This is a genomic window from Streptomyces sp. NPDC005281 (genome assembly GCF_040607495.1).
Classification (GTDB): domain Bacteria; phylum Actinomycetota; class Actinomycetes; order Streptomycetales; family Streptomycetaceae; genus Streptomyces.
In genome coordinates, this window is sequence record NZ_JBEXGX010000011.1 from 169,173 (window position 1) to 261,967 (window position 92,795).

General features: G+C 68.4%; 94 protein-coding genes and 2 pseudogenes (1 of these 96 only partly in view). 25 read left to right on the top strand and 71 right to left on the bottom strand.

The window, feature by feature from the left end; genetic code table 11:
- Positions 1–224, top strand: the final stretch of a protein-coding gene (locus tag ABZV42_RS17715; RefSeq protein ID WP_356052523.1) for a hypothetical protein. It extends 361 nt beyond the left edge of the window; only the last 224 of its 585 coding nucleotides appear in the window; its start codon lies beyond the left edge, outside the window; the stop codon is at positions 222–224.
- Between the two features lie 59 nt (positions 225–283).
- On the opposite strand, the gene ABZV42_RS17720 is transcribed toward ABZV42_RS17715, so the two are convergent.
- On the bottom strand, positions 284–595 hold the full coding sequence (locus ABZV42_RS17720) for a hypothetical protein (protein WP_356052525.1): 312 nt from the start codon (positions 593–595) through the stop codon (positions 284–286).
- Between the two features lie 200 nt (positions 596–795).
- Between ABZV42_RS17720 and ABZV42_RS17725 the strand changes: the two genes are divergently transcribed.
- The 10 genes from ABZV42_RS17725 to ABZV42_RS17770 all read left to right on the top strand — a co-directional run bounded on the left by ABZV42_RS17725 (position 796) and on the right by ABZV42_RS17770 (position 13,461).
- Positions 796–1,107, top strand: a complete 312-nt coding sequence (locus ABZV42_RS17725) for a hypothetical protein (protein WP_356052526.1) — start codon at positions 796–798, stop codon at positions 1,105–1,107.
- Between the two features lie 50 nt (positions 1,108–1,157).
- Positions 1,158–1,520: a hypothetical protein gene (locus tag ABZV42_RS17730; RefSeq protein WP_356052528.1), complete on the top strand. Its 363-nt coding sequence runs from the start codon at positions 1,158–1,160 to the stop codon at positions 1,518–1,520.
- Positions 1,521–1,583: 63 nt separating this feature from the next.
- On the top strand, positions 1,584–7,220 hold the full coding sequence (locus ABZV42_RS17735) for a transglycosylase SLT domain-containing protein (RefSeq protein WP_356052530.1): 5,637 nt from the start codon (positions 1,584–1,586) through the stop codon (positions 7,218–7,220).
- A gap of 17 nt (positions 7,221–7,237) precedes the next feature.
- Entirely contained in the window at positions 7,238–8,227 is a 990-nt protein-coding gene (locus tag ABZV42_RS17740) for a phage tail domain-containing protein (protein WP_356052532.1), read from the top strand.
- Between the two features lie 12 nt (positions 8,228–8,239).
- The gene (locus ABZV42_RS17745) at positions 8,240–9,487 is read left to right on the top strand and encodes a siphovirus ReqiPepy6 Gp37-like family protein (protein WP_356052534.1); all 1,248 of its coding nucleotides are present in this window, start codon (positions 8,240–8,242) and stop codon (positions 9,485–9,487) included.
- The gene (locus ABZV42_RS17750; RefSeq protein ID WP_356052535.1) at positions 9,487–10,566 is read left to right on the top strand and encodes a hypothetical protein; all 1,080 of its coding nucleotides are present in this window, start codon (positions 9,487–9,489) and stop codon (positions 10,564–10,566) included. Before ABZV42_RS17745 ends, ABZV42_RS17750 begins: the two co-directional genes overlap by 1 nt.
- 74 nt (positions 10,567–10,640) lie before the next feature.
- Complete coding sequence (locus ABZV42_RS17755; RefSeq protein ID WP_356052538.1) at positions 10,641–11,981, top strand: hypothetical protein; 1,341 nt, start codon at positions 10,641–10,643, stop codon at positions 11,979–11,981.
- Positions 11,981–12,235 (top strand): hypothetical protein, encoded by a 255-nt coding sequence (locus ABZV42_RS17760; protein WP_356052540.1) that lies wholly within the window; start codon positions 11,981–11,983, stop codon positions 12,233–12,235. The genes ABZV42_RS17755 and ABZV42_RS17760 overlap by 1 nt, the downstream gene beginning before the upstream one ends.
- A gap of 69 nt (positions 12,236–12,304) precedes the next feature.
- The gene (locus ABZV42_RS17765; protein ID WP_356052542.1) at positions 12,305–13,132 is read left to right on the top strand and encodes a LysM peptidoglycan-binding domain-containing protein; all 828 of its coding nucleotides are present in this window, start codon (positions 12,305–12,307) and stop codon (positions 13,130–13,132) included.
- 17 nt (positions 13,133–13,149) lie between these two features.
- Positions 13,150–13,461, top strand: a complete 312-nt coding sequence (locus ABZV42_RS17770) for a hypothetical protein (RefSeq protein WP_356052544.1) — start codon at positions 13,150–13,152, stop codon at positions 13,459–13,461.
- Between the two features lie 81 nt (positions 13,462–13,542).
- On the opposite strand, the gene ABZV42_RS17775 is transcribed toward ABZV42_RS17770, so the two are convergent.
- From ABZV42_RS17775 to ABZV42_RS17905, 27 genes are all read right to left on the bottom strand, one after another.
- Positions 13,543–13,818: a hypothetical protein gene (locus ABZV42_RS17775; RefSeq protein ID WP_356052545.1), complete on the bottom strand. Its 276-nt coding sequence runs from the start codon at positions 13,816–13,818 to the stop codon at positions 13,543–13,545.
- A 2-nt stretch (positions 13,819–13,820) separates the two neighbouring features.
- Positions 13,821–14,141 (bottom strand): hypothetical protein, encoded by a 321-nt coding sequence (locus ABZV42_RS17780; RefSeq protein ID WP_356052547.1) that lies wholly within the window; start codon positions 14,139–14,141, stop codon positions 13,821–13,823.
- Positions 14,142–14,404: 263 nt separating this feature from the next.
- Positions 14,405–16,015 (bottom strand): DUF6884 domain-containing protein, encoded by a 1,611-nt coding sequence (locus ABZV42_RS17785; RefSeq protein ID WP_356052549.1) that lies wholly within the window; start codon positions 16,013–16,015, stop codon positions 14,405–14,407.
- Positions 16,016–16,286: 271 nt separating this feature from the next.
- Complete coding sequence (locus tag ABZV42_RS17790; protein ID WP_356052550.1) at positions 16,287–17,627, bottom strand: DUF3987 domain-containing protein; 1,341 nt, start codon at positions 17,625–17,627, stop codon at positions 16,287–16,289.
- A gap of 21 nt (positions 17,628–17,648) precedes the next feature.
- Positions 17,649–17,840 carry a hypothetical protein gene (locus tag ABZV42_RS17795; RefSeq protein ID WP_356052552.1) on the bottom strand — a complete coding sequence of 64 codons (192 nt, stop codon included), beginning with the start codon at positions 17,838–17,840 and terminating at the stop codon, positions 17,649–17,651.
- 118 nt (positions 17,841–17,958) lie between these two features.
- Complete coding sequence (locus tag ABZV42_RS17800) at positions 17,959–18,342, bottom strand: hypothetical protein (protein ID WP_356052554.1); 384 nt, start codon at positions 18,340–18,342, stop codon at positions 17,959–17,961.
- Complete coding sequence (locus ABZV42_RS17805) at positions 18,335–18,583, bottom strand: hypothetical protein (protein WP_356052556.1); 249 nt, start codon at positions 18,581–18,583, stop codon at positions 18,335–18,337. The genes ABZV42_RS17800 and ABZV42_RS17805 overlap by 8 nt, the downstream gene beginning before the upstream one ends.
- Positions 18,580–18,927: a hypothetical protein gene (locus ABZV42_RS17810; RefSeq protein ID WP_356052558.1), complete on the bottom strand. Its 348-nt coding sequence runs from the start codon at positions 18,925–18,927 to the stop codon at positions 18,580–18,582. Before ABZV42_RS17810 ends, ABZV42_RS17805 begins: the two co-directional genes overlap by 4 nt.
- A complete protein-coding gene (locus ABZV42_RS17815; RefSeq protein ID WP_356052560.1) occupies positions 18,920–19,258 on the bottom strand; it encodes a histone-like nucleoid-structuring protein Lsr2 in 339 nt (112 codons plus the stop codon). Before ABZV42_RS17815 ends, ABZV42_RS17810 begins: the two co-directional genes overlap by 8 nt.
- Entirely contained in the window at positions 19,251–19,640 is a 390-nt protein-coding gene (locus ABZV42_RS17820; protein WP_356052562.1) for a hypothetical protein, read from the bottom strand. Before ABZV42_RS17820 ends, ABZV42_RS17815 begins: the two co-directional genes overlap by 8 nt.
- Positions 19,641–19,643: 3 nt before the next feature.
- Entirely contained in the window at positions 19,644–19,859 is a 216-nt protein-coding gene (locus ABZV42_RS17825) for a hypothetical protein (RefSeq protein WP_356052564.1), read from the bottom strand.
- 129 nt (positions 19,860–19,988) lie between these two features.
- A complete protein-coding gene (locus ABZV42_RS17830; protein WP_356052566.1) occupies positions 19,989–20,159 on the bottom strand; it encodes a hypothetical protein in 171 nt (56 codons plus the stop codon).
- A gap of 69 nt (positions 20,160–20,228) precedes the next feature.
- Positions 20,229–20,567: a hypothetical protein gene (locus ABZV42_RS17835; RefSeq protein ID WP_356052568.1), complete on the bottom strand. Its 339-nt coding sequence runs from the start codon at positions 20,565–20,567 to the stop codon at positions 20,229–20,231.
- A gap of 11 nt (positions 20,568–20,578) precedes the next feature.
- Positions 20,579–20,923 carry a hypothetical protein gene (locus tag ABZV42_RS17840; RefSeq protein WP_356052569.1) on the bottom strand — a complete coding sequence of 115 codons (345 nt, stop codon included), beginning with the start codon at positions 20,921–20,923 and terminating at the stop codon, positions 20,579–20,581.
- A gap of 101 nt (positions 20,924–21,024) precedes the next feature.
- Positions 21,025–21,474 carry a hypothetical protein gene (locus tag ABZV42_RS17845; protein WP_356052571.1) on the bottom strand — a complete coding sequence of 150 codons (450 nt, stop codon included), beginning with the start codon at positions 21,472–21,474 and terminating at the stop codon, positions 21,025–21,027.
- A 1-nt stretch (position 21,475) separates the two neighbouring features.
- The gene (locus ABZV42_RS17850) at positions 21,476–21,709 is read right to left on the bottom strand and encodes a hypothetical protein (protein ID WP_356052574.1); all 234 of its coding nucleotides are present in this window, start codon (positions 21,707–21,709) and stop codon (positions 21,476–21,478) included.
- Positions 21,706–22,098, bottom strand: coding sequence for a hypothetical protein (locus tag ABZV42_RS17855; protein WP_356052576.1), 393 nt, complete (start codon positions 22,096–22,098; stop codon positions 21,706–21,708). Before ABZV42_RS17855 ends, ABZV42_RS17850 begins: the two co-directional genes overlap by 4 nt.
- A gap of 2 nt (positions 22,099–22,100) precedes the next feature.
- Positions 22,101–22,247, bottom strand: a complete 147-nt coding sequence (locus ABZV42_RS17860; RefSeq protein ID WP_356052578.1) for a hypothetical protein — start codon at positions 22,245–22,247, stop codon at positions 22,101–22,103.
- A 95-nt stretch (positions 22,248–22,342) separates the two neighbouring features.
- Positions 22,343–22,633: a hypothetical protein gene (locus ABZV42_RS17865; protein WP_356052580.1), complete on the bottom strand. Its 291-nt coding sequence runs from the start codon at positions 22,631–22,633 to the stop codon at positions 22,343–22,345.
- A gap of 1 nt (position 22,634) precedes the next feature.
- A complete protein-coding gene (locus ABZV42_RS17870) occupies positions 22,635–22,958 on the bottom strand; it encodes a hypothetical protein (protein ID WP_356052582.1) in 324 nt (107 codons plus the stop codon).
- An 84-nt stretch (positions 22,959–23,042) separates the two neighbouring features.
- Positions 23,043–23,276 (bottom strand): hypothetical protein, encoded by a 234-nt coding sequence (locus tag ABZV42_RS17875; protein ID WP_356052583.1) that lies wholly within the window; start codon positions 23,274–23,276, stop codon positions 23,043–23,045.
- A 78-nt stretch (positions 23,277–23,354) separates the two neighbouring features.
- A complete protein-coding gene (locus tag ABZV42_RS17880; RefSeq protein WP_356052585.1) occupies positions 23,355–23,546 on the bottom strand; it encodes a hypothetical protein in 192 nt (63 codons plus the stop codon).
- Positions 23,547–23,583: 37 nt separating this feature from the next.
- Entirely contained in the window at positions 23,584–23,847 is a 264-nt protein-coding gene (locus ABZV42_RS17885) for a hypothetical protein (RefSeq protein ID WP_356052587.1), read from the bottom strand.
- 10 nt (positions 23,848–23,857) lie between these two features.
- Positions 23,858–24,049 (bottom strand): hypothetical protein, encoded by a 192-nt coding sequence (locus ABZV42_RS17890; protein WP_356052589.1) that lies wholly within the window; start codon positions 24,047–24,049, stop codon positions 23,858–23,860.
- A gap of 13 nt (positions 24,050–24,062) precedes the next feature.
- Positions 24,063–24,263: a hypothetical protein gene (locus ABZV42_RS17895; protein ID WP_356052591.1), complete on the bottom strand. Its 201-nt coding sequence runs from the start codon at positions 24,261–24,263 to the stop codon at positions 24,063–24,065.
- 40 nt (positions 24,264–24,303) lie between these two features.
- Positions 24,304–24,753, bottom strand: coding sequence for a hypothetical protein (locus tag ABZV42_RS17900; protein ID WP_356052593.1), 450 nt, complete (start codon positions 24,751–24,753; stop codon positions 24,304–24,306).
- A gap of 1,366 nt (positions 24,754–26,119) precedes the next feature.
- Positions 26,120–27,454 (bottom strand): tetratricopeptide repeat protein, encoded by a 1,335-nt coding sequence (locus ABZV42_RS17905; protein WP_356052595.1) that lies wholly within the window; start codon positions 27,452–27,454, stop codon positions 26,120–26,122.
- Positions 27,455–27,568: 114 nt separating this feature from the next.
- Between ABZV42_RS17905 and ABZV42_RS17910 the strand changes: the two genes are divergently transcribed.
- Positions 27,569–27,949 carry a hypothetical protein gene (locus tag ABZV42_RS17910; protein WP_356052597.1) on the top strand — a complete coding sequence of 127 codons (381 nt, stop codon included), beginning with the start codon at positions 27,569–27,571 and terminating at the stop codon, positions 27,947–27,949.
- A gap of 98 nt (positions 27,950–28,047) precedes the next feature.
- Here the strand turns inward: ABZV42_RS17910 and ABZV42_RS17915 are convergent, their stop codons facing one another.
- Both ABZV42_RS17915 and ABZV42_RS17920 read right to left on the bottom strand, forming a co-directional pair.
- Entirely contained in the window at positions 28,048–28,821 is a 774-nt protein-coding gene (locus ABZV42_RS17915) for a hypothetical protein (protein WP_356052599.1), read from the bottom strand.
- 34 nt (positions 28,822–28,855) lie between these two features.
- Entirely contained in the window at positions 28,856–29,740 is an 885-nt protein-coding gene (locus ABZV42_RS17920; RefSeq protein WP_356052601.1) for a hypothetical protein, read from the bottom strand.
- A 255-nt stretch (positions 29,741–29,995) separates the two neighbouring features.
- On the opposite strand from ABZV42_RS17920, the gene ABZV42_RS17925 reads away from it, so the two are divergent.
- A complete protein-coding gene (locus ABZV42_RS17925) occupies positions 29,996–30,181 on the top strand; it encodes a hypothetical protein (RefSeq protein ID WP_356052603.1) in 186 nt (61 codons plus the stop codon).
- A gap of 223 nt (positions 30,182–30,404) precedes the next feature.
- Here the strand turns inward: ABZV42_RS17925 and ABZV42_RS17930 are convergent.
- The 3 genes and pseudogenes from ABZV42_RS17930 to ABZV42_RS17940 form a co-directional block, all read right to left on the bottom strand.
- A pseudogene (locus tag ABZV42_RS17930) lies at positions 30,405–31,076 on the bottom strand (inositol monophosphatase family protein); the annotation flags it as partial.
- Between the two features lie 249 nt (positions 31,077–31,325).
- Entirely contained in the window at positions 31,326–33,146 is a 1,821-nt protein-coding gene (locus ABZV42_RS17935; RefSeq protein ID WP_356052605.1) for a gamma-glutamyltransferase, read from the bottom strand.
- A 186-nt stretch (positions 33,147–33,332) separates the two neighbouring features.
- Positions 33,333–33,971, bottom strand: coding sequence for a DUF4232 domain-containing protein (locus ABZV42_RS17940; RefSeq protein ID WP_355978787.1), 639 nt, complete (start codon positions 33,969–33,971; stop codon positions 33,333–33,335).
- Between the two features lie 546 nt (positions 33,972–34,517).
- Here ABZV42_RS17940 and ABZV42_RS17945 point away from each other — a divergent pair.
- A complete protein-coding gene (locus ABZV42_RS17945; protein ID WP_355978789.1) occupies positions 34,518–35,186 on the top strand; it encodes a hypothetical protein in 669 nt (222 codons plus the stop codon).
- Between the two features lie 20 nt (positions 35,187–35,206).
- Here ABZV42_RS17945 and ABZV42_RS17950 read toward each other — a convergent pair whose 3' ends face one another.
- The 10 genes from ABZV42_RS17950 to ABZV42_RS17995 form a co-directional block, all read right to left on the bottom strand.
- Complete coding sequence (locus ABZV42_RS17950; protein ID WP_356052607.1) at positions 35,207–36,733, bottom strand: NCS1 family nucleobase:cation symporter-1; 1,527 nt, start codon at positions 36,731–36,733, stop codon at positions 35,207–35,209.
- A gap of 125 nt (positions 36,734–36,858) precedes the next feature.
- Complete coding sequence (locus tag ABZV42_RS17955; protein ID WP_355978793.1) at positions 36,859–37,881, bottom strand: TIGR03842 family LLM class F420-dependent oxidoreductase; 1,023 nt, start codon at positions 37,879–37,881, stop codon at positions 36,859–36,861.
- An 18-nt stretch (positions 37,882–37,899) separates the two neighbouring features.
- Entirely contained in the window at positions 37,900–39,300 is a 1,401-nt protein-coding gene (gene hydA, locus ABZV42_RS17960) for a dihydropyrimidinase (RefSeq protein WP_356052609.1), read from the bottom strand.
- Positions 39,301–39,484: 184 nt separating this feature from the next.
- Complete coding sequence (locus ABZV42_RS17965) at positions 39,485–40,327, bottom strand: nitrilase-related carbon-nitrogen hydrolase (RefSeq protein WP_355978797.1); 843 nt, start codon at positions 40,325–40,327, stop codon at positions 39,485–39,487.
- 195 nt (positions 40,328–40,522) lie between these two features.
- Positions 40,523–42,079, bottom strand: a complete 1,557-nt coding sequence (locus ABZV42_RS17970) for a PucR family transcriptional regulator (RefSeq protein ID WP_356052611.1) — start codon at positions 42,077–42,079, stop codon at positions 40,523–40,525.
- Positions 42,080–42,233: 154 nt separating this feature from the next.
- Positions 42,234–43,517: an aspartate aminotransferase family protein gene (locus ABZV42_RS17975; RefSeq protein WP_356052613.1), complete on the bottom strand. Its 1,284-nt coding sequence runs from the start codon at positions 43,515–43,517 to the stop codon at positions 42,234–42,236.
- Positions 43,514–44,356 (bottom strand): nitrilase-related carbon-nitrogen hydrolase, encoded by an 843-nt coding sequence (locus tag ABZV42_RS17980; protein WP_355978803.1) that lies wholly within the window; start codon positions 44,354–44,356, stop codon positions 43,514–43,516. The genes ABZV42_RS17975 and ABZV42_RS17980 overlap by 4 nt, the downstream gene beginning before the upstream one ends.
- Positions 44,357–44,863: 507 nt before the next feature.
- The gene (locus tag ABZV42_RS17985; RefSeq protein ID WP_356052615.1) at positions 44,864–46,648 is read right to left on the bottom strand and encodes a hypothetical protein; all 1,785 of its coding nucleotides are present in this window, start codon (positions 46,646–46,648) and stop codon (positions 44,864–44,866) included.
- Positions 46,649–46,840: 192 nt separating this feature from the next.
- Positions 46,841–47,779: an HAD family hydrolase gene (locus tag ABZV42_RS17990; protein ID WP_355978808.1), complete on the bottom strand. Its 939-nt coding sequence runs from the start codon at positions 47,777–47,779 to the stop codon at positions 46,841–46,843.
- A 324-nt stretch (positions 47,780–48,103) separates the two neighbouring features.
- Positions 48,104–48,358: a helix-turn-helix transcriptional regulator gene (locus ABZV42_RS17995; protein WP_356052617.1), complete on the bottom strand. Its 255-nt coding sequence runs from the start codon at positions 48,356–48,358 to the stop codon at positions 48,104–48,106.
- Positions 48,359–48,390: 32 nt separating this feature from the next.
- Here ABZV42_RS17995 and map point away from each other — a divergent pair, with 32 nt between their 5' ends.
- A complete protein-coding gene (gene map / locus ABZV42_RS18000) occupies positions 48,391–49,158 on the top strand; it encodes a type I methionyl aminopeptidase (protein ID WP_355978812.1) in 768 nt (255 codons plus the stop codon).
- A 231-nt stretch (positions 49,159–49,389) separates the two neighbouring features.
- Here the strand turns inward: map and ggt are convergent, their stop codons facing one another.
- Positions 49,390–51,207: a gamma-glutamyltransferase gene (gene ggt, locus ABZV42_RS18005; RefSeq protein WP_355978814.1), complete on the bottom strand. Its 1,818-nt coding sequence runs from the start codon at positions 51,205–51,207 to the stop codon at positions 49,390–49,392.
- A 103-nt stretch (positions 51,208–51,310) separates the two neighbouring features.
- Between ggt and ABZV42_RS18010 the strand changes: the two genes are divergently transcribed.
- A complete protein-coding gene (locus tag ABZV42_RS18010) occupies positions 51,311–52,135 on the top strand; it encodes a hypothetical protein (RefSeq protein WP_355978816.1) in 825 nt (274 codons plus the stop codon).
- 137 nt (positions 52,136–52,272) lie between these two features.
- Positions 52,273–53,847 (top strand): alpha/beta fold hydrolase, encoded by a 1,575-nt coding sequence (locus ABZV42_RS18015; protein ID WP_356052619.1) that lies wholly within the window; start codon positions 52,273–52,275, stop codon positions 53,845–53,847.
- A 46-nt stretch (positions 53,848–53,893) separates the two neighbouring features.
- Here ABZV42_RS18015 and ABZV42_RS18020 read toward each other — a convergent pair.
- The 14 genes and pseudogenes from ABZV42_RS18020 to ABZV42_RS18085 all read right to left on the bottom strand — a co-directional run.
- Positions 53,894–54,130, bottom strand: a pseudogene (locus tag ABZV42_RS18020) (amino acid ABC transporter permease); the annotation flags it as partial.
- Positions 54,131–54,137: 7 nt separating this feature from the next.
- Complete coding sequence (locus tag ABZV42_RS18025) at positions 54,138–54,284, bottom strand: hypothetical protein (RefSeq protein WP_356052621.1); 147 nt, start codon at positions 54,282–54,284, stop codon at positions 54,138–54,140.
- 166 nt (positions 54,285–54,450) lie between these two features.
- Positions 54,451–54,891 (bottom strand): DUF6278 family protein, encoded by a 441-nt coding sequence (locus ABZV42_RS18030; protein WP_355978822.1) that lies wholly within the window; start codon positions 54,889–54,891, stop codon positions 54,451–54,453.
- A 287-nt stretch (positions 54,892–55,178) separates the two neighbouring features.
- Positions 55,179–55,958: an exodeoxyribonuclease III gene (locus ABZV42_RS18035; protein ID WP_355978824.1), complete on the bottom strand. Its 780-nt coding sequence runs from the start codon at positions 55,956–55,958 to the stop codon at positions 55,179–55,181.
- A gap of 108 nt (positions 55,959–56,066) precedes the next feature.
- The gene (locus ABZV42_RS18040; RefSeq protein ID WP_355978826.1) at positions 56,067–56,702 is read right to left on the bottom strand and encodes an MBL fold metallo-hydrolase; all 636 of its coding nucleotides are present in this window, start codon (positions 56,700–56,702) and stop codon (positions 56,067–56,069) included.
- Positions 56,703–56,761: 59 nt separating this feature from the next.
- Positions 56,762–58,057 carry an alpha/beta fold hydrolase gene (locus ABZV42_RS18045; RefSeq protein ID WP_356052623.1) on the bottom strand — a complete coding sequence of 432 codons (1,296 nt, stop codon included), beginning with the start codon at positions 58,055–58,057 and terminating at the stop codon, positions 56,762–56,764.
- A 227-nt stretch (positions 58,058–58,284) separates the two neighbouring features.
- Positions 58,285–60,771: an SWIM zinc finger family protein gene (locus tag ABZV42_RS18050; RefSeq protein ID WP_356052625.1), complete on the bottom strand. Its 2,487-nt coding sequence runs from the start codon at positions 60,769–60,771 to the stop codon at positions 58,285–58,287.
- 518 nt (positions 60,772–61,289) lie between these two features.
- Entirely contained in the window at positions 61,290–64,280 is a 2,991-nt protein-coding gene (locus ABZV42_RS18055) for a DEAD/DEAH box helicase (RefSeq protein WP_355978832.1), read from the bottom strand.
- Between the two features lie 176 nt (positions 64,281–64,456).
- Positions 64,457–65,038, bottom strand: a complete 582-nt coding sequence (locus ABZV42_RS18060) for a sugar kinase (protein ID WP_355978834.1) — start codon at positions 65,036–65,038, stop codon at positions 64,457–64,459.
- The gene (locus tag ABZV42_RS18065; RefSeq protein ID WP_355978835.1) at positions 65,035–66,222 is read right to left on the bottom strand and encodes an ROK family glucokinase; all 1,188 of its coding nucleotides are present in this window, start codon (positions 66,220–66,222) and stop codon (positions 65,035–65,037) included. The genes ABZV42_RS18060 and ABZV42_RS18065 overlap by 4 nt, the downstream gene beginning before the upstream one ends.
- A gap of 129 nt (positions 66,223–66,351) precedes the next feature.
- Positions 66,352–67,155 (bottom strand): ATP-binding cassette domain-containing protein, encoded by an 804-nt coding sequence (locus tag ABZV42_RS18070; protein WP_355978837.1) that lies wholly within the window; start codon positions 67,153–67,155, stop codon positions 66,352–66,354.
- A gap of 14 nt (positions 67,156–67,169) precedes the next feature.
- Complete coding sequence (locus ABZV42_RS18075) at positions 67,170–68,225, bottom strand: ABC transporter permease (protein WP_355978839.1); 1,056 nt, start codon at positions 68,223–68,225, stop codon at positions 67,170–67,172.
- Complete coding sequence (locus ABZV42_RS18080) at positions 68,222–69,226, bottom strand: sugar ABC transporter substrate-binding protein (RefSeq protein ID WP_355978841.1); 1,005 nt, start codon at positions 69,224–69,226, stop codon at positions 68,222–68,224. The genes ABZV42_RS18075 and ABZV42_RS18080 overlap by 4 nt, the downstream gene beginning before the upstream one ends.
- 443 nt (positions 69,227–69,669) lie before the next feature.
- Positions 69,670–70,407, bottom strand: a complete 738-nt coding sequence (locus ABZV42_RS18085; RefSeq protein WP_355978932.1) for a GntR family transcriptional regulator — start codon at positions 70,405–70,407, stop codon at positions 69,670–69,672.
- A gap of 128 nt (positions 70,408–70,535) precedes the next feature.
- Between ABZV42_RS18085 and ABZV42_RS18090 the strand changes: the two genes are divergently transcribed.
- The gene (locus ABZV42_RS18090; protein WP_355978843.1) at positions 70,536–71,549 is read left to right on the top strand and encodes a Gfo/Idh/MocA family oxidoreductase; all 1,014 of its coding nucleotides are present in this window, start codon (positions 70,536–70,538) and stop codon (positions 71,547–71,549) included.
- A 70-nt stretch (positions 71,550–71,619) separates the two neighbouring features.
- Here ABZV42_RS18090 and ABZV42_RS18095 read toward each other — a convergent pair whose 3' ends face one another.
- From ABZV42_RS18095 to ABZV42_RS18125, 7 genes are all read right to left on the bottom strand, one after another.
- The gene (locus ABZV42_RS18095) at positions 71,620–72,111 is read right to left on the bottom strand and encodes a hypothetical protein (protein WP_355978845.1); all 492 of its coding nucleotides are present in this window, start codon (positions 72,109–72,111) and stop codon (positions 71,620–71,622) included.
- 31 nt (positions 72,112–72,142) lie between these two features.
- Positions 72,143–73,318, bottom strand: coding sequence for a cytochrome P450 (locus tag ABZV42_RS18100; protein WP_356052627.1), 1,176 nt, complete (start codon positions 73,316–73,318; stop codon positions 72,143–72,145).
- Between the two features lie 42 nt (positions 73,319–73,360).
- Positions 73,361–74,032 carry a response regulator transcription factor gene (locus tag ABZV42_RS18105; protein WP_355978849.1) on the bottom strand — a complete coding sequence of 224 codons (672 nt, stop codon included), beginning with the start codon at positions 74,030–74,032 and terminating at the stop codon, positions 73,361–73,363.
- A gap of 353 nt (positions 74,033–74,385) precedes the next feature.
- Positions 74,386–75,663 carry a histidine kinase gene (locus ABZV42_RS18110; protein ID WP_356052629.1) on the bottom strand — a complete coding sequence of 426 codons (1,278 nt, stop codon included), beginning with the start codon at positions 75,661–75,663 and terminating at the stop codon, positions 74,386–74,388.
- A gap of 273 nt (positions 75,664–75,936) precedes the next feature.
- Entirely contained in the window at positions 75,937–76,329 is a 393-nt protein-coding gene (locus tag ABZV42_RS18115; protein WP_355978851.1) for a ribonuclease domain-containing protein, read from the bottom strand.
- A 218-nt stretch (positions 76,330–76,547) separates the two neighbouring features.
- Positions 76,548–77,156, bottom strand: a complete 609-nt coding sequence (locus ABZV42_RS18120; protein WP_355978852.1) for a dihydrofolate reductase family protein — start codon at positions 77,154–77,156, stop codon at positions 76,548–76,550.
- 131 nt (positions 77,157–77,287) lie between these two features.
- Positions 77,288–78,103, bottom strand: coding sequence for an AIM24 family protein (locus ABZV42_RS18125; protein WP_355978854.1), 816 nt, complete (start codon positions 78,101–78,103; stop codon positions 77,288–77,290).
- A gap of 341 nt (positions 78,104–78,444) precedes the next feature.
- Here ABZV42_RS18125 and ABZV42_RS18130 point away from each other — a divergent pair, with 341 nt between their 5' ends.
- Complete coding sequence (locus tag ABZV42_RS18130; protein WP_356052631.1) at positions 78,445–79,335, top strand: prohibitin family protein; 891 nt, start codon at positions 78,445–78,447, stop codon at positions 79,333–79,335.
- Between the two features lie 103 nt (positions 79,336–79,438).
- Positions 79,439–80,188 (top strand): 3-oxoacyl-ACP reductase family protein, encoded by a 750-nt coding sequence (locus ABZV42_RS18135; protein WP_356052633.1) that lies wholly within the window; start codon positions 79,439–79,441, stop codon positions 80,186–80,188.
- A 287-nt stretch (positions 80,189–80,475) separates the two neighbouring features.
- On the opposite strand, the gene alc is transcribed toward ABZV42_RS18135, so the two are convergent.
- Positions 80,476–81,615 (bottom strand): allantoicase, encoded by a 1,140-nt coding sequence (gene alc, locus ABZV42_RS18140; protein WP_355978858.1) that lies wholly within the window; start codon positions 81,613–81,615, stop codon positions 80,476–80,478.
- Positions 81,616–81,754: 139 nt separating this feature from the next.
- Complete coding sequence (gene allB, locus ABZV42_RS18145) at positions 81,755–83,095, bottom strand: allantoinase AllB (protein ID WP_355978860.1); 1,341 nt, start codon at positions 83,093–83,095, stop codon at positions 81,755–81,757.
- Between the two features lie 366 nt (positions 83,096–83,461).
- On the opposite strand from allB, the gene ABZV42_RS18150 reads away from it, so the two are divergent.
- On the top strand, positions 83,462–84,265 hold the full coding sequence (locus ABZV42_RS18150; protein ID WP_355978862.1) for an IclR family transcriptional regulator: 804 nt from the start codon (positions 83,462–83,464) through the stop codon (positions 84,263–84,265).
- Positions 84,266–84,482: 217 nt separating this feature from the next.
- Here ABZV42_RS18150 and ABZV42_RS18155 read toward each other — a convergent pair whose 3' ends face one another.
- Entirely contained in the window at positions 84,483–85,169 is a 687-nt protein-coding gene (locus ABZV42_RS18155; protein WP_356052635.1) for an ABC transporter ATP-binding protein, read from the bottom strand.
- 17 nt (positions 85,170–85,186) lie between these two features.
- Positions 85,187–86,224 carry an ABC transporter permease gene (locus ABZV42_RS18160; protein ID WP_355978866.1) on the bottom strand — a complete coding sequence of 346 codons (1,038 nt, stop codon included), beginning with the start codon at positions 86,222–86,224 and terminating at the stop codon, positions 85,187–85,189.
- Between the two features lie 179 nt (positions 86,225–86,403).
- Between ABZV42_RS18160 and ABZV42_RS18165 the strand changes: the two genes are divergently transcribed.
- Together ABZV42_RS18165 and ABZV42_RS18170 are read left to right on the top strand one after the other, a co-directional pair.
- Positions 86,404–87,717 (top strand): sensor histidine kinase, encoded by a 1,314-nt coding sequence (locus ABZV42_RS18165; protein ID WP_356052637.1) that lies wholly within the window; start codon positions 86,404–86,406, stop codon positions 87,715–87,717.
- Positions 87,714–88,346, top strand: a complete 633-nt coding sequence (locus ABZV42_RS18170; protein WP_355978870.1) for a response regulator transcription factor — start codon at positions 87,714–87,716, stop codon at positions 88,344–88,346. The genes ABZV42_RS18165 and ABZV42_RS18170 overlap by 4 nt, the downstream gene beginning before the upstream one ends.
- Before the next feature lie 111 nt (positions 88,347–88,457).
- Here ABZV42_RS18170 and ABZV42_RS18175 read toward each other — a convergent pair whose 3' ends face one another.
- A complete protein-coding gene (locus ABZV42_RS18175; protein ID WP_355978872.1) occupies positions 88,458–88,781 on the bottom strand; it encodes a DUF5955 family protein in 324 nt (107 codons plus the stop codon).
- Between the two features lie 210 nt (positions 88,782–88,991).
- On the opposite strand from ABZV42_RS18175, the gene ABZV42_RS18180 reads away from it, so the two are divergent.
- On the top strand, positions 88,992–89,591 hold the full coding sequence (locus ABZV42_RS18180) for a nucleotidyltransferase family protein (RefSeq protein WP_355978874.1): 600 nt from the start codon (positions 88,992–88,994) through the stop codon (positions 89,589–89,591).
- A 295-nt stretch (positions 89,592–89,886) separates the two neighbouring features.
- Positions 89,887–91,521 carry a malate synthase A gene (aceB, locus tag ABZV42_RS18185; RefSeq protein ID WP_355978876.1) on the top strand — a complete coding sequence of 545 codons (1,635 nt, stop codon included), beginning with the start codon at positions 89,887–89,889 and terminating at the stop codon, positions 91,519–91,521.
- Positions 91,522–91,657: 136 nt separating this feature from the next.
- Here aceB and ABZV42_RS18190 read toward each other — a convergent pair whose 3' ends face one another.
- Positions 91,658–92,572: a HipA family kinase gene (locus tag ABZV42_RS18190; protein ID WP_356052639.1), complete on the bottom strand. Its 915-nt coding sequence runs from the start codon at positions 92,570–92,572 to the stop codon at positions 91,658–91,660.
- Positions 92,573–92,795: the final 223 nt, after the last annotated feature.

Genomic DNA, 92,795 nt, shown 5'->3' on the forward strand with positions numbered 1-92,795 from the left:
TCGCCAGCACGCCGTCTCTTCAGGAGATCTCCATCGTCGTGGACTGGTCGCAGGGCAGCGTTCTCAACCGCGTTGTGATTCCGCGGGCCATGGTTCAGGACCGAGGCGCTATCACGCTCGTCCGCACGGCGGCTCAGGAGTACCAGCTCACGATTGAGGCGCTGGACTCGAACGGTGTCCTCGGCACCGTCTTCACGAACCAGGACATGAGCTCCACTCCCTGATCCAACTCCCTTGCCGGGGAGGGCTCGTAATCCCCGGCCAAGCCCTCCGTTAGTGCTCCCTAATAGTCTGGGCCGTTCCTCGGCCGCCTCATCGCCTCATCCATCTCAGTCAACTCCCTCCGGAGCCTGCTTGCCACGGAACTCGGGTCGCTTGGAGTCGGCGCTCCCGCACCTATCCAGGCCCGAATCTTCATCGCGGTTTCTGCATCTTTCGCGGCCTGCGCTTCGGCCCGACGGATTTCCTCGTCATAAAACTTGGTCGATTCCCCCTTGGCCCGCGCTTCGCTCCTGCTCAGCCTCATGCTCTCAGCAAAGTCACGATTCGATGCGGCCGACTCCTCGTAGTACTTGAGATCATCGTAGTTCGACATCACCGTCTCCTTTCAATCTCACTTTAACTTCGAGACGGCACGTCCGACACGATCGGGCGCTCCATTTCAAGTCTTCACCTGTGTTGACGTGGCTGCAACATTTCCCGCCCCTGCCGGGGAGGGCTCGTAGTCCCCGGCACCTCTCTCACCCCCACCCCGCAGCCCCCTCCGAGGGGCTTTTCGCGTTTCTAGGAGACCCCATGCCTGCAAAGAACACTGACGCTGCCGTTGAGACCGTCGAGACCGTTGAGGTTCCGGACGCTGACACCGAGCTGGTTGCCGCCGAGGCTGAGGCCACGGGTGAGCTGGTCGAGGTCGAGCACAACGGCAAGGTCTACAGCCTGCCTTCCCCGATGGACTTCCCGGTTGACGTCGTGTTCGCGGACAACGACTTCGAGGCCGCGCGCATCGTACTCGGCGAGGAGCAGTGGCAGGAGTACCGGAAGACCCGGCCGACCATCCGTGACTTCCAGCACTTCAACGAGAAGATTTCCAAGGCCACGGGAAACTGAGCAGAGCCGTCTACGTCATTCGGAAGTTCCCCGAGGAACTAGAAGCTGACTTGCTTCAGTTCTTCGGGGTTGACCTTCTGGATCTTTGGCGTGGGCGGCTCTCTTTGCGCCGTGTCTCTGTTCTGATCGGATCTCTTCTCCGCCAGACAGGACGTTCGGTGTTGGCGGGCACCGTAGATGAATCCGCCGAATGGACTGAGTCCGAATATCTGTTGGCTCGCGTCTCTGACGCTCTTGAGCTGTCCAACTGGCTCTTCATCCAAGCCAATTCGGGTGACGAGTCCAACGACATCCCCGCGCCGGCTCCGCTGCCGCGTCCTGGCCAGATTGAGCCAGAACCCGAGTCCGAAAAGGACTCGCACGCCTCAACAGACGAGGTGGTGAATTTCTTCAATCGAATGAGCAACCTCTAAGGGGGGCCGATGTCGGCTGAGAGAATACCTGTTGGAAACGCCTACATCGTAATCACTCCCGAGATGAACCAGGTTGAGCTTCGCAAGCAGCTCGACTTGGCCCAGAAGGAGATTGCAGCCTTTGCGGGTGACCAGAAGAAACTAGCCGAGCAGGTTGCAGAGCTTCAGAGCAAGCTTCTGGCCTACGTGACCAAGGTCTACGGAGAGGAAGCCGCTAAGCGCGTCGAGCTGGAGCAGAAGGCCGCCGCGAAGCGCTCCGAGTTCAACAAGACCGAGGTGGCCGGCTACCTCAAGGCCCTGTCCATGGTCACCGAGGCTCACGCCAAGGCGGAGGCAGTCAAGACGGCTGCGGCCGAGAAGGCTGCTGCCGCTCAGGACAAGGCTCTTCGTACTGCCCGTGACCTTGAGATCAAGTACGGCAAAGAGGTGGCTGACGCCTACCTCACCTCTGTCGCAGAGATGGAGGCCGCAGGCAAGGAGCTGACCTCCGCTCGCATCGCCAGTGCCAAGCAGTGGGCGACGCTCGAAGCCACGGAGGCCCGGAAAGTCGCAGCCGAAGAGGCTGCACAGGACAAGGCGCGTGCTGTACAGCGTTCGAACCTGTCCCGGCTGATCATCCGCCAAGCGGGCATGGAGGCCACCGCGGCGAAGACCGCAGCCCGTGAGACGACGGCCGCTTACACGCAGGCGTACAACACCCGCAAGGCTCAGATCCTCTCTGAGCTGGAGACCGAGAAGTCTGCACGTGTTGCAGCTACTCAGGCGGCCATCAAGTCGGCGGAAGCCCAGAAGGCTGCCAACCTCCAGACGATCCGGCAGGGTGCTGCCACCGTTCGGACTCTCCAGAACAACGCTCGCAAGGTTGAGAAGAGCTGGACCGGCGCTGTCCACGGCATGGGCAGCAAGGTCGAGGGCTTCGGCTCCACCATGTCCGAGTTCGGACGCAGCATCACCCGGAACCTGGTCACGCCGCTCATGACGGCGGCCGGCGCCATGTCGTACCTGGGTGTCTCGGCTGCCGACTCGATGATGCAGGCCCAGACCGCTCTTCAGCGGATGGGCGTGTCCAACAAGGACACCTCGAAGGAAATCAACACCCTCAAGAACTACGGTACGGCGACGCCCTACAGCGTCGAGGACATGTTCAAGTACGGCACGCAGTACACCCGTGCCGGCACCGCGCACGGCCTCTCTTCGAAGAAGGCGTCCAAGCGGGCAACGAGCCTTGTTGAGGCCATCGGCAACCTCTCCGCCTACGCGGGTGTCACCGACCCGGCTCAGGTCCAGCGTGCGATGTACGCCGTTTCCATCATGCAGGACGCCGACCGTGCGTCCCTGCGCAACGTCAAGTCGCTTGCAGACAATGCCGGTATCCCGATTGAGGAACTGGCGAAGTCCTTCGGTTTCGGTGACCGCGCATACACCAAGAAGGAAACGGCTACCAAGCTCAAGCAGCAGAAGAAGGCCGGCGTCAGCATCAAGCTGCCGAAGGAGTACACCGCTTCGGCTCAGATGATGGACTGGATGGCCAACGCCAAGACCACTGGCGGAGTGCCTGGTGAGGGCGTTGTCGACGCCCTCTTGAAGCGAGCGAAGGACCCGAAGATTGCGGGTGCGGCCGTCTCCTCTGGTTCCGCGACGGTAGGCACCCGCCTTGCGAACATGTGGGAACAGGGCAAGTACAGCTTGGCCAACCTGTTCATCAAGCCCAAGGGCAAGAACGGCACCTACGAGTATTCAGGTGCCGGTGAAGCCCTCATGGGCAAGAAGCACGTAGACAACCGGAAGTACATCCAAACCGGCGTCGGTCCGGGTGGCGTTGAGAAGTACAAGAAGAACCCGAACTACGGGAAGACCACTTACCAGGGTGGCCTTCTCAACACAGTCACGGATCTCGCCAAGGACCTGAAGGGGCCCTCTGCAAAGATCGTCAAGGAGCTGTTCAAGGACCTGACGATCTTCGCCGGTTGGGTGAAGGACGTAGTCAAGGTTCTCCACAACAACCCTGGTCTGACGAACCTCGTCATCAAGGCCGGAAAGTTGGCCGCCCTCGTGGGCGGTGCAGCGATCGTCTTCGGTGGCGTCATCAAGATCTTCGGCAAGATTCTGAAGCTGGGATCTCCCATCGCTGGCATAGCCAAGGGTGCGTTCAAGCTCACCAAGGGGACGGCCAAGCTCGGCACAGCCGCGGTGAGTGGCCTCGTCTCCGCCGCTAAGGGCAACGGCTTCAAGAGCGGCTTCCAGTCTCGACGCACAGCGCAGAGCCCGAGCCGTCAGGCCGACGAGATCAACGTCAACACCTCGCAGGCTCAGCGCAACGTCACCCAGCTGGACACCCTGATCCAAGGGCTGAAGGACGAGCTGAAGCTCCTCAAGGACGAGAACCTGAAGCCTCTCGCCGAGGAGTTCGCGGGCAAGGACTCCAGCGTCAAGGCGAAGGCTGAACTGGCCGCGAAGGCGGTCCGGGACGTCGAGACCTCCGTGAAGAACCTCCGGGCTCTTCAGCTCACGGGCCTCGATGAGGAGTTCAAGAAGGTCACGCAGAAGGACGACGAGTTCAAGACCTCGGTCAAGCATTCCGAGACCGCTGTGAACGCCCTGAACGACAAGAACCTCAACGGCGTGACTGGCGAATTCAAGGGTCTGAAGTCGAAGACGGATGCACTGATCTCCGCCACGAAGCATCAGCAGACGGAAGTGAACAAGCTCAACGCGCTTGCTCTTACCGCACTGCGAGGCGAGGTCAAGGCCGTCAAGGACGAGGCGGACGCCACTTCGAGGAAGTTCGGTTCCGGTGAGACTTCTCTGATTCACCGTGTCGGTCAGCTCAACGGCTTGAACACGAAGAAGATCGTTGACCAGATCGCCAACCTGAAGAAGAAGCTCGAAGAGGCCGGCGTCGCGGCTCTCGGCCTGAACACCGAGCTGAAGCACATTGCGGATCACGCGCCGAACGGCAGCAACCACAAGGTCACCCCGCCGAAGAAGCCTGGCCTCGGCGGCACCCACAGGGCCACAGGCGGCATTCTGCCGGGGTACACCCCCGGTAAGGACGTCCATCACTTCGTCAGCCCCACGGCCGGCAACCTCCACCTGTCGGGTGGAGAGGCGATTATGCGGCCCGAGTGGACCGCGGCCGTTGGTCCTGGGTTCGTGGACAAGATGAACCTGCTCGCCCGTACCAAGGGTGTCGGCGGGGTCCGTAAGGAAATGAAGTTCGCCAACGGCGGTGTCTTCAAGAAGTTCGGTCTCGACAAGATCTCCAACTTCGTAAAGGATTTCCAGATCGGTCCTGACGCCCTCGCCGCGACCACCACCATGGCGATGGATGCCACGTCCGATGGTCTCGGCGGCGACGTTCGAAGCGGTGTCGTGGGGACGGGTACCGCTGGTGCCCACTTCATCGGCTCCGACATGGCCTCGAAATTCAAGGGAATCTTTAACTTCCTGTCAAAGGATTCCTGGGAATTCCTGAAGAAGCTGCCTCTCCCGGACGGGTTGTCGCAGCTCATCGGAATTATCGGTGGAGCCGTTGGCCCTATCGCCGGTCAGTATGCATGGGATGACGTCTGGAAGGGCAAGGGGAACATCCTCCAGCGTGGAGGTAAGTACCTCAGCGACCTCTTCAGTTGGGACACGCTGAAGGACAGTGTGACCGGCCTCTTCACCGGAACTTGGGATTCTGCCAAGGCGCTCTGGAACGGAGGAACTGATTTCCTGGCTGACCCGGCAGGGGCTATCGCCGACACCGTCTCAGGTGTCTGGGACTTGGCCAAGTCCGAGTACAACGGCGTGATTGACATGGTCAAGTCGGTCGGGCAAATCTGGAACAACCCGATGGGCTATGCCTCTCAGGTCGTCGGTGACATCTACGGCACAGCGAAGGATTCGCTCCCGAACACGAAGGGCCTGTTCGACTTCTCCGGGAGCAAGGTCTCTGCTGTAAAGCCGGACGTTGCCGACAAGATAGCCAAGCTCATCAGCGAACCCGGTTCGGGTGGCAGCGTTAAGCGGTGGGCGCCTCAGGTGAAAATGGCGCTGGCTCAGCTCGGTCTTTCTCCGTCAAACCTCGACCTGGTCCTTCACCGGATCGGCGTGGAGTCCGGAGGCAACCCGAGCATCGTCAATAACTGGGACTCGAACGCAAAGATGGGTAACCCGTCACAGGGCCTCATGCAGACGATTCCACAGACGTTCCAGCACTACGCCGGCCCGTACCTCAAGCGGGGCATTCTCGACCCGATGGCGAACATCTACGCGGGCTTGAATTACGCCGTCCACCGGTACGGCAAGGGCTGGCAGAAGGCTCTTTCCGGCACCAAGGGGTACGCCACTGGCACCGACGGTGCTGCTAATGGATGGGCCTGGGTTGGCGAAGAGGGCCCCGAGCTGGTGAATTTCCGTGGCGGTGAAACCGTTCTGACTCACCAGGACAGCAAGTTGGCTGCGGTCAAGGCGCTGAGGGGCTATGCGACCGGTACAGGGAGCAAGCGCACCACTGGTGTGGCGGCGGACGCTGAAAAGAGCGTGTCGTCCCTGAATTCCGCGGTGAACAAGCTCTACCAGATCATCAAGGACGCGTTCACCTCGAACCGGATCGGTTCGAAGACGGCCAACAGCCTGAACAAGTGGCTCGACGGAGAGAACAAGCAGCTCCAGAAGATCGTCAAGGATCGGACTGCCCTCGCGCCCAAGCTCAAGGACGCTAACGCCAAGTTGGCTCAGGTCAAGAAGGACGAGTCCGCAATGGCTACGTCCATCTCTGACAAGGCCGTTGGTCTGCGGTCCCTCTCGGACGTGTTCAACGCCGATGGGGTGTCGGCTTCTGCTGGCCTCAACAGCCTGCATGAGCGTCTGGCCGCGATTAAGTCCTTCCAGACCGACCTTACTGCGGTCTCGAAGAAGGGCTTTTCCAAGGACATCCTCAGCGAGATTGCCCAGGCTGGTCCCGAACAGGGCGACGCCATGGCGAAGGAGCTGCTGAAGTCCACTGCTGCTCAGGTCTCGGACTACAACAAGACCTATACGGCTATCGGAACGGCCTCGAATGACCTTGGTAAGTCGGTCGCTGGCTCGTATTACTCCGCGGGGAAGAAGGCCGCTCAGTCGCTTGTCGACGGTCTGACCGCGAAGGACAACAAGCTGAAGAAGCAGATCGAGGGCATCGCTGACACGATCACGAACACCCTCAAGAAGAAGCTGCACTTCAATTCGAAGACGCAGGTTTCTTCCGGCTTGGCGTCTCTCCTTACTTGGCTCACTGGTGAAGGCCAGGCAGTCAAGGGCGGAGGGAGTACCGCCAAGAAGAAGACCGTCCGGGTAAGGACTACTTATTCGACGGATTCGAAGGGCCGGAAGGTCACTACGGTCACCACCACGACCTCCGACCCGGCCAAGGGGACTACCACCACGGTTACCGAAAGGACCGTTGGCGGTAAGACCAAGAAAACCACCTCGGTCAGTAAGCTCAAGGGTTACGCGACCGGTACCCGATCGGCCTCTCCTGGTGTCGCCCTCGTTGGCGAGAGGGGCCCTGAGCTGATCAATTTCAATGGTGGTGAGCGCGTCTTCACCAACCGTGAGACGGCTGGGATGGCGGGTCGGAAGTACGAGATCCACATTCATGAGGCCAAGGCCGAGAACACCACTCAGGCCGTTCTTCGGGCGATGAAGTACGCAGAGACGATGGCCAACCTGTAATCGACTAGGAGTGTTGAATGCCGATTCCCGCAGGGCCATACATCCCAGATAACGGAGGGTGGAACTCAAACCCGCTCATCCCGATTCCGGAGAATTGGCAGCACACTTACGTGTCGATCAGGGGCTACAACGGTGAGGGGGAGGAGATCCCCCTCACCGGTCTCACCAATGGGGCATGGCCGGCCATCGTGCTTCAGCCCGGAGCTTCCGGGCTGGACATGCCTCCGTATGAGCTGCACACCGACGACTCACCGAACCTCGACGGCACGATGTACCGAGGTGCCAGGGCGGCAGCCCGGCAGATCCTCTTGCCGCTATTCGTCTACGGAGTCGACCGCAAGACGTTTCTTTCCTTCAAGCGCAAGCTCGCCAATGCGCTGAACCCCAAGAACGGGTACGCCGTCCTCACGTTCGTTGAGCAGGACGGAGTGGCCCGGCGCCTTCAGTGCTACTACGTCAGCGGCATGGAAGGCAGTGAAGCCGTCGGTACCTCAGGCTTCTCCTGGATGGCCTACGGCATCCAACTCATGGCCATGGACCCTTGGTTCTACGGAGACGTGAACACAGAGGCCAACTGGAGCTTCGGCCAGTCGTACCCGCTCCTCGGGAACCCGTTCCTCCCCCTGAAGCTCAACAGCGGCACGCCGGCCACGGGCACGCTCATCGTGGACAACCCCGGAGACATCGAAGCGTGGCCCGTGTGGACGATCACCGGGCCTCTGAAGAGCTTCAACTTCACCGGCCCTGACGGGTCGGCTTGGGGCATCCCGACACAGCCCGGTGGAGCTGACTGCCTAGCGGTCGGACGGACGCTCACCGTCGACAGTCGGCCGGGCTGGAAGACCGTCACGGACGACCAGGGAACGAATTATTTCCCTCTCCTGTCCGCCAACCCTGTCCTTTGGTCAATCCCCGCGGGCACAACGACCGTTCAGGCGAATCTCGTCTCAGGCAGTGGAACCCCCACTGTGAAGATGGATCTTTTGCCTCGCTACGCAACTTACTGACATGAGGTGTAAATGGGCTATCGAGTGGAGGTGCGCGACTCTGCACTGAACCGAATAGGCGAGATCGACACGTGGATCTCAATGGACCTGGTGGTCCGTTACTGCCAGGCCGGCACGTGGCAAATCCTTGTGGGAGCTGGTACTCCTCAGGCTGACATCCTGCAAAAGGGTGGCGGCATCGCGGTCTACCAAGACGGTGTAGCGACGCCGATCCTGACGGGTCAGATCGAGTCCTTCCAGCACTATTGGACCAACGACCAACACACTTCGCTGGGCTCGCTGTACTTCGGCGGCAAGTGCGACAACAAGCTTGCGTACAACCGCCTGGCCTACCCCGACCCTACGAAGTCGGCAACACAGCAGTGGTCGAACACAGACGACGCCAGGGCCGTTTCCGGCCCGGCTGGTCACCTGATCTGGTCCGAGCTGAACAAGGCCCTTGGTCCTGGTGCTGTGTCTCAGCGCCAGCTCGGCAACGTCATCTTCGAAGGTGACGTGAGCTTCGGTACGACCATCTCTGACAATCTCCAGTGGGATGTCATCGGGACCAAGCTCGAAGCCTGGACCACCAACACGGGGGCCGGCAACAACGGCGCTGGCTACCGCTTCGTATGGGACCCGAACGCGAAGGTCATCAACTGCCACATCTTCGCTCCGCGGGACCTGTCCAAGAGCGTCCGCTTCAGCAAGGAGCTTGGCAACCTTAGAGAGTTCACCTGGTCCCTGACGGCTCCGACCGTCACGCGAGTCATTGTGGCCTGCCAGGGCACCGGCAAGGGCCGGTACCTGTACCAGCAGATCGACACTGACACCGAGGCCGAGTGGGGCTTGCAGATCGAGCAGTGGGTAGACCGTCGAGACCTGCCCATCAAGGCGGACCCGACCACGGGCCTGCCCATCAAGGCCGATCTCAGCGTGACTGACGCCCAGTTCACTACGGCCAAGCAGGCCGTCTTGGACGCCGCTACAGAGGCTCTGACCACTGGCGCCAAGACCGGCAATTTCCAGATCTATCCGCTTGACACCCCGCATATCCGGTTCGGACGCGACTACTTCGTGGGCGACATCGTGACCGTCTCCGTGGACGGCACCGAATACACAGACATCGTGCGTGAGGTGTCCATCACCGTGGACCAGGGCGGACAAACAGAAACAGTGTCCCCGTCCATCGGTGACCAGGGTTCAGGTAACCCGCTCAATCTCTATAAGACAGTGTTCGACATGCGCGAAAAGTTGCGTCGACTTGAGGCGAGGATGTAATGGCAAACGAGATCAGTTATCCCTTTGCCGCCGACAGTGCGGGCGGCGGAGCACAGATGGTGTCTCAGGCACAGTGGCAGTACCTTGCTCGGATCTTCGGCAAGGACCGGGTGGACTTCCGCCTTGAACAGACGAGCATCGACAGCTTCTCCCTGCCTTTCACGGCCGCCGTGGCGACCAACACCTCTGTGACCGTCAGCCCCGGCCGGGCCCTCGTCGGAGGCTTCTACTACCAGCTCACCGCTACCAACACCGTCACCATCGCAGCCAACACGGGCGCGACGGGGCGTACAGACCTGATCGTCCTGCGGGCCAACATGTCAACCAGCTCGGTCAACCTTGCGGTGGTCCAGGGCCAGCCCGCGGCCAACCCGAAGGCGCCGGCACTGACCCGCACCTATGGCGGTGTCTGGGAGATGCCTCTCCACCAGGTCACCGTGCCGGCCAACAGTGCGGCCCTCAGCGTCGTCCCCGTCATGCCCTTCGATGCCCCCGAGCACATGGCAGTGCCGTGGAATGCGACCTCGGCAACCTCGTATCAGGCGAACGGGTCCTTCCTGATCGACATGGACTCGAACAACACCGACACCCAAAGCGAGTACTGGATCGGTCGAGACGGCAATGTCGTTTCGCGTGACCTGGGCAAGCCCCGTCAGTACACGCCGAGTCTGGTCAACGTGAACGTTGATCTCCCGAGCGCCAACAAGGTTGGCCGGTGGCGTTGGATCGCCCCTGGGATGGTCTATTTCTCGATGTACCTGAACAACGATTGGGAAGACACTGGCCCGACTCGTACGGGCAACAGCACGATCGCTGTGACGCTCCCGACTCCTGCCACAGGCACTACGGGCCAGGTGGTCAAGGGCATTCTTCGGAACCCCAACTACAACGGCGGACTTCCCAACGTGGTCGAGATCCACGCTGAGATCAGCCAGAGCAGTTCTGGTCAGACCGTCATGTATCTCCTCTACCCCAACCCGACCACCACCTCTGAGGGGTTGGACGGCCTTCGAGCCATTCCTCCGCTGTCCAACGTCAAGATCTCCGGCGTGTACGAGGCAGCGACCTTCGGCAACTAATACCCGCACTTCACGAGTTAGGCCCGCTGGCATCTCCAGCAGGGCCTTTTTTCATGCCCTTATGGAGGTGCCATTTGGCACGCAATCTCTTCGGTGGTACAGCCGATTCAGTTGCCGAAGACATCACCGGCGCCCGTGTACCGAACGCTGTGGGAACCGTCTGGGACGGCCCCAGTGCCGGCGCGGCACAGCTCACTGACCTGACCAACATCGACGGAGCCCCGATCCTCCAGCTTCAGGCGGACATCCACGGCTTCGTCGCAGCCTTTTACGGCCCCGACGGATACGAGCGTCTGTGGGTGGACTTCGGAGGTGGCAGCAGGGTCGCTCTCGTCTCCGTGACGATCGGGGAACGGCTCGACGCCCACGTCTCCGGGATCGATCCCCACGGGGACCGTGCGTACTCCGATGCCCAGGACGCCACTCACAGGACTGCCGTGACCAACGTCCACGGAGTCACCGGCAACGTCGTTGGCACCACGGACACGCAGACCCTCACGAACAAGACGCTCACGAACCCCACCATCAACACAGCGGTCCTCTCGGGTGCCTTCTCGGGTAACCCGAACTTCACCGGTCTCCCCAAGCTCTCTGGCGCCGTAGCCGCCACTGACATGCTCGGCATCAACGTGACCGGGGACGGCTTCGACAGGGTCCGTGTCACCACCGAGGGCAAGTTTTCGTGGGGCACCGGCGCCGCGAACCGGGACACCACGCTGTACCGCTCGGGAGTCAGCACTCTCACTACCGATGGCGCTTTCGTGATCGGCGGTACTACGACTCACCAGGGGTCTACCGACAGCACTCGTCCCGCTGCCTCGAACAGCGCGTACACGTCCAAGGTCACGACGGATGCAGTGGTTCGCCACAACGTGATGGCCGACGGCAAGCACGAGTGGGGCGACGGCACGAACGCCCGCGACGCCGTCCTCTACCGGTCCGCGGCCGGCACTCTGAAGACGGACACCGCCTTCGTCGTCGGCGGAGACCTGACTGTCTCGTCCACCACGTGGAGCACCTACGTGCCGGCCGTGACCAACGGCGGCACTGTCACGTGGAATCAGCAAGTCGGCTGGTACAAGAAGATCGGCAAGCTCGTCCTGGTCGAGATCTACCTAGCCGTCAATGCGGCAGGCTCGGGCACGACTGGAATCACCATTTCCCTCCCGAGCACGCCCTACCGCGACGGCGGAAGCGGCGCCGCCACGACTCGCCAGTTCATAGGCGCGTACTGCGGCGGCATAGCGGCTGGCACCAACAGTTCTGTTTCTGGTGGCTTCAGCGCAATGATCCTCGCGGGCGGCTCGGGAGCCATTATCGATCAGCTCCGTGGACCCACCGACATCATCGTTCGAGGCGAACAGCTCGGGACCTCGACCATCATCACTATTCAGGGCTGGTACAGGGAGGCGTGATGCAGATCGACAACATCGTTTCCCTTGCTAGTGCTCTCACTGCCGCTTCGATGGTTATTTATGCCAACTGGCGCAGGGGCACCCACAACATTTGGAAAGAGGAAGCCGAAGCGCAGAAGGCTCGCGCTGACCGGCTTGAGGACGATCTAGAGGAGATCAAGCTGCGACTCGCAGCCATTGAGAAGAAGAACCAGCGGCTCATTGACCTTCTCACTGCACTCGATCCAGACCGACTCAGAGAGCTGCACGTCTGACAACTGCCTTTTCGGAGGCCGAGGTTCGTCCTCGGCCTCCTTTTTCATGCCCTGAAGGGGGACAACAAGATGAGTGGTGCCGCAGAGCTAATCAAGGTGACCAAGGCGGAAGTGGGGTACAAGGAAGGCTTCTCCGGGGGCCATTGGAACAACAAGGAGAAGTATGCCGCCCAGGTTCCTGGGATGGCGTGGGTGTCTGCTGGTGGCTACGCCTGGTGTGCGCTCTACGTTTCCTGGGGTGCTCTGAAGTCGGGTAATGCCGACCTGTTCCCGCGTACTGCGTCCTGCGCTACTGCACTGGACTGGTTCCGCCAGAAGGGGCGTTACTCGGACTTCCCTGCGATCGGTGCTCAGGTCTTCTACGGCCCGAACGGCGGGACGCACACGGGAATCGTCTACGCCTACGACGCGACGTACATCTACACCGTCGAAGGCAATACGAACGTCAACAACTCGCCCGAAGGCGACGGGGTGTATCTGCGAAAGCGCGCTCGACGCGACGCGAACACCTACGGCTACGGCCTTCCCCAGTTCGCTGAGGGAGTGACCACCGCGGACCCGGCCCTCAAGGGCAAGGCGGGCTTCCACTACGCCGCGAAGGCGGACGCCCCTGTCTCCTCGACCCCGGCCGCAAAGTCGGCCCCGACCGGCCTGAAGAAGGTCGTCGTGAAGTCCGGCATGACTCTGGGGTCCATCGCTGTGGCCGCTGGTGTGACGCTCGCGGCCCTGCTGACTGCCAACCCGCAGGTGAAGAACCCTGACGTGGTCCAGCCCGGCCAGACCGTCAACGTGCCGGCCAAGCCTTCGGCTTCTGCCAAGGCGACGCCGAAGGCGTCTGCCAAGACCACCCACAAGGCGACTCCGAAGCCGACTGCCACCAAGCCCACCTGCAAGTGACCCTCTGAGGAGTCAACATGAAGGACTTTCTTTCCAAGCACGCTGTTCGTCTGATCGGTCTAGTTGGCGCTCTGGCGCCTGTCCTTGTCGCCCGTTGGCCGGGCGTCCCGTGGGAAGCCCTCGTTGGCTGTGTCGCTGCTCTGCTCGGCCTCGGTGAGGTCGCTCAGCGGAAGCAGGACGAGAAGACGGCCACCGCGTGGGCTCTCGCTGAGGCGGGCCAGCTCGCGCTTGCCGAGATCGAGAAGCTGAACGCCAAGCAGGTTGCTGCCGCTGAGGCGGCTGCTCTTGCCGAGCCGGCACCCGCTGAGGTGCCGGCCCCCCAGGTCTGAGGTAGAGGGGTCTACCTCGGGTTGAGAGAATGAATGAAATGCCCCCCGGCTGCGGCCGGGGGGCTTTTTTTCGTCTCCGCGTCAGATCGTGTGCTTCGCGTTCGGGTCTCCGAGGTAGCCCGGATACTTGGCCGTGATGCGGGTGATCCCCGCATCCCTGTCAGCCTGCACCGGTCCCTGACTCAGCAGGTGCATGAACAGCTTCGCCGCGTCCCACTCGTCCCCGGCTGGCACAAGGAAGGTGGCCGCGTAGTCGCCTGCCTCGTCCTTCTCCCCAAGCTCCACTTCGAGTATGGATGACACGCCAGCCTGCGAGTTGCGGTTCAACGCCCACCACCCAAGGTTCGTCTGATGCATGATCAGCCCTTTCCCACGTTCCGGTCGTCGCCGTCAATCTCTATAGCGTTCGAGCAATCGTCAGCGGCCTCCGGGTGGTGCTTGGCGCACCACTTCTCAACCGACTGGTCGCACTCCACCATCTTGTTCATGTACTCGCCTCCCCCACCGCCGTACACGTTGGCGTACTGCTTCGCACAGGAAGGCGGGCTGTCGTTGCCGCTCAACTCCACCTTGACGAAGCCAATCAGACAGCCGATAAGCAAGGAGCCGATGAGCACCTTCGGCCAACCGAAGCGGTCAACGATCGTTCTCAGAGGACGCTCAGCCTGCGGCGTTTCCATGTAGTTCTGCCCCCCACATAGTTCGTGTGTTCGGTGATCATAGGTGGTTGATCGTTTGACGAGAAGAGGTCGAGATGACCTCTCCGTCCTGTAGGGTGAAAGCGAACGACCCCGGACACTTACCCTGTCCGGGGCCGTTCTTTTTTATTTGCTTCCCTCGTCCCATCTCTGATCGTTGCCGAGACGGTTCCACTTCCTTGTCACTCTGCTGTATCGGCCCTGAACTGCCTTTACAGGCCGCCACTTTGGCATCTCGGAGGGCTTCACTTACCGGTCTTCCTGTACTGCTCGCAACGGCGCGTCCAGTACGCCTTAGCCGCGTCGGTGTTGCCCTCCGCAGCTAGTTCGAGGAAGTTCTCCGGAACCTCGTAACCACCGGCCGGCGCCTTCTCGGCGGCCTCGACCTCGGGCGTGATGTCTTCGGGGCGGTTCTCCTTACGCCACTGGTCGAACTCCCTCTCACTGCGACCAGGCGCCCAGTGGACCTTAGAGGCGAGAGTGCACGTCATGAGGACCCCACTCGTCTCCACGTCGATGAGGTCGTATCGGCCCTCTCCCGTGTAGCAGACCGCGACCCTGCGCCAGTTGCTCGGCTGGGGGTTCGCCTTACCGGCCTTCCCTCCGAACCAGACAACCCGGCTACCGGCGTGGTATCGCCCCGGCAAGTTGGGGATGTCCCGGAGAGAGCCGGACTTCCACTCGTGGGGGTACGGCCCCGCGGGCTTCTCCTCAGGCTCCTGGTGCTCGTCGGGCTCGTCCACCGGGTCCCCGCCATAGATACCGGCGAGCTGCTTGAGCTGCTGGCCGATGCCGCCCTTCAGAGGCGCCTCAAGGTCGTCCCACAGCAGCCGAGCGAAAGCCACGTAGTCCTGCCCACCGAGGACAGTCACCTTGGCGTCACCGAGTCCCAGCCTCTCGACCTGCTGACTCAGGACCCCGAGCCCCACGCTTCCGGGCTGTCCCATCTTCACGTTGTAGTTCTCGATCTCCTCAGTGAGAGGGATCAGTCCGTACTTAGCGCTGAGGATCATCGTCGGGCCGTCCATGACCTCGGACGCCTGGCGGCAAGCCTGGAAGTAGTTGCCCGTGTACCGGTCCTCAGCGGGGATCTTCCCCGGTGCGTCAGACTTCTTACCGCCGCAGGCGATGACCACCAGGCGCTTCGGCTTCGCCTCGGGCTCCTCAACCAGCTCGGGACCCCGGCCGCGAATAGCGGCCTTGAAGTCGTCGGCCGTCAGGATCTCGGGTTCCTGCTCCTCGACCTCACCGGTTCCGAGGTACCCATTGATGAGTCGCTGCGTCTTCTCGTACGGCTCGGTGTAGGTGGTGATGAACTTCTTCGCGGCCCGACTGGTGGCCGGGTGCGGGTTCTCCTTCAGACGCTCCATCTTCGCGAGGATGAAGCCGAGCGCTTCCGCCCGGACTCGACCGTGTCCACCAGAACCGACCCAGCGCATCCGGTCCATGTCGGTCTCGATGACCTCGGACTCGTCCTTGTACGGGGAAGGGCTCCCGTACTTGGGGGCGAAGTGCCCCGCGAGGCTCTTGGGCATCTTGATCTCGTGCCGGATCTCGCGCGGGTCGTCAGGCTCGAACTCCAGTTCGAACTTAAGCATCGACTTCCCCGCCATGACGTTGTTGCCGTTGTCGCTGTCGAGCCAGTCACGGGCTATGTCGAGCGCGACCCCCACCGCGTCGTTGGTCAGGTGGAGGTCAATCGTGTTCAGGCTGTTGCGCTCCTGCGCCACCAATTCCTTGTGCCCCGCGATGCTCGCGGCTTTGAGGTCCCACTCCCCCTTCGTCTTGGGTTCGAGGTTCTTGATGACGTGCCTGCGGATCTGTCCGGGAACGGGCAGGGCGATGGTGTCAGGCATGGTGGCTTCTCTCTTCACTTGTTGGTGGGTGTGCACTTAGGACTCTTGGCCCTCCGGGATGGACCGATCAACGAGGTAGACGCCCCAAAACCCTCGCGGGAGAGGAGACGTCCTCACGCCGAACCGATCCGCAATCCCCATGTCTACGATCTTTGCTGCCCACTCCTCAACGATGGCCCATGCGTGCGCATGGGACGGCTGCCGAGAAATCATCTCGACTCGCTTGGAGGGGCGGACGAACAGCGGGTTGTTGTAGTTACACATAGGCGCCTTACAGGTGCAGAGCGTTCAAGAACGGGTTCGAGCTGACAGGCGCCGGCGCCTGCTTCGGCTTCGGCTTTGCAGCCTCGAAGCTGATCACCTTCAGGGTGGGCTTCTCGTACTCCTGGTCCTGGTCCCGGTCTTCAGCATCGATCAGGCGATACATCTGCCTCGGGGCGCCACGCTTACCCGTCTTCTCCTGGATCACTTCCACGTCGTCCATCTCCTCTACCGCGGCCTTGATCCCGGCCGCGTTGAGCTTGCCCCAGAGGGCTCGAAGGAGGTCAGACGCCTTCGTCTCTCCCCCGTACCTCTTCAGAACGTCTCGAATCATTTCTTGGGGGGATTTGTCGGCACGCGTGCTTCCCGACTCCGAAGCCGCGTCCTTCACCAGCTTCTCGACGCTGTCCATGGAGAAGGAAACAAAGGCCCACGCAGCCTCTACGGCCTCCGGGGTGACTTCCTCAGTCATCTCCATAGAGGCCAGTACAGCCGCCACTCGCTGAACCTGCTCAGCGGCGCGTTCCATGTACGAGGCCAGCAGCTCGGGCAGCTCAGCCATCTTGGCCTCGACCTCGGCCCGGATCTCGTCGTACCGCTCGCCGGCCTCCCGAGTGAAGCGCATGACGCGGTTCTCCTCAGTGGCCCACTCGAAGGCTTCCCGAAGCGCACTGGTGTCGGGAACCTGAGGCTTGTTGTCCCAGGGCAGGAGCTTCGAGCGCTCGACCAGGACCGGAAGCAGGCGGTTGTACGAGCCGCCCAGGGCCTCGGAGCTGGACACGTACTTGCCCCACTCACCAGGCGTGATGTGTGCATGGAAGCCGAGAAGCGGCTGAGCAACCGACTGCAAGCCGTCCTTCTTGGTCCGGTTCGACAGGGGCTTTCCGTCCCATGCCGTACGGAAGAGCGTGCTGAACTTGCTGCACCGCTTCTGAGTCTTGAGGACGGCCGCCCACTCCTCCTCGACCAGGATCGCCCGGCCGTCGAGACCGCCGTCCTTGCCGACCGAGTCCAGTTCCAGGCCGGACAGCATGTCGACCAGGGACGGCCCGGACGAGACGCCGCTACGGCGCCGCGCGTGGATGAATCCCCCGAGGCCGTCAACCTTGCTGAGGATCGTCGTAGCGGTGTTCAGGGCGTATCCCTTGCGCCCGATGGCACTGCGGCCAGCAAGCACCGTCCACACCACGACCGGCCTACGGTTGTCGAGCCGCACGGTACGGCTGATCGCGGCCGAGTAGAGGCTCAGGCTCGCAGCCCAAACCCCAATGGGGTCCGCCTCGCTCGTCGCCATGGCCTCGGAAACGGCCGCACCCATCGGACCGAAAGACATCTGCTCAAACGTCGTCATGATCTATTCCCCACCCCTTGATTAGGCGCTCAGCGCCGCGTTCTCTTCGTAGCCCAGGGCGTCAGCCAGCAGGACCCGGAACTTCTCCCCGTGCAGGTCACACAGGTCGTACTCGTCGTTTCCGATCTTCAGTTCCACAGTCGCGGGAACGTCACCCTTTCCGATCTTCTTGCACCCGTCGCACGTGATCGTCGTAACCACCTTGCGAGCCATCCCAGCCCCCTCGTTGAACGAGTAACCATAGTTGGACATTCCACACATTCCTCCGAACTCAGTAAGAGCCCGTGGCGAGAGGTCGAGACCGATCCCGACCCCCACCACGGACCATCACTCAGCCGAAGACGACGTCACCGAACACGACGACCTGAAGCACGGAATCGGCCGTGTCCGCGTCAAAGTCGGCAAGCTCCGGGTCAAACAGAAACGACCGGCACTCACGCGCCGCGGAGGGGCCGGCGTCCACTCCCCACGGCTCCGTGGGGTGAGCTATCGCGTTCATGGCACCGATCAGAGCCCAGTGATTCACCAGGGCCGTGACGCCTCTGTCATTGCTCTCCGGGTCCTCACCGATGACCGCGACCGCCCAACCATCCGGGACCACATCCATGTCGTTCGGCTTCCAACTCCGCTTCATGCCCTCCCACCACGAGTAGGTGAGAGGGGAAGCGCCGAAAATGTGGCCGTAAGTGTCCTGCTGCGTTACCTGCTCAGGCACCCTGTGCCTCCATTTCCCAACTGGCCAGCATCCGGTTGAAGCGGAAATACAAGACCGCTCCCTTGACCAGGATTCGCGCCGCTTCCATCGGGTTGGCGTACACCTGCGCTCTCGTACCGCACTCCTGGAACACGAGAGTGAGAGCGCGAAGCCTCTCCGAAGGGCTGTCGAGGAACGCCGCGTTCGCGGCCATCTCGCTCAACTCGTCTTCGTCGTCCATGAATCGCTTGATCAGGCTCACTTGTCGATACCTCCGTACATCGAACGGGCCTTGTTGGTCATGGCGGCAGGGGCGAACCACTTGAGAAGCCCGAACCCGGAGAGCATCTGCACGAACTTCGCCGGGGAGTTGTAGACGGTCAACATCGCCTCATAGACGCGCATGTCGAGATCGGTTTCCTTGGGGCTGAACTCGAAGGGCTCTTTCGCGGTCGCACGGTATTCGTGGCCTTCGAGGGTCCGGCCGTCCTGCCCGAAGAACTGGACGGCATAGCCGGTCTGGCCCGGCGTCCACGAGATGGTGACGCTCAGGTTGGACAGGTTCTCGGAGACGATCCCCGCGGCCATGTGCGTGTGCTTACTCAATTCCCTTTGCCTCTCGGTATGCCTCGATGACCTTTCGCGGGATACGGCCCCGCGTGCCGACAAAGAACCCGTTCTCAGGGCCCCACTTGCGCATGTCCTTCATGAGCCAGGCCCGATGAGCCGCCGCTTCGGCGCTCTCACGGCGCCGACGGTCCATCTCCTCTTTCTGGAGCTGCCGTTCAGCAGCTCCCTTCAGCCGCTCCACGTGAGCCGGGTAGTACGCCGTGAAGAACCGCAACTCAGGAGGTGTCACCTCACGAATATCTCCCGGCTCTCTCAGCCCAGAGATCACCATGAATTCCCGAACCAACTCCGGGTCGGGCTCAGTCACGACGGTGACGAGCGCGATGCGCCGTGAATATGGCCTCACGCATGGCCAGGTTCACGGGGAGTTCCTTGTCGTGGACCATGCACCAACTCAAGACCCGGTGAATCATGTTCAGCTCCACGTCCGTGAAGGTCCAGGGTTCGAAGCCGTCGGGGAGGTTTCGCGACAGGTCCATAGCCGCGTTCGCATATTCCGTTCCGGAGAAGCCGCCAGTGACCGAATAACCGGCCGCCAGGAACCGCTTGATGCGGCTGCGGATGTACGGCGCGTGCGTGGTCCTGGTGGGCGTGATGGTGGCGGCCGGCTCGTCGGGGAACCAGCCCAGTCCCGTGCGGTGCACCTCTACGGGGATGTTCTCGACGTCGGGAATGTTGTGAGTCTTCATTGCTTACGCGGCCTCTCGCATGTCGGTCCAGGAGTAAAGGGCCATGGAAGACGGAACTCCCGGCTTGGTTTCGCAGACGCGGACGTACATCCCCGGCTTCAGAATGCCCTTGGTCTGCACGTACTTCAGGACGGCCAATTCCGCCTTGTCGCTGGCCTCTTTGGGGTGCTCGGCGTTGACCACGAGCGTCCAGGCGAGGTCTTCCACCTCGGCCTTCAACTCGGACTTGTAGGTGTAGACCTCGACGTCGACGGTCCACTCGTCCGTGTCGAAGTGCTGGTCCGGCTCGTCGCAGTCCTCGCAGTGGTCCGCGACAATCTGTGCAGCCGTGTTGCGGTAACCAAACGCCTAGAAAAGACCGGCGTACGTCTTGGCCTCGTCACACCCGAGGGTGCACGAGTAGTCCGTGATCAGCGTGGAGGCGAGGCCCGAATTCGTCCACGCCTCCACGAACGCGTCAGCAGCGGCAAGCTTCCGCTGGAATTCCTTACGGACCTTCTTGGGGTACTTGCGGGACATGATGTTTCCTTTCGATCGGTTGCCCGTGGCGAACGGCCGGTCACCCGGCCGCCACCAAACAAGAACCGCTCAGACGTAAGAGGCTTCCTCGTCGGTCAGGAGCATGAACTCACCCATGTCCCACACGAATTGGTAACCCTCGGGTGCTCTCTCCTGGAGGAAGTCAGTTGCCTGGTCGGAGAGTTCGCCCTGACCGTGGACGGCTTCCCACTGCCCATCGGTCTCGATGAAGAGCGTGGAATTGCCGTTGGTGCAGTAGTTGTCCATCGCTTCCCGGTACTCCTCCGGGACGATGAACCCGAACTCCTCGGCCTTCAGCACGACTCGATAGGAGTTGTGCCAGCCGAAGTGCCCATCGAGCCAGCAACCGGCCATCCAGATTTCGACCTTTTCGAGCGTCGCAGTCATGACGTTTCCTCTCAGACGAAAAGGGGCTCGGCGTCGCGCTCCATGCGGAAGTGCAATTCCGCACTGTTGACGACCGCTTCGGGGCTCTCGCCCTCCACCTCAAGCAGGTGGAAGAGGTCCGCCAGGAAGTCAGCCGCAACCGTCTCCAGCGGCTCGTTACGGTCGTGAGCGTCCGCGTAGAGGGAAATGGCCGCCCGAACGCGCTCCGCACCCCTGGTGGACGGGTGCTCGTCGTAGGAGCCGATCCCGTCCGCAGGCGACCAGCCGGTGATGGGCTTCGCCTCCACGACCTGAATGCCGGTAGGCACCAGCTCCGTGGACGGCTTCTTGCGGAATCGGGCGAAGAACTTGGACATGGTGAACCCTTCGTTGAATGCGGGGAGTTGGGCGAGCGCCCATGGGAAAGGCCCGGACACTTACCCTGTCCGGGCCTCTCGGCAAAGCCGCTCGATTACTCCTACAGGCGCTTACCGAGAATCGGCGCGTCCTGTTCGAGACCGTTGTAGGTGTTCACGTACTCGCGGATGGTCATGTCCTCCCACTCCGGGAAGATGTGGCCGTGCCGCTCGCACAGCAGCGTGCGCAGTCGCTCGGACTTGCGCTCGTACCACGTGTGCTTCACCAACACGGCCTGTTCCTTGCAGTGGCCGGCGTGCTCGCTCACGTACACCTCACAGAGCCAGCCCTCGGAGAGCATTCGCTCTAGGACCGCCTTCGCGTCGTCCTCGGAGTTGGTCATGCCGATCCAGTAGGTGTGCCTGTCCTCCTGGTCGTAGGCGTAGGTGAACCAGCGCTCGGGCAAGTCGCCCTCGGTGCCTTGTACGCGCACCACGTATCCGCGGTAGTCCCGCGTGCGCTCCACTCCCAGCATCGACAGACCGTTGTACTTCTCGATCCACTTAGTCATGTCAGAGACACCTCTCACTCTTGAATTCGTCAACGTCTACCGCGTAGTTCACGGTGATGACGTCCTCAATGGTCGCTTTCATTTCCGAACCGAGGATGGTCAGCGTCGCGTTGACCATGAGCGCGAGCAATTCCTCTTGCTCGTCATCAATCTCGAATTCCGCGAGAATCATGTTCATGGCCGCGTTCACGCCCTCGTGCACGTATTCCTCGGTGAAGGTTCTCACGTCGCTCACTTACCGACCTCCTTGTATGCGAGAGCCCAACCCACCGATTCGGGGTCGGCGTTCTCGTCCTCCGGGTGGATCTCCACGACGAGAGCGACCCAATAGCCGGGCGTCTCTCGAATGTGATCCGAGATTGCTCCGCCGATGTATTCGGACGGGTGCATGATCGGGCCGCTGTAGAGGTACTGACCGGACCAGCCGGTTTCCAGCTCCCAGCCCTGTCCCCGGATGTACTCGGACATCGCGCGGTCGTGCTCTTCGAGTATCTGAGCGTCTTCGAACGCTCCGGCGTACTCGCAGTGTACCTCCGGGCCGTAAACGCCCCTGGCGTCCTCCACGGCCCCGTTCTCGCGAACAAGAATCACGTGGTCGAAGCCCATCATTGCGTTCAGGTCCATTCTTAGAATCCCTTCAGGAGTCGGTGAATCAGGGTGGTTGCCTTCTTGTCACCCGCGACCGTCCAGCCCTCCGCCTTACGTACGAGCGACTTGGGCGAGTGGATGGTGTGGAGGGGACGGAATCCGCGGGGACGCTTGTGCTTGGGCATGGCTTCCTTCTGACGAATTGCGGGCCTGTGAGGACACACAGACAGGGGGCCGCACCTCGGCGCCGGCCGAGGTGCTTCACCCAATCCAGATGTGCTCAGACCAGCTCGGGGAGTTCCGCGGTGGTGTACTGCGCTTCGTACTCCCGAATGCGTTGCACCGTCTGATCGAAGTTCTCTCCGTCAGCCGTCTTACGGGCCTTGAAGCAGACGAACAGCGGCGCGCGTCCGTCCCAGTAGTCCGCGCGACGTTCCGTGATGACGCGGACCGAGCCGTCGTCCATGACTGCGACGTCCACGCGCTCAAGTGCAACGGACTTGCCGAGGATGAATCGCTTACGACGTACCGACTTGGCCAGAATGACCTTGTCCGTGTCCAGGTCGATCACTTCACTTCTCCCATTCCGACATGGCGTGACGGCGGCCGTGATAGTCGCTGCCGCACCCGTCACACGAACGAGTGCTGAACTCGTCGGTCTCGCAGTCGCATTCGTAGTCACCCGGCGCGTCCGAGCCCATGGTGTGGAACAGGCACTCTTCGGCGTGCTCCTCGAAGAGCAGGCCCATGGTCACGTGATTGGACAGACGCGAAAGCGGCTCGCCGCCCTCGTGCCCTTCCTCGCGGTGACAGTCACCGCATTCGCCGTTGGCGTGGTGGTGCAGGCAGTTGTCACACACCCAGAGATTCCAGAACTGACGAGTGTGCGTCGTCATGACAGCCATGATGTTGAGCCTTTCGCGTTGAGACACGAAAGGCCCGGACACTTACCCTGTCCGGGCCTTCCACCTACGGACGTGCTACTTCAGGCCGAAGAACCTGTGCGGCATTGCGGGACCGAAGAGGCCCCCTTCCATCTGCCATTCGAGCCAAGCCGCTCCGTTGTGCGGGAGCAGCGCGGCGATGATGGCGTCCTCCGCCCACGCCATACGGTGCGGGGACTTCACCAGCCGCTCGAAGTCGTCGCACAGCTCTTGCGTGGTCTTCTGTGCGAGGTGGCCGCGAACGGCCACCGCGTCGATCGTCTGAGGCATTACGCCCCTTCCAACTCACCGGTTTCGCTTGGACGCTTACCGGATTCCGCCAAGCCCCGAAGGGCATGACGGGACCCGTCAAGAGCCGTTCTTCGGGTGGAACATGTAGACGTTGCGCATCGGGATCAGTCCGCCACCGAGGGAGCGCGTACCGCGCACCAGAGGCTCGGTAGCAAAAGTGAGCCGCTGTGCGCGTCCCCAACGGGCGAAGTCCTCGCTGTCGTTGCTCTGACGAAAGGCCGCATATTCGCGACGCGTGCTGACAACCATTTCATTACCTCCACACATTCAAGTTTTGGGTGAAAACTCAGACCAGGTCGAGCGGGCACGTGACCATGGGTCGGCCCATGTCCAGGCGCGCACTCGGGTAGCGGGAGCCGTAGCCGTCCATCACAGGCGCCACGATGGGCAGGGCCCGGACCTGAGGCCGGCGTCGTCCGGGCGTGAAGACGTAGTTCCATCCCTTGCGGAAGTCCTGCCGGTTACGTCGGAAGAACTCCAGGAGGATGGCGGCACCCTTCGGGTTGCCGGGACGCGGGACGCGGGCGAGAGAGCGGGTGCAGATCTGCATTGGGTGTCTCCTAGTAGAGGTTGGCCATCTTGGACCTGTGGACCACGCGGAACTCCCCCGTGACCCAGTTGAGGCACAGGTAGTGCCGCTCTCCCTTCGCGTCGCGCATGGCGGCGCGGACCTTCCACACACGCCCGGAGGCGTCACCGCGGATGGAACACACGCGGCGCAGGTTGTTGAACAGGTCGTGCGTGAACTTCACGGGACTTCTCCTGTCAGTGGTTGTTGACGAGCCAGGCGCAAGCGGGCTTGAACCCCTGCTCGCAGTCGTCACGCTTGGAGTCGCTGAACCCGTCGTTGAACGAGGTCACGGTGTGCGTGCGGGGAGGCTTGGGCTCGGAGGTGTGGGCGGAGCACCCGACCAGCGCGACAGCAGCGAGGGAGAGGGAGGCGAGGGCACGGCATAGAGTTGTCACAGTTTCAAGTCCTATCACACATTCAAGTTTTTGGACGTAGCTAAGCCGCCAGGTATGCCTTCAGGCGGTCGGGCACCTCCGTGACGAATCCCTTGCGGGCCACGGGCTCAGCCTTCTTCTGCTTCTTCTTGCGGTTCCCGCCCTTGACGCGGAACTCCGGGCCGAAGGTGGTGAGGCCGCTCGCGGACTTCCGGCGCTTCTGCTGGTCGTACTTGCCGGGGGTGAGCGGGCGGTTCGGGAGCTGGGAGCGCTCGCGCGCGCTACGGCCGTACACGTCGTCCGGGTGCGCCTTGTCCACACCTGCGATGACGAGGTTGCGGGTACCGCTGCGGCGGTCGAGGGCGGGCGCCTGAGGCTTGGGGCCGGTGCTGGCAGGCTTCTTCGACGGGTCTGCCTTGAAGGGGACCTGACGCGCCTTACGCTCCGCCTCACGCTGGCGAAGTTCCGCATAGAGCTGCTGACGTTCCTTGCGAGTCATGGCTTCACTCATGTTTGGACTCCTGGGTTGAGGTGTGACATGCACGGACAGGGAGCAATGCGCATGTGACACATGCACAAAGCCCACGGCCCGTGCGGACCGTGGGTTACATGTCTGGTCAATGATCCAGACGTCCCGCTTACGCGGTCGCCAACATTTTCCCGCTCGCGCTCTCACTTGCTTTCCTGGCAAGTCTCATTGCGCATTAGTCATGGCAGGCACTAATGGTGGCATTGATTTAATTCCCGTGCGCTACGTGTCATCCCTGCTCTGCCGTATTAGGTACAGGCGCTAGGTACGTTCCGAGAACTAACTCGGGCTTTCCACACACGTCGACCGTGTCCCTCTCCCGCACTGGATGTGCGACTAGGGCAGACCTAGAACACAGACGCTACTCCGCGTCTTAGGTTGGTCTTCTTCCTGTCAGCTTGCCTGTATTGCAGCCCTTCGGTTACAGAGCTCCCGCCCTGTACGCGCACCTCACCGCCCTCCTATTTAGGGACCACAGGCAGAGTCTCCCCCACCCGGCCACACACCGATGGTGTGTGGTGGTATCCCCGGCGTCTATTCGGCGCGCGCTACCTACGGCCGCGTTACCGCAGCTTTCAAGGTTTTTATTTTTTTATCAAGGTTTTGCCAAGGAATACCTTTGGTCAGAGCACGGGCCCGCATTCCTGCTGGCCCCGCATTCCCTCCGGTTTCCCGCCTTCCGGGTTCCGGCCCTTTCGGGCCCTTCCCCTTCCAACAAGTAAATAATAACACCGCATCACAGATTCAAGGTAACTCCAAAACGGGACATAATGGGGCGACATTTAGGGCATAAGGGAAGACATTACTAACATAGTGGACATCGGAAAGCCTCATTACTGGACATATCTATGCGACATTCCGGACACGTTAGCCCATCTAATTAGGCTGCCTCACTACTATAGTTAGACTGCCTAACTGATTGAATTAATTCGAGCGTGACCTGGTTGTTATCTAAAAGTTACAGAGAAATAGAATTAAATGTTTCCCCAAGTGAATGTAAAGGGGGGGTAATACTCTATTTCAATTGAAAAGGACCCACAGGGGGTGCCTTCCTTTGATCGCGTACGGGTTTAAAGAAGTGCCCCCAGAGCCATTTCTTTCTCCCCAGAACCCTGTTTCAGCCCCTTTAGCGGCCCCGCAGGCGCCTGCCTGCCCTCTGTCGAGCCCCCATACAGCCGTCTGGAAGGAAATAAATAACCCCCCAGAGCGTGAACTGAGCCACACTTTGAGGGGTTCTGGTCCCAAAACGCCTAGATTGACACCGACGTCTATATTGTAGGCGGTTGGATTTACACTCCTCCAACCGCACTCGCAAGTCTGGTAGGCCCCCACCCAAGGGGGGCCAGCACTACGCTGCTACAGGGACTCCTACAGCCCTTGCACGCTCCAATACAGCACTTGCCTGCTTATTCGAGGAATATCGAGATAGCAGAGTGACCATTTCTCGCATTCGTTCATCACACCTGCCCGACTGGACAAGGTGATATTCGTCTAGAGCTGCATCCCAGGTCTCACAAGCGGCTTCAAGGTGCCCAATTTCGAGCTGACGTTCAGCAGTGAGGCCCAAATGCCTCACCTTGGCTCGCCTATAAACGCTATGACGGAGCTTATTCGACTCCTGCATGGCATTTACAGCCCCGGCATTGTCCCCAAGCTCGTGTTGGACCTGTGCTAGGTGATACATGAGCGAAGAAGGGTCATAGGAGCCGAAAGCCTTCGCTTGGGACTCGGCTACTTCCATCGCCTTTTCGGCTTCCTTCATGTACCTGAGGGAGTCATCCCTGTTTCCGAGCTGTGCAGCGGCATGAGCCTGCTGTCCTGCAAGGAAGGCACGCATACGAGGGCCGGCCTGAGGGGAAGCCGCTGCCGCGGCGTCGGCAAGGCGCATTGCGTGGGTGGCGTGGCCCAGGTCCACGGCCTGTACGGACATGCCCCGGAGCGTTGTGCAGTAGGTCAGGTGGTCCTCAGAGGCCCCGGCAAGCTCCAGCGCCTTCAGGTAGTACCGCTGAGCCAGGCCGTGAAGTCCCTCGTCCACGGCCATGTAGCCGGTGAGGTAACAGAGGTCCGAGGCAGCGCTCATCATCTCTTTGCGCACGGCATCAGGCGCCTGCGCCTTGAGGTAGCCAGCCACAGTGTTAACGAGGAAGGCAGCAGCCATTGGGCGGGCGTGCCGGCCGCCAAACTGGTCGTCCAGCTCGGAGACGCGCTCAGTCATCTGCCTGACCATGTCGACGTCTCCGTACCCGATACGGATCGTCTTGCCCGCGGCGAACGACTCGACGCGTCCCACGACGTCAGGCCAGTCAGGGATGGTCAGCGCCACGGAGAAGAGAGCAGCGCCCAGGACGCTCCTACGAGACGGGTCCATGTCTTGCCTCCCCAGGTTCACCAGGCCCTCAACGGTACCCAGGGGAGATCCACCGCCTTCAGGGGCGGGGAACCCGGTCTCAGCGTGCGTGACAGGCCGGAAAAGGCGACGGGATAAGGCTTCGAGGATGGCGGCCCTGGCCTCCTTGCGGGGCATGGTGCCTGAGGTCCAGTGGCTCACCGCGGACTGGTCGTACTTGGTGGGCCGGCCTACCTCCGTGCCGACCCGATTCACAGCGTTCGCTAGCTGTGTCGCGCTCCAGTTCGCCTCTCGCAGGAGACGGGCCAGGCCCTCGTTCGGCGTTTTCTGAGCCACAGTCAACCCCCGGCAACTTTCATGGCTTTCATGCTCTGCCTCGGTTCCCAAGGTACTCCGGGGCCTGAGAACCCGGTTACGTATCGCGTGGAAGATCCCCGAAGGGAGAAGCGCGTGGAGGCCGGCGTGATGGAAGAGACCGCGATGACTGAGGCTGAGGCCAGTAGCCTCCCCATCCACGTCGAGACGATCGCTAAGACTGTCGAGCGGGCATGGGAGATGGCGCTCGGCACCTCGACGCGGGAAGAGATCGACCTGCGGACTGCCCAGTTGATCGGGCACTTGAACCTAGTCGCCGAGGAGTGCCGGACCCTCGACAAAGAGAAGTACCCGCGTGTCTGGCTACTGCTGCGAGCTGTGGACAAGCACCTCGCGGAGGGCGCCTTGCCGTCTCGCAGGGCTCACGCTCACGACGCCTACCACTTCATGCGGGACAGTGCGATCTTCACCAGCTCCCTCCTCGGAGCACTCACGCTGGCCCGGGAGCACCAGTAAGAAATAGGCTGCCCTCGTCTGAGGGCGACGACACAGCGTTCTCAGGCAAGAAACCCCCCGCACTAGACCTGCGGGGGGCTTTCTGCTTTTCCGGCCTGCTAGATCGGGAGAGGGATCATGCCCGCCGTCGGGCGCTCAGCGGCCTTGTGCCGGTAGTAGGTGGCAGACGAGATGCCCAGGGCCTCGCACACCTTCGCCACAGTCACCGAGGAGCCGAGAGACTGTCGCGTCTGCTCGATCCGCTCAGCGAGAGAGACGGGGCGGGGCTCCTTCGCAGCCTCGTGGAGAGCTTCCTCCCAACGGCTGTTCTCAAGCTCGGCCGCCTTCACCAGCTCCCCCACGACAGTCCCCACGGTGTTGCACTGCTTCACGAGGGACTGAGAACGGCCGATGAGAGAGGCAGCGGACTCCGCGGTGAAGGTGAGCAGGACGGCCCGCAGCTCCTCCATCTCCTCGGACACGGTACGGACCTCAGAGGGCGTCTCAGCCATGTGGATGAGGTGAGCGATCACCAGGGGCGGAACGCAGCTCACAGCGACCACCAGACCCCACGAAGTCCCCATGTAGGACTGCTCTATCAGGTGGCTGATCGACTGCGCTCCCATCGCGAGAAGGAGAGCCATCACGCCGCCGAGGAGAGCGGTCCTCTCACCGGGCAACTGCATCTTGCGCCGGAACTGAGAGATGGCTCCAGCCGCCAGGGCATAGACCGAGAGACAGACCGGCATGGCGGGCGCGTAGTGCGCGGACCATCCCGCCGTCTTGGCGAGAGTCACCTCACCGGGGATGGAGAGGTACAGCGCCGCGAGGCAAGCCGCGGGGATGGCCAGGCGAAGCACGGCCTTGATGTACCAGGGCACAGAACTAGACATGAGTGTCCTCTCGAATGTGCTGGGAGTGGGTTGGTCAGGCGGCTGCGAGGCAGGCCGCAGCCCGGTCCATCTCGCCCTTGCAGGAGCGGCAGACGCCGCCCGGGTGGCCGAGAGGGAAGATCACTTCACAGACCTCGCAGTGAGCCCGCTCGACGGGCTTGGAGCGCTCGGAGGGCTGCTGAGGAACAGAACGCACCGGGGTGAAGGTCTTCAGCCGGTGGGAGATCAGGCCCGGCACAGAGCCGATCTGCTCAGGGAGGGCCGCGGTGAGGCACTGAAGGATTTCGTCGCTGCGGTAGTCCTCACGCAGCCACGGCACGACCTTGGGAGCCAGGCGGGCAATCTCCTGGTCGGAGAGGGTGAGGCTCTTGTGCAGGCTCAGCCGCTCAAGGACGCGGCGGGCCTCACGGCCCATCTCGCGGCTGATCTTGGTCAGGAAGGTGTCATCCCCCTCCCCACCCTTCTCGGCGCTCTCAGGAGCGAGCGGAGCGGCTTCCTGAGGCTGGCAGGTGGGAGGGGTGGTGTTCTTTTCTTCTTCCGTCTTACTCCCTATGGGAGAACCGCCGACAGCCCGACCAGTCGCTATCCCGACCGTCGGGAACCGGTCAGTCGGAGAGGTCTCAGCGTCGGGGGTGTCCGTGACGGTGGTGATGGTGACCCATCGGCCCGTCTCGGGGTCCTGCACCTTGGCGCGCTTGACGTAGCCAGCCTCGATCAGCTCGTTCATGGCCTTGGAGACAGAGCGCCGGCCGTTCGAGACCTGAGAGGAAACCTTCTCGACGGTCGCCCCGGCGTTGTCCGGCAGGGAGAGCAGACGCGTCAGCAGGCCGACAGCCTCAAGAGAGAGCTTGCCGTGCCGTGCAATGGCGTTGGGTATCTGGACGTAGCCAGACGAGTGCTTGGTACGCTGGACTCGCATCGAAGGTTTACCTCTTCGGTGTCAGACCCCGGAGTGTTCCCGCACTGCCGGGGTCGTTTTTTCCTGTGTAACTTGTATCTGTGATGGACACTAGCATGATCGCTCTAGGACTGGTCAAGGGATCTGCTGCACGGAGCCCCCGAAGGCGGGGGCGGACTCAGAGTCGCGGCGCTTCGCGCGGCCATCGGGGAACAGACTGCGGACCGGTTTAGTTGTACTAGCCAGTAATGACCGCGTATGCACAGAAGGACCGTTTTGACCAACCCGAAGACCTGCCGCCACATGATCGGCCGTACCGACGAAGCGACCGGACTGTGGGCCTACGGCTACCGCTGCGGCAAGCCGACTGCACCAGCTCTGGCCCCCGGCACCTCCGAGTACGAGAGCGGCATTTGCCTTGACCATCTGAACCGCCAGTACTGGCCCTTGTCGAGCCGGTAGCGGCGCATCGCCTGAGGGCGAGAACAGGAAGGCCCGGCCGATGGCCGGGCCTTTTTCCTATCCCTGACTAGTCGTCCTCGCTAGAGTTAAGGCGCTCGATCAGGTCTTCGTACTGGTCCTGAGACGGCATCGGAGCCTGTGACAGCCAGTGATCAATCCACTCACGGAGAGACATAGTCGCAGCTCATCCCCCTTCTAGGGGTTAGAGCGTCTGGAGGTCCTTCTCCCAGCTGAATGCCACCGCGTCCAACTCGCCGCGGGCTATGGCCAGATACTCCAGGCCCGCCGAGCCGCACGGACGCGGCACCACACCCTCGACGCGCAGTCCGAGGAGAGCTCGCTTCTGCTCGTCCGTGGTGTAGTCCGGGTGGGAGGTCGCTATGTCGAGGTCGCGGCCTGCGTCGGGCGAACCGGAGCGCAGGGGCACACCGTCCAGCACGGCCCCCCGGCCCCGGATCGCGGTGGCGAACTCCTCGCGCGCGGGTGCGTACGTCCACGAGGCCCGCACCACGCCGTCCAGCACGAGCGCGACCAGCGTGCAGAAGCCGGGGTCGCCGTGCACGAACTGGCGGGTGCCGTCGACGGGGTCGACGATCCAGACGGGCGCCGTGCCCTGGATCGCCTCGTAGGTGGCCGGGTCGGCGTGCACCGCCTCCTCGCCGACGACGACCGAGCCCGGCAGCAGCGCGGTGAGGGCCTCGGTGAGGTACTTCTCGGCCAGGCGGTCGGCGTCCGTCACGAGGTCGTGCGGGCCGGACTTCTGGTCGATCTCGTCGGCCGAGAGCTGTCGGAACCGGGGCATGATCTCGGCGGCGGCGGCCCTGCGGATGGCATGTTCAACGTCGGACGCGCGGTGTGCGAGAAACTCGTCGATGGTTTCGATGTCTTCGATCATGGCTCCATGACAGCACGCGCCACTGACAATCCCCACCCCTCCGGGGTACTCAGGGTGGAATCACCATGAATTCCCGGGGCGGGACGATCATCGGCCACCCGCCCGGTACGCGACTACGGGCGACAGGCCCGGCCCGGTGCCCCGGCCACGGGTGTGGGCCTGGCACGAGCGGCGGCGCAGGCAGGCACGCACGGAGGGACGGGCGGGTCCCGACGGCGGGACGGTCGGGCATCGACGGCGGTACGGGCCTCAGCGGCCGACCGCGTACCCCTGCATCCCGCGCGGATTGGCTCCCGCCGACAGGACGCCGGTCCCGGGATCGCGGGCCACCGCGCACAGCCGCCCCTCGGACCAGGCCTCGGCGACCGTGACGTCGTGGCCCCGGCTCCGCAGGTCCTCCACGACGTCCGCGCCCACGCGGGACTCGACGGTGAGGCTGCCCGGACGCATGCCGCGCGGGTGGAAGGAGCCGGGAAAGCTGTCGTTGTGCCAGTTCGGGGCGTCGATCGCGCCCTGGAGATCGAGTCCGCCGCGCACCCGCGGGCGCAGCGCCACGGACAGGAAGAAATGTGTCTGCCACTGGTCCTGCTGGTCGCCGCCGGGCGTGCCGAACGCCATGACCGGCACGCCGTCGCGCAGTGCCACGGAGGGCGTCAGCGTGGTGCGGGGCCGGCGGCCCGGGGTCAGGGAGTTGGGCAGTCCCTCCTCCAGCCAGGCCATCTGGAGCCGGGTGCCGAGCGGGAATCCCAGTTCGGGGACGACCGGGCTGGACTGGAGCCAGCCACCACTGGGGGTGGCCGCGACCATGTTGCCCCAGCGGTCGACCACGTCCAGGTGGCAGGTGTCTCCCCGGGTGCCTCCGTCGGCCGCCACCTCAGGTTCCGCGACCGCGCGGGCCATGGTGGGCTCTCCCGCACCCGGCACGGCGAGCGCGTCGAAGCCGGGCTCCCCGGAAGCCACCACGCGCGCGTGCCCGCTCAACCGCGGCTCCCGGCCGCCCGGACTGCCGGGACGCAGCTCGTACGACGCCTTGTCGCCGACGAGCGCCCGCCGGGCGGTGTTGTAGGTCTCCGACAGCAGTTCACCGAGGGGCACCTCGGCCGCGTCGCCGTACCAGGCCTCGCGGTCGGCCATGGCGAGCTTGCAGCCCTCGACGAGCAGGTGGACGTACTCGGCGGAACCCTCGCGGGGCAGCTCGGGCGGGAGCAGCGCCAGTTGCTGGAGGAGGACCGGCCCCTGACTCCAGGGGCCCGCCTTGCACAGGGTCCAGCCCCGCCAGTCGTACGTCGCCGGGGCCTCGTAGGTCGCGGACCAGCCCGCCAGGTCCGCGGCCGTCAGGGTGCCGGCATGACGCTCGCCGCTGGTGTCCATGGCGGGCCGCGCGGCCTGCCGGACCAGGGCCTCGGCGATGAATCCGGAGCGCCACACCTCCCGTGCCACGTCGATCTCGGCCACCCGGTCCCCCGCCCCGGAGACCTCGTCGAGCAGCCGCCGCCAGGTCGCGGCGAGGGCCGGATTGCGGAACAGCTCGCCGGGGCGCGGCGGCCTGCCGTCCGGCAGATACACCGCGGCCGACGAGGTCCACTCCGTCTCGAACAGCTCCCGTACGGCGTCCACCGTCTCGCCTACGCGCTCCACGGGCGCGTGTCCGTCCTCGGCGTACCCGATGGCGTACTTCAGGACGTCGGCGAGCGGCTTGGTGCCGTGGTCGCGCAGCAGCAGCATCCACGCGTCGAACGCGCCCGGCACGGCGGCGGCGAGCGGACCCGTGCCGGGTACGAGGTCCAGACCGAGGCTCCTGTAGTGGGCGATCGTCGCTCCGGCGGGGGCGACGCCCTGCCCGCAGAGCACCCTTACGGGGCCGTCCGCGGGGGCCAGGATGATCGGGACCTCGCCCGCGGGTCCGTTGAGGTGGGGTTCCACGACGTGCAGGACGAAACCGGCCGCGACGGCGGCGTCGTAGGCGTTGCCTCCGTCCTCCAGGACGGCCATCGCGGACTGCGAGGCGAGCCAGTGCGTGGAGGACACCATGCCGAAGGTGCCCTGGAGGGTGGGTCGGGTCGTGAACATGCCTGCCACCTCACGGTACGGAGCGATCGGCCTCGGTGCCGACTATGGCATCCGGCCGGGCCCGGACGGCAGGTCCTGCGGGCACCCGGCCCGGGACGGGCGCTCGGGGCACGCGCCCCCGGGGAAGGGGCAGGGCACGCACCCCGGAGACGCGTGCTCGAAGGCACGCGCCCCGGCGACGGATGTTCAGGGAACGGGCACCCAGGCCGTAATCCCCAGCGTGTTCTCGGGACCGATGTCGAGCGGGTCGGACAGCGGCAGGGTGACGGCCCGCTGTCCCTTCTGCGGCGCGATCCGCAGCGACACGCCGTCCTGGGCCGCCATCCGCCAGTACAGGGACGCCCGTGCGCTCTCGCCCGGGTGGAGCGTGAACGGCTTGGGGCCCGGGCCGGCGGGGGCCATGGGCACCTTGTCCGTCCCCGCCACGGCGCGCACGCCCGTGATGGGCGCGCCGTCCCCGTCGAGCACCTGGAGGACGGCCGGGTATCCGTTCACCTTGTACGGCCGCTTCCCGCAGTCGGTGAGCGTGAGGGTCATGCCGCGCAGACCCATGGCGGCGTCGACGAGTCCGGCGTCGAGGCGCAGGCCCGACGGCGGACATCCACGGCCCTCCTGCGCCGGCACGGTCCTCGACGGCCCGGGCACCTCGATGACGAGCGAACCGTCGGTGGGGGTCGCGGTCGGGTCCGGGAGGTGGGCGGCGTCGGTCCCGATCACGCTCGGGAACGGGTCCGGCACGGAGGTCCGCCCGGGGTCGCGCTCACGGTCGATCTCGGCGGACAGACCGCACCCGCTCGTGGCCGTCGCGACCAGGCAGAGAAGCACGACCGGGCGCGCCCACGCCCTCCGGAGAACGGCGGCACGGGACGGAGCACCGCGCCCGGGTAAGGAAACGGTGGGGACTTCGGACCGGGCCTGATCCGCAGCGGCGGCAGCCGCGCCGGCCCGTCGCCGGTTCGTCGCGATCATGGGCCGATCATGGCACGGAAGCTCCGCGGAGGGCAGTACTCCGCCTGCCGTCGGGATTGTCACGGACCCCGACTCCCCTTCTTACAACGTCAGTTGGAGACGGCGACGCGGGTGCGGTCACTCCGTCGCACGGTCGGGGCGCAGCACCCGGCACCCACCGATCCGGATACGGATCGAGCACGATGCGACGCACTGCGACGCGATGCGGAGAAAGCGGCGATCACCGGATCGAACAAAACAGACATCCCGCCGCAGCTTCAGTCAATCGACGCCAAAGTGAGTCACTGTCATCACACGGGCATGACGCCGGTCGGCCCTTCCGCACCACCGCGACTCATGTGACACTGGCGTCCCGTCCGCAGTGCGGACCTCCTCCGCACCATCCCCCACGAGAAGTGCGCTTTGGGTTCTCTTCCCCTGCCACTCGCGCTCGCCGCGCGCCTGCTGCCGGTCGCTCTGCTCGCCTCCGCGGGCTGGGCCCTGGCGACGGGCCCGTCCGAAGCGACCCCCAACGCCGAGGATAAATCGACACAGAAACAGACATCCGACTCGCCGTCGGCTCCTTCGGCGTCGGCTGCCGTCAAGACGTTCACCGCGTCACCCGCCCCCTGCGGCGGTATCCAGGTCGCGACGATCAAGTCCCTGGTCCCCGGCGCCAAGACGGCCGGCCAGGAGATCCCGTCGACCGACAAGGCGGTGCGCCGTACCTGCTCGTGGAACGCCCTGAAGGCCTTCGACTACCGCTGGCTCGACGTCTCGTACGAGATCAAGGAGTCGGACGCCGCGGCGGAGAAGGCCTACAAGGACCGGGTCGCCGACAAGAGCGGCGGCGGGGCGGTGCCGGGTGTCGGCGACGACGCCTACTCCGTGGTCAACCTCAGCACCGAGGACAAGCAGCAGACCCGCGAGGGCGTGGTGATCGTCCGGGCGTCCAACGCGCTGGTGGTCGTCACCTACAACGGCAGCGACTTCGAGACCAAGAAGGCTCCCGGCACCGACGAGATCAACAAGGGCGCCATCAAGGCCGCCAAGGACGCGACGGCGGCACTCAAGGGCGGCCAGAAGACCTGACCGCCCTCAGGTGGTCGCGGTCAGCCCGCGGTCGCGTCCTTTCCGCGTGCCAGCATCAGGACCAGGTACAGCACCATCGAAGTACCGAGGCCGACCGCCCATCCGTAGTCGGCCAGCGGTTCCAGGGCCGGGACGGGCCGTCCGTCGATCAGCGGGTGGAAGTCCGCGCCGCCGACGGCGAGAACGCCGCCGGTGACGAAGGCGGCCACTGCCCGCCAGTTCCAGCCGCCGTCGTACCAGTACCGGCCGCCCACGCGGTACAGGTCGGCGAGGTCGAGCCGGGTGCGGCGCAGGATCCAGTAGTCGGCGATGAGGATGCCGGCGACCGTCCCCAGCAGACCGCCGACCAGCCCGAGCCAGGTGAAGATGTAGCCCTGGGGGTCGGAGTACAGCTTCCACGGGAAGATCAGCACACCGAGGACACAGGTGGCGAGCGCGCCGGCCCGGAAATTGATCTTCCGAGGCGCGATGTTGGAGAAGTCGAAGGCCGGCGAGACGAGGTTGGCCGCGATGTTCACGGACAGCGTCGCGACCAGCACCGTGACCAGCGCGAAGAGGATGCCGGCGACGTTGTCCGTCTTGGCGGCCAGTTGGACCGGGTCCCAGATCGCCTTGCCGTACACGGCCTGCGAGCCCGAGGTGACCATGACGGACAGGAACGCGAAGAGCGTCATGGTCGTAGGCAATCCGAGAGCCTGTCCCCAGGTCTGCGCCCTCTGGCTCCTGCCGTAGCGGGTGAAGTCGGGGATGTTCAGCGACAGGGTGGACCAGAAGCCGATCATGCCCATCAGGGAGGGCCAGAACAGCTTCCAGAAGTCCCCGCCCCAGCCGAGTTTCGACGGCTGGTCGAGCAGCGGCCCGAAGCCGCCGGCCTTGTCGCTCATCCACCACAGCATGACGCCGGCGCCGACGAGCACGAAGGGCGCGGCCCAGTTCTCGAACCGGCGGATGGTCTCCATCCCCCGGTAGATGATGGCGACTTGGAGCGCCCAGAAGACGCCGAACGACAGCCACATGGTCCATGCGTGGCCGCCGACCTCGGAGGCGTCGCGCCAGCCGTCGCCGAAGAGCTTGCCCGCGAGGAAGTAGATCGCCTCGCCGCCGATCCAGGTCTGGATGCCGAACCAGCCGCAGGCCACCAACGCCCTGACCACAGCGGGGAGGTTGGCGCCGCGGACCCCGAAGGAGGCGCGGGCGAAGACGGGGAAGGGGATGCCGTACTTGGGGCCCGCGTGCCCGGTGAGCAGCATCGGGACCAGCACGATCAGGTTGGCGAGCGCGATGGTGAGGACGGCCTGCTTCCAGTCCATGCCGACGGCGATCAGGCCCGAAGCCAGCGTCCAGGAAGCGGTGTTGTGGGCCATGCCGACCCACAGGGCCGAGAAGTTGTACGTGGTCCAGGTGCGCTTCTCGACCGGAACCGGCAGCAGGTCGTCGTTGGCGTAGGGACCGGTGGGCGCGGGAGCGTCGGGTGCGATCTCCACCCGGCCGTCGGGGAGCGTGACTTGTCTGGCGGGCGGGACGCCTGGGGAGACTATTTCTGTCATGAGCAGGCCAATCAATGAGGAGTGACGGGAAAGGCCGTGCGGGGACGACTCGGGGGGTGCGCGCAGTGCGCCCTGATCCCCTTCCCGGGACGGCGGGAAGGGGAGACTGAGGGGTTGACCTTCGGTTATCGCCCGTTGACGCCGGGAATGACCCGCGCTCCGTACGCGTCGATCGTGGCTTCCTGGGCGTCGTGCATGTCGTAGACCGCGAACTGGTCGACGCCCAGCTCGCGCAGCGCGTTCAGCTTCTCGATGTGCCGCTCGGCGGTGCCGATCAGACAGAACCTGTCGACGATCTCGTCGGGCACGAACGCGGTGTCGGGGTTGTCGGCCCGTCCGTGGTGGGAGTAGTCGTAGCCCTCACGGGCCTTGATGTACTCGGTGAGTTCGTCGGGTACGGCCGCCGAGTGCTCGCCGTACCTGGAGACCAGGTCGGCGACGTGGTTGCCGACCATGCCGCCGAACCAGCGGCACTGCTCGCGTGCGTGGGCGAGCGCCTCGGGTGAGTCGTCCTCCGTGATGTACGCGGGCGCGGCCACGCAGATCTTCACCTCGGCGGGGTCGCGCCCGGCCCCGGCCGCCGCGTCCTTCACGGTCTTGACCATGTACTCGGTGAGATAGAGGTCGGCGAGCTGGAGGATGAAGCCGTCGGCCTCCTCACCCGTCATCTTCAGCGCCTTCGGGCCGTACGCGGCCATCCAGACCGGCAGTTCGGCGCCCGGCCTGACCCAGGGGAACTTGACGACCGTGCCGCCGAGGTCGGCCTCCTCGCCCCGGCCGAGCGCGCGGATGACCTTCATCGCACCGCTGATCCGGGCCAGTGTGTTGGGCTTGCGTCCGGCGACACGCATCGCCGAGTCACCGCGCCCGATGCCGCACACCGTGCGGTTGCCGTACATGTCGTTGAGCGTCGCGAAGGTGGAGGCGGTGACCTCCCAGGTGCGGGTGCCCGGGTTGGTGACCATCGGGCCGACCGTCAACTTCTCCGTGTTGGCCAGGATCTGGCTGTAGATCACGAACGGTTCCTGCCACAGCACGGCTGAGTCGAAGGTCCAGCCGTACGTGAAGCCGTTGGCCTCGGCCCGCTTCATCAGGTCGATGACACGGGAGGCCGGGGGGTCTGTCTGAAGGACGAGTCCGAAGTCCATGGCGCCACTCCTGGTCGCTCAGAGAAGGTACTGACAGGTGGAACGGGGGGTGTAGACGCCGTGGCCCGCGCGTCCGGTGAACTCCCGGTCGGTGATGACCGGTTCGCCGCGCGAGAGCACGCTCTCGACCCGTCCGGTGACGCGCCTGCCCTCGTACGCCGAGTAGTCGACGTTCATGTGGTGGGTCTCGGCGGAGATGGTCTGCTCGGCGTGCGGGTCGTAGATGACGACGTCGGCGTCGGCGCCCGGCGCGATGGTGCCCTTCTTCGGGTACAGACCGAACATGCGGGCCGGTGTGGCACAGGCGATCTCGATCCAGCGGCGGCGGGAGATGTGCCCGTCGAGGACGGCCTGGTGGAGCAGGTCCATGCGGTTCTCGACGCCGGGAAGGCCGTTGGGGATCTTCGAGAAGTCGCCGCGGCCGAGTTCCTTCTGGCCGACGAAGCAGAACGGGCAGTGGTCCGTCGACACCACCTGGAGGTCGTTGGTGCGCAGACCGCGCCACAGGGCCGCCTGGTGCTCCTTGGGCCGAAGCGGCGTGCTGCACACGTACTTCGCGCCCTCGAAGTCCGGTTCCGCGAGGTTGTCCGTCGACAGGAACAGGTATTGGGGGCAGGTCTCGCCGAAGACGTTCAGACCCTCGTCGCGCGCACGGGAGATCTCGGCGACGGCCTCGGTCGCCGAGACGTGCACGACGTAGAGCGGGGCGCCCGCGACCTGGGCGAGCTTGATCGCGCGGTGGGTGGCCTCGGCCTCCAGCAGCGCCTTGCGCACCTCTCCGTGGTAGCGCGGGTCGGTCTCGCCGCGGGCCAGCGCCTGTTCCACGAGCACGTCGATCGCGATGCCGTTCTCGGCGTGCATCATGATGAGCCCGCCGTTCTCGGCGGAGCGCTGCATGGCGCGCAGGATCTGGCCGTCGTCGCTGTAGAAGACGCCCGGGTAGGCCATGAACTGCTTGAAGGAGGTGACGCCCTCCTCGACCAGCAGGTCCATCTCCTTGAGCGTCTCCTGGTTCACATCGGAGACGATCATGTGAAAGCCGTAGTCGATGGCGCAGTTGCCGTCCGCCTTGGCGTTCCAGGCGTCGAGGCCCTCACGCAGTGACCGGCCGACGCTCTGGACGGCGAAGTCGATGATGGTGGTCGTGCCGCCCCAGGCCGCGGCCCGGGTGCCGGTCTCGAAGGTGTCGGAGGCGAAGGTGCCGCCGAAGGGCAGTTCCATGTGGGTGTGGGCGTCGACACCGCCCGGGATGACGTACTTTCCGGTGGCTTCGATCGTGCGCTCGGCCGTCCACGACTGGGCCGCGGGCGTGCCCGTCGCGGCGAGGGCGGCGATCCGGCCGTCCTCGATCAGGACGTCGGCGTGGATCTCGTCGGACGCGGTGATGACGAGACCACCCCGGATGACGGTACGGCTCATGCTCCCTCTCCTTCCGGTCGTGTGTGCGCTGAGGGCGTTGTGAGGCTGTCGGGGGCCGGGGCCGGCGCTGTCTCCCGGCGAGGAGGCCCGTGGGGTGGTTCGCGGGGCGGCCCGTACCGGGTGCCGTGCCGCGGGTGCGGTGCTCGGATCGCCGGACCCGCGGCACGGACGACCGGAACGCGACCTAGGGCGCGGTCAGCGGCCCGTACGCCCCCGGGGCGCGGTCGCGGTAGAACTGCCACCGGTCGCGGACCTCTCGGAGCTTGGCCATGTCCAGGTCGCGCACGAGGAGTTCGCTCTCCTTGTCGCTCGCCACCTCGCCGACGAACTGCGCCTCGGGGTCCACGAAGTACGAGGTCCCGTAGAAGTCGTTGTCGCCGTACTCCTCCTGCCCGACCCGGTTGATCGCACCGACGAAGTACTCGTTGGCGACGGCCGCGGCCGGCTGCTCCAGCTGCCAGAGGTAGCCGGACAGACCACGTGAGGTGGCCGACGGGTTGAAGACGATCTCGGCACCCGCGAGACCGAGCGCCCGCCAGCCTTCCGGGAAGTGCCGGTCGTAGCAGATGTAGACGCCGATCCGGCCGACGGCGGTGTCGAAGACGGGCCAGCCGGAGTTCCCGGGCCTGAAGTAGAACTTCTCCCAGAATCCAGGGACTTGGGGAATGTGGGTCTTGCGGTACTTGCCCAGGTAGGAGCCGTCGGCGTCGATCACCGCCGCGGTGTTGTACAGGACGCCGGGCTGTTCCTCCTCGTACATCGGCAGCACGAGGACGAGGCCCAGTTCCTTCGCCAGCGCCTGGAAGCGCCGGACGATGGGGCCCTCGGGGATCTGCTCGGCGTACGCGTAGAACTCCTTGTCCTGGACCTGGCAGAAGTACGGTCCGTAGAACAGCTCCTGGAAGCACAGGACTTGGGCGCCCTGCGCGGCCGCGTCGCGGGCCGCCTGCTCGTGGACCTGGATCATCGATTCCTTGTCGCCGGTCCATGCGGTCTGGAAGACGGCGGCGCGGATCACTCTGCTCATCGGGACCTCCGGTCGCTAGGTGTGCGAGGAGACTAGAAAGCCCCGGCCCGTTCTTTGAGTTGCACCGTGTCACGTCCGAAGCGCAGTGCCGTTCCACGGTGTCACCTCCGCGTTCTCCCATGTTTCACCTGAGTCGTCCCGTGTTTCACCGCTGTTGCCCGACCGTCCTCACCGCCGGCGCCGCTCATCGGGCCCTCATCGCTGCTGCGCGTCGTGAGCGAGCAGGGCGATGTGGACCGAGGCGGCCTGCTCGAAGTCGTCGAGGTCGACGCCGAGGCGGGCCTGTATGGCCTCCAGGCGGCGGTAGAGCGCGGGCCGGCTGACGTGGTGGAGCTGTGCGGTGCGCGACTTGTTGCGCCCGGTGGCGAGGTAGGTCCGCAGGACGGGCAGCAGCCGCGGGTCCGCCCGCGGCCCGCAGAGCAGTCCGTCGAGCTCTCGTTCGGCGAAGGACTGGACGTGCGGATCGTCCCGGAGCAGCCGGACGAGACCGCGCAGATGGACGTCACGCAGCCGGACCAGCGCGGGCGGATCCTCGTGGGCGGGTGTGCCGGCGGCGGCCTCGGCGACGTGCAGGGCTTCACGCAGTCCGGCGGGCACGTCGTCCCAGGCGATACGGGGCCCGGCGGCGGCCACGGTGCCGGGGACCCCGGTCTCGTGCCGCAGCCGCACGGCGAAGTGCTCGGCCAGGGCCTCCGCGTCCTGGTCACGCGGAAGGCTGAGCAACACGGCGGTGGCTCCGTCGGACAGTTCGGCGACGAGCCCCGGCAACCCCAGCAGCCGCAGCACACGGTCGAGTTGGGTGGGGTCGCCGCCTCGCACCACGAGCGGCACGAAGGTGCGGCGGTTCACCGGCAGTCCGGCGGCGCGCGCCCGAGGCAGGAGCTGGCGGGCCGGTACGGCACCGCTCACCAGGTCCGTCAGCAGGCCCTGTGCGGACTCCTCCTCCCAGGAGTGGGCGGGGCCGGCGAGCATGCGGTGCAGCACCAGGGCCTCGGCGCCACGGTCGGCGAGCAGCCGGCCGGTCGCCGCGTCGCCCCGGTGGCCGCACAGCACGATGCGGCCCCATCGCTGCCCCCGTCCGCCCAGTTCGGCGCGGATCCATCCGTCGCCCTGGCTGCCGCCCGCCTGCCGGGCGATACGGTCCCAGTCGCGCAGGACGTCGTCCACCGCGGAGCGTTCACCGGCGGTGGCGAGAACCCGGTGGGCGAGGTTGGTGACGACCACGGGGCAGGCGGCGTGCACGGCGATCTCGTCGAGCAGGTGCTGGAGCGGGGCACCGGTGGTGATCAGCCCGGTGAGTGCGGTGCGTACGGCCTCCGAGAGGCTCACGGCCGCGAACTTGTGCCGCACCAGTCGGGACTGGACCTCCTCCGTCAACTCGGCGAAGGGGAAGGGACGGTGGAGCACCACCATCGGCAGTCCGCAGCGTTCGGCGGCCCGGCGCATCACGTCCGGGGGCGCCGGGAAGGCCCGGCCGAGCCCGAGGACGACGGCCGCCGCCTCGGCGCGGTGCAGCGAACGGATGTACTCGGCCTGGGCGTCGGGGTCACCCGCCAGCAACACCCCGGTGGTGAGGACCATTTCGCCGCCGCTGAGCATGACGCCCACATCGGCGGCCTCGGCGACGTGCACCCAGCGCACGGACCGGTCGAGGTGGCCGGCTCCGGCCACCACCTCGGGCTCTCCGGCGAGCACCCGGTCCAGGGCGAGGACCTGACGCACCGAGAGGGCGGGTTCAAGGACGGTGGTCATGGCGGCGTTCCCCTTTGTCCGTGGCTCGGTTCGCCTGCGGAGCGCTGCGGCCGGTGCCGGGAACCCGGCGCGTACCCGTTGCTCCGGGTCCTCGCGCACCGGGGTCTTCGCCACCGCCCGCCCCTTCGGCTCACCCGCCCTTGCTCACGATCTTTTACTGGGCCCGCCGCAGGGCGCGTTCCAGGATCGACGCGCCCTCCTCCGCCTCCGCGACGGTGAGGGAGAGCGGCGGGGCGATGCGCAGCACACTGGTGTCGTGGCCGCCGCCCTTGCCGATCAACAGGCCTTCCTCGCGGGCCGCTTCGAGCACCGCGGCCGCCCCCTGGGGGTTCGCGCGGTCGGTGCCGGGCTCCACCAGTTCGATACCGATCATCAGTCCGCGCCCGCGTACCTCGCGTACGCCGCCGAACTGCGCGGCGACCGCGCGGAGGCGTTCGATGAGCAGGCCACCGACGCGCCGGGCGTTGCCCTGGAGGTCGTGTTCGAGGAGGTAGGTGAGGTTCGCGAGCCCCGCCGCCATCGTGACCGGTGAACCGCCGAAGGTCGAGATGGAGTTGGAGTCGAGGCAGTTCATGATCTCCGCGCGGGCGACGACGCCGCCGATGGACATGCCGTTGCCGATGCCCTTGGCGAAGGTGAGCATGTCGGGCGGGCCGGAGGCGTCGTGAGCCTGCCAGCCCCAGAAGTGCTCGCCGGTGCGGCCCCAGCCCGTCTGGACCTCGTCGGAGATCCACAGGATGCCGTGCTGCCCGAGGACCTCGCGGAAGGCCGCGTACAGGCCGTCGGGCGGTGCGGTGAAGCCGCCGACTCCCTGGACCGGTTCGGCGATCAGCGCGGCGGGCGGGCGGACATGGCCGAGCAGGTCCTTCAGGTCCTCGACACAGGCGTCGATGAACGCGGCGTCGTCGAGGCCGGCGTAGGGGCCGCGGGTGCGGACGCCACCGTGCACGTACAGCGTCTGGAGCGGTGACAGGGAGGTGGGTGACCAGCCCTTGTTGCCGGTGATCCCGACCGCGCTGAACGACCGGCCGTGGTAGCTGTTGCGCATGGCGAGGATCTGGTTGCTGCGCCGGTGGGCGGTGGCGAGCAGCAGGGCCGTGTCGTTGGCTTCGGTCCCGGAGGTCGTGAAGAAGACGCGCGCGTCGGGGATGCCGGACAACTGGGCGACGCGCTCGGCGAGTTCGACCATCGGACGGTTGAGGTAGAGCGTCGAGGAGTGGATGATCCGGCTGGCCTGCTCGTTGACCGCCTTCGTCACCTCGGGCAGGGCGTGCGCGGTCATCGTGGTGAGGATGCCGCCGAAGAAGTCGAGGTACTTGTTGCCCTCGGCGTCCCAGACATGGCGGCCCTCGCCGTGGGTGATCTCGATCGGGTCCTCGTAGTAGAGGGCCAGCCAGTCCGGCAGGACGGCCTGGTGACGGGTGTACAGGTCGGTCATGGCTGCACCAGCCCTTCGTAGGCGTCGGGGCGCCGGTCGCGGTAGAACGCCCACTGCTGGCGTACTTCCTCGATGAGGCCGAAGTCCAGGTCGCGGACGATGAGTTCCTCGCTCTTGTCGCTCGCCGTCCCGCCGACGAACTGTCCGCGCGGGTCGACGAAGTACGAGGTTCCGTAGAAGTCGTTGTCGCCGTACTCCTCCTGCCCGACCCGGTTGATCGCGGCGATGAAGTACTCGTTGGCGACGGCCGCCGCGGGCTGTTCCAGCTGCCAGAGGTGGGCGGAGAGGCCGCGGGAGGTGGCGGAGGGGTTGTAGACGAGCTGGGCGCCGTTCAGGCCGAGCTGCCGCCAGCCTTCGGGGAAGTGCCGGTCGTAGCAGATGTAGACGCCGACGCGGCCGACGGCGGTGTCGAAGACGGGCCAGCCGAGGTTGCCGGGCTTGAAGTAGTACTTCTCCCAGAAGCCCTTCACCTGCGGGATGTGGTGCTTGCGGTACTTGCCGAGGTAGGTGCCGTCGGCGTCGATCACGGCCGCGGTGTTGTAGTAGAAGCCGGACTGCTCGACCTCGAACACGGGCACGACGATCACCATGCCGGTCTCGCGCGCGAGCTCACTCATACGGGTGACGGTCGGCCCGTCGGGGACCGGCTCCGCCCAGCCGTAGTGCTCCGGCTCCTGGACCTGGCAGAAGTAGGGGGCGTTGAAGACTTCCTGGAATCCGATGACCTTGGCACCCTGCCGGGCCGCCTCACGGGCGTGTTCCTCGTGCTTGGCGACCATGGATGCGGTGTCGCCGGTCCAGGTGGCCTGGACCAGGGCGGCACGTACGACGTTGCCCATGAGCTGCTCCTTCGACGGGACGTCAGAGAGCCTCTACGCCCGTAGACAAAGGCTGTAGAGGCTCGAAAGTAAGCCCCCCGGACAGCCTTGCCAAGACCATCGTCGTTAACCCGCTGAGTCGATCACGTTTCTGACCCCCACGGGTTAGTGACGTGGCCGGTGGGGCCGGAGGAACGGCCGATCGGGGGACGCGCGGGCGCCCGCACACGCGGGAGCGCGACCGCGCGCGGAGCGGGGGCGGGGTGCCAGGGCAATGGCGGTGCGGTGGTGCGGTGCGCCCCCCTTCCGGTCGCGGGTCAGCAGGCGAACCCGGCGACTTCCGGGCGGAGGGGTCCGGCCGTGAACCCGGCGGCTTCCGGGCGGAGCGTCAGACCTTCCGCCCGGCCGCCTCCGGGCGGAAGGTCAGGCCGTCCATGGGGCCACCTCCGGGCGGAGCCTCAGGCCGTCAACCCAGCCGCCTCCGGGCAGAGCGTCAGACCGTCAACCCGGCCGCCTCCGGGCGGAAGGTCAGACCGTCAACCCCGCGACACGCAAGGCGTGGACCAGGTCCCACGTGCATTCCTCGGACACGCCCCGGGCCGCCCCCAGGAGGAGCGGTACGAGGCGCTCCGGGTCCGCCTCGGCGCTGCGGGCGGCCTCCTCCGGGGTGCGTACCCGGACGTAGGCGTCGAGGAGCGCGCCGATCTCGCGCCCCCGGCCCTCGTCGGCGAGGTCCAGGACGGCGGCGCCGATCTCGGGCGCGGGACGGGTGGCGCCCTGCCGCAGCATCTGCCGGCCGTCGGGGGCGCGGCCGGCGGCGGTGAGCGCGTCGGCCGCGGCCACCAGCCGGCCGGCGGGCAGCGAGGCCGCCTCCCACAGCAGGGTGGCCCAGTCCGCGTCGAGGCCGGAGCGGTGCAGTTCGGCGGCGAGCAGGGGGAAGCGGGCGGGGGGCCAGTACGCGGCTTCGACCAGCAGGGCGTGTGCCTCGCCGCTGCGGCCTTCGCCCCGCAGCCGCGCGAGCGACGCGACGATCTCCGCGACGAGCCGCCGCGCGTCCTCGTCCGGCGGCTCCGGCTCCGCCGTCGGGCGCGGGCGCACGGGTTCCTCGGCGGCCCCGGCGAAACGTGCGCCTCGGGGTGTACGCCCGCCCTGTGCGGGCGGGGCGGGCAACACGGGCGCCGTCTCCGGTACGGCCATGGGCGCCGCGTCCGCCTCCGCCATCCCGGCGAAGCGAGCGCCACCTCGGCGGCGCCGCTTGGACCGTTTCGCCGGGGACGGCCCCCCGGCGCCGGGCGGGGTCCTGTCATGCGCCGGGGCGGGCGTGGCGGCCGGGCCATGGGCCTGTGCGCCGCTCGGCGCGGAGTCCGTCAACGGGCGCCCGGGCCGTGGGTCGCCGAGCGGCATGGGCGGCGTGGGCCGGGACAGGGGCTGTGGGTCGCGGCCCGGCGAGTGGTGAGTCGGCGCGGGCTGTACGTCGTAGCCCGGTGAGTGGTGAGTCGGCGTGGGCTGTACGACGTAGCCCGGCGAGTGGTGAGTCGGCGTGGGCTGTACGTCGTAGCCCGGTGAGTGATCCATCGGCGGAGATACGAGTTCCACGATGCCGCCCGGCTCGAAGCCCGTGGGACGGGCCGCGAGGCCCCCGGGACGGGTCCCGGACTCCGGGTGACCGCTCGGGACCCGGTCCGAAGGAAACCGGGGCCCGGTCGGCTCCACGGAGGTCGGACGGGAGCCGGGGACCGGCCCCGCGCCTCCCCCGGTGCCCGAGGGAGGGAAGCTCGACGCGCCTCGCGCACGGACCCGCAGGGCGTGGCGGTCGACGTTGTCCATGCGGTGGCGCAGCTCGGCGCAGCGGGCGGTGGCTCGTTGGTGATCGTCCTCGGCCCAGGCTAGGTCCAGGCGGATCGCCTCGGCCTGTTCGCGGGAAGCCGCCGAGGCGATCCGCAGGTTCAGTTCGGCCCGGAGTTCGGCGGCGTAGCGCTGTTCGCGGAGCATGACGTCCAGGCGGTCGCTCAGGGCGTCCCGGCTGCCCGGGCGAACGTCGTACGCGGCCAGTGAGGCCTCGTACAGCGTGCGGGCCCGTACCGTCTCCTGAGCGGCGGCGCGCTCCCCGTACTGCGCGAAGACGTCCTGGAGGAGCGCCTCCACGACATCCCACGGCGGCACCTCCCGCCCTTCGAGGCAGGCTCGCATCCCTTCGGGGTCGCGGTGCCAGAACACTCCGCACCAGCCGCCGCTCCCGTCTAGCCGATCCACCAGCCCGTTCAGGTACCGCGCGAACTCCAGCACCCTCTCCGGGAGTTGTCCTACATTCATTACCCAACTCCCCGCCCGACGTGAGCACTTCGACCCGACAGGTAACACCAGTCGTGTTACGTATCGACTACGGGGAGTTTTCGGCGCGGGCGCGGAGGTCCCTGGCGAGGGGCGCGTCGGAGCACTCCCGAGCGGGGACCGCGCGCGGCACCCGCTCGGGCTCGACCGGAAACGGCTGCCGCCGCCGCGTCCTCAGATGCGGCAGGCCTCCACCGCCGCCGCGCGGGGCAGCACGAGCCGGATGAGGGCTGCGACACCTTCGTCGTCGTTGCTCGGCAGCACGATGTCGGCCGCCCGGAGGGTGTCCTCGTGGGCGTTGGCGACGGCGGCGGCGAGTCCGGCCGCGCGCAGCATCGGGATGTCGTTGGGCATGTCGCCGACGGCGGCGGTGTGCTCCAGCGGAAGCCCGCTCCGCTCGGCGAGCGACCGCAGCGCCTCCCCCTTGTCCACGCCGGGGGCGGACAGTTCGAGGAAGTCCCCGGTGGATCTCGTGATCACCGCGCGGTCACCGACGACCGAGCCGATCAAAGCGGCCAGTTCGTCCACGAGGAGCATCGGATGAGCGGCGAGGATCTTGACCACGGGGTCCGCGTCCACCGGCGCGGACACACCCTCGTACGCACTGTGCCGCCAGGTGTTCGGCACCAGTCGCACGAACGCCGTCTCCAGGCGGAGCCCGGACACGGAGTCGACCCCCAGCGCGACGCCGGGCACGGCGTCGCGGACCGCGCGCAGGATCTTCGCCGCGTCGCCGGGGCCGAACCCCCGGCAGTCCAGCAGCCGCCCCGATTCGGCGTCCACCGTCACTGCCCCGTTGCTGCACACCACGGGTCCGGTCAGGCCGTAGCGCCGGGCCAGGTCCAGGGTGTCGCGGACAGGCCGTCCGGTCACCCCCACCACGGCGACCTCGGCCCGCCCCGCCTCGGCGAGCGTGCTCAGGGTGCGTGCGCGGATGGCGCCGGCCGAGTCGAGCAGGGTTCCGTCGAGATCGGTGCAGACGAGCCGTACGACCGTGCGCGACGCACGGCGTCCGCGTCTGACCGTGGGCTCTGAAGGGGTGGGCGGCAGCGCCTCGCCGAGCGTCGGCTGGTCCGAAGTCGCCACGCCGGAGCGGGCGTTGGTGTTCGACATGGCCGGAGGCTAGTGACTACGCGCGTAGACGACAAGGGAATATTCAGTGAATTCAACAATTTCTCAACTCCGGCCGACCGGCAGGCCAGGACCCGCGAAGCCCGCGACCCGTCGGCCGAACCGCGTAGTTGGTCGACCGGCCGGCCGGACCGCGTAGCCGGTCGACCGGACCGCGAAGCCAGTCGACCGGCCGGTCGGCCGGGACTGTGGACCCGCACGCTGCCGACCGGGCCCGTGAAGCCCACCCGGCCGGCCGGCCCGTCGGCCCGTCGGGACCTTGCGGCCGCGCACCCGGCCGTCGTGGCCGCGAAGCCGTACGGCTCCTCAGCCCGTCGGCACCAGAGCGCACCGCACGACGAGCTCGTCCATGGAGAGCCCGAGGGCCCGCGCCAGCGCCGCGACCGTGAAGAAGGCCGGCGTGGGCGCACGCCCGGTCTCGATCTTGCGCAGGGTCTCGGCGGAGATCCCCGCCACCCCGGCGACGTCCGCCATGCTGCGGCCGCCGCGGGCCTCGCGCAGCAGTTGCCCGAGCCGCTCGCCGCGTTCGCGCTCTTTTGGGGTCAGGGGGGTTCGCACCATGACACCATTCTAATACCGGTATAGTAATTGGCATGGTGGAACTGAAGACCGACACGTCGATCGACCAGATGTACGCGGCCGGCCAGGTCGTGGGCAGGGCTCTCACGGCGGTGCGGGAGGCCGCTGACGTGGGCGTCTCACTGCTGGAGCTGGACGAGATCGCGCATCAGGTCCTGCGCGACGCGGGCGCGACATCGCCCTTCCTCGGGTATCGCCCCTCCTTCGCGCCCACACCCTTCCCCGCGGTCGTCTGCGCCTCCGTCAACGAGGCGATCGTGCATGGCATCCCGACGGGCTACCGGCTGCGTGACGGCGACCTGGTCTCCATCGACTTCGGCGCCGAACTCGGCGGCTGGGTGGGCGACTCGGCGATCAGCTTCATCGTGGGCACACCGCGCGCCGCCGACGCGCGGCTCGTGGAGACCGCCGAGCGGGCACTGGCCGCCGGCATCGAGGCTGCCGTCGTCGGCAACCGCATCGGGGACATCGCGCACGCCGTCGGCACGGTGTGCAGGGCGGGCGGGTACGGGATCCCGGACGGGTTCGGCGGCCACGGGGTGGGGCGCCGCATGCACGAGGACCCTGCCGTCCCCAACGAGGGCCGCCCCGGCCGCGGACTGCCGCTGCGGCACGGCATGGTCCTCGCCATCGAGCCGATGCTCATCGGCGGCGGCACGGACGGCTACCACCCGGCTCCCGACGGCTGGACGCTGCGCACGAACGACGGCTCCCGGGCGGCGCACGCCGAGCACACGGTGGCCATCACGAACTCCGGTCCGCGCATCCTGACGGCGCGCTGACCGCCCGGGAGCCGAGGGCCGCGGGGCAGGAGGACGATCCTGCCCCGCGGCACGACTGCCGAGCACCACCGCCGGATCACGCCAGGCCGGGCACCCGGAACCGCCGAGGCACGGTCGGTCGCCACGAACGCCGGGCGCCCCTGGTTCGCGAGCCGAGGGCGTGAGCCGAGGGCGTGAGCCGAGGGCGTGAGCCGAGGGCGTGAACCCAGAGCCCGAACCCAGAGCCCGAACCTAGGACGCGGGCCGCACCACCATGGCCGAGCCTCCGCCCCGCCGCACCTTCTCCGCCGCGGCCAGCCAGGTGCCGTCCGCGAGGCGCTGGACGCCGGTGGCCGCGCCGATCTCCGGGTTCAGCTTGAAGGAGTGGCCGATGGCTTCGAGCCCGGCCCTCGACGGGCTGTCGTACAGGCCAGGTTCGAGCTCGGTCTGGGCCGCGTTGCGCTGGCTGGCGCGTGGCGCGGCGATCGCGTCCACCAGCGGGAGACCTCGGTCGACGAACTCGGTCAGGGTCTGAAGGACGGTCGTGATGATGCTCGCTCCCCCGGGCGAACCGAGCGCCACGACAGGCCTGCCGTGCCGGTCGAGGACGATGGTCGGCGAGATCGACGAGCGCGGGCGCTTGCCGGGGCCCGGCAGGTTGGGGTCGTGCACGGCCGGGTTGGCCGGTGCGAAGGAGAAGTCCGTCAGCTCGTTGTTGAGCAGGAAGCCGCGTCCCGGGACGGTGATCCCGCTGCCGCCGGTCTGTTCGATGGTCAGCGTGTAGGCGACGACATTGCCCCACTTGTCGGCCACCGTCAGATGGGTCGTGTTCTCTCCCTCGTACGTCGTCGGAGCGGCCGTCCCGGTGGCACCGCAGGCCGCGGGACGGCTCGGGTCACCCGGCGCGAGCGGGCTCGTCAGCACCGCGTCGTCCTTGATGAGGCAGGCCCGGCCGTCCGCGTACTTCTGCGAGAGCAGACCCTTGGCCGGTACGTCCTCGAAGGCCGGGTCGCCCACCCAGCGGCCCCGGTCCGCGAAGGCGATCCTGCTCGCCTCGATGAAATGGTGCAGGTACTGGGTCTCGCTCGCCCTCGAAAGGTCCGTGCGCTCCAGGATGTTGAGCGCCTCGCCGACCGTGGTGCCGCCGGAGGAGGAGGGAGCGATGGAGTAGACGTTCAGACCGCGGTACGAAGTCCTGGTGGGCGCCTGGCGTTTCGCCCCGTAGGCCGCGAGGTCCCTCAGGGACAGTTTGCCGGGCCGCGCGTCGTAGCCGGAGGCCGGGTCCACGGGCGGCTTGCCGACGGTGGCGACGATCTCCCGGCCCAGCTCGCCCGCGTAGACCGCGCGCGTGCCCTTGCGTCCCAACTCCTCGTACGTACGGGCCAGATCGGGGTTCTTGAACGTCGATCCGACGACCGGCGGCGCGCCGCCGGGCAGGAAGAGCTTCGCGGTGTCGGGGAAGTTCGCGAAGCGGGCCTGGTTCGACTCGGTCTGCGCGCGGAAGGTCGGGTCCACCGTGAACCCGGAGCGGGCGATGCGCTCGGCCGGCTTCAGGACGTCGCCGAGACCTCTGCTGCCCCACGAGTCCAGGGCCGTCTGCCAGGTGGCGGGCGTGCCCGGGGTGCCCACGCTCAGCCCGCTGGTGACGGCGTCCGCGAAGGCGAGCGGCTTGCCGTTCTCCAGGAACAGCCCGGAGTCCGCGGTCAGGGGTGCCGTCTCCCGTCCGTCGATCGTATGCACCGTACGGGACTTGGCGTCGTAGTAGACGAAGTAGCCGCCTCCGCCGATGCCGGACGAGTAGGGCTCGGTGACCCCGAGGGCCGCGGCCGTGGCCACGGCCGCGTCGACGGCGTTGCCGCCCTTCCTCAGCACCTCGATGCCCGCGGCGGAGGCGTCCGCGTCGACGCTCGCCACGGCACCTCCGTAGCCGACCGCGACGGGCACCTTCGCGAGGGGCGTTCTCGCGGCCGTGCCCGCCGCCGGCGCCCCGGGTGGTGCCGCCGCACCGACTAACACCGTCGCGGCCGAAACCGCCAGGACCGTCAGATTCCGCGCAAGAGGACGTCGCATCAATACCTCCAGTCAACAGCCGTCCGCGCAGCGTAACTTCACCACCGTCACCGCGTCAGGCCCCCTCGAACACGGTTCCGTGGGCCCGCTAGCATGCGCGCACATGAATGACGACGTGCGCAACATCGTCCTCGGCGTCCTGGCCGCCGGCATCAGTGCCGCGCTCGGCTGGCTCGCCCGCACCTATCTGTGGAAGCGCAAGCTCCGCCGCAAGCAGGCGTTCTTCGGGCTGCCCGACAACTCCGAGTCCTTGCTGGTGGTGAACCGCGAGGCGGGTGGCCCCGAGCTCACGGTGATGCGGCACGACGTCTTCGCGCTCCTCGAACTGTCGGCACTGATCAAGGACTGTGGCGCGCACGCCCAGGTCATCGCGCACGACGCGACCCAGCAGGGTTTCGGCGAACGCACGGAGTTCTGCGTGGGGGGTCCGGCCTCGAACCGGCGCATGGCCGCGCACCTCCAGTCCCTGCTCCCCGGCGTACAGGTCAACGTCGACTCCGGACGGGGGCCCGACCGGGGCGCCTTCCAGATAGGCAGCGAGCGCTACCGTCTGGAGTCCGGGCAGGCCGAGTACGTGATCCTCGCCCGGCTCACCGCGGGCCAGAGCCGTGACGTGAGACCGGTCTTCCTCTTCTGCGGCCAGCGCGCGATCACCAACCAGGCGGCGACCCGCTATCTCGCCCGCAACCACGCGCGCCTCGCCCGCAAGCACGGCGGCAACAGCTTCGTCCTGCTCCTGAAGGTCGTGAACTCCCAGGCGTACGGCCCCGATGTCGTCGAGGTGGTCGCGGACGTCACCCGCGCCGCCCAGGCCCCGCTGCCGACGCCGCCCGCACTGGACCCGGCGCCGGACCCGGCCGCCGACCCCGGCCAGGACGGCGAGACCGCGACCAAGCAGGCCACGCCCCGGCCGCGTCGGCGTACCTGACTCCGGCCGGTCCCGACGGACGGCAATGAACACTTCAACAATCGTTACTCGCACGTAACTTACCGACGGGTTACTTACAGTAAGCCGCGGCGGTTACCGTCGGGTCACCTTGCACTGACCAAGTGAGGAGTGACCCGTTGGGAAACGGTCGCAACCCCCTGCGTACATCCGCCGTCGGCGCCCTCTCCGCCACCCTGATCGCCACCGCGGGCCTGGGCCTGGCGCCCGCCGCCCAGGCCGCCGAGAGCTCGGGCGGCCTCCGCTTCGTCGACATCTCCGGTGACGGCGGCACGATCCTCAAAGCCAACGTCGTCACCCCCGCCGGAGCGGACGGCACCCGCTCCTACCCGCTCATCGTGCTGCCCACGAGCTGGGGACTGCCGCAGGTCGAGTACCTCGCGCAGGCCCAGAAACTCGCGAACTCCGGTTACGTGGTAGTCGGTTACAACGTCCGCGGCTTCTGGCAGTCGGGCGGCGAGATAGACGTCGCGGGACCCCAGGACACCGCCGACGTGTCCAAGGTGATCGACTGGGCGCTCGCCAACACCCCCGCCGACGCGCGGAAGGTGGGCGTGGCGGGCGTCTCGTACGGCGCCGGGATCAGTCTGCTGGCCGCCGCGCACGACAAGCGGATCAAGGCGGTCGCCGCGCTGAGCGGCTGGGCGGACCTGACCACGTCGATCTACTCGGGCCGTACCGAACACGTCCAGGCGGCCGCCCTGCTGGACGGTGTCGGGCACATCACGGGCCACCCCAGCGCCGAGACCCAGCAGGTGTTCAAGGACTTCTTCGGCTCGAATCTCGCGAAGGAGCCGGATCTGATCGCCTGGGGGAAGAAACGTTCCCCCGAGACGTACATCGACCAGCTCGACAAGAACGGCGCCGCCGTCTTCATGGCCAACACCTGGGGCGACACGATCTTCTCGGCCAACCAGTACGCGAAGTTCTATGACGAGCTGACCGGGCCCAAGCGGCTGGAGTTCCGCCCCGGCGACCACGCCACCGCCGAGATCACCGGGCTGTTCGGGCTCCCCAACGACGTCTGGACCGACACGGGCCGCTGGTTCGACCACTATCTCGCGGGCAAGGACAACGGCATCGACGGCGAACAGCCGGTGCAGCTCAAGTCCCGCTCCACGGGCGGCTACGAGGGCTACCCGGACTGGAAGTCGGTCGGCGCGACCACGAGGAAGATCGCCCTGGAGGGCACCACCAGGATCCACACGAACGTCGACTCGGGCGCGGACGGCGGAATCATCTTCCTGTCCAGCATCCTCGACCAGCTCACCCGGATCCCGCCGATGGCCTCCATCCCGCTGCTGCCGCGCTACTGGAGCGCGGTGTGGCAGTCGGAGAAGTCCACCGGCGTCCAGCGCGTGCGAGGCACCGTCAAGCTCCACACCACGGTCACCGGCACCAAGGAGAGCGGTACGTTCATCGCCTATCTCTACGACGTGGGCCCGCTCGGCATCGGCAAGCTGGTCAGCAACGCGCCGTACACGTTCCATGGGCAGACGCCCGGCGAGCCGTTCGGCGTGGACCTGGACCTGTTCTCCACCGCCTACGACGTCCCGGCCGGGCATCGTCTCGCCCTGGTCGTCGACACGGTCGACCCGCTGTACATCGAGCACAACCCGTCCGGCGCGCAGCTGACCTTCTCCTCACCGGAGCGCGACCCGTCGTACGTGTCGGTACCCCTGCGCGAGCAGTGATCTCCGGCTGGCGCCGGCCGGGCCTGGCCCTGTGAGCTGCTGCCCCCTACAGCGTCGGGGCTGTGTGGGGTACCCCACCCGGCAGCAGCGTCCCTGGTTCGGCCGGAGCCACGTCCACGGCCTCGGTCTCGGGACTGTGCCGCACCCTCCCGTACGCCCGTGGGGCGAACCGGGGGAGCGGCACACACATCCCGATGCGGATCGGCGAGATCACCGTCACCGCGGGGATGAACGGCAAATCGTAGTCGAGGTTCGCCGCGGTCGGCCTCCCGGGCCCGAGGAAGTGCGCCTCACCGGACAGTTGAGGATCCGTTCGACGGGCCGGTGATCACGACCGCCCCTCCCTTGCCGGGGGCGAGGTCGTCGTCCTGCGGAACATGCGGCTCCCCGAAGTGCGTCGTGTCGTCGTACTGGTCGGTCGACGGATCGACGGCCATGCCGGTCACGCCCGCGCTCGGCGGCGCCGGTCACCGCAAACTATCGGCGCAAATCGCCACTTAAGGGACGACACGCACGCCGGGTCATTAGCCGTATTTGAGGCTGGATCAAGAGCCGGTCACGACACTCCGGGCGATCACCGGGATACCCCTGCGGGCACTCCGGTCAGGCCTCCGTGGCCTCGGCGTACATCTGGGACAGCTCGGGGACGCCCTGTACGGCCCAGTCGAGGCCGGCCTCGACGACCGGGATCTCACGGCCCGAGGGGAGCCGGACGGCCGGGCTGCCGCCGGGCCAGACGTGCCAGGAGGCACCGGGCACCGTGCGCACCACGACGGTCCCGAGATAGAGGCCGGCGTCGTTGCCGAGCCAGGGCAGCGCCTCGGGGTCGTCGCGCCACAGCGGCAGAAGCTGGTCGAGCGCCACCAACGAGTCCGGGGTGTCGTCCAGTTCGAGGCCCACGGCCGCGGCCTGGGAGCGGAGCAGTTCGCACTCCGAGAGCAGCTCGGCCACACCCACCGGATCGTCCTCGAAGGCCTTGGCGAGGGGCCGGTCCGACCGCACCGGATGCCGCTTGAGCAGCTTGTCCAGGAAGGAGATGTTCATGACCGGCCTCTCCGTGGGGTGCTGTCGCCGAAGCTCCATGTTCCCGCTATGTGAACAAAATGTAGTTCGCGGCATTTCATCACGGAATCAGGCGAATCATGACGCCCTGAGGAACGCCTCGGACACCTCTGACGGTTTTTTGAACCGTCTATGGAGAAGGATGCCCGCGATCACGAGGCCCGATGCCTGTGCGCAGGCCCTCCGTGCGCAGGCATCCCCGCGCACGGAGGGCCTGCGCGCTGAGATGTCTGCGCACGGAGGGTGCTTGTGCGCGGGAGGGGTGTGTCCTAGACGTCCAGGTCCACCACGACCGGTGCGTGGTCCGAGGCACCCTTGCCCTTGCGCTCCTCGCGGTCGACGTACGCGTCCTTGACCGCCGTCGAGAACGCCTCGTTGCCGTAGACGAGGTCGATGCGCATGCCGCGGTTCTTCGGGAAGCAGAGCTGGCGGTAGTCCCAGTACGTGTACGGGTGGTCGTACTTGAGCGGACGCGGGACCACGTCCGTCAGACCCGTCTCGCGCAGGGCCGCCAGCGCGGCGCGCTCGGCCGGGGTGACATGGGTCAGGCCCTCGAACGCGGCCACGTCGTACACGTCGTCGTCCGTGGGCGCCACGTTGTAGTCGCCCATCACCGCGAACGGGCGGCCGCCTGCCGCGTCGCCCGCCACCGCCGTTCTCAGGGCCTCGAACCACTGGAGCTTGTACGTGTAGTGGGCGTGGTCCACCTCGCGGCCGTTCGGCACGTACACCGACCAGACGCGCACCGGACCGCAGGTCGCGGAGACGGCCCGGGGCTCCTCCGTGCCCTCGTACGCGGGGCCGCCGGGCAGGCCCTTGACCACGTCCTCGAGGCCGACCCGGGAGATCACCGCCACGCCGTTCCACCGTCCCGTGGCGTGCACCGCCGCCTCGTACCCCAGTTCCCGCAGTTGTTCGGCCGGGAACTGCTCGGCGGCGACCTTGGCCTCCTGGAGGCACAGCACGTCCGTGCCGCTGCTCTCCAGCCAGGCCAGCAGCCTCGGGAGACGGGCGGTGATCGAGTTCACGTTCCAGGTCGCGATACGCATGCCTCACAACCTACCGGGCGGGTACGACAACGAGTCGGCCCGAGACACTCCGTGCCGCCCCACGGCCGGCGGGACGGCACGGAACGCCACGGAATCGGGCCCGCAGGATCAGATCTGCGCCGACGCCCCCGGCGTGAGCCGCAGGTGCTCGGAGCCGCCGAGGGCGCCGATCTGGCGGTCGTAGATCGGCCGGGCGAGGTCCGTGAGCAGGGCGTCGTGGATGTCGTACGCGCGTTGCGGCTTGACCTCGCGGACGTAATCGATGACCTCGGAGATCTTGTTCCACGGGGCCATCACGGGGAGCATCAGCGTCTCGACCGGACGGTCGGGAACGGTGAGGGCGTCCCCGGGGTGGAAGACGCGGCCGTCATCGACGAGATAGCCGACGTTGGTGATCCGCGGGATGTCCGGATGGATCACCGCGTGCAGTTCGCCGTGCACCTGGACGTCGAAACCGGCGGCGGTGAACGTGTCGCCGTGGCCGACGGTGTGCACCCGGCCGGGGAAGGCGGCGGAGACCTTCTCCGCCACCGACCTCAGTGTCCAGATCTCGGCCGCCGCATCGGCCTCCATGGCCGCGCGCAGCCGCCCCTCGTCGAAGTGGTCGGGGTGCTCGTGCGTCACGAGGATGACGTCCGCGCCCAGGGCCGCGTCCTCCTCGCTGAAACCCCCGGGATCGATGACGAGCGTCCGCCCGCCCTTCTCGAGACGGACGCAGGCGTGCGACTTCTTCGTGAGCTTCATGGGTCCATCCTGCCCCCGCACCCGCCCCGGGGGCCGCTCCCGCGGACGACTCCGCCCGCTCACTCCTCGGGTGTCGTCTCCTCACGGATGACCTTCTGCGCCACCCGGAAGGCGTTGTTCGCCGCCGGCACACCGCAGTAGACGGCCGTCTGGAGCAGCACCTCCTTGATCTCGACCGGGGTGAGACCGTTGCGCAGGGCGGCACGGGTGTGGACGGCGAGCTCGTCGAGGTGGCCGCCCGCGACGAGGGCGGTCAGCGTCACACAGCTGCGAGAGCGCCGGTCGAGTCCGGGCCGGTCCCAGATCTCGCCCCACGCGTACCGGGTGATGAACTCCTGGAAGTCCCCGGAGAACTCGTCCGCCGAGGAGAGCACCCCGTCGACATGCGCGTCCCCCAGCACCTCGCGCCGCACCTTGATCCCGATGTCGTAGGGATCCTGCCGCCCCATGATCTCGGGCGCCACGGGGGCCGGGCCGATCTCGGCCAGGGGGGAGACAGCAGGCGGGGCGGCCTGCACCGGGTAGGCCGGCGGGACCTGGACCGCCATCTGGCCCGTGGTCGAGTCGAAGGCGGGCAGCCAGGCGCTGGAGAAATGCCGTACGAGCAGGTCCGTCACGGCGGCGGGCTGCTCCACCGGAACCAGGTGCGAGGCACCGGGGACGACGGCCAGGCGGGCGTCCGGTATCCCGGCGACCAGTGTGCGCGCCTCCGCGGGCCCGGTGACCTGGTCGTCGGAACCGGCCAGGACGAGCGTCGGCACCCCCACCAGGCCCAGTTCGCCCCGCACGTCGAAGGCGGCGAGCGCCTCGCAGGCCGCGATGTAGCAGCCGGGGTCGGTGGTACGCACCATCTGCACGGCCCACTCGGTGATCGCGGGCTGGGCCGCCGCGAAGCCGCTCGTGAACCAGCGGTCGGGCGAGGTACGGGCGATCGGGTCGAGGCCGTTCGACCTCACGATCACTCCACGCTGGCGGAACTCGTCGGGCGTGCCGAAGCGCGGCGAGGCGGCGATCAGCGCGAGGGAGGCGACGCGCTCCGGGCGGCGCAGTGCCAGTTCGAGCCCGATGGCCCCGCCGAACGCGCAGCCCGCGTATCCGAAATGGTGGATGCCCAGCCGGTCGAGCGTGGCCAGCAGCCGCCCGGCGAGTTCGGACACCGACCCGGCGGGATAGGCGGGCGCTCCGCCGTGTCCCGGCAGGTCGAACCGGAAGATCCGCCAGCTCTTCGCGAGCTCCGGGATCTGCCTGTCCCACATGTGCCAGGTGGTGCCGAGCGAGGGTCCGAGTATGAGGACGGGGGCGTCTTCCGGGCCATCGACGCGGTACTGGAGGGCAGGGGTCTTCGTCTCACTCACCGTCCCACGCTAGCTTCCGAGCCCGTTAGGACGGAAATGGGGGCCGTTCGTCCACACTGCCCCCACCGGGCCGCCACATGTGTCCACACTGCGGCCGAACCGCTCATACCGGACCAACGAGACCGGAAATGTGCTGAATGGGGGCCACTTTGGCCGACTTGAGCTGGTTTTGATCATAAATAAACCGACTCGGGGCGGAAAGGGCCGACTCGGATCTCTCCTCGCCGTCAGAGCTCACCCGGTGCGCCGAGGCCCGTCAGTGCGCCGACCGGGTCCAGGTCGGGGGTGCCGCGGGGCCACCAGTCGTCATGGCCGGGCTCGGACTCGTAGGCGTACCAGAGGCCGTTGCGGCCGAGGCGGAGCTGGGCGTCGCCTCGCGGGTGGGTCAGGTGGTTGCGCCAGGGGCGGAAGGCCGGGAAATCGGCGGCCATCAGCAGCGGCCGGGCCCGGTCGAACCGGCCCGCGGGCGGGTCCCAGGCCTCTTCGAGCACGCCGAGCGCATCGAACCCGCCCTGCCGCCAGGCCGCGACCGCCCGTGCCAGGTCGACCGGGGTGCGGCCGGTCGCGGAGGCGAGCGAGGAGTAGAGGGCGCGGGTCGCGGCCGTGAGCCCGGAACCCGGTCGGGCCGCGGCGACGCGCACCGCGTCCTGCCAGAGCGTCAGTTCCGCGACGGGATCGCGGCCCGAGGTGAGCAGCGTGTACGCGCGGGCCGCCGCGTCCGTGGCCAACTGGTCCAGCGCGAACGCGTCCGGGCCGCCCGGTGCGCCCGGGTAGGCCGGCGGCTGCTCGGGATGCGGGGGCGGCGGCAGCGGAGCGGGAAGTGGCGGCAGGACGCGTCTCGCGAGGGCGTCACGGGCGCGTACGCCGGCCGGCTGTTCCGGTTCCCGCTCCTGGGCGGCGCGGGCCGCCCGGGTGGCGTTGCGCCGGGAGAGCGCGTCGAGGAGTTCGCGCTCTCCCCGGCCGCGCAGCAGGAACAGCACGAAGGGGTCCTGGTCCAGCAGCCGCGCCGTCTGGTAGCAGAGCGCGGCCGCGTGCTTGCAGGGGTGCCCGAAGTCGGGGCAGCTGCAATGCGGTTCGAGTTCGCCGGGGCCGGGAAGCAGTTCGACTCCGCAGTCCGCGAGCGACCTGGGCATCTCCTTGTCGAGCAGCGCGGCGATGTGTCCCGGCCGCTCGGCGGCGGCGTCGAGAAAGCGGTCCCAGTCGCCGTCGGACAGCGTCCGCACCCTGACCTGGACGCGGTACGGCCGCGGCCGGCTCCCGTGCACATAGGCGAGCACCACACCGGGTGTGACGGTGACGGCGTCGACATACCCGTGCCCCGCGTACGTCCGCCCGCGCGCCAGCCGTGCCGTGTCCAGCGCCCCTTCCTCCAGTGCCGTGACCCACGCGTTGCCCCACCATGTCTCCGCGAACCCGCCCTCATCCCTGACCCGCGCGGGGAAGGCGGGGAAGGTCCGGCGCAACTCACCGTCACGGCCCGGGGATGCCATGGAGCGAGGGAGCCGCTCGGCGGGGACGGGGGTGGTGCCGCCCGGTTCGCCGGTGCTGGCGGCACCGGCCGACGAACGGGTGCCGCGGGACTCCCGGCGGTGAGGAGCCCCGGGCGCTCGGGACTCCGGAGACCCGGAGAACTCCGTTGACTCGGCGCCCCGTTCGGGGGTGAGAAAGCCAAGCCCGAGGGAGCCGACCGTGAAGGGCTCGACGACCGCTGATTCCTCCCGCTCGGGGACGGGGTCCGTGGAGTGTTCGGGGTCGGTGAAGTCTTCTGCGCGCGAGGAGTGTTCTTGGTACGAGGAGTGCTCCGGGTGCGTGACGCGTTCTGGGTACGCGGAGGCTGCGGAGTGTGCGGCGCCTTCCGCGTGTTCGGCGTGGGCCGCACGTTCGGCGTGGTCGCCATGGTCCACGCGTTCGGCGCGCTCGGAGTGGTCCGCGGGTTCGGCGTGGGCCGCGCGTTCGGCATGTTCGGCGCGCTCGGAGTGGGCCGCGCGTTCGGCGTGAGCCACACGTTCGGCGTGAGCCACACGTTCGGCATGTTCCGGGCGCTCGGAGTGTTCGGCGTGGGCCGCGCGCGAGAGTCGGTCGTCGGCCCCTTCTCGGGGCGCCTCGCCGGTGTCGTCGACCGAACCCGGCGGCTGCCCGGTGTCGTCGACCGAATCCGACGGCTGCCCGGTCTCGGCGATCACGTCGGGGGGCAACCGGAAGGCGTCCGCGAGCAGATGGCGGAGCTGCCGCTGCTGGGACGCCCGATCCGTGGTCACTGGATGCGCGGCATTCCGTAGCCCCCGGGCACCCACCGACGGCGTTCCGGCGGTTCGACGCCTCGGGCCGACTCCCTTGTCCCCACCGTCCGTTGACCGCTCGCCGCTGCCCTCCGCCGCCTCGGACCGAAGCCGCCGAGCCTCGTCCCGCGCGGCGCGCAGCGCCTCACGGGCGATGTCACCGGGTCGCGCGACTCCCCCGCCCTCCGCACCGGAACGCACCGTGGCAGCCGACTCCCCCGCCGAAACCCCGCCAGGACGCAACGCCCCGCGAGCGATGTCACCGGGTCGCGCAACTCCCCCAGCCTCGGCGCCGGACGGGCGGCCAGGCGTCGCCCGCTCCGTCGTCTCTGGGCGGCCCACCGAACCCCCGGCAGGACCGTGCCCGGGGCCGGCCTCGACCGCGCCCTCGGATGCCGGGCGCGCCGCGTCAGGCGTGTCCGGCAACTCAGTCACGACACGCGCGTGCGCACGAGCGCGAGCGCTGACGTCGATGTCCGGTCCCTTGTCAGCTCCCGTGTCCGGGGACACGGTCACGGCCGAATGTCCACCGGCATCGACACCCGCGCCGCCATCGGCCCCCGCGCCCGCGCTTGCATCAGACCTTGCACCCGCACCATCGAACCTCGCCACCGAGGTCGTCCGTCGCAGGGCCTCGCGGGCCGCGTCGCCCGGCCTCGCACTCGAGGTGGACGCCCGCGGAGGCTCCTCAGGCGCACCGGACGAAGACGAAGGGGGCGGGGGCGGGGACAACGACAGGGATGACGGACCTGTCACCGTCTCCCACGCGGTCCCCGGGCCAGAGCCCGTGCCCAAGGGATCGTCGGCCGCCGCGGCCTTCCGTGCGGCGCGCAGGGCCCGGCGGGCCTCGTCGGCGGGGCGGTCTCCGGTCGCGAGGCGCTGCGGATCGGTGCCGTCGGCCGGTTCGGCGGCTCCGGCCTCGGTCACGCGGGGCTCCTCTTCCTCGGTCCCGCTCATGTGGGCCTCCGCAGCGAGACGAGGTCCGACAGCTCGCGGTCGGTCAGTTCCGTCAGGGACGCCTCGCCGGAGCCGAGGATCGCGTCGGCGAGGGCCCGCTTGGCTTCGAGCATCTCGGCGATCCGGTCCTCGACCGTGCCCTCGGTGATGAGCCGGTGCACCTGGACGGGCTGGGTCTGGCCGATGCGGTAGGCGCGGTCGGTGGCCTGCTCCTCGACCGCGGGGTTCCACCAGCGGTCGAAGTGGACGACATGGCCGGCGCGTGTGAGGTTCAGCCCTGTGCCGGCCGCCTTGAGCGACAGCACCAGGACGGGGGTCGCCCCGCTCTGGAAGCGGTCCACCATGTGTTCGCGGTCGGCGACCGGCGTCCCGCCGTGCAGGAGCTCGACCGGGACGGCGCGGGCGGCGAGATGTTCAGTGATGAGGCGGGCCATGCCCACGTACTGCGTGAAGACGAGCGCCGAGCCGTCCTCGGCGAGCAGGGTGTCCAGCAGTTCGTCGAGCAGGGCCAGTTTGCCCGAGCGGGTGGAGGTCCCCAGCGCTGCGGCCCGCGCGTCCTCCTTGAGGAACAGGGCGGGGTGGTTGCAGATCTGTTTGAGGGAGGTCAGCAGCTTGAGGACCAGTCCTCGGCGGGCGATGCCATCGGTGGTCTCGATGGCCAGCATGGACTCGCGGACCACCGCCTCGTACAAGGAGGCCTGTTCGCGGGTGAGCGGGACGGGGTGGTCCGTCTCGGTCTTCGGCGGGAGCTCGGGGACGATGCCGGGGTCGGACTTCTTGCGGCGGAGCAGGAACGGACGGATCAGCCGGGCCAGTCGGGCCGTGGCCTCCTCGTCCTCCCCGTTCTCCACGGCGCGCGCGTGCCGTGCGCGGAACGACTTGAGGGGGCCGAGCAGCCCCGGGGTCGTCCAGTCGAGCAGCGCCCACAGTTCGGAGAGGTTGTTCTCCACGGGGGTGCCTGTGAGCGCGACGCGCGCGGGTGCGGGGATCGTCCGCAGGGCCTTCGCCGTCGCCGAGTAGGGGTTCTTCACGTGCTGCGCCTCGTCGGCCACGACCATGCCCCAGCGCCGGTCGGCGAGGTGGGCGGCGGCCGACCGCATGGTGCCGTAGGTGGTGAGGACGAAGCCGCCGTCGAGACCGTCGAGGGTGCGGTCGGGGCCGTGGAACCGGCGCACGGGGACGCCGGGCGCGAAGCGCGTGATCTCCCGCTGCCAGTTGCCGAGGAGCGAGGCGGGGCAGATCACGAGCGTCGGTTCGCTGCGGGCCCGCTTCAGGTGGAGCGCGATGAGCGTGACCGTCTTGCCGAGCCCCATGTCGTCGGCGAGGCAGCCGCCGAGGCCGAGGGACGTCATGAGGTCCAACCAGGCCAGTCCGCGGAGTTGGTAGTCCCGCAGACGGGCGTCGAGACCGGGCGGGGGCTCGACCGGGGTCACGCCCGCCGTGAGGCGGTCGCGCAGGGTGGCGAGGGCCCCGACCGGCACCGCCTCGACGGTCTCGCCGTCGACCTCGGCGGTTCCGGTGAGCGCGGCGGACAGGGCGTCCACCGGGTCGAGCAGGCCCAGTTCGCGTTTGCGGGCCTTGCGGACGAGGGCGGGGTCGACCAGGACCCACTGGTCGCGCAGCCGGACGACCGGCCGGTGGGCCTCGGCCAGGGAATCCATCTCGGCCTCGGTGAGCGGATCTCCGCCGAGGGCCAACTGCCAGCGGAACTGGAGGAGTTCCTCGCTCTCGAAGAATCCGGTCCCGTCCGTCGCGGATCCGGGCGCGGGACGCACCACCGCCGCGGCGCTCAGGTCGTGCGCCAGATCCCGGGGCCAGTGCACGGCGACACCGGCCGCGCCGAGCCGGGTGGCGACGACTCCGAGCAGATCCGACAGCTCGTCCTCGGAGAGGGCGAGCACATCGGGCACGTCCTGTTCGGAAAGGCGTTCGAGGGGTGGCCAGACACGGGCGGCGCGGCGGACGGCCAAGGCCGCGTCGACGTGGGCGCGGGGCCCGAACACCGCGTCCGCGTCCCCCGCCCACAGGGCGGCCGCGTCGACGACGAGGGTGGGGTCGGCGAGGCTGTGCACCTGGACGACGGCGGCGCCCGCGCGCCGCGCCCCCTCTCCGTCGTCGAAGAGCTGGTGGGCGGCCAGGTCCAGGCGCAGCGAGATCCGTACGCCCGCGTCCATGCCCGCCGCGACCTCGGCGGCCCAGTCGTGGGCGCCGGTCAGCCGCTGCGGCTCGCGGGCCGCGAAGGGCTTGCCGCAGGTGTGAGGCGCGGCGGGGGTCCGGGGCAGGGTGTCGGCGACCGCGTCCAGGAAGGACCGCACCAGTGCCTCCGGCTCGGGCAGCCGGATCGCCCCCTTGCCGGGCAGGGGCACCGCGTGTCCCTCGTACGGGAGGGCCTCGGCGACCGCCCTCAGGTGCGCGATGTCGTCCGGGCCCAGGGGACCCGCGCGCCAGGCGTCGAAGCCGTCGGGGGTGAGCCCCGGCAGCAGACGTCCGCGCGCGACGAGGCGCAGCGCGTGCAGTGCGGCGGCGCCCCAGCAGGCGGTGGCGGGATGGGCCGCGGGGTCCCGCCGCGCCCCGGCGAGCAGGGGCAGGGCTTCACCGAGGGAGAGGATCAGGGCGGGGACGGTGCTCCTGCGGACCCCTTGGCCGTGCGGTCGTACGACCGTCAGTTCGGTGTGTTCGCGCGCGGACACTTCCGTGCCGACTGCGGAAGCCGTCGCCCCGTCGGGCTGCTCCCCCGGCCGCGGGCTGTCCCCGTCGTCCGTGGCGGGCAGGGGTTCGCCCGCCGGGTCCCAGAACGCGACACGTCCCTCGCGGGGCAGCTGAGCGGGCAGGAAGACGGCGGCGAGCCGCGCGGAGGGCGTTCGGCCGGAAAACGGCCGCGTGAGCGCCCGCGTCCCGGGATCCCCCGTGGCCGCCGGGCGGGCCCGGGCCGAGGACGCATCCGCGGAAGGCACCCGCGCGCTCACCACTTCCACGCCGTCGCTCATCCGTCTGGTCACCTCCCGCCCGTCGGTCGAATCAGTTGTCTTCGACTCTACGGGCGGGGTCTGACAATCGGCTCCCACGGCCGCGGCGGGCGCCGGTGGACCTGGCCCGGCCTGCCTGAGCGTGCCTGAGCTGGGCCGGGCTGAGCCGGGGTGGGCTGGGTCCGGCCCGACCCGGGCTACGGAATCGTGCGCGAGACGAGATACACCATGGGGTGGTCCGTCCCTGAGCCGCTCACCACGATGTCCTGGGTGGGTGCGGGGTCCTTCTGCTTGTGGACGAGTCCCCACCAGGGGCCGGGGCCCGTGAACTCCCAGCCGACGACCTTCTGGTTGCGGTCGCTGATGGTGATGTGGTTCTGCTTCAGGGCGGCGCGGCTGGTGCCGACGGTCTTGAGGAACCAGTCGAGGCCCGCACGAGTGGTGCCGAACTGGACGTACAGCCGGCTGGTCTTCCAGTTGTTCGTCTCGTAGTACGCGACGTGGGTGGAATCAGCGGGCATGGGCACCTGGTAGAGGCGGCGCTGGACGCGCGAGGGCCAGCCGACGGTGAGGCCGGTCGCCGAGTACTTCGCCTCCTTGTCCTTGCCGCTGTTGCGGCTCTGGTCGGCGGAGATGACCAGGTAGCCGGCCGGTACGCCGATGAGCAGCACGATGATCAGCAGGGTCAAGGCACGGCGGCGGAACTTGTGGCGCGGGTCCTCGGGCGGCCGCTGCGGCTCGTCCGGGGACATCGCCTGACGAGGGAGTGAGGCTGTCACCGGGACTCCTGCTGCGTCGTGCGGCGGGTCTCGGCGTAGCGCTCGTACCGTTCGTAACGCTCCACGCGGCGTCGCTTGGCGCGCCTGAAGCGGCGGGCGACGAGGCGCGCGAGGTCGGCGGCGCCGACCATGCCGGCCTCGGGGCCGAGCTGGGCGCGCGCGATCCGCGCCTCGGGGCGGTAGCCACGGCCCGTGAGGTGCCGGCGGAAGGCCTCGCGGGCGGGACCGATCAGCAGGTCGTCGGCCGCGCTCACGCCGCCGCCGATGACGAAGCAGGAGGGGTCGAGAGCGGCGGCCAGGTTGGCGATGCCGACGCCGAGCCACTGACCGATGTCCTGGAGGAGCTCGATGCACATGGCGTCGCCCTCACGGGCCAGCTCGGTGATCATCGGGCCGGTGATGTCACCGATGTTGCCCTTGACGTGCTCGATGATGCCGTACGCCACCGGGGAGTCGGCGGCGGCGAGCTCGCGGGCCTCGCGGACCAGCGCGTTGCCCGAGCTGTACTGCTCCCAGCAGCCGCGGTTGCCGCACGGGCAGCGGTGGCCGCCGGGCACGACCTGCATATGGCCGAACTCTCCGGCGACCCCGAACTTGCCGCGCTTGACCTGGCCGTCCTCCAGGATCGCGCCGCCGATGCCGGTGCCGAGCGTGATCATCACGAGGTGGTCCTCGCCGCGGCCGGCGCCGAAACGCCACTCGGCCCAGGCGGCGGCGTTGGCGTCGTTGTCGACCAGGACGGGCACCGCGAGCCGCCCGGCGAGACGGTCGCGCAGCGGCTCGTTGCGCCAGGAGAGGTGGGGGGCGAACAGGATGCGGTTGCGCTCGGCGTCCACCCAGCCGGCCGCCCCGATGCCCACGGCGTGCACGTCGTGCCGGTCGGAAAGGTCCAGCACAAGCTCGACGATGGTGTCCTCGACGACCTTGGGGCTCTTGGACTTGTCCGGCGTCTCGGCGCGGACCTTCTCCAGGATGTTGCCGTCGGCGTCCACGACACCCGCCATCACCTTCGTGCCACCGATGTCGATGCCGACGGTGGGGACGCGGGGTGCCGTCAGATGGGAACGGCGCTCGCGCGTGCCCACGGTCCGCAGGACGGTGGCCCGCGCGGAGCCGATGGGGGTGCCCCCCGCGCGAGCGGAGCCGAGAGCTCGGGGCAGCGCGAGGTCGCGGTAGGTGCTCATCGCGTCGATTCTGCCCTACGCCGCACCGGGGCCGCACCGTGGAAGCGCCGTGACACATGTGACGTGTGGGCCGTCCGTGACCCGTCCCGGCCGGCCCGCGGAGCCGTCCGGGACCCGGTCCCGCGACCCTCACACGGCGCGGTTCTCCAGCTCGTGGCGCAGGTCGTCCAGCTCGCTCCCGCCCGCCATCTGGCGGGTCAGCTCGTCCAGTGTGATCCCGTCCCGGGTGTAGCTGCCCGACATCGCGCCGCGCTTCAGCAGGACGAAACGATCACCCACGAGATAGGCATGATGCGGATTGTGGGTGATGAACACAACACCCAGTCCGGCGTCCCTTGCGGCGGCCACATATTTGAGAACCACACCGGACTGCTTCACCCCGAGGGCGGCGGTGGGCTCGTCGAGTACGAGCACCTTGGCGCCGAAGTGGACGGCACGGGCGATCGCCACGCACTGGCGCTCGCCGCCGGAGAGGGTGCCGATCGGCTGGTCGACGTCACGCAGGTCGATGCCCATCCGCAGGAGTTCCGCGTGGGTCGTGCGCCGCATGTGGTCGACATCGAGGTGCTTGAACGGACCGAAGCCCTTGCGCGGCTCGGAGCCCAGGAAGAAGTTCCGCCAGACCGGCATCAGCGGGACGACGGCGAGGTCCTGGTAGACGGTGGCGATACCGCGGTCCAGGGCCTCGCGCGGGGACGACAGCCGGGTCTCCTCGCCCTCGATGCGCAGGGTGCCGCCGTCGTGCTGATGGCGGCCCGCGATGATCTTGATGAGGGTGGACTTGCCCGCGCCGTTGTCGCCGAGCACACAGGTGATCTCGCCCGCGTGGACCTCCAGCGAGACGCCTTCGAGGGCGCGGATGTTGCCGTAGTGCTTACTGACGTCGTCGAGCTCGACGAGCGCCGGTCGCCGCGCGGCGGGTTCCTCGGTCATGTCCGTCTCCGTCGTCACTTCGTGGCCTCCGCGCGCTTGCGGACCCAGTGGTTGAGCAGGGTCGCGAGGAGCAGCATCACGCCCAGGAAGAACTTGAACCAGTCCGGGTTCCACTCGGCGAAGACGATGCCCTTGCTGACCATTCCGAAGATCAGCGCGCCCACGGCCGCGCCGACCGCGGAGCCGTAGCCGCCGGTGATCAGGCAGCCCCCGATGACGGCCGCGATGATGTAGATCAGCTCGTTGCCGACGCCCTCGCCCGACTGCACGACGTCGAACGAGAACAGCAGATGCTGGCCGGAGATCCAGGCGCCGAAGGCGACGCCCATATAGAGGCCGATCTTGGTCTTGTCGACCGGGACGCCGACCGCGCGGGCCGCCTCCTCGCCGCCGCCGACGGCGTAGATCCAGTTGCCGACACGGGTGCGCAGCAGGATCCAGGTGGCCACGGCGACCAGGACCAGCCACCACAGGATGGTGATCTTGAAGTCGACACCGCCGATGGTGATCGTCGAGGCGAAGACGTCCTTGGCGGAGGAGAAACCCTCCATGTCGGAGATCGACTTGGTGGAGACCGTGCCGCTGATCAGCTTGGTGAAGCCGAGGTTCATGCCGGTCAGCATCAGGAACGTGCCGAGCGTGATGATGAAGCTCGGCGGGTCGGTACGGGTCAGCATCACGCCGTTGAAGACGCCGATCGCGAGGGTGGCGAGGAGCGAGACGAACACACCGACCCAGACGTTCGCCGTCATCTGGTAGCTGAACATCGACGAGATCAGCGCGGAGCTGGTCACCATGACGCCCGCGGACAGGTCGAACTCGCCGCCGATCATGAGCAGCGCGACCGGGACGGCCATGATGCCGATGGTCGACGCCGCGTACAGGATGGTGCTGAGGCTCGCGGCCCGTACGAAGCTGTCCGCGAAGACTGCGAAGAAGACGAAGACCGCGACCGCGCCGACCACCGAGCCGAGCTCGGGGCGGCTCAGCAGCCTGCGCAGGGGCGAGGTCTTCAGGAGACGTTCGTCGGTCCTGGGGCCGGGCGTGGGCGCGGGTGCCGTGGCGGTCATCGGGTCCCCCGGTCCGCGTACTGCTCCAGCTCGGACGCCTGGTCCTTGGTGATGATCTGCGGTCCGGTCAGGACGGGCTTGCCGCCGCCGAGGACGTCGGCGTTGTACTTGTAGAGCCACAGCAGGTCCACCGCCTCGTAGCCCTGGAGGTAGGGCTGCTGGTCGACTGCGAAGCCGAGAGTGCCGTTCTTGAGCTCGGCTGCGACCTTCGCGTTCAGGTCGAAGGTGTCGATCTCGGCCTTGCTGCCCGCGTCCTGCTTCGCCTTCACCGCGGTGTCCGCGAACGGCGCGCCGAGGGTGACGACCGAGTCGATCGACGTGTCGGCCTGGAGCTTCGAACCGATGGAGGACTGGACGTCGGGCATGTTGGTGCCCGTGACGTAGAGGTTCTCGACGGTCCCGTCGAAGGTCTTCTTGATACCGGCGCAGCGCTGCTCGTGTCCGACGTTGCCCTGCTCGTGCAGGACGCACAGGGCCTTCTTGCGGCCCCGCTTGTTCAGCTCGTCACCGACGGCCTCGCCGGCGATCGTCTCGTCCTGACCGATGTGGGTGAGCGCGCCGAAGGCCTTGGACTCCGCGGAGCCGGAGTTCACCGTGATCACCGGGATGCCGGCCTTGCGGGCGCGCGCGACCGCGGCCTTCATGGCGTCGGGCTTGGCCAGCGTGACGATGATGCCGTCGACCTTCTTGTCGACGGCCGTGTCCACGAGCTGGGCCTGCTGCTGGGCATCGTCGTCGTGCGAGTAGAGGAAGTTGATGTTGTCCTTGACGGCGGCCTGCTTGGCACCGTTCTGGACGATGTCCCAGAAGGTGTCGCCGTCGCCCGAGTGGGTGATCATCGCGAAGGTCCACCGGGGCGTGTTCACCGCGGCCCTGCCCTGGGCCGCCGCCGCTTTGCGGGCGTCCTCGGCTCGTTTTCCCCCGGTGCTGCTGCATCCAGCGAGGGAGACCGTCAGCGCCCCCGCCAGCGCGATGCCCACCCAGGTCCGTGTCCGTGCCACGAGGCCGTGCCCTTCTTGCCGTGCTCTTGGTGTGCCGGGGCGTGAGGACGCGCCCGGGGGCCCTCCTGCGGGCCCTTCGGGACCGGTGTCGTACCGGCCCAAACGACCAAGTATCGATCATTCGGATCATCCGCCCAAATCGCGGCCGGCGCGCGCAGTGCGCCGCGGCGGGACGGCGGGGCCGTCACAGCGCGGCGGAAACGCCGACACGGCGGGGCCGTCGGGACGGCGAACGAACGGGTCACGGCCGCACGACGAACGGCGGGATCAGGAGCACGGAGGCGGAGTGCGCGCGATTCAAGGCCGCACGACGAGCCGCGGGATCAGGAGGCAGAGAGTCGGAGTGCGCGCGATTCAAGGCCGTACGACGAGCTGCGGGATCAACAGACACGAAGAGCGCCCTGTTCACGGCCGCACGAAAGGCGGAGACGGAGGCGGAGGCGTCAGGACCGCACGAGGAGCTGGAACTCGAAGGAGTAGCGCGAGGCGCGGTAGATGTGGGTGCCGAACTCCACGGCGCGGCCGGTGTCGTCGAATGTGGTGCGCTGCATGGTGAGGACGGGGGTCCCGGCGGGCTCGCCGAGCCGCTCGCCCTCCTCGGCGCTGGCCGCGCGGGCCCCGACTGACTGACGGGCGCTGTGCAGGGTTATGCCCGCTCCGCGCATCAGCCGGTACAGCCCGGTGGCCTCCATCCGACCGCTGTCGAGCTCCAGCAGCTCGGGGGGCAGGTAGTTGCAGAGGTACGCCATCGGCTCACCGTGCGCGAGACGCAGCCGTTCGACGCGGTGGACCTCGCTGCCCTCGGCAACCCCGAGAGCGGCCGCCACCTCGGTGGACGCCGGTTCGACGGTGTTCACGACCACCTGAGTCGCCGGGCGCTGGCCCGCCGACTCCAGGTCGTCGTAGAGGCTGCTGAGCTCGAGCGGGCGCTTGACCTGGCTGTGCACGATCTGGGTGCCGACGCCTCGGCGCCGTACGAGCAGCCCTTTGTCGACGAGGGACTGGATGGCCTGGCGGACCGTGGGGCGGGACAGGCCGAGCCGCGCGGCGAGCTCGATCTCGTTGCCGAGCAGACTGCCCGGGGTCAGCATTCCGTGCTCGATGGCCGCCTCGAGCTGCTGCGCCAGCTGGAAGTACAGCGGGACCGGACTGGTGCGGTCGACGCCGAGTTGGAGCGACACGGTCGGATCCACGACTGGTTTGGCCACGGATCGAGCGTAGCCCCGGGAGATGTTGACGGGAAGTTGTGAGGTTCGATTGTCCGGACAAACCATTGACAGCACGACGGGTCGCGCAGCAGTTTGTTCCCATGCGCATCGGACTTATCGGAGCGGGACGTATCGGCACATTTCATGCGGCCACTCTCAGCCGCCACCGTGAGGTCGGCGGCTCCCTCATCGTCACGGACGCGGATCCCGTACGGGCCCAGCGGCTGGCGGACCGGCTGGGGGCGACGGCGGCACCGACCGTGAACGAGATCTTCACCTGGGGCGTGGACGCGGTGGTCATCACGGCAGCCACCTCGGCCCACGCCGAACTCATCGGCCGGGCCGCACGCTCCGGACTCCCGGTCTTCTGCGAGAAGCCCATAGCTCTCGACCTGGCGGGCACACTCGCCGCGCTCGCCGAGGTCGACGCCGCCGGAACGGTTCTGCAGATGGGCTTCCAGCGCCGCTTCGACGTGGGGTACACGGCCGCCCGCGAGGCGGTCCGCTCGGGCCGGCTCGGCCGGCTGCACACCGTACGCGCGATGACGTCGGACCAGTCGCCGCCGCCGGCCGGCTACCTCCCGCTCTCCGGCGGGCTCTACCGCGACTGCCTGATCCACGACTTCGACATGCTGCGCTGGGTCAGCGGCCGCGAGGTCGTCCAGGTGTACGCGACCGGCTCAGACGCCGGGCCCGCGATGTTCCGCGAGGCGAACGACATCGACACCGGCGCGGCCGTCCTCACCTTCGACGACGGGATGCTCGCGACGGCGACTGCCACCCGCTTGAACGGCGCCGGCTACGACGTCCGCATGGAGCTCTCCGGCGAACTGGACCAGATCGCCGTCGGTCTGGACGACCGCACGCCGATCGCCTCGACCGAGCCGGCCGGGCCGCCGCCCGCGGACAAGCCGTGGACGGGGTTCCTGGAACGCTTCGGCCCCGCGTACGAGGCCGAGCTCGCCGCGTTCGTCGAGGTGGTCCGCGGTGAGCGCGCCAACCCCTGCGACGGCCGCGAGGCACTGGAGGCGCTGCGCATCGCCGAGGCCTGCGAGGTGTCCCGACGCGAACGCCGCCCGGTCTCCCCGGCGGAGATCCCGGGCGGCAGGCTCTGAGGACCGCCCGGCGCCGACCGGGCGGGGGCACGCGGCCGAGCCCAAGGACAGCCGTGAAGCAGTCGGTCCGTCATCCCAGGAGCCGGACGGCGGGGGTCTCGCCGTCGACGCCGAGGAGCCGGTCGCAGTGCTTGCACGTCAGGCGGTGCGGCCGCACCAGGTTGGTCTGGATGCTGTCGGTGCCCGGCTCCTTCGCCTCCGGGCAGTGGTAGGCGAGGTGCAGCCGGACCCAGGGATGGCTGGTGGGCGCGGCGGCCTTCCTGCCGTCCCGGGTGTCGGTGAAGGGCGCCCACCAGAAGTCGACCAGCGCCCGGACCGCGAGCCGGTCCCGGCCGCTGGTCGTGTCGAACCCCGCGATCCTGGCGGCGGTGCGGTGGCTCTTGAATCCGCTGCGGCTGCCCGAGCACAGGGCCTGCTCGGCCCCGAGCTCGAACACCGTCGTCCGCCCGGTCCGCTCGCAGACGAAGCAGTCGAGACTGAACTCCAGCCGGGAGCGCCAGTAGAGCTGGTGGCTCTCCTCCCGGCCGGTCAGCTCCGCGGTGATCTCCGCCGTACGCAGCACGGGCAACGCTCCTCACGCGGCACCGGGCCGCTCACCAGCGCACCGGCATACGGCGCACGCCTCGCATCAGCATGCCGGGCAGCCAGCCGCTCGGCGGTCCCTCGGGCGCCAGGTCCGGGCACCGCTCCAGCAGGGAACGAAGGGCCACTTGGGCTTCGAGCCGGGCCAGCGGCGCGCCGAGACAGTAGTGGATACCGTGCCCGAAGGCGAGATGACCACGGGCCTCGCGCCGGAGGTCGAAGCGGTCGGGCGCCGGATAGCGCGCCTCGTCGCGATCGGCCGCGGTGAGGCAGATCATCACCTCTTCCCCTGCCGCGATCGCCGTGCCGCCGATGTCGAGCGGCTCGGCGGCACAGCGGAAGGTCGCGTTCTCCACCGGGCCGTCATGGCGCAGGGTCTCCTCGATGGTGCCGTCGAGCAACGTCATGTCGGCCCGCAGGGCGGCGAGTTGGCCGGGGTGGCCGAGCAGGGCCCGGACGACACCCGTGATGAGGTTGACCGTCGTCTCGTGTCCGGCGACGAGGAGCAGGAACGCCATGCCTCGCAACTCCCGCGCCGAGAGCCGGTCACCGTCCTCGGCGGTGGTGCGGACGAGACCGCTCAGCAGGTCGTCCGTGGGACCCGCGCAGCGCTTGTCCTCGATCAGATCGCCCAGATAGGCGGCCAGTTCGACGAAGGCCTTCTGCTCGCTCTCGGCGCTGGTGGGAGCCACCGTCTCCGTGGACAGCGCGCGGAACGCGGCCCGGTCCGGCGCGGGCACTCCGAGCAGCTCGCAGATGACGGTGAGCGGCAGCGGATAGGCGAACGACTCGACGAGGTCCGCGTGCCCGCGCGGAATCATCGCGTCGAGCAGTTCGTCGGTGATCTCCTGGATCCGTGGGCGCAGTGCGGCGACCCGCCGGCCGGTGAACTCGCCCGCGATCAGCGTCCGGAGGCGGGTGTGCTGCGGCGGGTCGGAGAGAAGCATGTGCTCGCCGATCAGCTCCTCGCCGTAGAAGACGAACCCCGCCGTGTTCGCGCTCTTGGCCAGCCGCGCGTCGGCGAGCGCGGCCCGCGCCTCCTCGTACCCCACGACGAGCCAGGTCTCATGCCTCTCGTCCGGCGGTGGCAGCCGCACCCGGTGCACAGGGCCGAGCGCGCGTAACTCGGCGTAGACCGGGTGCGGGTCCTCGGTGAATCCTGTTCTGTACTCCCCCAGGTCGATCACGATTCTCCCTCCCGTTACACCCTCAACGCGCGAGGATCCCGGTCAGTGCCCGTCCTCCTCCAGCAAGCCGGCGTCGTACGCCAGCAACGCGATCTGCACCCGGTTGTTGAGGCCGAGCTTGGCGAGAACCCGGGAGACATGCGTCTTGACCGTGGCGACGCTCATGAACAGTCCGGCGGCGATCTCCGCGTTCGAACGGCCCCGCCCGACCTCGACGGCCACCTCGCGCTCACGCTCGTTCAGTACGGCCGTCCGGGAACGGGCGTCCGCCCTGCGGGTGTCGAGGGCGGACCCGGCGGCGTGTTCCATCAACTGACGGGTGACGGCGGGCGACAGAACCGGGTCCCCGGCCGCGACCCGGCGTACCGCCGCCAGGATCTCCGCGGGCGGTGTGTCCTTGAGAACGAACCCGGCCGCACCCGCGCGCAGCGCCCGCAGCACCTGCTCGTCGGCGTGAAAGGTCGTCAGGACCACGACCTGTGGGGCCTTCTCCCGCCCCCGCAGCCGCTCGGTGGCGCTCAGCCCGTCGACGCCCGGCATCCTGATGTCCATCAGAACGACGTCGGGCCGGGTGCGGTCGACGAGTTCCTCCACCTCACCACCGTCGGCGGCCTCACCGACGATCTCGACATCCCCGGCACCCCCCAACATGAGGCCCAACCCCGCCCGCACCAACGGATCATCGTCGACGAGCACCAGCCGAATCACAGTCATGCCACCACCCAACCAGCTCCCCCACCCTTCTTCGCCCCCTCCGCCCCTGCCCTTCCCACCCTGAGGCTCCACCCCAGCCCCCGCCCCTCAAACGCCGGAGGGGCTGAAATTTCCCCGGCCGGGACTGAAATCCGCATGCACGCGAGCCACCACGCAGCGGCACCCGGCGACGGACGGAAGGGGACGTGCCGGTACATCAAATGCCCGCAGTCCGGACGGATCATCACCCACGCCCACTTCGAAACACCGCCGGGATCCGTCCGGATGCGGGCGGATGTACCGGCGCGGCCCCGACCCACCCACCGGACCGGAACCGGCGACGCCGGCGCGAGCGAACCCGCACGAGCGCCTGCCTACGGCCGCCCCCAGGGCAACCAGGCCCGAACCCGAAACCCCCCACCCCCCAGCACCCCGTGCTCCAGCCGCCCACCCGCCAGCGTCGCCCGCTCCGTCAGCCCGATCAGCCCCTGCCCGGACCCCGGGACCTTGGGCACCGGCCCCGGCGGCGCGGGATTGGCGACGGTCACGGTCAGACCGTCGCCGGCCGCGCCCCGCACCGTCACCGTGACCTCCGCCCCCGGGGCGTGCTTGCGCGCGTTCGTCAGCCCCTCCTGGGCGATGCGGTACGCGGTACGGCCCACGGACGCGGGCACGGCGGCCGGGTCGGCGACCAGGTTGTCGAGGACGACCTTCGCGCCCGCGGAGCGTGACTCGGCGACCAGACCGTCGAGCGCGGCGAGCGTCGGCTGCGGCCGCCCCGCCTCGTCGGAGTCCCCGGCCCGCAGCACCCCGATGATCTCGCGCAGATCCTGCAAGGCCTCGTGCGCGCTCTCCCGGATCACACCGGCGGCCCTGGCGACCTCCTCCAGAGGAGCGTCGGGCCGGAATTCCAGCGCCCCCGCGTGCACGCTCAGCAGCGTGAGCCGGTGCGCGAGCACGTCGTGCATCTCTCGCGCGATCGCCTCCCGGGCGAGTCGCTGCGCCTGCCCGGCCCGAAGCACCGCCTCGGTCTCGGCCCGCCGCGCACGGTCCCGCAGACTCAGCATGAGCTGGCGTTTGGACCGTACGAACATGCCCCAGCCGACCACCGCGGAGGTGAGCAGCGCGGTGACGGCGAGGGCGGCGAGATAGGGCAGATCGGGGTCGGGCCGCACCCAGAAGAACGCCGGGAGCAGAGCGATCTGGACGCCGGCGACACAGGCGACGTACCGGAGGGGCCGGTGCACGGCCAGGGTGAAGAGGGCGACGAGTCCCGCACCGCCCGCCGTGTTCGAGACGAGCCCGACCGGGATCATGGCGACGGCGAAGCCCAGCGGCCACCGCCGGCGCAGCCAGACCGCCGCACAGGCCAGCGCACCGAGCGCCTGGTCTGCGACGGCGTAGGCGTGCGAAATGTTCGGGTCGTCGTTCACCTTGTTCGCGGCGGCGAGCCCGATGGCGACTGCCAGCAGGAAGCAGCCGAGGTCGACGGCCCAGTCGCGCAGGGTGCGCCGGGGCCGTCCGGAGGAGCCCGCACGGTCGGCGTCGGGGTCGAGTTCAGCGGCCACCGCCGACGGCAGCAGCCAGCGCCGGGCGGGCAGCACCGGCGCTCGGACGTCATGCGGCTCAGGCGCCGGCTTGTCACCACTCACGGTCGACAAATCTACGCAGCGGGCCCGGCCGCCACCTCTCCGCGAGAGCGGCCGACGACCAAAGTCGGACGGATTCAGACTTTCGTCCGGCCGAGGGCCGTGGCCCGGCAACTTCGGTCGGACATGCCTCGCCCCGCGGCCGGTGCGCCTGGGGGGAGCCGCGGGGCGAGGGTCGTGCCGTGATGGTGAAGCACGTACTGGAGGCGCCCGGTCCTGCCGCCCTCGTTCAGGGCGCCATCGGGTGAACGGTGACCGGACGCCCGGAAGCCCGGATCAGCAGCCGAAGTTGATCAGCTTGAACGTGACGTAGTGGTCGGAGGTGTAGTAGTCCTCCAGGGTCTTCTTGCCGGTCACGATGCGACGGGCGCCACGCGTCGAGGAGCCGGGCGTGATGACCGTGTACTCGTGGTAGTACCCGGTGGACTGGGAGGGCAGGACACCCTCCCGGTTCTGGAAGACGGCCCCGTCCTGCGAGTACGGGAAGGGGCCTCCCGAGTCGATCAGGTCGAGCGTGTCGTACGCCTGGGAGGGCAGCGCGCCGTAACAGATGCTGCCGACGGAGGCGGTCGCCGCGTTGGCCGGAGCCACGGCGGTGCCGCCGACGAGCAGGGCGGACATGAGGGCCACGAGGGCGCCGATGCGGGTGGTTCGTGGGGGGAATCTCATGGACCTAGAATGACGCGCGTAGACCCTGACATGTCAATGTCAAGAAACCGATTTCTCTCGTCAAGTCCCATGAATTTTCCGGGAGTTAACTTGCCGCACGGCGTCCTCACGCGCCCCCGGCAACCCCTATCGACCCCACCCACCAGGCCCGTCGCCCCCTCCCGTCGGACACCGAACGCGCCGCCGGACGGAAGGGAGGGACACGGACTCGGGCTCGGCTAGTAGCTTCCGTAGGTGGGGCTGCCTTCACGCTCGTACGTGTTGATCGCGACGCCCGCGCCGGTGATCGTTCCGCCGGTGCGCCGGAACGCGGTGGGGGCGGCGCCCTCGGCGAAGAGACGGCGGCCCCTGCCGAGCACCACGGGGAAGGTCATCAGGTGCAGGGTGTCGATCATCCCGAGCGCGAACAGGGACTGGGCGAGGACGGCGCTGCCGTGGATCTGGAGCTCGCCCTCGGTGCGCTCCTTGAGGGCCGTGACCTCCTTGCCGAGGTCGCCGGTGATCACCGTCGTGCCCTCCCAGGCCGGCTCCGCGAGAGTCGAGGAGGCGACGTACTTGGGCAGTGCGTTCAGCTTGGAGGCGATCGGGTCGGCCGGGTCGGTCATCTTCGGCCAGTAGCCCGCGAAGATCTCGTACGTGCGCCTGCCCAGCAGGAACGCGTCCACGCGGGAGAAGTTGTCGACGACGAAGTTCCCGAAGTCCTCGTCGCCGAAGGGAACGCTCCAGCCGCCCTGATCGAAGCCGCCGCTTCGGTCCTCCTCGGGGCCGCCCGGCGCCTGGTGGACTCCGTCGATGCTGACGAACGCGGTGAGGGTGAGCTTGCCCATGACGGTGCCTGCTTCCTTACGGTGGGGTCTGCTGCCATCAGGACAGACCCCACCGGCACCCGCAACTCATCGGTCCACGACGAAGCAACCCCGCGTTCTTCGACGGGTCCCACGACCCGCACACCGGCGAGTCACCCAACGTCGGTCGAGAACAGCCCGCCCGTCGGGCCCTGCTTGTCGCCGCCCTGGGCCTTTCTCAGGGCGTTGGCGAGGCTCTCGATGGTGAGGGACTGAAGGATCACCCGTCCGTTGCCCTCCAGAGTGGCCAGCGACAGGCCCTCGCCGCCGAAGACCGCGTTCATCAGCCCCTGCCGGTTGAGGCCGCCGATACGCTGGACGCCGTACTGGATGCCCTCCTCGAAGGCGACCACACAGCCCGTGTCGACCTCGATGCGGCCGCCGAAGTCGGCGGGGTTCAGGTCGATGAAGTTGCCCGCACCGGCGATGATCACCGTGCCGTGGCCGGTGAACTTCTCCAGGACGAATCCCTCGCCGCCGCTGCGCCCGGTCCGGCCGCCCTGGAAGGCGATGCCGAACTGCACGGTCGACTCGGCAGCCACGAAGGCGTCCTTCTCGGCGAACCACGCGCGGGTGCCGTCGAGCTCCAGGGCGCGCATCTCGCCGGGCAGCACGCCCGCGAAGCCGACAGTGCCCTCGCCGCCCGTGGACGTGAAGTACTGGAAGGCCAGCGACTCGCCCGCGAGGGCGCGCTGGCCCGCCTGCATGGCGGTGCCCACGGCCTGGCGGAGCATGCCGCCCATGCCGCCTCCGCCGCCCTGCTGCCCGCCGCCACCGCTGCCCGACGGCCCGGAGAGACGCGTCTCCATGGTCACGTTGGTCGTCTTGAACAGGAACTTTCCCGCTTCGCAGTACACGGTCTGGCCGAGGCTCAGGTTGACGACCGCCATCTGCATGGCGTTGCCGACGATTTCTTGCTGAAGGGTCACGCCGGAAGAACGCGGGAGGCGGAGCAAAGAGTTCCGGCCGACCGGGTGAGGCGCGGCCGCGCTCCCTCACAGCCCGGCCGGCCCCGGGTTCCCGTATGCCCTGCTGCTCGCCGTCCTGGTCCGCGTGCCGGACGCCGGCTCTGGCCCTGGCTCCGGCTCCGGCTCCGGCTCCGGCTCCGGTAGAGCCTGTCGGCGCCCGGGCCGCCGGAGAGCGTGTGCGTGCCGATCGGAGCCCTGCTCCCGCCTGTTCGGGCTGTGCGCCGCCCGACACCGGAGATCGCTACGATGCGCCGGGGCCGCGCCCCGGGAGGCGCGGAAACGTTTTCCAGAGGGGGATACCTGTGTTCGTGCTGTCCATCCTGTTGCTCATAGCCGCGGTGGTGCTCGTTGTCGTCGGCCGCGGCCGAACTCCCGCGGGCCGCTGGAGGCTCGGGGCGGCGCTCAGCGCCATGGCGGGCCTGCTGGCAGGCGCCTTCGCCTGCGTCCATGTCGTGAGTGCCTCCGAGGTCGGCGTGCCGGTGACCTTCGGCAAGATCGGCACGCCGCTGGTCTCGGGCATGCACTTCAAGTCACCGTTCACCGACGTCACGTCCTTCTCCACCCGCCCGGTGGACCTCGACCTCAACGGCAAGGACGTGGTGGAGGTCCGCTCCGCTCAGGGCGGTGTGCTCTATGCGGACGTCACCATCAAGTGGGCCGTGGCACCGGCCAAGGCGGTCGCGCTGTACCGGCTGGCGGGCAGCGAGGAATCCGTGGGGGAGCGACTGGTGTTGCCCGACAGCCGCGAGATCATCCGCAACGTCTTCGCGAAGCACACCAGCGAGGAGGGTTACGCGTCCGCCCGCGAGCAGATCAGCTCGGAGATCGCCGGCCTCGTCAAGGAGCGACTGGCACCGCGCGGCATCGACGTCACTTCCGTCAACCTGCGCAATGTGAGGCCGTCGGCGAAGTTGCAGGACCAGATCGACAAGAAGATCCAGCAGGAGCAGGCCACCGAGCGGGCCACCGAGGCCGCGCGCACGGCCAAGGCGGAGGCGGAGCGCAAGCGGATCGAGGCGGAGGGCATCGCCCGCGCCAACAAGATCATCGAGGGGTCGCTGAGCGACAAGGTGCTGTACAACCAGTGCCTTGAGGCGTACAAGGAGGCCGCGAAGGCCAACCCGGTGTACGCGGTGCCGTGCGGTACGGACTCGAACGGCACGCCGGTCATCGTGGACAACAGGAAGAGCTGAGGCCGCCCGTGCGGCGAGGCGGGTGGGGCTCCACCCGCCTCCTGGCGAACTCGGTGTCCGTTCGCCGCCAGCGTCCGGACCGGGCGGGCGCTGGGATGGGGGCATGACTTCTCAGGGAACCATGAACGGCAAGGTGGCCCTCGTGACCGGCGGCAGCCGGGGCATCGGGGCCGCGACGGCGTTGCGGCTGGCCCGCGAGGGCGCGGACGTGGCCGTCACCTACGTGAGCGGCAAGGAGGCCGCGGAGGACGTCGTACGGGGTGTCGAGGCGCTCGGGCGCAGGGGGCTCGCCCTGTGCGCGGACTCCGGTGACTCGGCCGAGGCCGGTGCGGTGGCCGACCGGGTCGTCGCGGAGTTCGGCCGGCTCGACGTGCTCGTCAACAACGCGGGGCTGGGTGTGCTGGGGCCGCTGGAAGCGCTGTCCCTCGCGGACGTCGACCATGTGCTCGACGTGAATGTCCGGGGCGTCTTCCTGGCCTCCCGGTCGGCGGCGCCGCACCTCGGGGACGGCGGCCGGATCATCACGATCGGCAGCTGCATGACCCAGCGAGTACCCGGTGCCGGCGGGACGCTCTACGCGATGAGCAAGTCCGCGCTGATCGGCCTGACCAAGGCGCTCGCGCGCGAACTGGGCGAACGCGGGATCACCGCCAACATCGTCCATCCCGGTCCCGTCGACACGGACATGAATCCGGCGGACGGCCCGTACGCCCCGGGCCAGAGCGCGATGACAGCGGCGGGCCGCTTCGGCACCGCCGAGGAGGTCGCGTCCATGGTCGCGTATCTGGCGGGGAGCGAGGCCTCGTACGTGACGGGCGCGGAGTTCGCGGTGGACGGAGGCCACGCGGCGTGACAGTGCGCAGGGGGCGGCGGCGAGGCCTGCTCGCGACAGCGTGCAGGGGGCGGCGGCGAGCCCGGTCGCGACAGTGCGCAAGGGGCCGCGGCGAGGCCGCCCCCTGCGCGGGCCTGGCCGGAGACACGCCGACCGGCCAGGGTCCGGGCCGCTCGCATCCGGGCCACTCGCATCCGGACCATTCAGGTCCCATGGCCTCGGACCCGGACCGCCCGGACCCACTCGGACCGCTCGGACCCGCTCGGAGCCGAGCGGCCCAGCCGCGGCCGACCCGAACTCGGAGGTTCTCAGCCGCCCAGTTCCTGATGTCGTGCCGTCAGGCTCGACGCCCCCTCCTCCGTCAGGGAGCCGAACAGGCGCAGGCGGGAGATTCCGCCGTCCGGGAAGATGTCCACGCGCGCGTGGGTGGCGACGGTGGGTGCGGGGAGGGTGAAGCGGTGGTTGGTGTCGGGCTGGAGGCGGGTGCGGGGCAGGATCTCGGTCCACTCCCCCGCGTCTCCCTCGTCGCCGTTCCGCACCGACACCGAGGCCCATCCGGCGCTGTTGCCCTTCAGGTACGCCGTGTCGATCTCGACGGCGCGGAGCTCGGACTGGGCGGCGAGGCGGTAGCGGATCCAGTCGTTGCCGTTGTCGCGGCGACGGCGCGTCTCCCAGCCGTCGTCCATCTTGCGCGAACGCCCCGGCTGGATGGTGTTGGTGGCGGGTGAGTAGAAGCGGTCGGAGGCGTCCTCGACCTGCCCGCCGTTCTCCAGGGCGACCACGTCGAAGGTGCCGAGGGCGGACAGCCAGCGCGGGTCGGGCACGACCTCGCCGTGGACACGCAGCCGCGCGATGCCCCCGTCGGGGTGCTGGTTGACGCGCAGGTGGGTGAAGCGCTGCTCCACGGAAACGGCGAATCCGTTGGCCGCGTGACCGCCGACCGGTGTGCGCGGCACCAGGGTGGTCCACTTCACCTCGTCCGCGAGCAGTTCCTCGGGCGAGGGCGAACCCGGGACCGATACGCCCTCGACGGACACCGCCTGCGGATAGTTGCCGCGGAAGTGGGCGGTGTCGACGACGATCCCGCGGATCACCCCGGGAGCGCCGAGGCGTACGAGGGCCCAGTCGTGGTCCTCGGCCGTCGGCCACGGGTGCTCGGCCGAGACGCCGCGGCGGCGCCGGGTCTCCCACCCGTCCATGATCTTGCCCTTGTGACCGAAGAGCTCGGGGTCGAACTCCGCAGCCCCGGCCAGCAGAAGGTTCTCGCGCTCGGCGAAGAATTCGTCGTTGGCGGCGATGACACCCGCGCCGAGCTGCCGGTCCGCCAGATTGGCGTACCGGGCGAAGGGCAAGTCGGCGGTGCGGTAGTCCGCGTACGGGTCCCCGCCTCCGTAGGGGTTCGCGTCTCCGGTGAAGGTGGCCGGAACGGTTGGGTGCTGCGCCGTCACGATGATCGATCTGCCTTTCGGGGGTCGGCCGTTGCGGTTACGGATACGGATGGACTTGGCGAGGGGGGAAGCGGGTCCGGGGTGCCGGGCCGCGACCGGAGTGCGGAAGGCCGAGGCGCCCGCGTGATCGGGTCACGGACTACGTTCGCCGGGTGAGGAGTTGTCCCCTGGGCTCGGTGAACCGGCCCTCGGTGGCGATGCGTTCGCCGCGCAGCCAGGTCGATCTCACGACACCGCTGAGGGTCCTGCCCGCGTAGGCAGTCACCCGGTTGCGGTGCTGGAGCTCGGCGGGGTCGACGGTGAAGGTCTCGTCGGGGGCGAACACCGCGAAGTCCGCGTCGCGACCCACCGTGATGGCACCCTTGCGGTCGTCCAGACCGACGAGTCGTGCCGTGCCGGAGGACATCCAGCGGACCACGTCCTCCAGGCCGTGGCCACGCCTGCGGGCCTCTGTCCAGACGGCGGAGAGGCTCAACTGGAGGCCGGAGATGCCACCCCACGCGGTCGCGAAGTCGTCCGTCTTGAGGTCCGCGGTCGACGGCGAGTGGTCGGTGACCACGCAGTCGATCGTGCCGTCGGCCAGCGCCTGCCACAGCAGGTCCTGGTTGGCGGCCTCGCGGATGGGCGGGCAGCACTTGAACTCGCTCGCGCCGTCCGGGACTTCCTCGGCGGTCAGGGTGAGGTAGTGCGGGCAGGTCTCCACGGTGAGCCGGACCCCGTCCGCCTTGGCGGCGGCGATGAGCGGGAGCGCGTCGCTCGACGACAGATGCAGTACGTGCACCCGCGCGTCGAGGCGCTTGGCCTGGGCGACGAGGCTCTCGATGGCGGTGTCCTCGGCGTCACGGGGGCGCGAGGCGAGGAAATCGGCGTACTTGGGGCCGCCCTTCTGCGGGGCCGCGGCCAAGTGGTGCGGGTCCTCGGCGTGCACGATCAGCAGGCCGCCGAAACCGGCGATCTCCGCGAGGGAACGGGCGAGTTGCTCCTGGTCGAGCTCGGGGAACTCCTCGACCCCGGACGGCGACAGGAAGGCCTTGAACCCGAAGACACCGGCGTCGTACAGGGGTCGCAGGTCCCCGACGTTGCCGGGCAGCGCGCCGCCCCAGAAGCCGACGTCGATGTGCGCCTTGGAGCGGGCGACGTCCTTCTTCGTACGGAGGTTGCCGACCGTCGTCGTCGGCGGGAGGGAGTTGAGCGGCATGTCGATCAGCGTGGTGATGCCACCGGCGGCCGCGGCGCGTGTCGCGGTCCAGAACCCCTCCCACTCGGTGCGGCCGGGGTCGTTCACATGGACGTGGGTGTCGACGAGGCCGGGCATCAGGACGTCGTCACCGAAGTCCCGCGACCGGGCTCCGGGCGGCACCTCGGCGTCGTACGGCAGCACGGCCGTGATCTTCCCCGCGGCGACCGCGACCGAAGCGGCGCGCGTCCCTTCGGGAGTGATGACGCGCGTCGAGCGCAGCACCAGTTCGGCTTCGGACACCCGGACCCCTCTCTCCGCCGCTGTCGGCTCCCGTTGCCGCCGGGTTGCTCCCGCGTAACGGAATTCAACTTTCTGTTGAAGAAGTCTTCACTCCGACCCCCGCGCCGTCAAGGGGTCCTCGCTCCACCCTCCCCCGACCCGGCCCGCATCCGCCTCCGGCGGGCCCGGGTCGGCCCGGCCGCAGAGGCTTCCGTGCAAACTTCCGTACAGTGGAATCACACTTCCGGAATGCAGAATGCAGTTGTACCCTACCCGGCAGTCGATCGACTGCCGGGTAGGCTGCGTCTCTGCCCGCCCCCGCCGCCGCCCCCTTCGAGACTCTTCGGGTCACCCCGCTCGATTCCGCGCCCCGAAAGGACCGCCGCCGTGCCGCCGTCCAGCGCCAGCACCACCGACGCCCGATCACCCGCTCCCAGTGGCGGCGTCCAGTCCCTCGAGCGCGCTTTCGATCTGCTGGAGCGCATGGCGGACGCCGGGGGCGAGGTCGGTCTGAGCGAGCTCTCCGCGAGCAGCGGCCTGCCGCTGCCCACCATTCACCGGCTGATGCGCACCCTCGTGGCCTGCGGATACGTACGGCAGCAGGCCAACCGCCGGTACGCGCTCGGCCCCCGTCTGATCCGGCTGGGCGAGTCCGCCTCGCGGCTGCTCGGCACCTGGGCCCGCCCTTATCTGGCGCGTCTGGTGGAGGAGACCGGCGAGACCGCGAACATGGCGCTGCTCGACGGGGACGAGATCGTCTACGTGGCCCAGGTGCCGTCCAAGCACTCGATGCGCATGTTCACCGAGGTGGGCCGCCGGGTGCTGCCGCACTCCACGGGTGTCGGCAAGGCTCTGCTCGCCCACACCCCGGACGACGAGGTCCGCGCGCTGCTCTCCCGTACGGGAATGCCCGCCGCGACGGAGAAGACGATCACCACACCTGACGGCTTCCTCGCCGCGCTCGCCGAGGTGCGCCGGACCGGCTACGCGGTCGACGACAACGAGCAGGAGATCGGCGTCCGCTGTCTGGCCGTCTCCGTGCCCGACTCCCCGACCGCCGCCGCGATCTCGATCTCCGGCCCCGCAGGCCGGGTCACCGAGGCCGCCACCGACAAGATCGTTCCGGTGCTCCAGCAGGTCGCGGCCGAGCTGTCGGAGGCCCTGGCCAGCTCGGGTCCGGGCGCCGGCTGAACCGGGCGCCGGCTTGACCGGTTACGGACTCAACCGGGTGCTCCCCGTGTCCGCGGGCACGGGGAGCACCCGCGGACTGTCTCAGGAGACGGGGAGCACCCGCGGACTGTGCCCGAGGGGACGGGGAGCACCCGCAGGCCGTGTCCGGGGGCATGGCAAGCGGGAGGCCGCTCGCCGTCGTAGCGGTCGAGGGCGGCTGAGCCCTCACCCGCCGGGATCATTCCGCCCCGACCGCCGCCGTGGGTGCCGCCAGGCGTCCGTCCGTCATCTCGCGCACCGCGTCCGCCTCGCCGAGGCGGGCGCGGTCGTGCGTCACGAGGACGGTCGCCGTGGCGCGTTCACGTGTGAGCCGGAGCAGCAGGTCGAGCACCGCCGAGCCGCGTTCGTGGTCGAGTGCGCTGGTCGGCTCGTCGACCAGGAGCACCGACGGCTCGTTGACCAGCGCACGGGCGATGTTCACGCGCTGCCGCTGGCCGCCGGACAGTTGATGGGGGCGCCGGTGTGCCAGGTCGCCGAGTCCGACCGCGCCCAGCAACTCCTGCGCGCGCCGGGTCACTTGACGCCGCCCGTCCAGGTGGCCCATCACCTGGAGCTGCTCCAGCGCGGTCAGTGAGGGCAGCAGGTTCGGCTGCTGGAACACGATGCCGATCTCGCGCCGCCGCAGGACGGCCCGCTCGGCGGCCGTCAGCGCCCCCGTCTCCGTACCCCCGACGAGGACGCGTCCGTGGTCCGGAGAGACCAGGGTCGCCGCGACCGCGAGAAGGCTGGACTTGCCTGAGCCGGAGGGACCCACGACGGCCGTCATCGTTCCGGCGGGCACCTGGAGGCCGACACCGTCCAGGGCGGTCAGCCGGCCGTCGCCGTCGGGGTAGGTGAGGGTGATGTCCTCGAGGGTCAGGCTCATGAGGGGATTTCCTGGTCTCATCGGGCGCTCGCCAGCGCGGTCAGGGGGTCGACTGCGGTGATCCGGCGGACGGACAGACCCGCGCCGAGCGCCCCGAGAGCGATCGTGACGGCGGCGGGTCCGAGCACGGTCGCGGCGTCCAGGGCGAACGGCACGTCGCCGCCCCGCACCAGCGCGCCCGCTCCGGCGGCGAGCCCGGTCCCGAGCAGTGTCCCGGCGGCGAGCATGACCACCGCCTGGCCGAGCGCGTCGCGCAGCAGATACGGCGTGGAGGCGCCCAGCGCCTTCAGGACCGCGATGTCGGGCGACCGCTGGATCGTCCAGACCGTGAAGAACGCCCCGGTGACGAGGGCCGAGATCACGAAGAGGAAGCCGCGCATGAGCTGGAGGGAGCCGTTCTCGGCCCGGTAGGAGCCGATGGCGGTGAGGGCGTCGCCCCTGGTGAAGGTCTTCGTGCCGGCGGCACGGTCGGCCGCACGCAGGTCGGCGCCGTGGGTGCGCAGGGCGATCACCGTCGCCGTACCGGAGAAGGCGGTCCATACGACCGGGGTGTGGCTGTACGAGGCTTGGCCGGCCACGGCCGCGACGGTCAGCTCGGCGCCACCGAGCCGTACCCGGTCCCCGGGTGTCACACCGAGCGCGGCGGCGGCCTTCTCGGAGAGCACGGCACGGCCGGGCGCGACCCCCGCCGGGGCGATGCCCGAGCCGGGTCGCACGGCGAACGAGGACACCGCGGCCGTCCGGTCGCCGGCGGCCGCGTTCAGGGTGCGGACGCCGATCGGCTCGGCCGAGGTGACGCCGGGTCTGCCAGCCCAGGTCTCCCGGGCGCGAGGCGGCATCCGCGCGCCGGTGAAGGACACCGGCTGCCCCGCGGGTGGCGCGGCGAAGGCCAGGTGGTCGGCGGGCAGTGCCGTGACCGCCGAGGTGTTCTCCTCGGCGAGCCCGGCGGTCAGCCCGGACAGCAGCCCCACGAGCAGGGTGATCAGTACGACCACGGCTCCCATCAGGGCGAACCGCCCCTTGGCGAAACGTAGATCTCTCCATGCGACGAACATGCCTCGACCCTGCCGCCCGGACCGGGTCCGGGGCATCGCCCGCCCGCATGCTTCCCGGCCGGCGAAGGAAGCGGCCCTCGGCAGACGAAGGAGCGGCCCTTCGCCGGCGAAGGAAGCGGCTCTCTTTCAACCTTTCGGTTGACCGGGGTCCGTCCTGCCCCGCCTACCCTGGAACGACCATGAATGTCCGTCGCCACTCCCCCGTCGTCGCCGTCCTGCGGCTGTGTCTGTACGCCCTGCTCGCGGGCCTTCTCCTGCTGGCCGCCGTCCGTTCCGGTGACACCGGGCACCCGACCGCGGTCGTCCTGTCGGTCCTCGTGACGGGCGCGGTGCTCGTCGCGGGTGCGGTCTCCCCCGCGGTGCACCGCTCACGGCGTGCGGCCGTGCTGTGGGTGGCCGCGCTCAGCGCCAGCTGGCTCGCGCTGGTCACGCTCTCACCGGACGGGCTGTGGGTGGCGTTCCCGCTCTACTTCCTGCAACTGCACCTGCTGCCGGTGCGCTGGAGCCTGCCCGCGGTCGCCCTGACCGCCGGGGCGGCGGTCGCGAGCTTCGTGGCGCACGGTGCGCCCCTCACCCCGGGCGCGTTCATCGGGCCGCTGCTGGGGGCGGGGGTCGCGGTCGCCACGGTGCTCGGGTACGAGGCGCTGTACCGGGAGAGCGAGCGGCGCCGGGAGCTGATCGAGGAACTCATCGCCACCCGCGCCGAGCTGGCCGAGGCCGAACGCGCCGCGGGTACGCTCGCCGAGCGGGAGCGGCTCGCCCGCGAGATCCACGACACCCTCGCCCAGGGCCTGTCCAGCATCCAGCTCCTGATGCGGGCCGCCCAGCGTCTGCTGCCCGCGGACTCCCCGGCCGCCCCGCATCTGGAGCAGGCCCGGGCGACCGCGCAGGACAACCTCGCCGAGGCCCGTCGTTTCGTCCGCGCGCTCACCCCGCCCGATCTGGAACACGGCTCACTGGCCGCCGCGCTGGAGCGGCTGTGCCGGTCGGCCGCCGTGGACGCGCCGAAGGTCCGCTTCTCGGTGAGCGGCCCGCCCGCCGGGCTTCCGACGCCGTACGAGGTGGCCCTGCTGCGGATCGCGCAGTCGGCGCTCGGCAACACGCTGCGCCACGCGCACGCCGATCGCGTGGAGATCACGCTCAGCTTCATGGACACCTCGGTCGCGCTGGACGTGGTGGACGACGGTGCCGGCTTCGCCCCCGGCGGGGTGCAACCGGACGAGGGGCGCCCGGACGGGGACGGCAAGGACGGCGGCTTCGGGCTTCCCGCGATGCGTTCGCGCGCACGGTCGCTGGGCGGGACGTTCACCGTGGAGTCGGCGCCCGGACAGGGCACGGCGGTGGCGGTCACGCTGCCGCTCCCCGGCACCGGAGAGCCGCCCGGGCCGGCCTCCACGACAACCTCCACGGGCGTGTCCATGACAATCTCCACGGCCCGCACCGACGGCGCCGGGACCGAACAACCCGCACCCACCGCGGGGAGCCGGGCATGACCGTCCGCCTGCTGCTCGCGGACGACCACCCGGTCGTCCGCGCGGGACTGCGCGCGGTGCTGTCCGCGGAGCCCGACTTCGAGATCGTCGCGGAGGCGCCGACGGCGGAGGCCGCGGTGGAGCGTGCCGGGGCCGGCGGTGTGGACGTCGTCCTCATGGACCTCCAGTTCGGCGCCGGGATGCACGGGGCGCAGGCCACGGCCGCGATCACGGCGCGTCCCGGCGCACCCCGGGTCCTCGTCCTGACCACGTACGACACCGACGCGGACATCCTCGCCGCGGTCGAGGCGGGCGCCTGTGGCTACCTCCTCAAGGACGCCCCTCCGGAGGAGCTCTCCGCTGCCGTGCGCACCGCAGCGTCCGGTCACTCGGCGCTCGCCCCGAGGGTCGCCGACCGGCTCATGGACCGCATGCGCACCCCCGCCGCCGCCCTCAGCCGCCGCGAACTGGAGGTCCTCGAACTGGTCAAGGACGGGCTCTCGAACCAGCGGATCAGCAAGGAGCTGTTCCTGAGCCAGGCGACCGTGAAGTCCCATCTGGTGCACATCTACGCGAAGTTGGGTGTGGACTCCCGCACCTCGGCCGTGGCCGCGGCCACCGAGCGGGGTGTCATCCGCAGGGGGCGGTAGGGGTGTCGTCGACGCCGTGGACCGGTCCGGTCAGGTCCGGACCGGAGCGGAGCGGCTTGGACCGGTCCGGAGCGGGAGAGCGGTCGGCCGTGCCGCGGGCGCCCGTCGCGGTCAGTGTCGGCTTCGGTGCGGGGGGTCCCCGAAGAGTTCGACGGCGGTTCGGACGTCCGCGAGGCGGGTCGCCAGGGCGCTCACCGAGCCGATCGCACCCGCGACCAGGAGGAGCGAGCGGCGCAGCCGGGGGATCTCCGGGATGCCTCCGGCGGCCATCGCGGCGAGGGACGCGAGCTCGTCCTCGGCGATACCCCGGTCGGCGAACTCGACCGGATGCACGGCGAGTTCACGGCGCAGCCGGGCGACGGCGGTACGCAGTTCCGCCACCCTCGGATCCTCGTCGCTGCCCGTCACCGGTCTCTGCCCCAAGCTCCGCAGCACAGCTCTCCCCCTCGCGCGCCGTTATGCGTCGGTCCCGCCCATGTCGGCTCCAGATCCCCGTGGCGGTGGTCGGGCGCCGGGGGACGCGGGCCAGTAAACGCCACCCGGTGCGCCGGGCGCCACTGCGCGGACCGAAATTCAGCCCTCGGACACCAGGGTGACGGCCCGGGTTCCGGGGCGCGCTCCGGCCCGGTCGGGTATGCAGGGGACATGACGGAGAACAAGGGCGAGGTGGCGGGGCTGGTGCTGGCGGCCGGAGGCGGACGGCGCCTCGGGGGCCGCCCCAAGGCACTCCTGTCCCACCGGGGGCGGCCGCTGGTCGAACACGCGGTGCGGACGCTGCGCGCGGGCGGCTGCACCCGTGTCCATGTCGTCCTCGGCGCGCGGTCCGATGCCGTACGGGAGCAGGCGTCCCTGGCCGGGTGCGTCCTGGTGGAGAACCCTGACTGGGAAGAGGGCATGGGCTCGTCGCTGCGGGCCGGGCTCGACTCGCTGACGGACTCGGGGGCGCGGGCCGCGCTGGTGTCGCTGGTCGACCAGCCGGGGATCGGCCCGGAGGCGGTGGCCCGGGTGCTGGCCGCGTACGACTCCCCGCTGACGCTCGCCGCGGCGGCGTACGACGGTGAACGCGGCCATCCGGTGCTGTTCGGGTCGGGCCACTGGGCGGGGATCGCGGCGACCGCCACCGGCGACCGGGGAGCACGCGCCTACCTGAAGGCCCACGCCGACACGGTCACCCTCGTCGAGTGCGGGGACGTGGCGCGGGCGTACGACATCGACACGGAGGCCGACCTGGTCCACCTCGAGTGAACTGGGTGGCACCGAGCGCCACCTTCTGTCGAGCTGGACAATCTCGACATCAACAAACCATTGAACTTCCACCATGAGGAAATTAGTATCCACTGATCAGAAGCGCCTCGCCGGGCGCGAAGCACGCCGAAGGCGTCCGACGCCGGCCGTCCGCGCCACGGCACCGGGTGCCAGGCGCGGTGACGCCGTCCATGATTCGCTCGTTCGACGGCGTACGGAACGCCCGCAGGACCCGTACGCGGTTCGCCCGTGAGCAGATCCCCCGCACGAAGCTCGCTGAAGGAAGTGACAGCTCATGTCCGCACCAGCGCCGTCCTCGCTGGCCATCGTCGACGCCGAGCCCCTGCCCCGGCAGGAGGAGGTCCTCACCGAGGCGGCCCTCGCCTTCGTGGCGGAGCTGCACCGGCGGTTCACGCCCCGGCGTGACGAGCTCCTCGCCCGCCGCGCGGAGCGGCGCGCCGACATCGCCCGCACCTCCACGCTCGACTTCCTGCCGGAGACCGCCGCGATCCGCGCGGACGACTCCTGGCGGGTGGCCCCCGCCCCGGCCGCGCTCGACGACCGCCGGGTCGAGATCACCGGCCCCACCGACCGCAAGATGACTGTCAACGCCCTCAACTCGGGCGCCCGGGTCTGGCTCGCGGACTTCGAGGACGCCTCGGCACCCACCTGGGAGAACGTGGTCCTCGGCCAGCTGAACCTGATCGACGCGTACACCCGGAGCATCGACTTCACCGACCCGGCATCCGGCAAGTCGTACGCCCTCAAGCCGGACGCCGAGCTCGCGACCGTCGTGATGCGGCCACGCGGCTGGCATCTGAACGAGCGTCACCTCGTCGCCGCCGACGGCACGCCCGTGCCCGGCGCGCTCGTCGACTTCGGCCTGTACTTCTTCCACAACGCCCAGCGGCTGCTGGACCTCGGCAAGGGCCCCTACTTCTATCTGCCCAAGACCGAGTCACACCTCGAAGCCCGCCTGTGGAACGAGGTGTTCGTCTTCGCGCAGGACTACGTCGGCGTCCCGCAGGGCTCGGTCCGCGCGACCGTGCTGATCGAGACGATCACCGCCGCGTACGAGATGGACGAGATCCTCTACGAACTCCGCGATCACGCCTCGGGGTTGAACGCGGGCCGCTGGGACTACCTCTTCTCCATCGTCAAGAACTTCCGTGACGGCGGGACCAAGTTCGTCCTTCCGGACCGCAACGCGGTAACGATGATGGCCCCGTTCATGCGGGCGTACACCGAACTCCTCGTCCGCACCTGCCACAAGCGGGGTGCTCACGCGATCGGCGGCATGGCCGCGTTCATCCCCTCGCGGCGCGACGAAGCGGTCAACAAGGTGGCCTTCGAGAAGGTCAAGGCCGACAAGGACCGTGAGGCGGGTGACGGCTTCGACGGTTCGTGGGTGGCCCACCCCGACCTCGTCCCGATCGCGATGGCCTCCTTCGACGCCGTCCTCGGCGACCGGCCGAACCAGAAGGACCGGCTGCGCGAGGACGTGTCGGTCGCGGCCGGGGACCTCATCGCCGTCGACTCCCTCGACGCTCGGCCGACGTACGGCGGTCTGGTCAACGCCGTTCAGGTCGGCATCCGTTACATCGAGGCGTGGCTGCGCGGCCTCGGCGCGGTCGCCATCTTCAATCTCATGGAGGACGCGGCCACCGCCGAGATCTCGCGCTCGCAGATCTGGCAGTGGATCAACGCGGGTGTCGTCTTCGAGCACGACGGCAGGACCGTGGCGGCCACCCCCGAGCTGGCCCGTGAGATCGCCGCGCGTGAACTCGCGGACATCCGCGCCGAGATCGGCGAGGAGGCCTTCTCGGCCGGCCGCTGGCAGCAGGCGCACGACCTGCTCCTGAAGGTCGCGCTGGACGAGGACTACGCGGACTTCCTGACGCTGCCCGCCTACGAGCAGCTGACCGGCTGACGCCAGGGGGTGCCGTCCGGACCGGTCCGCCTCCCCGGCGATCCGGCCGGCGCCCCCGGGCCTGGTCCGACACCCTCGGGCCCGCGCAGTCGGCGGAACCGGGTGCGGTACCCGGTCTGGACCCGCTGGATGCCCGTCACCCCAGATGCACCGACCAATCCTGTTCCGCCGCGGGTTTGCCGTGCAGGTCCGGGACGCGCTTGAGCCAGTCCGGGCGGCCCTGCTGGGTCCGCTCCGCGCGGTCGGCGTCCTCGGCGGCCAGCTGTTCACGGCTCGGGAAGTCCGTGGGAAGCCAGGCCGCCGAGGCACGGACACGGGCCAGGAGATAGCCGACGTACGCCTCGCGGACCTCGTCCGGGCCGGTGAAGCCCGGCTCGTCCACGAGCCAGGCGTCGGGCACCCGCGCCAGGACCGTGCGCAGCAGTTCCTCGGTGACCTCGGGGGCGAGTTCGGCGTCGGCCGCGCGGGTGTCCGGGCCGTGACCGCCGAGCGCGTGGCTCCTGAAGTCGTAGGCCTTCTCCGGCGCCGAGGCGTCCCAGCGGTGGTGGAAGACGAGGGCGGCGCCGTGGTCGATCAGCCACAGGCGGGGCGGCGCGATACCGAGAGTGGGCCAGACCATGAGGTTCGAGCTGTGCACCGTGCGGTCGACGTTGACGGTGAGGGCGTCCAGCCACACCACCTTGCCCGCCTCCAGCGGGTCGACCGGGAACATCCGCGCGACCTCGGGCGTGAAGTCCTTCGCGCCCGGCAGATAGTCCATGCCGAGGTTGAGTCCGGCACTGGCCCGGAGCAGGTCCTGGACCTCCTGATGGGGTTCGTGCCCGGCGACGGCCGGGTCGAAGGCGACGAGGACCAGCTCGGGGAAGCGCAGCCCGAGGGCCCGGGCCAGTTCCCCGACGACGATCTCGGCGACCAGCGCCTTGTGTCCCTGGGCGGCCCCCGTGAACTTCACGACGTACGTGCCCAGGTCGTCGGCCTCGACCACTCCGGGCACGGAGCCACCGGAGTGCAGAGGCGCGACATAGCGGGTTGCGGCAACCTTCCTCAGCATTTTCCGATGCCCCACGGTTCCTTAGCCATACATTCCACGGCAAGCCGACGCTTTCCGGCCTCCGTCATGAAGTGAACATAGTAACCAAGCGTGACAGCCGGGGACGAGCGCGCCGCCGAGGGCACCGATCAGCCGATGACGGTCCAGGTGTCGCCGCCGGCGAGGAGGGCGGCGAGGTCGCCCTTGCCGTTCTGTTCGATGGCGGCGTCGAGCTGGTCGGCCA

What these genes read in the sequence shown, in the direction of transcription:
- ABZV42_RS17860 (WP_356052578.1), bottom strand. Translation starts at nt 22,247, where the DNA reads ATGCCCAAGCACAAGCGTCCCCGCGGATTCCGTCCCCTCCACACCATC.
- ABZV42_RS17965 (WP_355978797.1), bottom strand. Translation starts at nt 40,327, where the DNA reads ATGAGCAGAGTGATCCGCGCCGCCGTCTTCCAGACCGCATGGACCGGC.
- ABZV42_RS17980 (WP_355978803.1), bottom strand. Translation starts at nt 44,356, where the DNA reads ATGGGCAACGTCGTACGTGCCGCCCTGGTCCAGGCCACCTGGACCGGC.
- ABZV42_RS17870 (WP_356052582.1), bottom strand. Translation starts at nt 22,958, where the DNA reads ATGACGACGCACACTCGTCAGTTCTGGAATCTCTGGGTGTGTGACAAC.
- ABZV42_RS17740 (WP_356052532.1), top strand. Translation starts at nt 7,238, where the DNA reads ATGCCGATTCCCGCAGGGCCATACATCCCAGATAACGGAGGGTGGAAC.
- ABZV42_RS17920 (WP_356052601.1), bottom strand. Translation starts at nt 29,740, where the DNA reads ATGCGAGTCCAGCGTACCAAGCACTCGTCTGGCTACGTCCAGATACCC.
- ABZV42_RS17975 (WP_356052613.1), bottom strand. Translation starts at nt 43,517, where the DNA reads ATGACCGACCTGTACACCCGTCACCAGGCCGTCCTGCCGGACTGGCTG.
- ABZV42_RS17955 (WP_355978793.1), bottom strand. Translation starts at nt 37,881, where the DNA reads ATGGACTTCGGACTCGTCCTTCAGACAGACCCCCCGGCCTCCCGTGTC.
- ABZV42_RS17835 (WP_356052568.1), bottom strand. Translation starts at nt 20,567, where the DNA reads ATGACTGCGACGCTCGAAAAGGTCGAAATCTGGATGGCCGGTTGCTGG.
- ABZV42_RS18155 (WP_356052635.1), bottom strand. Translation starts at nt 85,169, where the DNA reads ATGAGCCTGACCCTCGAGGACATCACCCTCACCTACCCCGACGGCGAC.
- ABZV42_RS17990 (WP_355978808.1), bottom strand. Translation starts at nt 47,779, where the DNA reads ATGTCGAACACCAACGCCCGCTCCGGCGTGGCGACTTCGGACCAGCCG.
- ABZV42_RS17765 (WP_356052542.1), top strand. Translation starts at nt 12,305, where the DNA reads ATGAGTGGTGCCGCAGAGCTAATCAAGGTGACCAAGGCGGAAGTGGGG.
- ABZV42_RS17745 (WP_356052534.1), top strand. Translation starts at nt 8,240, where the DNA reads ATGGGCTATCGAGTGGAGGTGCGCGACTCTGCACTGAACCGAATAGGC.
- ABZV42_RS18035 (WP_355978824.1), bottom strand. Translation starts at nt 55,958, where the DNA reads ATGCGTATCGCGACCTGGAACGTGAACTCGATCACCGCCCGTCTCCCG.
- ABZV42_RS18120 (WP_355978852.1), bottom strand. Translation starts at nt 77,156, where the DNA reads ATGGGCAAGCTCACCCTCACCGCGTTCGTCAGCATCGACGGAGTCCAC.
- ABZV42_RS18115 (WP_355978851.1), bottom strand. Translation starts at nt 76,329, where the DNA reads ATGAGATTCCCCCCACGAACCACCCGCATCGGCGCCCTCGTGGCCCTC.
- ABZV42_RS17790 (WP_356052550.1), bottom strand. Translation starts at nt 17,627, where the DNA reads ATGACGACGTTTGAGCAGATGTCTTTCGGTCCGATGGGTGCGGCCGTT.
- ABZV42_RS18105 (WP_355978849.1), bottom strand. Translation starts at nt 74,032, where the DNA reads ATGACTGTGATTCGGCTGGTGCTCGTCGACGATGATCCGTTGGTGCGG.
- ABZV42_RS17775 (WP_356052545.1), bottom strand. Translation starts at nt 13,818, where the DNA reads ATGCATCAGACGAACCTTGGGTGGTGGGCGTTGAACCGCAACTCGCAG.
- ABZV42_RS17785 (WP_356052549.1), bottom strand. Translation starts at nt 16,015, where the DNA reads ATGCCTGACACCATCGCCCTGCCCGTTCCCGGACAGATCCGCAGGCAC.
- ABZV42_RS18160 (WP_355978866.1), bottom strand. Translation starts at nt 86,224, where the DNA reads ATGTTCGTCGCATGGAGAGATCTACGTTTCGCCAAGGGGCGGTTCGCC.
- ABZV42_RS17750 (WP_356052535.1), top strand. Translation starts at nt 9,487, where the DNA reads ATGGCAAACGAGATCAGTTATCCCTTTGCCGCCGACAGTGCGGGCGGC.
- ABZV42_RS18025 (WP_356052621.1), bottom strand. Translation starts at nt 54,284, where the DNA reads ATGGCCGTCGATCCGTCGACCGACCAGTACGACGACACGACGCACTTC.
- ABZV42_RS18075 (WP_355978839.1), bottom strand. Translation starts at nt 68,225, where the DNA reads ATGACCGCCACGGCACCCGCGCCCACGCCCGGCCCCAGGACCGACGAA.
- ABZV42_RS17900 (WP_356052593.1), bottom strand. Translation starts at nt 24,753, where the DNA reads ATGAGTGAAGCCATGACTCGCAAGGAACGTCAGCAGCTCTATGCGGAA.
- ABZV42_RS17880 (WP_356052585.1), bottom strand. Translation starts at nt 23,546, where the DNA reads ATGGTTGTCAGCACGCGTCGCGAATATGCGGCCTTTCGTCAGAGCAAC.
- ABZV42_RS18090 (WP_355978843.1), top strand. Translation starts at nt 70,536, where the DNA reads ATGCGCATCGGACTTATCGGAGCGGGACGTATCGGCACATTTCATGCG.
- ABZV42_RS17795 (WP_356052552.1), bottom strand. Translation starts at nt 17,840, where the DNA reads ATGGCTCGCAAGGTGGTTACGACGATCACGTGCGACGGGTGCAAGAAG.
- ABZV42_RS17995 (WP_356052617.1), bottom strand. Translation starts at nt 48,358, where the DNA reads ATGGTGCGAACCCCCCTGACCCCAAAAGAGCGCGAACGCGGCGAGCGG.
- ABZV42_RS17780 (WP_356052547.1), bottom strand. Translation starts at nt 14,141, where the DNA reads ATGGAAACGCCGCAGGCTGAGCGTCCTCTGAGAACGATCGTTGACCGC.
- ABZV42_RS17725 (WP_356052526.1), top strand. Translation starts at nt 796, where the DNA reads ATGCCTGCAAAGAACACTGACGCTGCCGTTGAGACCGTCGAGACCGTT.
- map (WP_355978812.1), top strand. Translation starts at nt 48,391, where the DNA reads ATGGTGGAACTGAAGACCGACACGTCGATCGACCAGATGTACGCGGCC.
- ABZV42_RS17840 (WP_356052569.1), bottom strand. Translation starts at nt 20,923, where the DNA reads ATGTCCAAGTTCTTCGCCCGATTCCGCAAGAAGCCGTCCACGGAGCTG.
- ABZV42_RS17915 (WP_356052599.1), bottom strand. Translation starts at nt 28,821, where the DNA reads ATGTCTAGTTCTGTGCCCTGGTACATCAAGGCCGTGCTTCGCCTGGCC.
- ABZV42_RS18055 (WP_355978832.1), bottom strand. Translation starts at nt 64,280, where the DNA reads ATGAGCGACGGCGTGGAAGTGGTGAGCGCGCGGGTGCCTTCCGCGGAT.
- ABZV42_RS17830 (WP_356052566.1), bottom strand. Translation starts at nt 20,159, where the DNA reads ATGTCCCGCAAGTACCCCAAGAAGGTCCGTAAGGAATTCCAGCGGAAG.
- ABZV42_RS17885 (WP_356052587.1), bottom strand. Translation starts at nt 23,847, where the DNA reads ATGCAGATCTGCACCCGCTCTCTCGCCCGCGTCCCGCGTCCCGGCAAC.
- ABZV42_RS18180 (WP_355978874.1), top strand. Translation starts at nt 88,992, where the DNA reads ATGACGGAGAACAAGGGCGAGGTGGCGGGGCTGGTGCTGGCGGCCGGA.
- ABZV42_RS17985 (WP_356052615.1), bottom strand. Translation starts at nt 46,648, where the DNA reads ATGAATGTAGGACAACTCCCGGAGAGGGTGCTGGAGTTCGCGCGGTAC.
- ggt (WP_355978814.1), bottom strand. Translation starts at nt 51,207, where the DNA reads ATGCGACGTCCTCTTGCGCGGAATCTGACGGTCCTGGCGGTTTCGGCC.
- ABZV42_RS18030 (WP_355978822.1), bottom strand. Translation starts at nt 54,891, where the DNA reads ATGAACATCTCCTTCCTGGACAAGCTGCTCAAGCGGCATCCGGTGCGG.
- ABZV42_RS17950 (WP_356052607.1), bottom strand. Translation starts at nt 36,733, where the DNA reads ATGACAGAAATAGTCTCCCCAGGCGTCCCGCCCGCCAGACAAGTCACG.
- ABZV42_RS17875 (WP_356052583.1), bottom strand. Translation starts at nt 23,276, where the DNA reads ATGCCTCAGACGATCGACGCGGTGGCCGTTCGCGGCCACCTCGCACAG.
- ABZV42_RS18190 (WP_356052639.1), bottom strand. Translation starts at nt 92,572, where the DNA reads ATGCTGAGGAAGGTTGCCGCAACCCGCTATGTCGCGCCTCTGCACTCC.
- ABZV42_RS17770 (WP_356052544.1), top strand. Translation starts at nt 13,150, where the DNA reads ATGAAGGACTTTCTTTCCAAGCACGCTGTTCGTCTGATCGGTCTAGTT.
- ABZV42_RS17720 (WP_356052525.1), bottom strand. Translation starts at nt 595, where the DNA reads ATGTCGAACTACGATGATCTCAAGTACTACGAGGAGTCGGCCGCATCG.
- ABZV42_RS18065 (WP_355978835.1), bottom strand. Translation starts at nt 66,222, where the DNA reads ATGAGCACCTACCGCGACCTCGCGCTGCCCCGAGCTCTCGGCTCCGCT.
- ABZV42_RS17735 (WP_356052530.1), top strand. Translation starts at nt 1,584, where the DNA reads ATGAACCAGGTTGAGCTTCGCAAGCAGCTCGACTTGGCCCAGAAGGAG.
- ABZV42_RS18170 (WP_355978870.1), top strand. Translation starts at nt 87,714, where the DNA reads ATGACCGTCCGCCTGCTGCTCGCGGACGACCACCCGGTCGTCCGCGCG.
- ABZV42_RS18135 (WP_356052633.1), top strand. Translation starts at nt 79,439, where the DNA reads ATGACTTCTCAGGGAACCATGAACGGCAAGGTGGCCCTCGTGACCGGC.
- ABZV42_RS18070 (WP_355978837.1), bottom strand. Translation starts at nt 67,155, where the DNA reads ATGACCGAGGAACCCGCCGCGCGGCGACCGGCGCTCGTCGAGCTCGAC.
- ABZV42_RS17855 (WP_356052576.1), bottom strand. Translation starts at nt 22,098, where the DNA reads ATGGACCTGAACGCAATGATGGGCTTCGACCACGTGATTCTTGTTCGC.
- ABZV42_RS17935 (WP_356052605.1), bottom strand. Translation starts at nt 33,146, where the DNA reads ATGTTCACGACCCGACCCACCCTCCAGGGCACCTTCGGCATGGTGTCC.
- ABZV42_RS17970 (WP_356052611.1), bottom strand. Translation starts at nt 42,079, where the DNA reads ATGACCACCGTCCTTGAACCCGCCCTCTCGGTGCGTCAGGTCCTCGCC.
- ABZV42_RS18165 (WP_356052637.1), top strand. Translation starts at nt 86,404, where the DNA reads ATGAATGTCCGTCGCCACTCCCCCGTCGTCGCCGTCCTGCGGCTGTGT.
- ABZV42_RS17760 (WP_356052540.1), top strand. Translation starts at nt 11,981, where the DNA reads ATGCAGATCGACAACATCGTTTCCCTTGCTAGTGCTCTCACTGCCGCT.
- ABZV42_RS17820 (WP_356052562.1), bottom strand. Translation starts at nt 19,640, where the DNA reads ATGAAGACTCACAACATTCCCGACGTCGAGAACATCCCCGTAGAGGTG.
- ABZV42_RS18010 (WP_355978816.1), top strand. Translation starts at nt 51,311, where the DNA reads ATGAATGACGACGTGCGCAACATCGTCCTCGGCGTCCTGGCCGCCGGC.
- ABZV42_RS18040 (WP_355978826.1), bottom strand. Translation starts at nt 56,702, where the DNA reads ATGAAGCTCACGAAGAAGTCGCACGCCTGCGTCCGTCTCGAGAAGGGC.
- ABZV42_RS17845 (WP_356052571.1), bottom strand. Translation starts at nt 21,474, where the DNA reads ATGACTAAGTGGATCGAGAAGTACAACGGTCTGTCGATGCTGGGAGTG.
- hydA (WP_356052609.1), bottom strand. Translation starts at nt 39,300, where the DNA reads ATGAGCCGTACCGTCATCCGGGGTGGTCTCGTCATCACCGCGTCCGAC.
- aceB (WP_355978876.1), top strand. Translation starts at nt 89,887, where the DNA reads ATGTCCGCACCAGCGCCGTCCTCGCTGGCCATCGTCGACGCCGAGCCC.